Genomic DNA, 115343 nt, shown 5'->3' with positions numbered 1-115343 from the left:
TGAACTGATCAAAGCCAATATAGAGGTGGCTTATGATGTAGTCACGCCCAAGCATTACATGAAACCGGGAATTGTAAAAATTCCGTTGGATGCACGTTCGGATTTGGAAATTACCTTGTTGGCGAATCTGATTTCCCTTACCCCCGGCACACTGAGTTTGGATGTCTCAGATGACAGAAAAGTGCTGTATGTACATGCCATGTATGTGAAGGACAGGGAGGGTTTTGTGGCGGATATCAAAAACGGTTTTGAAAAACGATTACTAGAGATAACCAGATGAGCGTTTACGACTATTTATATTTTATTATCCTGCCGGTATTGGCTGTATCTATATTGATTATTTTTATCAGATTCTTGATGGGACCCACACTTCCTGACCGGGTTATTGCACTTGACTTGCTATTGACCACCGGTATTGGGATTATAGCGGTGTATAGCGTGACCACCAATCAGCCTGCTTTTCTCGATATAGCCATGATTATGGCTTTGATTGCTTTTCTGGGGACGGTAGCATTTGCCTATTATTTAGAAAAAAGGAAAAGAAATGACTGAAATCATCATAATAGTACTTAGCTCGCTGGGAGCACTTTTCATCTTGTTGGCCGCTGTAGGGATTGTCAAAATGCCTGACCTGTACCTGAGGATTTCTGTTACTACCAAGGCGGCGACGCTTGGGATAGGTTTGATTTTATTGGCTGCCGGAATTTACTTTTCAGATACTGCCATTCTTGCACGGGTAGTTGCGATCATTGTTTTTATGCTGCTTACCGCCCCGGTAGGAGCGCATATGATTGGAAGAGCATCTTATTTTACGGGAGTGAAATTGTGGGATAAGTCCACTATCGACGAACTTGAAGGGCAATACGACCAAAAGTCCCACAAGCTGAAAAGCGGTGAGGAAAAGGAGAAGAAGAAAGAGGGGGACGGCTGATAAATATAAGCGCTTTTAGGGTGCTTCCATTTAGCGCATGTGCTATTTGATAGGGGTTAAGATCCCTGAAATCTCGACGGTTTTTTTATTTTCACCGCAAAGGATCAAATAAAGTAAAGTAGTACGGAAAGAGTTATTCTCATGCTCAGATTGTAGGAAGAGCGAAGTTCGCCGGAAGTATTATTGATTTATTTTCGATTATTTTATGTAATTAATTGGTAGTCAGTTTGATGTTTTGTTAGATCGTTTTTGGGAAATTAGTGAAATGCATTTCTCCGACCTAGTTCTTCAATATTGGTTATTCAAACTTTTTAATAATAACTGAAAACAACGTAATATTGCTTTTGATAAGCCGTTTGTTTTGAAGTGGAAACCTAACTGTATAGGAAAAAAATGGATTTTACCGTTTTTAATGTTCGCTGTCAACATGAAAAATCTACTTAACAATTTGAAACTTAAAACAACTAACTATTTAACTTTATGAAAAAGACAATTTTTGTAATTCTTGCCGTTTTTACAGCGACACTTGCCCATGCGCAACAGCCTTTTCAAGAAGGGACTACCATGGCCAATTTGGGTATAGGAGTAGGAACCAATCTGGGGGGCCTTGGCAATGCCCGACCTGCGATCAGCATTGCCGTAGATCACGGTTTTTGGGATGTAGGTGGCCCCGGAGTGATCAGTTTGGGGGGATATCTTGGAAATACGGGATACAAGTACAATGGTCCGGGCTATACTTCTAAGTGGAATTACGTGGTGATAGGTGTTAGAGGTGCTTATCATTACAATGGTTTCCCATCTATTCCTGAATTGGATCTTTATGGAGGTTTGATGCTGGCCTATAATATTTCCAGCTATTCTTATGAAGGAGGCGGAACCCCTATTTCAAATAACTATGGCAGTGATCTTGGCTTGACTGCCTTTGTTGGAGGGCGCTACTTCTTTAGCGACAATTTAGGCGCATTTGCCGAGTTGGGTTATGGTGTTTCTGCTTTGAATGTTGGGGTCACATACAAGTTTTAACCTTGATTTGAAAAAATTGAGAGAGTCTGTCTCATAAGTAGGATTTCTTGACAGGCTGGGTAAGGAAAATTTAGAATTTACAAAAGAGTAGTGACAGCGTAATTAGGGACAAATTAAGTGTCATCCTGAGCGAAGTCGAAAACCCTTCGACTTCGCTCAAACTGACACATTACCAATACCTGCTCAATGTGACAATTATGAGCTATGGGGCAGCCTCTTTTTTTTGTCTGTTTTTAACCACGATGACGCAATGGTTTATCGCGGATTTTGCATTAGGTTTCGTAATAGCCCGTCACGTTTTTCTTGGAAAGGGAGGAATAAATTTATTCCACTAGTGTGAGTTCCTTCAAGTGAAGTACTTATAGTTCATGGAGGTGTAGTTGATTTTATTCAAAACTTAACTTTTCAAAACCATACAAGATTCTCTCAGAATCAACTCAGTCTTTATACTTGTTGTTTCCAGGGGTGTTGCAGGATTATTGATTTTGTTTAGTAAATAGTTGGCTCCCAATACACCCATTTCAAAAGGTCGTTGATTGACTGTGCTCAGGGTGGGGTGGACGTAAGTAGAAATAGGTTCGTCAGCATATCCGATTACTGCCAATTGATCGGGGATGCAAATACCGAGAGCACTGGCAACTTTGTAAATCTCAAATGCCAGATAATCACTATAGGCAAACGCTCCTTCAACTTGGAAGTGTTTGAGACATCCGGTGATTTTTTCCGTCAAATCCGGCTCACTTCCTTCCAGAATCAATTCCTCTTTCAATGCTAATTTATGCTTTCGAAGTGCCTCTTTATAGCCCATAAACCGGTTGAAGGTAGTTGATAAATTTTCAGGCCCTTTGATGTGCAGAATATTCTTGCAGCCACTACGGCACAGGTAATCTACTGCCGAAAAAGCTCCGTTAAAATCATCCGAAATGACATACGGTGTTTCTATTTCCTCCGAAAAACGATCTATTAACACCAGCGGAGTTCCGCTGTCCATCACTTCCTGCAAATGGGCAAACTTGTCATTCATCTTGGAGATGGTAGCCAACATGCCATCTACCCGTGCATCTAATAGCGTTTGGGTGGATTTGATTTCCTGCTTTTGTTTTTCATTGGAGGTACAGATAAGCAACTGGTAACCTGCCATGGATGTGACACTTTCAATTCCGGCCAGCATGCGGCTATAAAAATGATGGGTGAATTCCGGAATGATCAATCCGATGGTATGTGTTCGGTTTTCCAGAAGACTCTTTGCGATAGGATTGGGTCTGTACCCCAGTTTTTTTGCCAAAGACAGGATTTCGTACCTTTTTTTCTCGCTGACTTTACCGCCTCCATTCAGTGCTCTCGATACCGTAGAGGGTGTCACATGAAGTGCATTGGCAATATCGGTAATGCTGGTTCTTTTCTTTTTCATCTTCAGCGGCTTGTCTGCCCTAAATTTAGAACAAATGGACGGAACTCTTGCGATTTACAGCATACACGGTTTGGTCTGGTCAAACGTTTGACCAATATAGTTTTAAAGAGAATTCTGATATTGGATTATTCTTTTGAAAAATGAATGAAAACCATTTCAACCGGGATTATGCATTAGGTTTCGTTATGAAGCAATTAATGGCTGCAATAACCTGTACGCCGTGGCGTAGAATTGCTAATGCATATTTCGGGTTCAAATAGTAATCCCCTTAATTTGTTGAAGATATGGAGTTAGGTCAAACCGGCATACAGGTACCTGCTATGATCGTAGGGACGGGTTCATTGGGCAACCTTTACGAAGCAAGACCATATGGGCAAAAACTAGAGCTGGTGTTGGCTGCTTTAGAATGCTTTCCGGATGGAGCCGTATTTGATTCGGCCGGGAAATATGGAGCTGGATTGGCTTTGGATACGTTGGGGCAGGCACTATATGATTTGCAAGTGCCCAAAGACAAGGTGCTGATCAGTAATAAATTGGGATGGAAACGTGCGCCTTTGCTAGGCACCGAGCCTACTTTTGAAAGAGATGTCTGGAAAGAACTGACGCATGATGCGGTTCAGGATATCAGCTATCAAGGCATTCTCAATTGCTTTGAGGAGGGGAATGAATTGCTTAAAGGCTTTGACGCTCAGCTCGTATCCATACATGATCCCGATGAGTATTTGGATCAGGCAAACTCACCAAAAGATTATGAAAAGAGGTTTGAGGATATTCTGGAAGGCTATGCGGCATTGACGGAACTGAAACAGGCCGGTAAGGTGAAAGCAATCGGTGTTGGGGCTAAAAACTGGGAAGTAATCCGTAAAGTCTATAAGAATTACCCACTTGACTGGGTGATGATCGCCAATAGCATGACTATCTATGATCATCCTGAAGAGCTGTTTCACTTTATGGGACAATTGGAAAAGGACGGAGTAGGAATCATTAATTCTGCAGTTTTCCACTCCGGTTTTTTGGTAGGTGGGGATTATTTTGACTATCAAAAGATGGATAGTGATGATTCGGAATTTCAGAAAAGACATCAGTGGAGAGCTCGATTCTTTACCCTTTGTGAAGAACAGGCAGTCGATCCTGCACATGCCTGTATCCAATTTGCACTTCAACTTCCGGGAGTCAATTCTCTGGCACTTAACTCCACCTCGACTCGTAGAGTTCGGGCTAATGCAGCGTTTTGCACCATATCACTTCCTGATTACTTTTGGGCTGCTTGTAAGGAGCAAGGCCTTATCGCTGACTATTTGGTAGAATTTAATTTGAATAAAACTGAATGAAATCGAACCTGTCTGAGTCCAGGCATGACTCGGGTGTCACTCAGTGGCATGATTAGCTACCATGCGGGACAGGCTATCCCGTTTCCTTTGTCATGGGACAGGTTATGACCATAAAAAAACAAACTATAAACACATGAAATCGAGCATGACGAAGAACGTCACACAGATGAATGATTATCCGTTATGCGAGATTCCATGTGACCATTAAAAATCAATTATAAACACATGAAAATACTAAGCTGCACTTCACCTGGAGAATTTGAGTATCAAGAAGGAGAAAAGCCACAGCTTTCTGAAGGAAGGGCTATTGTCAAAATCAAGAGGATCGGTATCTGCGGAACAGACCTTCACGCATTTGAAGGCACCCAGCCTTTTTTTTCTTATCCAAGAATCCTTGGGCACGAATTGGCAGGAGAAGTAACGGAAATAGCAGAAAATGAGGAAATCTTCAAAGGTGATTTGGTAACAGTGATTCCGTATTTCAACTGTGGGACTTGCGTGGCCTGTAGAAATGGCAAACCCAATTGTTGTCAGAAAATCAGCGTTTTTGGAGTGCATGAGGATGGAGGCATGCAGGAATTTGTATCCTTACCTGTTTCATCCTTGGTTAAAAAAGAAAGACTGAACTTAGAACAGCTTGCATTGGCGGAGCCTTTTGCCATAGGTGCTCATGGAGTGCGGAGGGCAGGAGTGAAACCGGGGCAGTTTGTACTGGTAATCGGAGCAGGTCCCATTGGATTGGGGGTGATGGAGTTCGCCAGGATTGCAGGAGCTATGGTGATTGCTATGGATATCAACGACAAAAGACTGGACTTTTGCAGGGAAGCCTGGAATATCCCCTATGTGGTGAAGGCTGGTGAAAATGCTTATGAAACAATACGGGAGATCACAAACGGGGATTTTTGTGATGCTGTAATTGATGCTACGGGTAGTCTGGCAGCTATTAATCAGGGATTTAAATACATCGCCCATGGAGGTAATTATGTGCTGGTAGGTTTGCAGAAAGGCGAAATAGCCTTTTCCCATCCGGAATTCCATAAGCGGGAAGCGACTTTGATGAGTAGCCGAAATGCAATCCGGGAAGACTTTGATCAGGTTTTGGAAGCCATGGACTCCGGTCAATTGTCGGTGGAGAAGTACATCACTAACCGGGTGCAGTTTGAACAGGTAACCCATGATTTTCAATCTTGGCTCAATCCTGAGAACGGGGTGATAAAGGCAATGGTGGAAATGTGAAGTGAATAAGGCTAAGTCTTCATTTTCTAAATGGAAGCAGGAATTAAGTCATTAAAAAATAAGTGATTAATAAATAATTTAACAAGTAGTAAAAATGAATTTCAAGGGCTTAGTAGTTAGTCTTTTCTTAATTCTTGGCATGTGTCTTTCAGCATGTGAGGAAGTAAAACCACCTCAGCCTTTCGGACCGGTACCGGATGAAAACCAGATGAGATGGCAGGAAATGGAATATTATGGATTTATCCATTTTTCTGTCAATACCTACACCGATATGTCTTGGGGATTTGGAGATGAGGATCCCGGTATTTTTGACCCAAAAGAGCTGGATGTGCGTCAGTGGGCCAGAATAGCAAAAGAAGCAGGAATGACTGGGTTGATCCTTACGGCCAAACACCATAGTGGATTTTGCCTTTGGCCTTCAGAATACACGGATTATTCCATCGAAAATTCTCCATATAAAAATGGAAAAGGTGATATCGTACGGGAAATGGCAGATGCCTGCAAGGAATATGGATTGAAGTTCGGTGTTTATCTTTCACCTTGGGACAGGAATTTTGCAGACTATGGCAAGCCTGAGTACATCACATATTTCAGGAATCAACTGACCGAATTGCTTACCAATTATGGGGAGATTTTTGAAATCTGGTTTGATGGTGCTCATGGTGGGTCGGGGTACTATGGCGGAGCTAACGAAACACGGGAAATTGACCGAAGAACGTATTACGACTGGGGAAATACCTACAAATTGGTGCGCGAGCTTCAGCCAAATATTGTCATCTGGAATGATGGAGGGAAGCGTGCAGACCTTCGCTGGGTAGGAACTGAGTCAGGGTACGTGGGAGAAACCAACTGGAGTTTACTGGATTCCCTTGGGGATGTGCCGGAGGATATGTTGCGCCACGGTGTGGAAAACGGCAATGCCTGGGTACCGGGTGAGGTGAATACTTCCATTCGCCCGGAATGGTTTTATCATGTGAGGGAGGATTCCAAAGTGAAAACGTTGCCTCAGTTGATGGATACTTATTACAATTCCATCGGAAGGAATGGGACTTTATTGCTTAATTTCGCGATCATGCCAAACGGTTTAATTCATGAAACTGACGAGAAAAATGTACTGGATTTTGCACAAGCTGTCAAAGAAGTATTTGACGAGGATCTTGCTTTAAATGCTAGTGCTGATGCTACCAATGTAAGAGGCGGAAGCAGTAAATATGATGCTTCCAAGGCTTTAGATGGAGATAAGGATACCTATTGGGCAACTGATGATGGAGTGAATTCGGCCTCTCTGACCATTACTTTTGATGAGCCTACAAGCTTTAACCGCTTTATGGTCCAGGAATACATCCGGCTGGGACAGCGGGTAAAAGCATTTACGATAGAAGCCATGGTAGATGGGGAATGGAAGGAATTGGACAGCCAGACTACGATTGGTTACAAGAGAATCCTGCAGTTTCCCACCGTGGAAGCTACCCAACTTCGCTTTACCGTCACTGATTCCAAAAGTAATCCTGTCATCTCAAATATAGGTGTATTTAACGCCCCTCAGATTTTGACCTCACCGGGGATCATTCGTGAGCAATCCGGAAACATTCGCATCATCCCTGCAGATGAGGAATCTGTGATTTATTATACGCTGGATGGTTCTGCTCCGACTAATGAATCTGAAATTTACACCGGCCTTATTCCGACTGCTGATGGCAAAGTGCAGGTGGCTGCCATAGCCTATGATCCTTCCTCTCAGAGAAGCAGTCCGGTAACTGAGGAAAGCTTTGATATTTCCAGGAAAAACTGGAAAGTCACAGGTGAAGGGGATTCCGGTGTGGCACAGGTTATTGATGGTGACCCCAATACGTTTTGGCATCAATCTGACGATAAGAAGCTCCCGATAGATCTGGTCATCGATCTGGGCAAAGAGGAGGAGCTGATCGGCTTCCGATACCTACCTGATCAAAGACTCTGGTCTAGTGGTATTATCACGGAATATGAATTCCATGTGTCTATGGACAATAACTCCTGGCACAGAGTAAGTCAAGGTGAATTCTCCAATATCAACAACAATCCACTATGGCAAAGTAAGGAATTCGCTTCGGTGAAAGCCAGATATATAAAACTCACAGCTTTAAAAAACACAAAAAACGACAATTCGGCCGGCTATGCAGAAATCGATGTGATTACCAAATAATCCATGGGCATCGTTTGCTTAACCTACACTTTTAAACACTAACCCAAAATGCCTGCTTATCAATCTTATTTAAGAAGCTTATTTATTGTGATTTTTCTAGCTTTTTCCGTGCCGGTAAAAGCTCAGGAAAGCTCACCACTCACCCTTTGGTACAAGCAACCGGCTGCTGATGTATGGACAGATGCCTTGCCGATAGGAAATGGTAAACTGGGTGCTATGATCTATGGAAATGTGGAAAATGAGCTCATCCAGCTCAATGAGCATACTGTCTGGTCAGGTGGTCCAAATAGGAATGATAACCCGGATGCCCTGGCTGCTTTGCCGGAAATCCGACGCTTGATTTTCGAAGGAAAGCAAAAAGAAGCCGAACAATTGGCATCCAAAACCATTCAAAGCAAGAAGTCGCACGGGCAGAAATTCCAGCCTGTGGGAGATCTGAATATAGCCTTTGAAGGGCATGGTACTTTTACAGATTACCGTAGGGAACTGGATATAGAGCGGGCAATTTCCAAAGTGAGCTATGTGGTAGATGGCGTGACTTATACACGTGAAGCGATTGCTTCTTTTGCGGACAACATCATTGCTGTTCATTTGACTTCCAGCAAACCTGGGGTGATTTCCTTCACCGCTTCCATGTCCACGCCTCAGCCAAATGCCACTCTCGGTATCAATTCCTATAAGGAGCTGACAATTTCGGGAACCACCACGGATCATGAAGGATTAAGGGGACAGGTTAAATTTAAAAGCCTCACCAAAATCAAAAACCGTGGAGGAACAACTTCTACTTCGGATAACTCCATTACGGTAAGGGATGCAGATGAGGCAACTATTTACATTTCCATTGCCAGCAATTTTAACAATTACCTGGATCTAAGTGGCGATGAAAATGCCAGATCAGAGGAGTTTATGTCAAAAGCTTCCACCAAATCTTTTGATGATCTGCTGAAGACTAACGTGCCGGATTATCAAAACTACTTCAATCGGGTAGTCTTGGATTTGGGTGAGACAGAGTCCTCCAAACTCCCCACAGATGAGCGCTTAAGCAATTTTAGAACCGGTAATGATCCCCAGTTGGTCACGCTTTATTATCAATATGGAAGGTATTTGCTCATTTCTTCTTCCCAGCCTGGAGGACAGCCTGCAAACCTACAGGGAATCTGGAACAAAGAGATGTCACCGCCCTGGGACAGCAAATACACCATCAATATCAATGCACAGATGAACTATTGGCCTGCCGAGAAAACCAATTTGGCGGAGCTGCATGAACCCTTCCTGAAAATGGTTTCCGAAATGGCCGAAGCAGGTGAAGAAACGGCCCGTGTAATGTATGGCGCCAGAGGGTGGATGGCTCATCATAATACTGATATTTGGAGAATTACCGGCCCGGTGGATGCGATCTTCTGGGGAATATGGAGTGGTGGTGGTGCCTGGACGAGCCAGCATCTCTGGGACCATTTCCAATACAGCGGAGATACGGAATACCTGAAGTCGATTTATCCGATATTAAAAGGTGCTGCGACGTTCTATGTGGATTTCTTGGTCGAGCATCCGGATAACAAGTGGTTGGTAGTAAACCCGGGGACTTCTCCGGAAAATGCCCCGGCCGCACATGAGGGGTCGTCCTTGGACGCCGGAACTACCATGGATAATCAATTGGTTTTTGATGCTTTCAGTGCTGTGATTCAGGCTTCCGAATTGCTGGACAGGGATCAGTCATTTGCAGATTCGCTTCGTGTGATGAGAGACCGACTGCCCCCTATGCAGATCGGAAAGCATGGGCAATTGCAAGAATGGCTGGATGACATAGACGATCCCAATGACCATCACCGTCATATTTCGCATTTGTACGGCTTATTTCCATCCAATCAGATTTCCCCTTTACGTACACCTGAACTTTATTCTGCTGCGAGAAATACCCTTATCCAACGAGGTGATGTTTCCACAGGATGGAGTATGGGTTGGAAAGTTAACTGGTGGGCACGGATGCTTGATGGAAATCATGCCTACAAACTCATTCAAAACCAATTATCTCCAGTTGGTTCTAATCAAGGGGGCGGCGGATCTTACAACAATCTTTTTGACGCACATCCTCCCTTCCAGATTGACGGAAACTTCGGCTGTACTTCAGGAATAACCGAAATGTTGGTGCAGAGTGCCAATGGTGAAATTCATCTTTTGCCTGCCTTACCGGATGTTTGGAAAGATGGAAGCATCTCCGGTATTCGTGCCAAAGGCGGCTTTGAAGTGCTGGAACTGAAATGGAAAGACGGGAAGATTGAGAAGGTTGTGATTAAATCCACTGTTGGAGGAAATCTACGGTTGAGGGTGCCAAATGCATTGAGCCTGGAAAATGGAAATGAACTAAATAAAGCTAGCGGCGAAAATCCGAATCCTTTCTATCAGGTGCCACTTACCGCAGATCCAATAATTTCTGCAGAGGCCGGGATTATTCCTGTGGATCTAACTGACATGAAGCTGTTTGATGTCAAAACCACACAAGGAGAGGTGGTTACCTTTGTAGCAGAAAATTGAGTCCTGCAAAATGTAGGTTTCTTTTCGGACATAGATTTCAAGTATAAATTGAGTAAGCGGAAACATATTTATAACTGATTTTTAATGGTATTCAAGGAAGATTTTTATTCAACAAGACTTCGTCTGAGGCGGTTTATTGGACTGATCGCTATGGGATTGTCCTTGCTTATGAGCGGGGATCTTTCTTCCCAAACCAAACCTGTCCATACCGTTTTAATCGTGGATGGATTTAGCAATCATGACTGGAAGCAAACCACCGAAGTGATCAAATGGATTTTGGAAGGAAGTGGGAAGTTTGAGGTGGAAGTATCCACCGTACCGGTTGACAGCATTCAGAGGCAGAGGTGGATTCCCGATTTTGAAGCTTTTGATGTGATCATCCAGAATACTAATAATATCCACAACCCAAGTTTAAACTGGCCTGACCAAGCGCAGAAGAGTTTGGAAACCTACATGCAGCATGGCGGAGGTTTGTATATTCTTCACTCAGCCAATAATGCGTTTCCGGATTGGAAAGAATACGATAAGATGATTGGATTAGGCTGGCGCTCAGCTCAGGCAGGGGTGTCTTTGGAGGTAAATTCTCAAGGGCAGCTGATAAAACATCACCGGGGAGAAGGGGAAGGTACGGGGCATGGGGATCGTTTTGATGCACTCATTCAAATACTGAATCGCCACCCCATCAATGAAGGTTTTCCTGAATCATGGAAGACCGTAAATACGGAGGTTTACAGTTTCCCCCGAGGCACTGCCGAAAACCTGACTGTACTTTCCTATGCTTATGATAGCACAGATACCGGGAAATTGTGGCCGGTGGAGTGGGTAGTCGAGTATGGCGAAGGAAAGGTATACAATTCCAGTATGGGCCATCTGTGGAAGGGCGAGACTTATCCTCCGGCCTACCGTTGTGCCGGTTTTCAGACTACTGTGATCAGGGCAACAGAATGGTTGGCCACCGGAAAGGTAACCTATCCTGTACCCTATGACTTTCCTACCTATGAAAATTACAGTCTAAGACCCGGTGACTGAGGAGAGCGGTCAATATGAATTTGTACTTCCTTAATCAATAACCTAACAGTATAATAAACTTTCAAACCCATACTAACTCCCAACCCAAAATGAAAAAGCCGCTCTTCCTCTTTTCCTTGGTTCTGCTATTGTTTTTTACCCCCCTACGGGGATTTTCCCAGGATCCCAACTTTTATGTTTTCCTGAGTTTCGGCCAATCCAACATGGAGGGAAGTGCCAAGTATGAACCACAGGACACTGTGGCAAATGACCGGTTTAAGGTACTGCAGGCGGTGGATTGCCCGGATTTAGACAGGGAAATGGGGAATTGGTATCCAGCTGTACCGCCGCTTAGCCGCTGCAATACCGGCCTTACTCCCGGGGATTATTTCGGGAAAACGCTCGCCGAAAATCTCCCTGACAGCATCAGAATCGGTATCATCAATGTGTCTGTTGGAGGCTGTAAAATCGAGCTCTTTGAGAAAGATAATTATGAGTCTTATGTGGAAACTGCTCCGGAATGGATGAAGGGCATGATCGCCCAATACGAAGGGAACCCTTATGGGAGATTGCTGGAGCTGGCGAAAATTGCCCAGAAAGATGGGGTGATCAAAGGCATTTTGCTGCATCAAGGTGAATCCAATACAGGAGACGAAACCTGGCCTAAAAAAGTAGCAGGCGTTTATGACAACCTACTCAGCGACCTAGGATTGGTACCGGGTTCTGTTCCGTTGTTGGCAGGCGAACTTGTCAGCGCGGAGCAAGGAGGCAAGTGTGCGGGCATGAACCCCATCATTGCTACGCTTCCTTCTGTAATACCTAATTCCTATGTGATCTCCTCGGAAGCCTGCGAAGCTATAGCAGACGGACTTCATTTCTCTGCAGCCGGATACCGACTACTTGGATCCAGGTATGGTGAAAAAATGGCGGAACTTCTGAAGAAAGAATGAGCTGGAAATTTTGATCCAGGCAATTTAACCCAAAAAATAACCTAATACACCTATATGAACTGCTCAAAAAACCTATTACTCCTATTGTTTCTTTTTGCCGGGCAACTCCATGGCCAGCAGTTAGAAAAAGAAGCTCCTGCAGGGTTTGACCAAGTCAAGGATGGAATTCCCCATGGGGAAATCAACACCATCAGTTACCCCTCAAAGACCGTTGGCAATGACCGCAATGCCTTAGTTTATACGCCTCCCGGATTTTCCGAAAAGGAGAAGTATCCCGTGCTTTACCTCCTGCATGGCATAGGCGGAGATGAAAAGGAATGGCTGAACGGAGGCCATCCGGAGGTGATTCTCGATAATCTCTATGCGGATGGGAAACTGGAACCCATGATTGTAGTCATGCCAAACGGCAGGGCGATGAAGGACGATAGTGCCGGTGGAAATATCATGGCGCCGGAGAAGGTTCAGGCTTTTGCAACCTTTGAACAGGATCTGCTGAATGACCTGATTCCATTTATCGAAAAAGAGTATCCTGTATTGACCGACCGTGAAAATAGAGCCATTGCGGGCTTATCAATGGGTGGCGGGCAATCGCTGAACTTTGGCTTGGGAAACCTGGATAAATTCGCCTGGGTAGGAGGCTTTTCCTCCGCTCCGAATACCAAAATACCTCAGGAATTAGTGCCTGATCCGGAAAAAGCAAAAGAACTATTAAAAGTGCTTTGGATTTCCTGCGGGGATGCCGACAGACTGCTGAGCTTCAGCTCCCGTACCCACGATTACCTGGTAGAAAATGACGTGCCGCATATTTATTACTTAGAAACCGGAGGCCATGATTTTAAGGTTTGGAAAAATGGGCTATACATGTATTCCCAATTGCTTTTCAAGCCTGTAGATCAATCCAAGTTCGACCATTATAGTCCATTGGAAATAGCAGAGTAAAACAATGTAGGAGCTTTAAGGAACCAACAAATTTGCTCAGATCATGCAGCCCTTTTGTTTAACGAATAATTCAAAGTAAATTTTATTTCATTTTCTAAGTAAGACAAACCCAAAATCCCATGAAAAAAAATACTCCTCATCTTACTGTTAATCAGTGGGTTTTCTAACCTCAGCTTTACCCAATATTTAGAATTTTAAAACCCATGATAACCAACTAAAAATTGCTTCTATGCTGTCACTTTTAGGTTTTCTTACCATAGTCATTTTGCTAGTCTTGGTGATGTCAAAAAAGGCATCTCCGGTAGTTGCATTGATTATGGTGCCGGTGGTGATGGGATTGATTGGAGGTTTTGGTTTTGAGTTGCTAGACTTCATGACGGATGGGATCAAGACCATCGCACCTACAGGTGTCATGTTTATTTTCGCCATTCTCTTTTTCGGGATATTGACTGACGCAGGGACTTTTAAGCCCATCATCAATAAGCTGCTGGGATTTGCAGGAAATGATCCTGCGAAAATATCTGTCGCAGCTTCAGTTTTGGCAATGATCGTGCACTTGGATGGCTCTGGAGCAGTAACTTTTTTGGTGACAATTCCGGCCTTTTTGCCCCTGTATGATGCCTTAACTATGAAACGGGCTAACCTTGCTTGTATAGTCGCTCTTTCAGCTGGAACGATGAATATTCTACCATGGGGAGGACCTACTATAAGAGCAGCCTCTGCATTGGAAATTTCGGTGACCGAACTCTTCAATCCTCTGCTGATTCCGGTTTTGGTGGGTTTAGCTTCGGTGCTCTTAATTGCATTCTATCTTGGGAAAAGTGAAAGAAAAGGAGAAGTGTTAACCAAGGTTCATTTTGAAGAAGAAATCACTTTCAGTGAATTGGAACGCCCAAGGTTGTTCTGGTTTAATATAGCGCTGATTCTTCTGGCTGTCGGGATTTTAGTGTCAGGATTAGCACCGCCTCATGTCATTTTCATGATCGCATTTTGTGTTGCTATAACGGTAAATTACCCGAAAGTGAAGGAGCAAGGAAAGCGGATTGATGCACATGCCAAGGCTGCGATTTTGATGGCAAGTATTCTTTTTGCCGCGGGATGTTTTACAGGGATTTTGAAAGGTTCAGGAATGATATCGGCAATGGCTGATTCAGCTGTTGCGTATACCCCTGATTGGATTGGGAATCATTTGGCTGTGATCATGGGGGTTTTATCCATGCCTGCAAGTCTGCTTTTCGATCCTGATTCCTTCTATTTTGGTATTTTACCTTTATTGGCTTCCACAGCCGTGGAGTTTGGAGGTTCAGGCATTGAAGTGGGAAGAGCGGCAATTATGGGGCAGATGACTACAGGATTTCCTGTTAGCCCTTTGACCGGAGCGACCTTCTTGCTGATTGGTCTGACAGGTGTTGACTTGGCAGATCACCAACGGAAGACCATTCCTTATGCATTTTTGGTGAGTATGATTATATTGATTGTTTCACTTATAATTGGGGCTATTTCCTTTTAAAATATGATGAAGATTAGAATAGGAAGTGGAGCAGGTTATGGAGGTGACAGGCTGGAGCCTGCCATCCGGTTGATGGAGAAAGGGAATCTTGATTACATTGGATTTGAATGCCTTGCGGAGCGGACGATAGCCATTGCCCAAGAACAAAAAAGAGTCGATCCATCCAAAGGGTACAATAATTTACTTGAATATAGAATGGAACAGGTGATTCCATTAGCCTATAAAAACAAGATCAAAGTCATCACGAATATGGGAGCGGCTAATCCTGAAAAAGCGGCTGAAATATTAGCTTCTTTGGCCAGGAAAGCTGGCGCTCGTGGGATGAAAATCGCAGCAGTAATCGGAGATGATGTGCTGGAGCAAGTCAAGAATCAGGATAATCTGGTGATCCTTGAAACGGGGCAACCCTTATCTTCTATCAAAGAAAACATCGTTTCTGCAAATGCTTACCTGGGAGCATTGCCGATAGTAGAAGCTTTGCGAAGCGGTGCGGATATTATTGTGACAGGCCGGGTAGCAGATCCTTCCTTATTTCTGGCTCCCATGATTTATGAGTTTGGTTGGAGCATGGACGATTTTAGGAAATTGGGAAAAGGAACCTTGATCGGGCATTTGTTGGAATGTGCCGGACAAGTTTGTGGAGGATATTTCGCTGATCCGGGAATCAAGGATGTTCCTGAGCTGTGGAACCTTGGATTTCCCTTGGTTGAAGTGGATGAATCTGGAGATGGATTTGTGACTAAACTTCCGGAATCGGGTGGTTTGGTGAGTACTGCCACTTGCACCGAGCAGATGTTATATGAAATCCACGATCCTCAGAATTACTTTACACCGGATTGCGTAGCTGACTTTTCGAAAGTAGAATTTCACGAGTTGGAAAAAGATAAAATTGCATTCAAGGAAGGCAATGGAAATCAGGCTACTGATACTTACAAGGTCAGCGTGGGATATAGAAATGGGTATTTGGGAGAAGGAGAGATTAGCTACGGTGGTGCCAATTGTTTAAAAAGAGCTGAATTGGCCATAGAAATCATCAAAAAAAGACTGGAAGGTAAAGAACTTACTGATTTGAGATTCGAACTTATAGGAGTAAACTCCATCAATCCTTTAAACTCGTCTAGTCAGCTAGTTGAGCCTCCGGAGGCTAGAGTTAGAGTTGCCGGGAAATCCGGTTCCGCAGCTATAGCTAGGCAAATTGGTTTGGAAGTAGAAGCTCTTTATACCAATGGACCTGCCGGAGGAGGCGGGGCAACTCAGCATTTGAGCGGGCAAATTTCCATCGCTTCAGTGCTTTTACCCAAATCAGAAGTACAAACGAACATCATATACCAAACCATAGACTGATATGAAACTTTGGGAGATAGCACATTCCAGGACTGGAGACAAAGGAAATATCAGTAATATATCATTGATCGTGTACGACAAGGAAAACTATGATTTGGTTTTCAGTAAAGTGACCGCAGAAAAAGTAAAAGCCTGGTTTGGTGACCGTATTAAGGGCAGGGTGGATCGTTACGAATTACCACAACTTGGAGCTTTGAATTTTGTGCTCTACGATGCCCTTGAAGGAGGAGTCACTAGTGCCTCTACCTTAGACAAGCATGGCAAATCTATGAGCTCTTATTTGCTGATGATGGATATATAAACCGAAAATAAATAATTAACAAAACCCAATAATACAATGAACCTATTAAAAAGCTCAATTTTGGCTTCGTGCCTATTCATCTCCACTGCCGTCCTGGCGCAGGATGGCACTATTTATCCACTTGAAAACCCTTCTGAGCCTAATGCTATTTTGCTAGGCACCGGTGGAGTTGAAAACCAACCTGCTCCAGAGACTTGGTTTAAGCAATGGGGAGATCCTATGGCACGGAATATTTCTACAGCTACACTGACCCCATTTCTCCCTGAACCCGGCACAGCGACAGGAGCAGCCGTAATCGTCGCTCCGGGCGGTGGCTTCAGATGGCTTTCTATGGGAAATGAAGGCTGGGAAGTTGCAGAAGCACTCGCAAAGCAGGGGATAGCAGCTTTTGTGCTGAAATACCGTCTGCGCCCGACCCCGGAATCAATGGATGGTTTCAAAGAATCCATGAATCAGACCTTATCTCCGCCACCCGCTCCTGCTCAGGGTGAAACTCGCCCAAGTCCGACTCCCTTTGATCTCTCTGATCAGCTGGAAGATGCCGAGGCTGCTTATGCAATGATTGTAGAACGTGCTGAAGAGTGGGGGGTAGATGTCAGCCGGTTAGGCATGATTGGCTTTTCTGCGGGGGCTGGACTTACGATGCACAGCACACTCAATTCCAAGACTATGAAATTGGCTTTTATAGGTCCGATATATGGCGGAATGGGTCCTGTGGAAGTTCCTGAAAATGCTCCTCCCATGTTTAATGTGATTGCTACAGACGATTTTCTTTTTAGAGGCCAGTTCGGTGTGATCGATTCCTGGTATAAGGCAGGTATCCCTGTAGAATTCCACCTTTATCAGAACGGTGGACACGGCTTCGGTCTTGGCAATCCCGACCGTACAAGCAGCCGTTGGTTTGATGCATTCATGTACTGGCTGGAAGTCAACGATTTCCTTGTTGCTGAGTAATTGGTTTTCTTGGATTTACTTCCATTTGTAATTGAGTCTATAGAGATCATGGATTCTCCCGGATCCGGTACCTGACTTACTTTTACATGATATCTACTTTCCTAAAGGCAAGAATATTGTGAAATCCTTAAACAGAAGCAACCATGGAATGGACATTTGAAAATACAATTAGTTCGGAGAATGAATTACGTGAGATTTTGGGGTATCCCAGTGAAATCGTTACGAGGAAAACTATTGACCATATTGATGAACACTGCAGAAATTTTATAGAGAAATCCCCCTTTATTACCATAGCCACGTCGGACTCTAAAGGGAATTTTGATGTTTCCCCCAAAGGTGATCCAGCAGGTTTTGTCAAAATTTTGAGTGATAAACTGCTTGCTATCCCGGATAGACCCGGTAACCGAAAGGCGGATACGTTGAGAAATATCATTCAAAACCCAAATCTAGGGTTGATTTTTCTAATTCCCGGAATAAAAGAAACCTTAAGGGTAAACGGTGAGGCTAAAATAGTGACAGATCAACAGGTTTTGGAATTGCTTACTTGTGAGGGTAAGATGCCTTCTTTGGCTATCATCGTCAGTGTGAAGGAGGCATTTATGCATTGTGCCAAATGTATTATCAGGTCAAAACTGTGGGTGGAGGTAGACTCCGGCCAACAAAATTCCATTCCCTCATTAGGTAAAGTTTTAGTTGATCATGGCAAACTTGATATCTCCTATGAGGAATTGGATGAAAGTATCAAGGGTGATGAAAAAAACAATTTGTACTAACGACAGCTTGCTGCCGGCTCTTTTCTCTACTTAAGGCTTGCTGAAAAAGTCTCAGGTATGCCAGCTTCAAGGCGGCTGAGTGAAGATGTATAGGTATACCTCGAATGAGGCCAACGTAGAAGATGGGATGACTGAGACTAGCTTGAAAATCCCGATTTTCGGATTTTCTGAGGCATGGATAAAACCCTATTGTCGTTAATAAGCTTGCACTTGCTGAAAAACCGTTCGCATCAAAAATGAGTTAATCATTCAAAATGACAGCTTTTGATTTATTGCCGGCGTTTTTCAGCATGCCCTACCTAAACCTATCCATTAGAGAGTAGCTCTTTGAGTGAAGGGCAGGGAAATCGCCTAGCCCCAATTGGTACAACTCTTCAAGGATTGATTTTCTTGAAAGTAAGCATACTGATTTTGTCTAGTTGTAACCTATAATTTGCAAACTCCCGGAGGATTTTGGGATGAAAGCGATTTCCCCGCAGTCAAGTATAGAGTTTGAATTTTCAATAAAAAGAACCTGTAAATCTCAGTATATCAATACAAAATTATATTCTGTATTGTCCTTTTATTTTCCGATTATCGGATGTAAATGTTGGTTATCATAGTTTTTTTTAGATATGGATAAAAATAATTTAAAATATTGAGGTTGTTTGACCTCTAAAAGTACTCTTTATAAATGAAGAGTGGAGAAACCTTCCTGTTCAAATGAAAAAAACCCAGAATAAACCTATTGAAAATATAGAATCCTCCGCTATGCTGTATATGCAGCATAGTCAGGTGATGGTCGTGTATACCGAAAAATCTGACCGCGAAGTATGGAACTCCTTTAAAAGCGGAGATGAAGCCGCATTCAACTATATCTACCGGAAGCATGTTGCAGAGCTTTACAATTATGGAATGCAGATCTGCCAGCAAGAAGAATTGATCCGGGACTGTTTACAAAAAATGTTTGTAGATCTGCGTAAAAACCAAGGAAAACAAGGGGATGTACATCGGATAAAGGGCTATCTCTTTACAGTGTTCCATAGAGAGCTTTTTAAGTTTTTGAAAAATGAAAAGAAACAACATGCTGAATTAATTGCACTGGAGTCCGAAGAAAGCGTTTTTTTCATTGAGACCTCCCACGAAACAAAGCTGATAGACGAAGAATTTGCGATGGAAAAGAAAGCAGAGATTTCCAAAGCACTCAATCAACTTTCTCCTAGACAAAGACATGCTATTATCCTGCTCTATCAGGAAGAATTATCCTACAAAGAGATTGCTGAAATCATGAATTTCAACGAAGTCAAAACAGCCAGAACCTTGGTTTATCGTGCCATGGAGAAGCTAAAAGAAATATTTGAAGTCAAGAAAGCCTAGCCGGCACACTTCCTCCCGCTATAATGGACCAAAAAAATAAATATATAGAATTTGAAATCGAGGACTTTTTGAACGATGAATTCTTTATTCAGTGGGTAAAGAACCCCGGAGAAGAAACGAATCACTTTTGGCTCAAGTGGATTGAAAATAATCCCGACAGGATGTCGATTCTTCAAAAGTCAAGGGAAATCATAACTATGGTTGATTATAAGGATCGGTATGTTTTGTCTGATCAGGTATACATGGATCTATATGAAAGTATAGTGGAAAAGAGCCACCAAAAAAGAGCTAATGGCAAACACTTCCAGTGGAGCGGTTGGCACAAAGCCGCAGCAATTTTGTTTTTGGTTTTTTCCACTGTTTACGGAATAGATGTTCTCAACAAGAAAAAACAGACTGATTCTGAAATGAATCAGGTGATTCCTTGGCTGACTATAGATAATCCAGTCGGTCAGAAGTATAAATTTCAGCTTCCGGATGGCACACGGGTCCACCTTAATGCAGCCAGTAAAATAGAATATCCCCAGACGTTTGATGGTCAGAACAGAACCGTAAGGATGACCGGTGAAGCATACTTTGATGTCACAGCGGATTCTGACAGACCTTTTGTCATCGAAATTGACAATAGTCAGGTGAAGGTGCTCGGAACCTCATTCAACCTGAAGAATGGAGAGGATTTTGAACTTGCGCTGGTCGAAGGGAAAGTAGAAGTGGCGGATTCCACCGGTGGGGTCATTACCCTTTTGCCAAATGAAATGCTCATAAAGAGAAAGAATGGCAAAGTGTCCAAAACCGGATTTGATCCCGAGGAAGTGTTGGGCTGGAAAGACCAACTTCTCATTTTTAAGGATAACACCTACCCGGAAGTAATCGAAAAATTGGAGACTTGGTTTGGTGTCAGGATCACCAGCACACTGACTGTAGACAAAGGCTGGTCTTATTCAGGAAGGTATCATAATAAGTCCTTGAACCATGTCTTGGAAGGAATCAGTATTTCCTCAGAATTCAACTATAAAATCGAAAATAAATCAGTAACAATCTCAAACCCATAATCTACTAACCATGGAAAACCAATACCCCAACAGCAGTTGAAAGAAAATAGGCAGAATTGCAAATGCTCCTCTGCCTATAGCCTTTGTCTCAATCGTCAAATTAAATAAAGGCTAAATCTCAAGTAATACACACTTAAAATCTTAAACAAAAGTATGGAAAAATCAATACTTAGGAAAATCATTATGCTTTCCAAATATTTTGTGTGTGCGTTTCTTTTTCAACTGCTTTTCACAGCAGTACTGATGGCGAGTACAGGTCATGCCCAATTAAAAGGGCTTGCGGATGTGACTGTCACAGTTAAGTTTAAAGGAAGCACACTGAATAATGTCATCGCGGAGCTGGAAAACCAAAGCGGCTTTCAATTCACGTACAATGAGGGAAAAGTCCCCGTCAATGAGCTCAGGGTGAATTTGTCAAAAACCAATGCACCTCTTACAGAGGTGTTGCTGGAAATATCCAGCCAGACCAATCTGAAATTTGTTCAGCTGGATGATAATATCCATATCACAAAAGGAGCTAAAAAGACTCCTGTCAAAGAGGACATCAAAGCGGCGGAATTGGTAGAAGTAAGGGGGCAGGTGCTGGATAATACAGGTTTGGCGCTTCCGGGAGTCACTGTACGGATTAAGAATACTACCAGGGGTACCACTACTGACGTGGATGGTGAATATGCCATTCAGGTCAATGTCGGAGAAACGTTGGTTTTTAGCTTCATAGGCTTTGTAGAAAAAGAAGTTGTAGTACAGAATCAGACAGTTATCGATATAGTATTGGAGGAAGACCTCCAAAATCTCGATGAAGTGATAGTAGTGGGGTATGCCGAGCAGAAGAAGGAAACCATCGTAGGGGCGGTAGCGCAGACCAGCGGAGAGGTACTCAAGCGTACAGGTGGTATTTCCAATGTGGGATCAGCACTTACGGGTAACCTTCCGGGAGTAATCACCACCGCAAGTACGGGGGTGCCGGGAGGGGAAAATCCTGAAATAGTAATTAGGGGGCAAAATAGCTGGAACGGCAACTCTCCTCTTATTCTCGTAGATGGAGTAGAACGTCCCGAATTCTTCAACACGATGGACATAAACTCCGTGGAGAACATCTCAGTTTTAAAAGATGCCTCAGCCACTGCTGTTTTTGGATCCAGAGGTGCAAATGGGGTGATCATTGTCAGCACCAAAAGAGGTAGAGAAGGGAAAGCCCAAATCACCGCAAATGTCAGCTCTACGGTGAAAGTGGTTTCCAAATTACCCGGTAAGTTTGATGCATTTGATGCCATTGGCGTAAGAAACCGCGCAATAGAGAATGAGCTTTCTGCAAATCCGGCAGGCTGGTCAGATTATATTCCTTATTCTATCCGGGAAAAATACAGAACCCCTGCGGACTTGGCTGAAGCTGAACGCTATCCTAATATAGACTGGCAGGAAACCTTGTTTAAGGATTATGCAATGGCGTATAATGCCAATATTGGAATCAGAGGCGGGACAAAATTTACCAAATACTTTGCGAGTATCGATTTTCAGAATGAGGGTGATCTCTTTAGGAAATTTGACAATAACCGGGGATACGAACCGGGGTATAATTATAACCGCCTGAATTTCCGGAGCAACTTGGATTTTCAGCTGACATCTACTACCCAGCTTCAAGTGAATCTGGGCGGATCATACGGAGTTAGAAAAACACCTTGGGGCGGTGGGGACTCCAACAGCTTCTGGAGTGCCGCCTATGCGAATCCGCCGGATGCTTTTATGCCTGTCTATTCAGATGGAGCTTGGGGAGTTTACGCGCCTGATGATGTAGCCGCAGAAAATTCAGTTAGGATATTGGCCGTCAGCGGACTCCAATACCTAACCAAAACCCAGTTATCCACCAACTTTGTGCTTAATCAGGACTTGGGCATGATCCTAAAAGGACTCAATTTTCGAGGGACTCTAGCCGTGGATAATTCTTTTACAGAAGCCAATAGAGGGATAAATGATCTTTATAACACTCCATTTCAAAAATGGATTGACCCTGTGACAGGAGCTCACCTCTATGATGATGTAGTGGATTCAAACAGCAGATTTGACTTTAGGGAGGCTGTCACTTGGGGTACAGCAGATGGTGAAGTGGTTACGATAGGAGCGGATGCTACGCAGCGAAGACTTTACTACCAGTTTCAGTTAAATTATGCAGGGAGCTTTGCCGAACGGCACAACTATTCTCTGATGGGTTTAATGAGCCGTCAGCAGGACGCAACAGGTAGTATGATCCCTGCTTACCGTGAAGACTGGGTGTTTCGGGCTACCTACGATTATAAAAACAAGTATCTGGTTGATTATAGCGGTGCATACAACGGTTCCGAGAAGTTTGCCCCGGAATACAGATTTGCATTCTTTCACTCCGGAGGCTTAGGTTGGGTTTTATCTGAGGAAAATTTCATGAAATCCATTTCATTTTTAGACTTTTTGAAAGTGAGAGCCAGCTATGGTGAAGTAGGGGATGATAATATAGGCGGCAGATTCCTCTTTATGGATCAATGGACCTATGCAAACAGCGCCCAACTTGGAATAATAGGTGTAGACGGAGAATATAGCCCGTATACTTGGTATAGCCAGTCCACCGTGGGCAATCCGGAAGTTCATTGGGAAACGGTGTACAAAAGTAATATCGGTGTGGAGTTCGATATTTTCAACGGGATGATCAATGGTAATTTTGATTATTTCAAAGATGACCGAAAGGATATCTTAATGTCAGGGGATCGCTCAATACCAAGCTATTACGGTACTACTGCCCCTGCTGCCAACTTAGGCCGTGTGATCACCAAAGGTTTCGAATTTACCATAGGTGCAAGCCACACTTTTGCAAACCAGATTAGGATATGGGGAGATTTTTCCATGACTCATGCCGAAAGTATGGTGATAGACAGAGATGATCCTGAATTGCAGGTGGATTATCAAAAAGACCAAGGTTACCAGCTGGGCCAGTATCGTACCCACATCAACAATGGGTATTATAGCTCATGGGATGAACTTTATGCCAGTACACCACACAATTCAAATGACGAATTAAAACTTCCGGGAGGCATGCAAATACTGGATTTCAATGGTGATGGTGTAATTGATTCATTTGACGCGGCTCCCTACGGTTATTCAGGAGTTCCTGAAAATACCTACAGCACCAATCTGGGGATTGACTGGAAAGGGTTGAGCCTCTATGTACAGTTTTATGGTGTGAACAATGTTACCAGGGACGTTCCTCTAAGCAGCTTGAACAACCGTCTAAACAGGGTCTACGAAGAAGGAAGCTATTGGTCAGAAGACAATACAGATCCTGATGCGCCTATGCCGAGATGGGGTGCACTCATGCCGGGATATAGCAACGGACAGCGCTTCCTCTATGATGGATCTTATCTCCGTCTGAAAAATGCGGAAATAGCTTACCTCTTCAATTCAGACTGGGTGAGAAAGATCGGTGTGGAGACATTCAGGGTGTATGTCAATGGAAACAACTTGCTTCTCTGGACTGACATGCCGGATGACCGGGAGTCAAACTTCTCCTCAGCAGGATTTGCCGGCGCTTACCCTACTGTGAGAAGAATCAACATAGGGCTTAATGTCACATTCTAAACCAGTAATTCAAATGAACAACTATATAAAGAATATCATAAAAGGAAGTTTTCTGATGGTTATCTTCCTGTCAGCCACTTCCTGCGAGGATTACTTAGAGCGAACTCCGGATTCCATTATCTCGGAAGAAACAGCATTTCAGAATTTCAGAAACTTCCAGGGGTTCACAGAAGAGCTGTATCATTGCATACCGAACTTCACCCTTGCCTATTGGGTAAGTGCATGGAACTTTGGTGAGGATGAGATCGAGTCTACTGCCGGCACTTTTACAGTGTCTTACAATTTTGACAGAGGCAATTTCTGGGCTTGGCAGGAAGAACTTGGCGGAGGAGTAGGATGGTTTGACAAAGGGAATGCATCTACTATCGACGGTCACCACAGAAAGGCATTATGGCCATTAGCTTGGTTTGGTATCCGTAAGGCTAATTTAGGACTGGAAAACCTTGACCGACTCTCCGATGCTACAGATGAGGAAAGAAGGTTGATCGAAGGGCAGCTCTTGTTTTTTAGAGGATGGTTCCATTTTCAGTTGATTCAGTATTTCGGCGGATTACCTTATATAGATTCTGTATTGCCAAGTGATGAGCAACTTAGACTGCCAAGATTAAGCTATAAGGAAAGTGCCGAAAGAGTTGCCGCAGATCTTCGTAGGGCCGCGGATCTTCTTCCATTGGATTGGGACCAAACTACCATAGGGAGACAAACTATAGGCAAAAACTCGATGCGTATCAACAAGGCAATGGCTCTGGGATATCTGGGGAAAAATCTGTTGTGGGCTGCAAGCCCACTGATGAATTTCACGGATACAGGCAGTAGAACATATGATGCAGGATTGAGTAAAAGAGCAGCGGATGTTTTTGGCGAATTGCTCCAGCTGATAGAAGGTGGGGAAACCTTGTATTCTCTGATGCCTTTTGCCCAGAAGTCCAATCTCTTCTATACCACAGGACAGAACTGGGCTATGCCTGGAGGAACTGAGGCGATGTTCAGAGCACCTACGACCGGGGCAAACAGCAGTAATTATCAGATTTCAAAGCAGTTTATGCCATTGCTGATCAGTCAGGGTGATGCCACGATGTTTATGCCCACGGCTAATTACGTGCACGACAATTATGGAATGGCTAATGGTTTGCCACTTCCTGATGATATCACCAAAGCTGATCCTGAGTCAGGATATGATCCTAACTATCCGTGGAAAGGGCGGGATCCGAGATTCTATAGTGATATAACCTTCGATGGGGTAAAAGTAATCCAAGGATCCATTCCTGATCAAAGTGAAGAGGTGAATAGATATGCCAACCTGTTTACCGGGGGCAGCTATAGAAACCAAAGCAACGGGAGCCGGACAGGATATATGAGCAGGAAGTTTGTACCTCTCAGAGCCAACAAATATGATAATGCATACGATTGGGGTACTTCACTCCATATCAATGTGCCTTACATGAGAGTGGCGGATATTTATTTGATGTATGCTGAGGCGACACTGATGGGATACAACTCCCCAAGTACGCCAAGTGCCACCTTCGCCAAGACTGCGGTAGATGCGGTAAACGTGATTCGAAACCGGGCAGGTATGGCTGGAGTTCACAGCAAATTCGTTGGGTCGGTAGAGGATTTTCTGCCGGAATTGAGAAGGGAACGTGCAGTGGAACTGGCATTTGAAAGACACCGATTCACGGATCTTCGCCGCTGGTTATTGCTTATCGAAGAGCCCTACACGATAAAAACATCCTTGGAGATGGATCGTGTGGGAGATTTCAATGTGGATGACCCTACCGAAAACCGTGTGGCAAACATACGGGAAGAAGTGATTTTGGAGCGTCCATTTTCGGAAAGACACTATTGGTTACCTCTCAAAGTGTCTGATGTCTCCTTGTATCCTGAGATGACTCAGAATCCGGGGTGGTAACATAGGCGATGTTGACTTTTTATCATCTAAATGAAAAATCCTAATGAACTATATAAAAACAGTAATGGTGTGGTGTGTCCTAGCGGTGGTTTTTCCATGCCGGCTGATGGCACAAAATACCTTAAAAATAACCCTTAACCCTGTGGTAAAATCCAGTATTGGTAAAACGATACAAGGAGCCATAATCACAAGCGAAGAAGATGATTTCTCAGCTATTTCTGACAGTCTGGGAGTCGCGAATTTAGTAGTGACGTCTAATACGTATTTGTCTGTAGAAGCTCCCGGATATGAGACTAAATTGTTGCAGGCCATTCCAAATCTGGAAGAAATAATCCTATATGGCGCTTTGGAAGGCCAAAATGTGAATGTCGCCTTTCAAACAAAGGATAGAGACGACTTGATGGGGGGGATTTCCCATGTGAATATGCCTGAAATTCTACAGGATAACTACATAAGCAATCCTCTCAATGGGTTGGAAGCTTATGTGGGCGGCTTCAACGGTAATCTGTGGGGCAATAGTAGCGCTTTGGTATTGGTCGATGGAGTTCCAAGAGATATAGATAGTGTGCATCCAACTGAAATCGCCCAGATTACTTTCCTAAAGGGGGTAACTGCGGTGGCATTGTATGGAAGTAGAGCCGCCAAGGGAGTAATCATGGTTACTACCAAACGAGGTGTCGCCAATACCCAGAACATCACGTTACGTACCAATGCGGGAGTGAACACACCAAAAGCCTATCCGGAATATTTGGGTTCGGGTGAGTATATGACATTGTATAATGAAGCCCGGTCCAACGATGGCCTTTCCCCACTTTATTCCCAAAGTGATATCTACAATCACTCCTCAGGTGAAAATATCTACAGGTATCCAAATGTGGATTATTATTCTCCGGAATACCTTCAGGAAGCTTATTCCAGATACGATGGCAACTTGGAGATTTCTGGGGGGAATGAAACCGCACGGTATTATACTAACGTCGGTTTCATGACTGAAGGGACGGTGCTTGACTTTGGAACAGCTGCTGAAAATGCAAACGAGCGCTTTAATGTCCGGGGGAATATTGATTTGAATCTTAACGATTTCATATCAGCCAAAGTAGATGCCTCGGCTATTTTTTACAATAGCAACGGCGTCAATTCCAATTATGTTATTGACGAGGAAAATATAGACTACTGGCAAGGGTCCACTATTTTGAGACCCAACAGATTCACACCCCTTATCCCGATTGATTACATAGAACAGGGAGACGCATCTTCCTGGGATCTAATAGAAACCAGTGAACATGTGATTGGGGGTAAGTATCTGTTGGGAGGAACACAGCTAGATCAAAATAACCCAATGGCAGATATCTACGCCGGCGGCTCCAATAAATTCACAAGCCGTCAGTTTCAGTTCAACGCCGGGGTAGATGCTGATCTAAGAAATGTTATTGATGGACTTTCCTTCAACTCGTTGTTTGGATTGAATTACAATACATCCTATTTACTGTCATTTGACAACGATTATGCAGTGTATCAGCCTACTTGGACGAATTATAACGGAATAGATCAGATTGAAAGATTGACGAAATACGGGCAGGATGCCAGTACCCGCTCCCAAAATATCAGTAACAACTGGTTTCGGCAAACCGTCTCCTTCTCTGCACAGCTTAACTACGAGAAGACATTCAGGGAGAAGCACAATGTCTCAGCAATACTGCTTGCAAATGGCCATCAGATCACCGAGTCTGCTATCTACCATAAAGTCAGTAATGCCAATCTTGGTCTATACTTGGCCTACAATTACAACCATAAATATTACGCTGAATTTAGCGGTGCCATGGTACACTCCGCAAAATTGCCTGAAGGCGGAAGAAGTGCAATTTCACCCACTATGTCGTTGGGATGGAGATTAAGCGGTGAAGAATTCTTGTCATCCTCTTCTGTGATCGATGACTTGAGGATCTCCGTATCTGCGGGTATTCTCAATACTGACCTGGATATAGAAAGCTTTTATCTCTATGAACCTATCTACACCGACGAAGGCTCCTGGTACGAATGGAAAGATGGCCTGAACAATACAGGAACGGATGTGCGTCGGGGCGAGAATTTGGATCTTACTTTTCCCAAAAGGGAGGAAATAAGTCTGGAAGTCAACGCTTCACTTTTCAATAAACTGCTAAGTTTCAACGGATCGGTCTTCACCAGTCGAATGACAGGTCTGTTTGTTCAGAACAGCATACTATATCCCAGTTATTTTGTCACTGGGTGGCCTATATCTTCCTGGATTCCCTATGTGAACTACAATAACGACATCAGGAATGGTGCTGACTTTCAATTGAACCTGAACAAACGCACCGGCATAGTAGATTGGACGCTGGGGGTATCAGGGATGTACTACGACACCAAAGCGTCCAGAAGAGCGGAAAATTTTGAAGATAGCTATCAGAACAGGCAGGGAATGCCCCTTGATGCTATTTGGGGGCTGGAAAGTGTAGGCTTTTTCAGTGGTATAGATGATATCGAAAACTCGCCGACGCAGGCATTCGGTGAGGTGAAACCCGGAGATATTAAATACAAGGACCAAAACAATGATGGAGTGATAAACGCCCAGGATGAAGTCTTTTTGGGAAGAGGCGGTTGGTCAGGGGCGCCGTTGACGATGGGGTTCAACTTCTCTGCAAAAGTCAACAACTTCACCTTCTTTGTTTTGGGAACCATGAGAAGAGGTGCTTATGCAATGAAAACTGATAACTACTTCTGGGTCAATGCAGAAGATAAATATTCTGCTGAGGTAAGAGGCAGATGGACTGAGGAAACGCAAAGCACGGCAACTTTCCCACGATTGACCACGCTTAATGGAGCCAACAACTTCAGAAATTCGGATTTCTGGCTTTACAGTACCAATCGATTTGATCTGGCGAAGGTTCAGCTTTCTTATTCATTTCCCAAGAGCATTCTTGGAAATGGATTTATAAAGGAGTTGGGTACTTATGTAAGTGGGTCCAACCTACTGACTGTAAGTCCCAACAGAGAAATTCTAGAGATGAATATCGGTAGCGCACCGCAGACCCGATTCTATAATTTCGGAATTAGAGCGATGTTTTAATACGACCCAAAAAACTTAAAATTATGAATACTAAATTATTATTTTTCTTTGGAGTGGTCTTAATGCTGTCCGGCTGTCAAGATCTGATAGATCCTGCTATAGAAAATATTCAGGGTCGTGAGGATATGCTTGAAAGACCGAGATTGGCCCAGGGACTATTGATTAATGCCTACTTAAGAATCCCAACCAATGGCTGGAATTTTAGTGAACTGGCAACAGATGATGCTGTAAGCAATGAGCCTTCGAATGCATTTCTTAACATGGCATCAGGCCAGTGGGCATCTAACAACAATCCGGTCAACCAATGGACGGGAGCTCAGTCAGCTATCCAATATCTAAATGTACTGCTGGAGGACGTAGACAGTGTGAATTTCGCTGTGGACCCAATCGTCAACCAAATGTTTATAGACCGGCTGAAAGGAGAGTCCTACGGGTTAAGAGCCTTGTTTATGTATTATTTGCTGCAAGCTCATGGAGGAATGTCTGATGGACAACTACTGGGTGTTCCTATTCTCACTGAATCGCAGAATGTTGAGTCTGAATTCAATCTGCCCAGAAACACCTTCGAGGAGTGTATGAATCAATTGTATTCCGATGCGGATCAAGCGCTTTCCTTACTTCCATTGGACTATGGGAACATTACGGATGCTTCACTGATACCTAGTGAATATGGAGGAGCGGAAACAGGACAATACAACCGGGTGTTTGGGGATGATGCGTTTCAACTGGTTTCCGGGAGAATTGTGAGAGCCGTGATGTCCCAGGCGGCATTATTGGCTGCCAGCCCGGCTTTCAACCCCACCGGTGATCTGGAAAAATGGAAAAAAGCTGCTGAGGATGCGGCTTTCATACTCAATACTATAGGCGGTGTATCGGGGCTGGCACCGAATGGAGTCACTTGGTTTAAAAATATCTCTGAACTAAACGCGATTGGCGGAGGTATAAACCCTGCAGAAATCCTGTGGCGTACTTCCATCGGGCAGAGCAATAATCTTGAAGCTGATAATTTTCCGCCAACTTTATTTGGAAATGGTCTGGTCAATCCAACACAGAACTTCGTGGATGCATTCCCTATGGCCAATGGATATCCGATCGAATCCACGGGAAGCGGTTATGATTCTCAATCTCCATATGCAGCCCGTGATCCAAGATTAAATCATTTCGTCCTAGTCAACGGTACTACCGCAGGACCGGATAATACCACGATCACAACTGCAGTAGACGGGAATACAAATGATGCTTTAAACAGGGTAGAAACATCAACACGTACGGGCTATTACCTGCGGAAATTACTTCGACAAGACGTAAACCTGAATCCTAATTCTACCAACTCCCAGGTACATGTAAAACCTAGAATCAGATATACTGAAATATTTCTAATCTATGCAGAAGCTGCCAATGAAGCTTTTGGGCCTATGGGCACCGGTGGTGCCGGCTATTCTGCCTATGATGTGATAAAAGCAATACGCCAACGGGCGGGAATAGGGACTGAAAATGGTGATGAATACTTAGAGTCTATTAAAGGCGACCAGAGTGCCATGAGAGAACTTATCCGAAATGAGCGAAGACTTGAGCTGAGTTTTGAAGGATTCAGATTTTGGGATTTGAGAAGATGGGATGCAAACCTCACAGAAACTGCCAGAGGGATCACCATAGAAGATGGAAACCATGAAGTCATGAATGTGGACAACAGAGTATTCAGTGATTATATGATTTATGGACCGGTTCCCTATAGTGAAATGCTGAAGTTTTCAGAGTTAAAGCAAAACACCGGATGGTAACATTTTCTTTAATCTATATCCATGTGAACCCAATTGACCTTAAACTCACTGAAAAATGAAAAACAAAGCATATATAATTTTAGCACTTTCCCTGATCGCAACTTCCTGTCAGAACGAGGATTGGGAATTTCCTGATTTTGACTATCAGACGGTATATTTTGCCTACCAATATCCCGTCAGGACGATTACACTCGGAGATGACATATTTGATACATCTCAGGATAACGAAGGTAGATTCAATATTTTGGCTACCACAGGCGGAGTTTATTCCTCCCCCCGGGATGTCCTAGTGAACGTGGCAGTGGACAATACACTGGCCGAAGGCTTGTTGTTTGAAGAAGGAGGAGATGAAGTCATGGTACTTCCTGCTGAATATTACCGGCTATCTGCCGAGTCTTTGGTTATTCCCAAAGGAAAAGTGACAGGAGGAATAGAAATACAACTAAACAGCGGGTTCTTTAATGATCCCGAGGCAATCAAGAGAAGCTATGTTTTGCCATTGAGAATCACTGAAATCTCCAATGCAGATTCGGTGCTCTCCGGTGTGGGATTGGTAGAAAATCCACAAAGAAATAATCCGGCAGACTGGACAGTACTGCCAAAGGATTTCGTCTTGTATGCATTGAAATATGTCAATCCATGGCACGGCAACTACCTTCGGAGAGGGCAGGATGTAATCACCGGAAATAACGGCAATACAGCGCTGGATGAAACAGTCATAAGGCATGCGGAATTCGTGGTGGATGACGAAGTGAATATGCTTCATACACGCTCCATGACTGAAGTGGAGTTTCCCTTGTCCTTTCCAGGGGAAGATGGGACAAATATTCCTGCAGATTTACTCTTGACTTTTGATGATAACGGCAACTGCACCATCTCTCCTCTAGGTGACGGATACACTGCTTCAGGTACCGGTCAGTTTGTCTCCAAGGGGGCGGTAAAAGGCTGGGGAGACAAAGACCGTGACGTGCTTTATCTTCAGTATGATATCAATCTTCCTGAAATGCAGATTACTGCGGCAGATACATTGGTAATTCGGGATAGAGGAGTGGGAATGGAGACATTCACTCCGGTAATGAAAATCAACGACTAATTAGATCCTACAAATCATGAAGCAATTATATGTCCAATATTTAAGCGTTTTAGCTATTTCAGTAGGACTCAGTTCTTGTGTAGAGCATATAGAAACTGATAATTTTCAGGTTGAAAAACCGGCCGAAATTGCTGCCCGGGAAGAATTGAATGCCTATGGGGTACTCAGCAGTTATATAGATAGCATAGCTCATCCCAATTTCAAATTGGGCGGGGCTATAGACATGTCCCAATACTCCGGCAGAGGCGTGATGTACCGGCTCATCAACAGCAATTTTCATGAGGTCACTGCAGGATATGGCATGAAGCACGGTGCAATCGTTCAGGCAAATGGCTCTATGGACTTCTCAGGGGTAAATGCTACTATAGAAGCCGCAAAAGCCGCAGGAACCGGTATTTTCGGACATACGCTTGTTTGGCATGCAAATCAAAATGCAACGTACCTCAACAGTTTATTGGAACCATTGATCGTGACCTCACCTCCATTCAAAAACGAAGTGGACTTATCAGAGCCTATGAACGCATCTCTGGACGGTTGGGAAACAAACGGTGATGTGAAAATCGGTGAAGGAGAAGGGATGGGAGAAGGCACCAATGCTTTTGTATTTACCTCAAGCTCCGGTACCGGTCCCGAGAGTGTCCAATTAACCACACCGGAGATTCCTGTAATCCAAGGAAAGCAATATGAGGTAATTGTTTACATCAAGTCCGACAAACCGGGCCAAGGAGGAATTACGTTCGAAGGACTTACAAATAATAGCCCTGCGATTGACTGGATGAATACCGGTGTAGATAGTACGGCTTTTGGTACAAGCATCTCCTGGCAGGAAATCAGGTTTAGAATCAGTGATTTTGAATCGGATTCGTTTCGGATGCACTTTAATCTGGGTTATATGCCAAATACGACCTACTCTATTGATATCAACAATCTCTATGTGTATGATCTGGATGGGGATCCTGTCATCAGTAATCTGATAGCCGATGGGGATTTCGAAAACGGTACCGGCTGGGGAGGCTGGGGCAATGAATCCAGTCGAGGCATTACCGAAGACGGAATGGGGTTTGGCGGATCAGGAAAAGCATTTTTCGTCACGAATCCCTCTAAGACACCCGGATTCTGGGAAGTACAGACTTCGTATGAGCTTGCCGAACCTTTGAAAAACGGTCAGGAATACAAATTGACTTTCTGGATAAAAGGTGATGCGGAAGGGATAATAAGACCTGAGCTTCAGAGTCCCGATTACTCATCTAACGGGTTTGGACAGGTAGGGGTAACTACAGAGTGGAAGCAGGTGCAACTGACCACTATGGCTTCCGCTGAAGACCGCCAGAGATTTGTAATTAGTTATGGGGAATTTGCAGGAACAGTCTATCTGGACAACGTAGTCCTGAGCAGTGCAGAGGCGACCGGTGGTTCCACTACGTTGGTGCCTAAAACTGAAGAAGAGATTTTTTCAATTGTTTCCGGGGAATTTGAACGCTGGATGGAAGGTATGCTCACTGCAACCAAAGACTATGTCAAAGCTTGGGATGTGGTAAATGAGCCTATGGATGATGCAAACCCTTCTGAATTGAAATCAGGTATAGGTAACCCAACTGTTGTTGCCGATAATTTCTTCTGGCAGGACTATCTTGGAAAAGACTATGCGGTGAGAGCATTTGAACTCGCCCGGCAGTATGGAAATCCTGACGATATTCTTTTTGTAAATGATTACAATCTTGAATATAGCTTGGAGAAATGCCAAGGGCTGATCGATTATGTGAGTTACATAGAAAGTAAAGGAGTAACCGTAGATGGCATTGGTACCCAAATGCATATCAGCATAGATTCGGACAAGGAAAAAATCGTTTCCATGTTCAAAATGCTCGCTGCCACCGGCAAACTGATCAAAGTATCTGAGCTGGACGTGCGGGTGAATTCTACTGCACCAACTCAGGAAATGCTTGATATTCAGCGGGAAATGTACAAGTTTGTTGCGGAGATGTATAGTCAGCATGTTCCTGCAACACAGCGCTATGGGATTACCATATGGGGAATCACAGATAGCCCGGCAAACGCCAACTGGCTTCCCGGGGAAAAGCAGGGACTATGGGACTTGAATCTCAACCGTAAACCCGCTTATGCAGGCTTTGCCGAAGGACTTGAAGGAATGTGATTTTAAGTAGGGCTTGCTGAAAAACGTCCGCATCAAAAATGGGTTAACCATTCAAAATGATAGCTTTTGATCTATTGCCGGCGTTTTTTCAGCATGCCCTATGTAAACCAGCCTCTCCGTATAAACCCGATCGGGGTCTTGGGGGTAGGCTGGTTTTTTCCTCATTGGTTTATCTTCCATCTATACTTACATTTAGTTTACACTAACCCAAAACCTATCAAGCCATGAAACACAATTCTCTTGTTTTAGTATTTTTATTGATGCTGAGCAGTTCGCTTTGCCTTTCCCAGACAGAAACATCTGAAATCAAAGAAGATTTCAAACCATCATCCAAAAATCAACCCGGCAAGGAATATCCCCAGGTAAATTCCCAAGGATATGCCCGATTCAGAGTGGAGGCACCGCAAGCTCAAAGTGTCAATGTAAGTTTGGGACTTGGGGGAAGAGGAGGTACTGATCTCACCAAGGATGCTGAAGGAGTATGGACAGGGACTACGGCAGGCCCTATGGATGAAGGATTCCACTACTACCACCTGACCATCGACGGAGGTGTCTTCAATGATCCCGGCTCCATGAATTATTATGGCTCCACACGCTGGGAGAGTGGAATAGAAATCCCTGCGCATGACCAAGACTTCTATGCACTCAAGAATGTACCCCATGGCCATGTACAGCAAATCCTTTTTCCTTCCTCAAGCACCAATACTTCCCGAAGGGCATTCGTCTATACGCCGCCCGGATACAATGCGGAAACATCCAGGCACTACCCTGTACTCTACCTCCAGCATGGATGGGGTGAAGATGAGACAGCATGGAGCAATCAGGGACATGCGAATCTTATCATGGACAATCTGATCGCTGAGGGCAAGGTTGATCCTTTTATTATTGTGATGACTTACGGAATGACCAACGAAGTAAAATTTGGAGGATTAAGGGATTTTAAAGTTGATGCCTTCCAAACTGTTTTGATAGAGGAGTTGATCCCATACGTAGATGCGAATTATCGGACAATTTCAGATCGGGATCATCGGGCCATGGCTGGCCTTTCTATGGGAGGGATGGAGACGCATTCCATCACGCTCAATAGGCCCGAGGTGTTTTCCCGGTATGCGTTGATGAGTGGGGGAATCTATACTCCGGAAGAACTGAAAGAGGCTCCAAAACCTGCATTGATCTTCCTCAGTGCCGGAAGCAAAGAAAATCCGGATCGGGTCAACAGTGCAGTTGATGCGCTTAAGGAAGCGGGATTCAATGCCGTTTCATTCGTTTCCGAAGGCACAGCCCATGAATTTCAGACTTGGAGACGAAGCTTGTATAAACTTGCACCGATTTTATTCTCAAAATAACCATGATGTTCAAAAAGACCCTAAGCTTTGTAGTAATAACACTGTTGTTTTCAGCTCAAAGCCCTAAAAAGGAGCGGTTAAAAGATATTTTCGCTGACAGCTATCACATTGGCGTAGCGTTGAATTCAAGGCAGGTCAATAGTCCTGATCCTAAAGTCAATACCACCATCGAAAACAATTTCAATAGTCTGAGCCCTGAAAACGAGCTAAAATGGGAGAGAGTGCATCCGGAAATTGATCGATACGAGTTTGGATTCGGAGATGCCTATGTTGCGCTGGGCGAAAAAATCGGTGCATTTACTATAGGTCATTGTTTAGTCTGGCATCAGCAGACACCACGTTGGGTTTTTCAGGATGAAAACAAGGAGCCATTGCGCAAAGATGCGTTGATTTCCAGAATGGAAGATCATATAGAAGCGGTTGCCGGACGGTATAAGGGGAAAATCCATGGATGGGATGTAGTCAATGAAGCCTTTAATGAGGATGGCTCGTTCCGCGAATCAGCTTGGTATAAAATCGCGGGCAAAGACTTTATAAAGGCTGCATTCCGTAAAGCACATGAGATGGATCCGGAGGCAGAGCTGTATTACAACGATTACAATGTGTGGAGAGCGTCCAAGCGCAAAGGGATTCTTGATTTTGCCAAAGAGATGGTCTTAGAAGGAATCAAAGTAGATGCGATAGGGATGCAGGGGCACTATCAACTTGACTCACCGACACTGGAAGAAATCGAGCAGGGAATTATCGACATTCATGAAGCTGGGTTCAAAGTAATGATCACCGAACTCGATGTGGATGTGCTACCCAGGCCCAGACGGGCAGAAGGAGCTGATCTGAATATGAATTTCGCCAATTCCGATGAGTACAATCCATATAAAGAAGGCATCACTCCGGAAGCAGAGGCAAAGTTGGCTGAGCGATATGCGGCTATTTTTGAAATTTATGAAAAACACAAAGACAAAATCACCAGGGTTACATTTTGGGGATTGGGGGATAGGTATAGTTGGTTGAACAACTTTCCTGTGCGTGGGAGAACCAATTATCCGTTGCTTTTTGATAGAAATCTGGAACCAAAGACGGATATAATTGAGAAGATTGCCGGTGTGGTGAAGTAATTGCGAAGCAAGGGTGAAATGGTATTAAGTATATATGACGGCATAATGCATGTAAAGACGGCACGACGTCTCCTGACTGCTGTTGAGAATTAGCGGAAGGTGGAAGCCGCTCGTGACGACACGAACGGCGGCACAAATTTATGACGACACGAACGGGCGGCGAGAAATGTCTAGTGGCAAGGAACGGTGGCGAGGATATTATCCAATAACCTTCGAGGTTTCCAAAACCTCGAAGGTTTTTTACACGAGGATCCTGTGCAAGTCTCACGAACGGCGGCGCACATTTGTGCATACACGAACGTCGGCGAGGAAGTCACAGTACTTATCCGGCTTTCCGTCTTTACCTTCTAAACTAGACAATCTGGCTTTAGCGCCCTGGTTTAGTGTGAGGGAGCGTGGGGTGGTCGCAGCAGCGAGCCAGACGGCAGGTATGCGGGGGGAAGCTTTGCTGCGACAAAGGTTTTTGTTACTTTTTGCCTTCAAAAAGTAAGACAGATAATGGCCTCAACGCTATCGATTCGGGTCAATCGAGAGCTTGGTGATTGATAAAATATATACAAGCCGCCTTTCCACCTCCTGCACGGGCCTTCATTTCCAGACGATGCCCCCTGCGGGGTAATTTTTATTCAAGTGTCCGGTTGAAGCCGTTCGTGATGACACGAACGTCGGCACAGAGAATTGGCGGAAGCCGTTCGTGATGACACGAACGGCGGCACAAATTTGTGATGACACGAACGTCGGCCGAGGGATTATTAATCCTACACACCGTGTCCCCCCTTTAACCCTTTAACCTTTAACCCTTAACCTTTAATCCTTAACCTTTTCTACTGTTAAAAGTTAATCTGCTAAGCATTAATCCCATACATCGTGAAAAACCCCTTAACCCTTTTTCCTGTTAAAAGTTAATCCACTAAGCGTTATTCTGACTTGTGTATACCGAAATACAGCCTCCCGACTGCTGTTGAGAATTAGCGGAAGGTGGAAGCCGTTCGTGACGACACGAACGGCGGCACAAATTTATGACGACACGAACGGGCGGCGAGAAATGTCTAGTGGCAAGGAACGGTGGCGAGGATATTATCCAATAACCTTCGAGGTTTCCAAAACCTCGAAGGTTTTTTACACGAGGATCCTGTGCAAGTCTCACGAACGTCGGCGAGGAAGTCCCAGTACTTATCCGGCTTTCCGTCTTTACCTTCTAAACTAGACAATCTGGCTTTAGCACCCTGGTTTAGTGTGAGGGAGCGTGGGGTGGTTGCAGCAGCGAGCCAGACGGCAGGTATGCGGGGGGAAGCTTTGCTGCGACAAAGGTTTTTGTTACTTTTTGCCTTCAAAAAGTAAGACAGATAATGGCCTCAACGCTATCGATTCGGGTCAATCGAGAGCTTGGTGATTGATAAAATATATACAAGCCGCCTTTCCACCTCCTGCACGGGCCTTCATTTCCAGACGATGCCCCCTGCGGGGTAATTTTTATTCAAGTGTCCGGTTGAAGCCGTTCGTGACGACACGAACGTCGGCACAGAGAATTAGTGGAAGCCGTTCGTGATGACACGAACGGCGGCACAAATTTATGACGACACGAACGTCGGCGAGGGATTATTAATCCTACACACCGTGTCCCCCCTTTAACCTTTAACCCTTTAACCTTTAATCCTTAACCTTTTCTACTGTTAAAAATAAATCCGCTAAGCATTATTCTGACTTGTGTATACCGAAATACAGCCTCCCGACTGCTGTTGAGAATTAGCGGAAGGTTGAAGCCGTTCGTGATGACACGAACGTCGGCACAGAGAATTAGCGGAAGCCGTTCGTGATGACACGAACGGCGGCACAAATTTATGACGACACGAACGTCAGCGAGGGATTATTAATCCTACACACCGTGTCCCCCCTTTAACCCTTTAATCCTTAACCTTTAACCCTTTAACCTTTAACCCTTAACCTCTAACCTTTTCTACTGTTAAAAGTAAATCCGCTAAGCATTAATCCCATACACCGTGGTAATCCCTTCCACCTTCCACCTCTGACCTTTTTTTCTGTTAAAAGTTAATCCGTCACCGTCCGTGACAGAGACAGCAACTACACCCTTCCTGCAATAATCCAACACGCTCTAACCCCATTAGACATAACCATAATACGGTCTCCACAATCCATTCATTTACAATTAAAAGCGTTTGTTGGTTCAAGCTTTCTTTTTTCCCCATATTCCGCCATGGAAAATAACGTGTATATCCAGCCTGATAGAACTGTTAAAACCATTGAGGGGATTGATGTGGAATTTTTCCATACGGGTGAGGGCGTTACATTCAATCCCTTTACCGTTGTGGAGGATTTCATTACGGTATTTTATGGTATGGAAAGTAAAGACAGACTTTTGCAGCCATTTCCTGATGATGTCATCCCCAGATTCAGACAGTTTTTCTTTGCATCTGCGGGGAGAGTCGAATGCATCGCCGGCTTTACCCAGGGGCATGTTGTTTATGAGTCGCATCTTTTTATCGGTGAACTCGCATCAGCTCCTGTTTTGCGGGTCAATTATTATAAGGAAGGCGAATTGCTATTCGAGCACTTTAAGTACTTAGGACATTCTATACAATACGAGCAGTTTGTGCAGCAGTTTGCCTACCTCTCCGAATTGCGGTTGCCCCGATCCAGCGAAAATATCCTGGTTCAAAACCATTTGGGGGAAACCTTCTTGATCGTAAGAGGCAATAAATTACAGATTTGGCTTATTAAAAGCTGGCAAGCCCTTATGGATATACTGTATTAATGACTATGTCTGCTCAAATAAGTTGTTTTATGGTACTAATTAATTCCCTTTCCCTTGGAGAGGGAATTTCTACGCTTTCCTTTCAGGAAAGGGGCTGTTTGTACTAGCTTGTAATGACCGTTGAATAGGTGTTTTAATGTAAAAAAATGATATAATGTTAAGTTAATCAACTTGTTTAGAATTCCGGCCTTTCTGATTACGAATCGTATATTTCTACTCTTTTAATTAAGTGTTTTATAGTAAAATATGTACTTTCGCTTTCTTGCCACTGGATTTATTAGACATAATGACCTTTTCTCCTCTTAAAACAAAAGCGCTTCACACGGAGCCCGGTTTGGTGAGTGTGCAGAACCATACAGAGGTACGGTCAACATCCAAATTGGCTACCGGCATTAGTGCTGATTTTCGTGTATGATAATTTTCCGGCATTGAAATATGCTGTGTCTCTTCGGCCTGAATTGGGAGGAGACAACGCTACAACCCAACAATAGATCCATTTAACCTACACCCTGCTAACCCTAAACGTAAAGTGAATTATTTAAATTGATCGAATGCTCCCAGCTAAGCTAACCAAACCTGTAGTACCTCCTTCTTTTGGAGTATTGTTTTTCCTGTTATTCCTCACCTTTTCCGGCTGTATCTCGAATGAGAAAATTATCTACCTGCAAAACAGGGAAGGTAAGACGCCCATTGCAGACGGGGAACTGATTACATACGAAATCCCCGAATACAAGCTCCAGTACAATGACATCATCGACGTGAATGTGCAGACTGTCGATGACATGATTCAGAACGGATTCAACAATAAATCCACTGTAGGGAGCAGTAGCCAGATGGGGAATATGGCCAGCCAGTCGGGAGGGGATATTTATTATATGACGGGCTATACGGTAGACCAGGGAGGTAATATAAGACTCCCTATTGTCGGAAATGTACATGTGAAGGACAAAAGCCTGGAAGAAGCCAGAATCTTAATCGAGGAAAAGCTGCGTGTTTACGTGACCACCGAGCTGTATGTAAAGGTAAAGCTGGGTGGTATCCGTTATGCGGCACTAGGAGAGTTCAGGAGACCGGGTAAATTCGTGGTTCTCCAGGATCGTATGACGATTTTTGAGGCAGTTGCTAATGCAGGTGATCTGACACCTGTAGCCAAGCGCGATGAAATACTGCTGATCCGCCAATATCCCGAAGGGACAAGACTGCACAGGATTAATTTGATAGACAGACAGGTAGTGGAGTCTCCTTTTTATTTTATCCAGCCCAATGACCAGTTGTATGCCGAACCGATGAAGGTACGGGAAGTAGGTTCGGGAGAAAATGCTGCCCAGTCCCTTGCCTTGGTTATTTCGGCGGTTACCGCCCTTGCGCTTATACTGAATTTAATTAATTAAGATTTTATGTATCCCACTACCCCCAACGTGTCTAATTCCGGGCAGAATCCGTTCGCGGTTCAGAAGGAGGATGAGATTGACCTCAAGGTATTGCTTTTCAACTATCTCCAATACTGGCCGATTATTGCGGCTTTTATGCTTGCGGGGCTGGCCTGTGCATTTTTGTTCAACAGGTATGCTACCAATATTTATAAAGTCGAGGCGAGTGTGCTTGTCGAAGACGACAAACCCAGTCTGGGGACGGATCTGTTTGAGACTGCGGGATTCGGTCTTCAGGGCAAAAGCAACATCGAAAATGAAATAGGGATATTGAAGTCCTACTCCCTCGCCGAGGAGACCATATCGGAGTTGGACTTGAACGTGGAGTATTATCACGAGGGGTTGGTGGCGGTCACCCAGCTGTATGACAAACTGCCCATTCTGGTAAGTGTGGACTGGAGTCATCCCCAATGGGTAGGGGGCATGTTCAGGCTGGAGGTCATCAGTGGGGATTCCTTCAAACTCAGTATAGCCGACGACGGCTTTAGTGTGTATAATCCTGCGGATCCCTTTTATAAAACCAAGATAAAAAACCCTGCATTGGGCAAGTCACTTTATAGTTTTGGACAGGAGATCCGGGAGACTAACCTGAATTTTAAGATCGCAGGAATCTATGCCAATCCGGGAGATGTTATCCTGTTTAAACTATCGGATACGCCTAGCCTTGCCCTAAGATATAGGGGCGCACTTTCTGTGGCTCCGCTGAACAAACAGTCCTCTATACTGACCCTTAGCGTGGAGACCCCGGTGAGAAGACTGGGAGAGGATTACATCAACAAACTGATGGAAATGTACCTGAATAGGGAGCTGGATGAGAAAAATAGGGCTTCGGAGAGTACCGTACGCTTTATAGATCAGCAGCTAAGCGGAATTACCGATTCTCTTGAGTTTTCCGAGAACAAGCTACAGCAGTACAGGTCGGACAACAATATCTTCAACCTATCTCAGGAGGGGGCGGGGATTTTTGAGCGGCTGCAGGAATTGGAGAAGCAGAAGGGCGAAACGGAAGTGAGTATGAAATACTACCAGACGCTGAATGCTTACCTTGATAACAGCCGGGGCGGGGAGTTGGTGGCTCCCTCCATTATCGGAGTGACGGATCCTTTGCTGAATTCATTGGTCAATTCACTGGCGGAGTTGCAGGCTGAGCAGATTCGCCTTAAATCAAACTATTCAGATCAGGCTCCGGCAGTTCGGGAAAACTCCTCACGTATTGCCAACACCAAGAAGCAACTTCAGGAGAACGTGAACCTTGCGTTGGGCAATACCCGGAACGTATTGGCGGACATCAACAGCCGGATACGGGTCATAGAATCGGATATCAATGCGTTGCCTAAAACAGAAAGGGATCTATTGGGCATACAGCGCCAGTTCACGATAAATGAAAACATCTACGTTTATCTCTTGGAGAAGAAGGCAGAAGCTGAGATTACCAAGGCTTCCAATATGCCAAAAAACTCCATCTTGGATTATGCAAAGGCCGGAAATATTCCTGTAGCTCCAAAAAGATCCCTAAACATGCTGATAGGCTTAATACTGGGACTGATTCTTCCGGTAGGTTTTATCACCATAAAGGATTTTCTCAATACTACTATTGAAGATCCTAAGGAATTGGAAGCCCAGATTAAGGTTCCATTGATAGGCATGATTGGGCGAAGTCTGGGAGACGGTCTTCCCGTGTTGAATAACCCGAGGTCTTCGGTTACCGAGTCATTTCGTTCCTTACGGGCAGACATGACTTATCTCAGTCCCCATAAAAATAATTTGGTAATACTCCTCACTTCATCCATCTCCGGGGAGGGCAAGACGTTTGTTTCTATCAATCTCGCATCGGTATTTTCGCTGATGGGAAAGAAAACCATCCTGATAGGATTGGACTTAAGGAAGCCGAAGATTGCTGAGGACTTCAACTTGTCCAATGATGTAGGAATGAGTACCTGTCTCAGCACAGATATCCCTTGGCAGGAAGCAGTGAAGTCTACAGGTTATCCTGATCTGGACGTGATTCTTTCCGGACCAATTCCCCCCAATCCCGCAGAACTGTTGCTTCAGCCTAAGTTTGGTCAAATTGTAAAGGAAATCAAGCAAGCCTATGATGTGGTGATTTTTGACTGCCCACCTGTGGGATTGGTGTCCGAGACCAAGGAATTCTTCCCTATGGCCGACATCAGTTTCTTCGTATTCCGTCAAGGGTATTCCAAGAAGACCAATTCATATATTCTTAATAATCTGGTGGAAAAAGGCGGTGTATCCAAGATTTACGGTATCCTCAATGATGTTCATATAGATAGGGGATATGGGTATGGGTACGGGTATGGTTATGGATACGGCTACGGTTATGGCAACAATTCCTATGGTTACCATGAGGAAGTTCATATTCCCTGGTGGAAGAGAGCGATAAGGGGAAAGAAGTAAGTGTAATAGGTCAGTTCATATCCTACGAAATCTTTTAATTAGTTAACCCTTTCTGCCGCCGTTCGTGACGACACGAACGGCGGCAAGGAGATTATCCTATAACCTTCGAGGTTTCCAAAACCTCGAAGGTTTTTTACACGAGGATCCTGCGCAAGTCTCACGAACGGCGGCGCACATTTGTGCATACACGAACGTCGGCGAGGGATTATTAATCCTACACACCGTGTACCCCCTTTAACCCTTAACCTTTTTCCTATTAAAAGTAAATCCGCTAAGCGCTATCTGACACACCGTGGTAACCCCTTTGATCTTCCACCTTTGACCTTTCCAACTCTGTAGACCTCCTCGGGACAATATTTCGTCTTATCACTTTACTTCATGCCCGAAGGCAATGGCCTTTTGGTCTTTATTACACCGGGTTAAAACCCGGTGCAATAAAATCTGCCATGCCTACGGCATTGCTTCGTTTTTACAGGATCTTGGGATCAATCCACCCAAATTCTCACCACGCACCACAGGTGAACCCTGTAACCTTCCACCTTTGACCTTCCACCTTTTTTCCTCTTAAAAGCTAATCCCTTAAGCATTAACCCCATACACCGTGAAAACCCCTTTAACCCTTAACCTCCCCCGCAAAGAGACCACACACCGTCTGGATCCATCATATCCTTGACCCTTGAGAATTGAAAATTGAAAATTGATCATTTTTCAAGGACCAGATAATAATCCGGGGCAGGCCTGTCTGCCGCAGGAGGAAGGCAATGGCCTTTGTTCTTTTTAACCATGGGTTGCACCCAGGACTATTGAAGATTTTACCACTTCAGGGTGATTTTTATTCAAGTGTCCGGTTGAAGCCGTTCGTGATGACACGAACGGCGGCACAAATTTATGACGACACGAACGTCGGCGAGGAAGTCACAGTACTTATCCGGCTTTCCGTCTTTACCTTCTAAACTAGACAATCTGGCTTTAGCACCCTGGTTTAGTGTGAGGGAACGTGGGGTGGTCGCAGCAGCGAGCCAGACGGCAGGTATGCGGGGGGAAGCTTTGCTGCGACAAAGGTTTTTGTTACTTTTTGCCTTCAAAAAGTAAGACAGATAATGGCCTCAACGCTATCGATTCGGGTCAATCGAGAGCTTGGTGATTGATAAAATATATACAAGCCACCTTTCCACCTCCTGCACGGGCCTTCATTTCCAGACGATGCCCCCCTGCGGGGTAATTTTTATTCAAGTGTCCGGTTGAAGCCGTTCGTGATGACACGAACGGCGGCACAAATTTATGACGACACGAACGTCGGCGAGAAATGTCTAGTGGCAAGGAACGGTGGCGAGGATATTATCCAATAACCTTCGAGGTTTCCAAAACCTCGAAGGTTTTTACACGAGGATCCTGCGCAAGTCTCACGAACGGCGGCGCACATTTATGACGACACGAACGTCGGCGAGGGATTATTAATCCTACACACCGTGTACCCCCTTTAACCCTTAACCTTTAATCCTTAACCTTTTTTCCTGTTGAAAGTTAATCCCCTAAGCATTAACCCTATACACCGTGAAAACCCCTTAAACCCTTAACCTTAAACCCTTAAACTTTTTTCCTGTTAAAAGTAAATCCGCTAAGCATTAATCCCATACACCGTGAAAAACTCCTTCCACTTTATTTACAAATCCATGCAAAAAAAGGATGGCAGTACATTTGTATGACAAAATTATCCACTTTAATAACTAATTTCAATAAGTGTTTTAATTTCGCATGAGATAGATGTGTAGCGCCCAAAATAATCAGGAACCAAAATCTTAGCAAGGACCTCTTTGCTTAATATTCCATTTTTAACCTATGATTTGGTAAGAATTGCCCATGGATGTTTTGAACTATTTGAGTAAACTGGCTACAGGTTACCACAGCAAATCAATTAGCATTTCAGGTATTGACGTGAAATATAAATTTTACGGAAAGCCTGTGCCTTTTGATCCTATAGGTATGCTCAGGGAACTGCAGTACAAATCACAGGAGCCCACAGCGCATCGGGTGGAATTGTATGTACCGCCGAGGGATATGGCAGACAATAAGCTGATTATCGGAGGAAAACTAAGCCCTGTAGTTATTGCTGATGTAAAGCTTGACCGATGCAGGATCAAGGTGATAAGAGCAGTTACTACCCACAATAAATTACGCTATAGCAGGTATGAATTTTTTACGAATGGCAGAATTATGGCAGTTTTTCAGCGGGCTTACGATTACGGTAAATCATTTGACAAACTGCTGACCGAGATTGCCTCATGTTCTGATACGTCAGATTATAACGGCACTGCCTTGCTCAAGGGGGTCCACACTTCCGGACAGTACATTCTGGGTGAAGTATTTGGACATACCCAATTATGGCTGGTATTCAACCCTGAAGCATTGGAAGCAGCCCAGCAGCAGATTCTAGTGACAAGCAATAACACTAGGGATCAAAAACATTTTCAATAATATGACATCGAGCCTGACTCAAAAGTCACACATTGGAATGGTTATTTATGCTGCGAGATTCCATGTGACCGCTAAAAATCAATTATTACCACATGACATCGGGCATGACCCGCTACGTCAGATACTTGTATGAGGACCAATCGTGCAAGAATCCTGACAGATTAAAAGCCAAATCATAAAAACATAAAATTTATGTTGAAAAATAGGACAAAAAATGAGTACAAAAATTACTCACTTTGTTATCTTTACAAAATGAGACGGGAAAAACGAACTTATTGACAATAATTAGGCACTTTTTATGTCTAAAACCCAAAACAACTGGTTTTAAACCTTTTCAAATTTTCACCAAACCCACTAGCATACGCTAAGACTATTCCAAGTAACTAAGCAAGACTGATTTCCTGGATAGATAGACAATATCTATTTCGATGGAAGATTATTATATTGCTTTTTGTGAACGGGATGGGACTGAAAGGGCGAAGCTGTGCGGAGATTACCCTTATTCTTTTATAAAATCACTAACACTACAAATTATAATCTTATGAAAATCGCAGTAGTAGGTACCGGCTATGTAGGACTGGTATCGGGAGCATGTTTTGCCGATGTAGGAATCGAAGTTACCTGTGTGGACATCGATCAGAAAAAAATTGACAACCTGAAGCAGGGCATTATGCCGATCTATGAGCCGGGTTTGGAAGAAGTTGTGGTCAGAAATTACAAAAGTGGAAGATTGAAATTCAGCACTGACTTGGGTGAGGCTATTCAGGGGGCTTCTGTGGCCTTTATCGCGGTGGGTACCCCTCCGGGTGAAGATGGCTCTGCTGACCTGAAATATGTGCTGGCAGTAGCTGATGAGATAGGAGCAAAAATGACCGACTACATCGTGGTGGCCACCAAGAGCACGGTTCCCGTGACCACGGGTGAGAAAGTCCGCGGTGCCATCAAGGAAGCACTGGACAAAAGAGGTTCTGACTTACCGTTTGCAGTAGCATCCAATCCAGAGTTCCTGAAAGAAGGTGCCGCAGTAGAGGATTTCCTCAAGCCGGACAGAATTGTGATCGGAGTGGACGATGAGCGTGCCGAAGAAATTATGCAGCGTCTCTACAAGCCCTTTCAGCTGAGCGGGGAGCGTATTATCTACATGGATATTCCATCTGCAGAGATGACCAAATATGCCGCAAACGCCATGCTTGCCACCAAAATATCTTTTATGAATGACATCGCAAACCTCTGCGAACTGGTAGGTGCGGATGCCAATATGGTAAGAAAAGGAATAGGCTCTGATCCTAGAATCGGAAACAAATTTATTTACCCCGGAGTAGGGTATGGCGGTTCTTGCTTTCCCAAAGATGTGAAAGCCATCATCAAAACCGCTAAGCAATATGGCTATGACTTAAGGGTACTTCAGTCAGTGGAAGATGTGAATGACGATCAGAAGCATGTTTTGGCCAATAAAGTTAAGGCGCATTTCGGAGAAGATTTGACCGGCAAAACCTTTGCGATGTGGGGCTTGAGCTTCAAACCAAACACAGACGATATGCGTGAGGCTCCTGCCGCGGTGATTATCGATGAGTTGCGGGCAGCCGGCGCCACGGTAAAGGCGTATGATCCCATTGCCATGGATGAGGCGAGAGAGCATTATATTTTCGATAAAGTGACCTATTGTAGCGATGCCTACGATGCACTGGTGGATGCAGACGCATTGTTGCTGGTGACCGAGTGGTCAGAATTCAGAATCCCAAGCTGGGATGTAGTGGGCAGGTTGTTGAAGAACAAAGTGATCTTTGACGGAAGAAATATCTACGACAGAAAATACCTGGCCACCCTGGGGTTTGAAGCCTTCGGTATCGGCAGCTGATAAGTGATTCGTCATTGCAGTCGGATTACAGACTGCAATGACCACTCTTTGCTTGTTAAAAGTTAATTTGTTAAACGTTAATCTTATGCGCTGTAAGGTCTTAAACTTTAAACTCTTAATCCTTTAACCTTTAACAACCGGATTGCCGCGCTCGTACCTCGCTCGCAATGACGTATACCTACTATTCTCTATTAACTCCTATCAATCCGTTGAAAGTTAATCCGTTAAGTGTTAATCTTATGCGCTGTAAGGTCTTAAACTTTAACCTCTTAACCCTTAATCCTTTAACCTTTAACAACCGGATTGCCGCGCTCGTACCTCGCTCGCAATGACGTATACCTACTATTCTCTATTAACTCCTATCAATCCGTTGAAAGTTAATTTGTTAAGCGTTAATCTTATGCGCTGTAAGGTCTTAAACTTTAACCTCTTAACCCTTAATCCTTTAACCTTTAACAACCGGATTGCCGCGCTCGTACCTCGCTCGCAATGACGTATACCTACTATTCTCTATTAACTCCTATCAATCCGTTGAAAGTTAATCCGTTAAGTGTTAATCTTATGCGCTGTAAGGTCTTAAACTTTAAACTCTTAACCCTTAATCCTTTAACCTTTAACAACCGGATTGCCGCGCTCGTACCTCGCTCGCAATGACGTATACCTACTATTCTCTATTAACTCCTATCAATCCGTTGAAAGTTAATTTGTTAAACGTTAATCCAATACACAGTGAGAAAACCCCTTAACCTTTAACCCCTTAACCCTTAACCTTCAATCTTTAACCTTTCAACCTTCCCCTCTCTTGCAAACAATAAACGTAATCCTCTCAGGCGGAGTAGGTTCCAGACTCTGGCCATTATCCCGAAAATCGCAACCCAAGCAGTATTTACCGGTTTTTGATGGAGAAACCTTATTCCAGAATACCGTAAGGAGAAACGCCGAATTTTGTGGGCAGGCGATGGTAGTGGGTAACTGTGACAACTTTGAACTGTCGCGAAAAGATCTTACGTCAGCGGGAGTGGAAGGCTATGTGGAGATCATAGAAGCCTGTCCCCGCAATACTGCGGCAGCAATAGCGTTCGCCGCCTTTGCCGCCAGTCCGGAAGATATTTTGTTCGTTACTCCCTCAGATCATCTGATCACCTCAGGGCTAGCCTATCACACGGCTGTGGAGAGAGGAATCCAACTTGCCAAGGAAGGCTATATTGTCACCTTTGGGCTTAAGCCTACCAAGCCGGAAACAGGGTTTGGCTACATAGAAGCAGCCGGTGAAGAAGTCAAAGGATTCCGCGAAAAGCCCAATTTGGAGACTGCTGAGGCATTTGTCAAAAGCGGTAATTTCTTCTGGAATTCAGGGATGTTCTGCTTTCAGGCGGGAGTCTACCTGGAAGAACTGAAAGCCTTTGAGCCCGAGGTGTATGCTGCATCTCTGACGGCTTTTGAATCAGCAGAAGAGGGCAAGCTTGATTTTGGGCTGTCCATGCAGATCCCATCCATATCGGTAGATTATGCGGTGATGGAAAAGACGAAGAAAATCAAGGTCGTTCCTTCGTCCTTTTCCTGGTCTGATATGGGCTCCTTCGAGTCTATTTATGAGCACTTCAAGAAGCAGGGACATACAGTGGATTCCAATGGCAATATGGTCATAGGAACAAACCTGCACACAGAATTTTTGGGACTAAAAAATACCCTGCTTATCCAAACCCCCGACGCTATCCTTATTCTAAACAAAGAAAACGCACAGGATGTGAAGAAGGTGTTTGAGCGACTGGAGAAGGAGAAACCGGAGTTGGTGGATTAGTTTTTCGGATTAAAGGTTAAATGATTAAAAGTTTAAAAGGTTCGTAATTAAATCATTTAGTTTTAAACAACTTGTTGCTGATTGAAGGATTAAATGCTAATAGTTTAGAATAAAAAAGCTACAGATGAGTCTGACCACTTATTACACCTATTCTTTTGAAAAGCTTGAAGTATATCAGTTAGCGCGTAAATTCCGTGTCGAAATAAAAAAACTTACAAGGTCTTTCCCTTCTGATGAAAAATTTGAGCTAACCAGTCAAATTAGGAGATCATCATCCAGTATTGCTACCAACCTAGCCGAAGGGTCTGGCAGAGCAAGCTTAAAAGATCAGGCACACTTTACAAATATTTCTTTTTCAAGTGCTTTGGAGACAATCGACCACCTCACTTATGCATTTGATATGGAATACATAAATGAAGAGCTATACAGTTATTTTAGGATGAAAGATGATGCAATCATCCAGAAGCTTAATTCGCTTTATAAATACCAAATCGGGTCAACCAGTGATTTAAAGTCTAAATTTAGAAATGATTCTAATCCTTAACCTTTAATCCTCTTGATCCCATTTCTGCTAGTCTTTTGATTTACGCTTAATAGTTTAACCCTTTCATACTGTTGAAAGTTAATTTGTTAAACGTTAGTCCTACGCACTGTAATATCCTTAACCTTTAACCCTTAATCCTTTAAACCTCTTGACCCCATTTTTGATTAAGGCTTAATCGTTTAAAGTTTAATAGTTTAACCATTAACTCACTGTTTCTCTGTGACTCAAATTAATCATTTAACTCTGTGAATCTCTGTGATTAAAGACATGAAAATCTACATCGCCGGCCACCGTGGCATGGTGGGCTCCGCCATATGGAGAGCCTTGGAAGCCAAAGGATACGCCAACTTAGTAGGGAAAACCTCTAAAGAACTCGACCTGAGAAATAAGGAAGCCGTAGACGCATTTTTTGATCAGGAAAAACCCGATGTGGTGATCGATGCCGCTGCAAGGGTAGGAGGGATCTTGGCCAACAACAACTATCCCTATCAGTTCCTGATGGAGAATATGCAGATTCAGAATAATCTGATAGATGCTTCCTTAAGTGCTGATGTTCAGAAGTTTATCTTCTTGGGATCTTCCTGTATCTATCCCAAACTGGCTCCACAGCCCTTGAAGGAAGAATATTTGCTGACAGGCCCTTTAGAGCCTACCAATGAATGGTATGCCATCGCCAAGATTACCGGTGTGAAAGCCTGTGAAGCGATCAGAAAGCAATTTGGGAAGGATTATATTTCGCTTATGCCGACCAACTTGTACGGTACGCACGATAATTTTGACTTGAATACCTCCCATGTGCTGCCCGCAATGATGAGAAAATTTCATGAGGCGAAAGAGAACGGGAATACACCGGTGGAACTGTGGGGATCAGGTACTCCTATGCGTGAATTTCTTTTTGTGGAAGACCTGGCCGACGCAGTGGTTTATGCCTTGGAAAATAAGTTTCAGGACAACCTATACAATGTAGGGACGGGAACAGATTTGACCATCAAAGAACTGGCAGAGCTGATCCAACAAACGGTAGGACATACCGGAGATATTATCTGGGACGCCGGCAAACCAGACGGTACCCCAAGGAAATTAATGGATGTATCCAAAATGACTGATGCCGGCTGGAAAGCAAAAGTGGGCTTGGAAGAAGGGATCAAAAGAACCTATGAGTGGTTCTTGGAAAATCAGGAGACATTTAAGCAAGTTAAGATTTAGTGAGTGACCACAGAGTTACACTGAGATAACACAGAGTCGCACAGAGGTGATCTCTGTAACTTATTAGAACAGCAAATCTCTCAGTGCATCTCTGTGTTTCCTCAGTGGTCTCTGTGACCAATAAACAACAAAACCCTCAGTGCATCTCTGTGGCTAAAACAACATATTTATGAAAACCGCACTCATCACCGGTATCACCGGTCAAGACGGCTCTTACTTAGCCGAACTTTTATTGGAAAAAGGCTATATGGTCCATGGGATCAAGCGAAGAGCTTCTTCCTTCAATACGCAGCGTGTAGATCACCTGTACCAGGATCAGCACGAGAAATCTGTGAACTTCAAAATGCACTACGGGGATCTCACGGATTCAATGAATGTGATCCGCATTATTCAGGAAGTGCAGCCGGATGAGATCTACAATCTGGGTGCCATGTCCCATGTGAAAGTATCCTTCGACTCTCCGGAGTATGTAGCCAATGTGGATGGCATCGGAACCCTAAGAATACTGGAGGCGGTCCGTATTCTGGGAATGGAGAAGAAGACAAGAATCTATCAAGCCTCTACTTCGGAGCTGTACGGAGGTATGCCGGAAAATAAAAACGCTGCGGGGTTCTATGACGAGAGCTCTCCATTCTATCCCCGCTCTCCGTATGGAGCGGCAAAGATTTACGGTTTTTGGATCACCAAAAACTACCGGGAAGCCTACGGCATGTTTGCCTGCAACGGGATCTTGTTTAACCACGAGTCTCCTAGAAGAGGCGAGACGTTTGTAACGCGTAAAATAACCATGGCCACTGCCGCCATAGCCTTAGGAATGCAGGATTGCCTGTACCTGGGTAATTTGGAAGCATTGCGTGACTGGGGTCATGCCAAGGACTATGTAAAAGCCATGTATTTGATCCTTCAGCAGGAAAAACCGGAAGATTTTGTGATTGCTACGGGGGTGACTACGAAAGTGAGGGACTTTGTTCAGATGTCCTTCGAACATGTAGGCTTCAGCATCCGCTGGGAAGGAGAGGGCGTAAACGAAGTGGGAATACTGGATTCTGTAGATGAGCAGAAATACTTCGAAGCTACAGGCGAAGCCATTAAACCTTTAATCCTTAATCTTTTAAACAAAGAAATCATCCGCATTGACCCTGCTTACTTCCGCCCAACCGAAGTGGACCTACTTCTCGGTGATCCTACCAAATCCAAAACCCAATTGGGATGGACTCCTGAATACGATTTGGCAGGATTGGTAGGGGATATGATGGCCTCCGATATTAAATTAATGCAAAAGGATATGCATTTGGTGCAAGGTGGGCATGAGGTGTATAGACAGTCAGAGTAGTTTTTATATCCAACATTTAGATAGCTAGAGAAATTTTATGCAAATTTTAGTAACTGGAGCGGCAGGATTTATAGGTTTTCATCTTACTGGAGAACTTTTAAAACAAGGATATGATGTAGTCGGTGTTGATAATTTAAATGATTATTACGACCCTACACTTAAGCTAAGCAGACTTAATCAGCTAGGTATTGAAGCAAATCTATCTCTGAATTTTGATGTTTTAAAAAGTACGACTAACAATTTTACGTTTATTAAAGCAAATATTGAAGAAGATTTACTATGGGATAAACTTGATAAGGATTTTAAAGTAACTGCAATAATTCATCTTGCTGCTCAAGCAGGCGTAAGATATAGTTTGGAAAATCCAAAGGCATATATTAAATCCAATATTGAAGGATTTTTGAATGTGTTGGAATTCTGTCGAAATAAAAGTATAGACAAGTTAATTTATGCATCAAGTTCTTCTGTATATGGAATGGAATCAAAGCAACCATTTTCTGAAGAAGAAAGTTGTAATAAGCCTGTCAGCCTCTATGCAGCTACTAAGAGATCAAATGAATTAATGGCATACACCTACCACCATTTATTCAATATTAATTCAGTAGGATTAAGGTTCTTCACGGTCTATGGTCCTTGGGGAAGACCGGATATGGCTCCTTTTATCTTCACTAAGGCCGCATTTGAGGGGTCAGAAATAAGGGTTTTTAATCAGGGAAATCAAAAAAGAGATTTTACCTATATCGATGATATTATTGCCGGAATTATTCAAATATTTGAGCAGAGAGAAAAAATAGATGGTGCTGAGGTGTGTAATATAGGTCAAGGGAAACCCCTTGGTCTAGGAGATTTTATTAGCCAGATTGAAGATAGTACAGGAATGGTGCTTTCTAAAAAGTTTGTTGAGGCTCAACCGGGAGATGTTCAAATAACTTATGCAGATACAGATAATTTAAGAAACAAATTCTCATATGTGCCAAAAGTTATTTTGAAGGAAGGTATAGGAAATTTTGTAAAATGGTATGTTGAGTACTACAAAGTAAATAAAAGTTGAAGTGATTTGGTGTTTTAATAGCCATAGTATTTTGTTACAAACAATATTTTCAAATTATTTAAGAATGAATAGCTCCTTTAAAAAGAGAGTATGTTGTTATTTTGTAAGCTAGTTAGTTGTATTATTTTTCTTTATAATTGTTGAACAAAATCTTGGTTGAATATTGATTTTTGTATTGTTGAGTAAAATTTTATTTGATTGTTTTAACTTTTTTCAATAGGTTAATAGTGGGTCTTTAATATTAAAATAAATAATATATGAATAATATCTTAAAAGTTACAAAAGGAACTTTGCAAGGCAAAGTAAAAGTAAGTGGAGCAAAAAACAGCTCATTGCGGCTTTTAGCTGCTTCTATACTTACAGATGAGAATATAGAATTGTATAACTTTCCTAATGGACTATTGGATGTACAAGTTCATTTGGAGATGCTAAAGGTTTTAGGTAAAGAATATTATTCGAATGAAGATTATGTGAAAATTTCTGAATCTGATGCGAATACTACCACAGTCCTCGATTGGAAAGAAAGATCTATCCGTAATACACTGCTTATTCTTGGAGCTCTTACAGCCAGGTTTGGTGAAGGAAAGGTTCCACTTCCTGGTGGATGTAAATTAGGTGAGCGTAAGTATGATTTACATGTTATGCTTTTAGAAAGGTTAGGCGCTGAAGTATGGGAAGAAGATGAGTTTTTATGTGCTAAAGCTAAAGATGGTAGATTGAAGGGCAATAGTATCCATTTACCTATGAGATCTACAGGTGCTACAGAAAATAGTATAATCGCAGCTTCTCTTGCAGAAGGAAGTACTGTTCTATGGAATCCGCACATCCGCCCGGAAATAATGGATTTAATCGATATGTTATCCAAAATGGGTGCAAAAATTAAAGTTTTTGGTCAACAAAGAATTGAGATTGAGGGGGTACGCAAATTGTCTGGAGTTGTTCACAGCGTTATACCGGATAATATGGAAGCTTTAACATGGGCAATTGGATCTGTAATAACCAATGGAGATGTTGAAATTGAGAATTTCCCTATAGATCATTTAGAAGTTCCCTTGATCTTTTTGAAAGAAAGTGGTTTTAGATGGTATAAAGGCACAGATTCCGTAATAGTAAAAGGTGGGACACCATACCCTATAGAAATAAGCACAGGCCCTTATCCTGGTATCAATTCCGATATGCAGCCGATTTTGGCAGTATATGGTGCTATGTCAAAAGGTGAATCCAAGATAGTTGATTTGAGATTTCCCGGAAGGTATGGGTATGCTGAAGAGCTAAATAAAATGGGTATGCAATATTCCATTGAAGGTGACCTTCTTGTAATTAATGGAGGAAATCCTCTTGCTGGAGCAGAGGTTAAGGCGCTTGACTTGCGTGCAGGAATTGCTTTGTTACTTGCCGGGCTGACCGCTGAAGGCGAAACTATAATAGAAAATTCTTGGCAAATACATCGGGGTTATGAAAATTTGTTTGAAAAACTGAAAAATTTGGGGATTTCTATTTAAACCAACGTATGTATCCTCTCTATTACACGTTTGGATGAACGGCGGCAATACTTTCCTAATCAGGAAAGTGAGATCAATAAAATAGAAGTTATTCTGATGGTCTTGGACATTTTTAACCAAAAAAGTACTACTTCAAACCAGTCGACAACTAAATATCACAATCTGTCAACTTTGGCTACGAGCTGTCAACTGTGTGCGCTTATAAACTAATGATAACACTTAAACAAACCATACAAGCAATAAAGGACGATTTGCCGAAAAAGTCGTTTAAAACTTTTCTACGCTGCTATTTTTATAGTGCGGGGTTTCGGGTTTTACTAAACCATAGAATTGGCAAGTATTTATTTTATAATAGATTTATTCTTTCTCGCCAGATGGCACTTTATTATAAATATAAACTTGTTTCTAAAAGAGGATGTGACATTTCTTATAAAGCACAGATTGGTAAGTGTGTCCGTTTTCCGCATGCTATTGGTATTGTTATTGGTGATGGAGTGATAATTGGAAATAATGTTAAGATTTGGCAGCAAGTGACTTTTGGAAGCCATGGTAAGCTGGGAGAAAAATTAGAATATCCTATTGTTAAGGACAATGTGAAAATTTTTGCTGGTGCAAAAATTATAGGTGGATTAACCATAGGAGAATGTAGTGTTATAGGAGCAAGTTCTCTGATTAACAAAGATGTTCCCGCAAACTCTGTGGCATATGGAATCCCATTTAAAATAAAAGGGCAATGAGTTCTTTTGTAAAGGATTTGGCTCGGGTTGCCACCTCAAATGTAGCCATTATATTGTTTGGGGTTGCCACTTCTATTGTGACTGCGCGCTTTATTGGGCCAGAGGGGAACGGTATTATAGCAGGGCTTATTGTTTATCCCTCATTGTTTATGTCATTTGGTTCCTTAGGAATTCGGCAATCTACAGCGTATTTTTTAGGAAAAAAGATTTATTCCGAGGATAGAATAAAAACAGCTATTACTCAAATTTGGAGTTTAACGACAATTGTTTCGCTAATAATTTGTTTTGTTCTAATGTCCTATTTTAGTAAATCAGGAGAAAATTTCCTTTGGGTTGTTTTAGCACTTTTACCTGTACCGTTTAGTTTGTTTATTACTTATAATTCTGGGATTTTCTTGGGCAGAAATGACTTGAAATCCTTCAATAAAGTAAACTGGCTTCCACCATTTATAGTATTAGTTGTTTCTTTAATATTGGTCGGATTATTCAAGCAAGGGGTACAGGGAGCATTGATTGCTGCAGTAGGCGGACAGGTATTTATGGCAATATTAATGCTTTTTAAAAATGAATTTTTGAAAGCATTTAGTTTGAAATATGATTTCAAAGTCATAAAGTCAATGCTGTCTTTGGGTATTGTTTATGCTATAGCATTATTAATAATTAATCTAAACTATAAGGTTGATGTTATTCTGTTGGATAAGTTGAGTACTTCTTATGAGCTTGGTATTTATTCAAAAGGAGCAGGAATAATTCAATATCTTTGGCAAATCCCCATGGTATTAAGTACTATTATTTTCTCACGAAGTGCCTCGGCAAAAGATGGTTATGCATTTTCGCTTAAGGTGGCACAATTGTTACGGGTTTCTTTAGTTATAGTTGGAGGAGCATCTTTGGTTTTGTTTTTCCTGTCTAATTTTGTAATAATTACTATGTATGGAGAAGCGTTTCGTGATAGTATTTCGGTTTTAAAAATTTTATTACCTGGGGTTTTATTGTTGACTGTTTTTAAGGTAATGAATATGGATTTAGCAGGAAAGGGGAAACCTTGGGTTTCTATGAAAGCAATGGTGCCTGCATTAATTATAAATGTAGTACTGAATTTATTGTGGATCCAAGATTATGGGGCTAATGGTGCTTCATTTGCTTCCTCTATAAGCTACAGTGTGGCAGCCATTCTGTTTGCTTATTTTTATTGCAAAGAAACAAAAGTGCCTGCCAAGGAATTGTTCGGCATTCGAAAAAGTGATTTTAATGTTATTTTTTCGAAGTTAGATAAGTTTATTCCAAAAAAGAAATAATGAAAATAACAAAAAATTTAGATCTTACATCTTACAACTCATATAAGATAAAAGCGAGTTGTAAAGTTGCTTATTTCCCAGAAAGCGAGGAGGATATAGTTTCTTTTTTTACATTGAATAAAGATTTTATATTATTAGGGAGTGGGCACAATATTATTTTTTCAAAGGACTATTACGAGAAACCTATGTTGCTTTTTAATGGGAATTTTAATCAAGTGGAAGTTGAGGACGATGTTTTAGAAATTGAAGCAGGGGCTATGATGTGGGATGTGGCTCAATTGGCTCTTGAAGTTGGGTTGAGTGGAGTTGAAATATTTTATGATATCCCAAGTTCGCTTGGTGGCGCAATAGTGATGAATGCAGGTGCTTCTGGTGAAGAAATCAAAGATGTGTTGGTAAAGGTTCGTTATTTGGATTTGGCTGACCTACAAATAAAAGAAATATTTAAAGAAGAGATGTCTTTTGAATATCGTAATAGTTTTTTTCAACGTAATACTGATAAAATAGTACTAAAAGCATGGCTCAAATTGCAGAAAAAGGGAAAAACAGAGATTAGGGAAAAAATGGAACTACTAAAGACGCAACGCTGGGCAAAACAACCCAAGGATTTCCCAAATGCTGGAAGCGTTTTCAAACGACCATCGGGTTATTACGTAGGCGCATTGATAGATGAGTTACATATGAAAGGCTTTACCATAGGTGGAGCAAAAATATCAGAAAAACACGGTGGCTTTATCATTAACTTTAATAATGCATCAGGATCTGATATTCTTGAAATTATTGAGGAAGTAAAAAGGAGGGTTTACAATTTGCATCAGGTAAAATTAGAAGTAGAACAAAGAGTGATATAAGCAATGAAGCCAAAAGTATCAATTATAACAGTTTACTACAATAGATCATATTGTGTGGATGAATCTATTGAAAGCCTTCTTAACCAGACTTTTAAGGACTTCGAGTTATTACTCGTTGATGATGGCTCTTCCGATAATACTGTTGAGAAATTTAATAGTTATACTGATCCAAGGGTACGTGTAATAACTCACACAAACATGGGTTTTACAAATACTATAAGAAAGGCAGTAGATTTAGCACAAGGTGAATATATTGCTGTTCACGGTTCAGGAGATATTTCTTCGCCTGAACGTATACAAGAGCAGAGCAAGTTTTTAGACGAAAATCCTGATTATGTTGTTGTTGCATCGAGATTTGAAAGGTATGATGAGGAAACATTAGCTAAAATTGAAGAAAGTGAATTTTCTGGAGATTTGGATATTGAGGATTTTTTAATAAACTGTAGGATAATGCATGGAGCCTCTATGTTCAGAAAATCCACCTATGAACAAGTTGGGGGATATGAAAAAATTTTCACAAATACACAGGACTGGGATTTGTTTCTTAGATTTTTGAGAATTGGTAAAGGCAAAATTTTACATACACTTCATTATAAACAGTTTAAACGTGGAGATGGTGTGGCTGCTAAACCGGAAAATTTTGAAAAAAATAGTAGAATTTCTGTACTACGGATGTTATTATCTAGGAAGCATGACCAAAGGGAACAAATTTTAGAAAAAATAAATAGAGAAGGTATTGAATCGGTTATATTAAATTCTAATTATGATTTTCAACGAACCGTGGTTACAAACTTTATCATTTTGGTGAGAAGTGGATATTATAAAAAGTTTTTACATTTTGTTAAAGATAATTATAATCCCAGCGAGTTAAATTTGAAGTTAAAGTTGAGGTTTTACTCTTGGCTAACATTAGCTAATATTTTACTTTTTTTTAAATTAAGTGAAAAGGAAGCACAATCTTTTATTATATCCATACGGTCATTAAAAAATAAACTTAATTTCTACAAACTCAAGTGAAATGTCTAAAAAAATCATTTTTATTACCAGACGATATCCTTATTATACGACAGAAGCTTTTATAGAATCAGAGATAGATTATATTGCACAGAAGTTTGATGAAGTAATTATTTTTCCAACCGAAATTTCAGATTACAAGCGTAACGTGCCTAGCAATGTAAAGGTTATTGATGATTTTTCGTATGTTTTTAAGAATAAAATAAAAAGATCTGTAGCTACTGTTTTTTCTATTACCTTGTATAAAGCAATATTCTCCCATTTAAAATTAATAAAAAGTGTTAGCGATTTAAAATTGATAATTAAGTACGTTTCATCCTATTTAGCATATTACGATTTTTTTTCAAATCTGGAAGGATTAGATAGTGCTGATATAGTTTATACATACTGGTTCAATGAGGCACCATTGGCATTTTCAGAAATTAAAAAACAAAGGGAAAAGAGCTTTAAAGTAATTTCCAGAGCACATCGTTATGATATATATGAAGGGTTAGAATCGACCCTACCATTTTGGGTATATCGTCAAAAAACTATAGAACAAACTGATTGTATTTATTCGATATCATTGAACGGAAAGGAGTATTTGGAAAGAAAGTATTCTTCACAAAAATCCAATATAAAGGTTTCCAAATTGGGTGTGTACGATAGGGGATTGATAGCTAAAAATTCGATTGGTAATAATCATACTATTGTTTCGGTCTCCCGTGTTCATCCAATGAAGCGAATTGGTTTTATTTTAGATTCGGTAGTTGCTTTTGCTAAGACTGTTCCTTATAGAAAAATCGTATGGACACACTTTGGTGATGGAGATGAACTTCTAACTATAAAGAAAAAAGCACAAGCGATAACGCCTGAAAACATGGTTATCAATTTTAAAGGGAATGTGGCAAATAGTCAGATTTATGAGCATTATGCGATGGAACCAACCGATTTATTCATAAACTTGAGCAGTTCCGAGGGAATTCCTGTTTCTATTATGGAGGCGCAGTCGTTCGGCATACCTGTAATTGCTACAAACGTGGGGGGAAGCTGTGAAATAGTTGTGAAGCAGACTGGCATCCTCTTATCGGATAACCCTGTTATTGAAGATGTGGTTAATGCTTTGAACAGTGTCTTGATAGAGAAATCAATAAATAATATGAAAGTAAAGGAATATTGGAAGGATAATTTCGATGCAGATAGGAATTATTCCGAATTTAGTAATGCTATATCTAAGTTAATATAGAAATGAAAAAAATACTCTACATAGTTGCTACACAATACGAAAATATGGGTGACTTGTTGATAAACAAGTGTCTTGTAGATGAATTGGCTAAATATGGTAAGGTGTATCTGGATACTAAAAATGTACCGCAGGCATTTAAATCAGTTCTTCTAGAACATCCTAATTCAAGTGAATTGTCAGAAGTTAGCAACATTAGTCTAAAAGGGAAAGGACTTTTCCTATCACTATTTTCAAGAAAATTCAAATTCGATTATGTGTTTAAGAGTCCCGGTCCGTTTGGTGGTTCAGTAACTCTGAACGAGAAAGTAAGAGCTTTTCTATTTTATATTATCTTTTTTACAATGAAGCTAAAGGGCGCAAAATCGGTTCTTATTGGGAACGATTTTATTTTGGCTTCAAAATTTGATGAATCGATTGCTAAGTTATATAGTAGAGTATTACATGGAATTTATGTGAGAAGCAAGGAAAATGTTAGTATACTTCGAAAACTTGGTATTTCAAATGCCGATTATTCACCTGATATGTGCTTTATGATGGATATTGAAATAAAGGATGTTCAAAGAAACAGAGTGGGGATTTCGTTTCGTGATATGGGAGATGGGCCAAACCAAAAAATTAAGGAATCCGTAAAAAGATTCGTGCAGTATTTTACTGAGAAGCAAATCGATATAGATTATTTTTATCAAGTGGAGCGCGATAAAGATTTCAATCAGCAATTGTTTTTCGAATTTAAAACGCCATTTACGCATTTTAGAGAAAATGTTTTGAAATGGGAAGATCGAAACTATTATCAAGATAAAATTTTTTTATTGAGTAATCGTTTGCATGTTTTATTATTAGGACAAGCTTTTGAATGCATACCTATGGCTCTCGAATTTTATCAATTAAAAACGCTTAAAATCAGAAATATATTTAATAGTATTGGGATGCAAGAGCAAATTTATGATGAAATTTCAAAAGAACATTTAGATATACTTTTTGACGATATTGATAAAAACCAATTTAAATTGCGGCAGGTAAATCATGACCAAAAAGTTATTTTTAATAGGCGGTTAGTAGGTGTTTTTGAAAAGTAAGTAATGGGTATTTATTTATTTTTATTATTTCTGCTTTTACTGTTTTATCTCTTAAAGGGTAATGGCAACTCTTTTATTTTTCTTTTCATTTTAGCTACTATCCTTATTTTGGTAAGCGCATTACGTGCAGAAAGTGTAGGCATTGATCATATTGGTTATAAAAGGGGCTTTGAATATGATCTTCGGTTTGATACTTTTGTAGGGCACTTATTTAAGTGGGACGTGGGATGGTTAGTGTTGAATTACACTATGATGCTTCTATATGACAGTTGGTCTGGCATGTTGCTAGTAATTGCCATATTAACAGTATTTCCGATGTATTATGTGTTTAAAAATTACACTCCGGATCCATTATTTGCAATGTTGATATATTTTCTGTTATACAGTTATATCTTGTCATTTAGTCTCATTAAGCAAAGTGTTGCAATAGCCTGGGTTGTATTGGCACTATGTTTTTTTAATTTTGATAAAAAAAATACCAAGGCATTATTTTGCGGGATTATAGCTTGCGTGGTGCATTATTCTACATTATTTCTCTTACCCATTGTTTTCATTGCGGCTAAGATAGGATTAAGTCGTAAATTTGTAATTCCGGTATTAGCTAGTACTTTTCTTTTTGGTTTGTTTAGCTCACAAACTTCTGCAATAACAAATTTAATTAGTTTGTTGCCTTTTGAAAAATATGCTCATTATTCTGACTATAAAACAGATGTCGTTGTTAATCAATTTAATGCATATTTATATATTCTTCCTAAGAATATTTTTTGTGTTTTTATTTTTTATCACTTAAAAGATTCAATATATTCCCTTTTTAAGAATATTTTATTTTTCAATTTAGTTATTGCAAACTTGCTTTACACATCTATACCGCTTATTAGTCGTTTTGTGTTGTATGGTTTTCAGCTAGAAATATTATTACTGGTCTACTATGTTTACCAATTTAATGGAAAAAGACGTAATTTGGCAAAATTTGGAGTGTTTGTTTATGCATTCTTTTATTTTGCATATAATCTGATGACAAACCGCGGAGGGATCAGCCCTTATGAATTCGATTTGAACCTTTTTTAATACTCGTTAAATGCACCAAACAGCTATCATATATCACTATTTTGCTTCCTATCGATTGCCTATTTTTTTGGAACTTATGCAATCCAAGAAAGTTGAGTTTACATTGTATTCTGGAGTCGACAGCGAAATTCCTATAAAAAGAATTGATAGTAATTTGTCCAGTTTACCCATTGAAAAGGGAGGATTGCGATGGAAGTTTTTAAAGAATCATTGGTTAGTAAATAAAAAGTTCCTATGGCAGTCTGGGTTAATTTCCATAGCATTAAAATCGGATTTTGATTCGTATATTTTTTTGGGATCTCCATATTTTATAACAACTTGGCTTGCAGTAGCAATTGTACGGTTACGAGGTAAAAAAGCTTATTTCTGGATGCACGGAGTTTACAAGGATAAACCTACAAAAGTGGACTGGCTAAAATTGAATATTTTTTATAAAATGGCTACTGGTTTTTTTCTTTATGGTAATAGGGCTTTATCAATTTTAAGGAAACATAAGGTTAAGCCTGACTTTCGAATGCATGTTATTTATAATTCTTTAGACTATGAGAAAAGTTTAAAACTGCGAAAGCTGGTGGATGAAAAGGAATTAAAGGATTATAGATTATCTTACTTCTCTTCTGCAGATATCCCTATTGTTGTATTTATTGGAAGGTTGAATTTTGTTAAACGAATTGATATGTTAATTGATGCTCAATATTTTTTAAAGCGGAGAGATGGAAAATTACCTTTCAATATATTGCTAATTGGAGAAGGAGAGGAAAAGTCAACTTTAGTAGAACAATCTAAAGAATTAGGGTTGGATGAAAATGTGAAATTTTTAGGTGCAATATATGATGAAGAGATAAATGCAAATGCGCTTCTTTATGCTGATTTATGTGTTACTCCAGGAGAAGTGGGACTTACCGCTATGCACGCAATGTCCTATGGAGTACCGGTAATTTCCCACAATAATTTGGATGTTCAAATGCCTGAGGTAGAAGCAATACAAAATGGAGTCACTGGAAATTTATTTGAATATGGCAGTGTAGAAAATCTCTCAGAAACAATTTGTTGTTGGCTCGCAAAATATCCTGTAAAAACAAAAGAGATAATGGAGGCTTGTTTCTCAGTTATCGATACACATTATAATCCATATTATCAAAAAAGTGTTATAGAATCTGTTCTTTTAAAAGACTAAATTTCTATGGGAATACTAACGGTTTTTAAAAACATTGATACTTTAGCTAATATTTATAGATTTTATAAACGATTGAAAATACGCTATTTATACGGGCTGAAATATGTTCATCCAACTTTTAACATAGGGGGGAAATCAAACATAAGTAAAGATTTAGTAGCAGGTGAATACTCTTATGTTGGTCCTGGTGGACTCATTTACCCTGGCGTGTCCATCGGACGTTACACAATGTTGGCGCAGAATGTGCAGATAATTGGAGATGATCATAATTTTAATCTAGCAGGTACTCCTTCAACTTTTTCTGGAAGACCCAAGTTGCGTAGAACAACCATAGGAAGAGATGTTTGGATTGGAGCTAATTCTATCGTTATGGCAAGTGTTACAATTGGAGATGGGAGTATTATAGCTGCAGGTTCTGTTGTCACTAAAGACATACCGCCATTTTCTATTTTCGGAGGTGTTCCAGCTAAATTTATCCGAAAAAGATTTTCTAGAGAAGAGGATGAAAGAGTTCATCTGTTGATGCTTGATGGACCTGTTCTGAAAAATGTTAGAAATAAACCTATTCGAATTGATAAACATGCATCAGAATAATATTTCTATAGTGTCTGTCTTTAATATTTTAATTATTTAGTTTATTGAAGTTGTAATTCTAGGGGAATGAAGTAATTTGCTTGTTATATTATTAAGGTATTTTTTTCTTCCTCTTTTTCCTTTCCTTATCCATTTAATTTGGGGATGTTGTATTTGTTTGAAATAAATATGTGGGCGGTATTTGGATAGGTAATTCAATTTTTATTGAGTTAAATTTAATGATTGCTTGAGGTAGTTTAGGTGGGGCTAGTTCTCTTGGTACAATAGATGTAGAACCGTATGCGGTTGTAGGAGGAGTTCCTACAAATTTCATTAGAAAAATATTTGTAACAATCGAAGACGAAGAAAAATATGTTAGAATTCTATATGGAGAAATGTTAAAAATTTGAGTAATAAACTAATTCTATGAGAAAAGTGAAATTTTAAAAAATGAAATATTTTGGTATTTCCTTAGTTTTTATTTTTTGTGCTTGTGCTTCATTGACTCAGGTAAAGACTCTTATCTATGAGAATGATTTTGAAGAAGGCATAGAAAGTAGTACAATTCTAGACAGAATTAAAAGTAGTGGTTCGTTTAACTCCCAGAACTTAAGTTTTCAGTATTCAAAGGGAAGTGTGGAAAATCGCTATGCAAGAGTTGTTCCAGACCCTTTGAATGAAAATAATAATGTTTTAGATATGAATATTTCTTCTACAGGTTTAGAGGCTCGTCAAAGGGTACAAGCAAGTTTTTCATCTGTTCCAAACCTCAAAGAAATAAAGCAGACAGTTCGTGTTTTTTTCAGTCCTGATATGGAGCATTTAGGACAATACCAAAATGCTTTTACTTGGCTCGTACTAGCAGAATGGTGGAACAGTGCGCCCAAAGACTGGAATACCCCGAACGTTTACAGGGTTTCACTTCGGGCTGTAAAGGATGAAGGTAATAATGAAGTACTTCGCTTTAAAGTTGATGCCCAATCGGTAACGTATTCTAAACAGAGCCCCACGGTAGGCACAGGTGCTATATTTAAAACGGAGTGGGAAAAGACGAATAAAAAATTTGTAATTCCGTATGGCAAGTGGCTTACGTTTGAATATCACATTAAAGCTGGCGATAGTAAAAATGGCTTGTTTTATATGGCAGTTACATCCGACGACGGAGAGAAGCAAGTGATTTTTAATATAAGGGGTGCAACACAGAGTCTAAATTATGAAAACCAGCAGAGTTTTAATTTTTGGAGTCCAATGAAGCTATATACTTCAGATGTGATTAGCGATTTTATGCTGAAGAATAAGAAATCTCTTCAGATATATTTTGATGATTTAAAAGTTTGGAAGTTAAACAACTAAAAGACAATTAAAATATAACTTTTCGAATTGGAGGTGCTTCAGTTGGGTAAGATAGATTTGCGGGCAGAATAAAAATAAATCTGTTAGTATTTCACTTTGACTTTGAAATTAGATTTTTTTTGTAATCAATTATATTGCACTTGCAAACCATTTGTGCTTCTTCCTGCTCGAAGATGTTAGACGATGAGTTCAGACATAGATATTGTGTCTTGACAGGTAATTAAGGGAATAATTAAACTTCAAAGAAAGACATTCACCATAATTTTCATTTGTGAAGAATGGGGTTGTTTTAGTTGTATAGATACATAATGCAATCGAAAGTAAAACTCGAAGATTTTAAACCAACTGGACTTGACAGAGGCATAAGTAAACCCAAAGAAATCCTTTGGTATTTCACCAAAATAGTGTTTTTTTTAAGTGCACTTCCTTTTCCAAACGGTGTTAAAGTTTTTTTATTGAAAGTATTTGGTGCTAAAGTAGGGGTTGGAGCTGTTATCAAACCGCGTGTAAATATTCATTTTCCTTGGAAGCTGTCAATTGGAAATCATGTATGGATAGGGGAGGAAGTTTTTCTGCTTAACTTTGAACCTCTAATTATAGGTAATAATGTTTGTATTAGTCAACGGGCTTTTCTCTGTGGTGGAAACCACGATTTCCGGGATCCTGCTATGCCCTATAGAAATGGACCTATTACCTTGATGGATGGTGCTTGGGTTGGTGCTTCTGTATTTGTTGGGCCTAATGTAACAGTCGGTACTGATACTGTGTTGGCTGCTGGTTCTGTAGTCACTAAGTCTGTGCCCCATAACTCAATTATTAGAGGTAATCCGGCAGAAAATGTTGGATTAAGGTGGAAGTGAAATTATCTTTAGCAATGCCAAATTTTGTTAATCGTTTCATATTTATTATTTCTCTTATTGTTGCAGTAGGAGATTTATATGCACAAAGCCTTCCTGCGGGCTATCCGGTTTTGGAAGAGGCTCAGCGAAGATCACAGTTAATTCCACCCATATCGGATTCCAGTACGATACAATCTGGCTATGTACAGCGAAATGGACTTAGATTTAGTATCCTTGCTGATGAGAGTAGAGTGAAAGTTGGTTTGGTGCCTATTAGAGTAAGTACGTTTTTTAATTCGGAAAGACCGTACTGGTTTAGTCCTCAAGGAATGATACCGGGCAAAGGAGGACAGGTATATGCATCAGCAGGGGCATATGTAACTCATAAGTTTTTTGACATAGATATTCAGCCTGAAGTTAATGTAGCGCAAAACTCTTCCTATACGGGTTATAGCCCCCTAATTGGAGAAAATGTTAATTTTGTTTTTTATCAGGGATTAAGACGTGGTGATCAGCCGGAAACCTATGGTAATGGAAGGTTTTCTAGGGTGGGATGGGGTCAATCTAAAGTCGTTGGTAAAATTGGTGCTTTTGAGGCTGGTATCTCGACCCGGAATCTCTGGTGGGGACCCGGTCAATGGAATGCATTGACTTTTTCCAATAATGCACCTGGGTTTTTACATGCTACCCTAGGAACGCATAGACCGGCAAAAACCTTCTTTGGCAGCTTTGAGTTTCAGTTAATTTCCGGTTTTCCAAAATCAAAGAAGTATGCGCCTTTACAGCAAGACAATTTAAATAGTCTTGTTGGAGGACAGCACAGGAATAGATATCGTTATTTAAATGCATTGACGTTTTCTATTCAACCCAAGTGGATAAGAGGACTTCATATCGGAGCCACCCGTACGGTGCAGACCTTTAGAGATTCAGTTGATACAAAGAGTTTTATTGATGTATTTCCCGTCTTCTGGGGAGTGACCAAGCAGTCCGTAGGATCTGACTTGATCGGAGAATCGGATAGAGGCAGGGATCAGCAGATTACGGTTTTTTTTAGACAGGTAATCCCTAAAGCCGGACTGGAATTTTATGGGGAATTTGGAAGAAGAGACCATTCCCTAAATATGAGGGATCTGATTATCAGCCCGGCGCATTCCAGAGCTTACCTGCTTGGGTTAAATAAGGTATTTCCGGTATATGGTGACAAGTTGATTCAGATCCGCTCCGAAATGACCCAGCAGGCACAGTCAGTCAACTGGATCACAAGGGCAAATAGCACCACTCCCTGGCATACAAACGGAACCATTGGAGGCTTTACCAACTGGGATCAAGCCATGGGTGTTGGGATAGGCATGGGAGCCAATGTGCAAATGGTAGAAGTATCACTGGTAGAAAACGTAAATAAAATCGGGATATACCTGGAGCGGCGTGCTCCTTTTGCCGATTTCTACGATACGGCTGATCTTGCAAAAAATGGCTATAAGCCCTGGATTGATTGGACTGCGGGTCCTGTGTTTGACCGGCAATGGGGCAATTTGATTTTTTCCGGTAGAATGCTGTTTACCTATGCTTCTAATTACTACTGGTCCCAGGAGTTGGGAAGTCAACGTGATGTGGATTTCCCTGAAAAGAACAATCTCTTCTCCACCAGCACCCAGGTGAATTTGATTTATCTATTTAAGTGAGTTGGGAACACAGCGTTGCACAGAGGGTTTCATAGAGTTACACAGAGACCGCAAGTATGTTAAAAGTTAACCTGTTCAACGTTAATCCCATGCTCAGTAGAAACCCTTAACCTTTTAACCCTTAAACTTTTAACCTTTAACCCATAACCTTTAACCTTTAACCCATAACCTTTAACCCATAACCTTTAACCCATAACCTTTAACCCATAACCTTTAACCCATAACCTTTAACCCTTAATCTTTTAACCTTAACCCACCCTTCCTCAGTGTATCTCTGTGCTATCTCAGTGACCTCTGTGGTTAAATACTCCCAATGCGCATACTAGTCTTTGGAATTAATTACTCCCCCGACCTTACAGGAATAGGAAAGTACACCGGAGAAATGTGTTCTTTCTTGGCAGAGCAAGGCCATCAGGTCACCATGGTCACCGCACATCCCTACTATCCCCAATGGGAGCTTGCAGCGGGTTATCCTGCCTATTTCTGGAAAACTGAATTAATCGATGGTGTCACCGTGGAGCGTTGTCCCCTGTACATACCGAAGGATCCCAGTGCCCTGAGGAAAGTACTCCATGAGATCACTTTCTTGGGTACTATTTTTCCGGTTTGGTTAAAGCTGTTGTTTAAAAAGAAATTTGATTACGTCATTTGTTTGAATCCTCCTTTTCACCTGACTATCTACCCGCTTTTGGTAAAGTGGTTCCGTGGAAGTAAGATGATCAGCCATGTGCAGGATCTTCAGGTGGATGTGGTAAATGACTTGGGTCTTATCAACAGTAAGGCTATGATCAACTTGATGTTTGCTTTTGAGAAGTTTTATTTTAAGCAAAGTGATGTTGTCAGTACCATTAGCCTGGGGATGGAAAGGAAAATCGCCTCAAAAGGTATTTCGAAAGACAAGCAATGGTTATTTCCCAATTGGGTGGATTCGGGTTTTATCACTCCCATGTCCAAGGAAGAATCGCTACGGAAACAATTCGGATTGAACCTGTCTGACAAGGTAATTCTGTATTCCGGAAACTTGGGAGAAAAACAGGGCTTGGAATATATCCTGGATGTAGCGTTAAGGTTTATGGGGCAGCCGGATGTTCAATTTGTCATTGTGGGAAATGGAGGGGCAAAGAAACGTCTGGAGGAAGCCGCTACTGAGATGGGATTGGATAACCTCCGCTTTTTTCCACTGCAGCCCTACGAGGATCTTTCCAGATTACTTGCTGTGGCGGATGTCCATTTGGTATTGCAAAAGAAAGAGGCTTCTGACTTGGTGATGCCTTCCAAATTGACAGGAATACTGGCGGCAGGGGGATTGGCTTTGATTACGGCAGTGGAAGGTACCAGTCTTTATGATGTTGTCAATAAGTATACGATGGGAATTCTTATAGAACCCGGCTCTGTAGAGGCATTATATCAGGGGATTGTTACTTGTCTGGAAAGTATGGATTCGGAACAGATCAAGGCAAATGCACGGCAATATGCGCTTAACCACCTGGCAAAAGATGCTGTGCTGGGCAGTTTTGAGCAGAAGATGTTAAAAGGCTTAAGCCAATAGGTGTTGTATAGGTAGTCTTAGTCATTTGCAAAGAGTTATAATAAGAGAGGGAGGCTGTTGCTTCCCTTTTTTTGTTTTCGCTGATCGGGATTTCCTAAAACCTTCGAGGTTTTGGAAACCTCGAAGGTTTTTTACACGAGGATCCTGCGCAAGTCTTCTGACCTTGTGCAGGCTGAAATGCAGTCTCCCGACTGCTGTTGCGAATTAGTTGAAGCCGTTCGTGATGACACGAACGGCGGCACACATTTGTGCATACACGAACGTCGGCGAGGAAGTCCCAGTACTTACGCGGCTTCCGGTCTTTACCTCCTAAACTAGACAATCTGGCTTTAGCACCCTGGTTTAGTGTGAGGGAGCGTGGGGTGGTCGCAGCAGCGAGCCAGACGGCCGGTATGCGGGGGGAAGCTTTGCTGCGACAAAGGTTTTTGTTACTTTTTGCCTTCAAAAAGTAAGACAGATAATAGCCTCAACGCTATCGATTCGGGTCAATCGAGAGATTGGTGATTGATAAAATATATACAAGCCGCCTTTCCACCTCCTGCACGGGCCTTCATTTCCAGACGATGCCCCCTGCGGGGTAATTTTTATTCAAGTGCCCTGTTGAGGCCGTTCGTGATGACACGAACGGCGGCGCAAATTTATGATGACACGAACGTCGGCGAGGGATTATTAATCCTACACACCGTGGTCCCCCCCTTTAACCCTTAAACTTTAATCCTTTCTACTGTTAAAAGTAAGTCCGCTAAGCGCTATTCTGACACACCGTGGTAACCCCTTTGACCTTTCCACCTCCTGCACGAGCCTTCATTTCCAGACGATGCCCCCTGCGGGGTAATTTTTATTCAAGTGTCCGGTTGAAGCCGTTCGTGATGACACGAACGGCGGCGAGAAATGTCTAGTGGCAAGGAACGGTGGCGAGGATATTATCCAATAACCTTCGAGGTTTCCAAAACCTCGAAGGTTTTTACACGAGGATCCTGTGCAAGTCTCACGAACGGCGGCGCACATTTGTGCATACACGAACGTCGGCGAGGGATTATTAATCCTACACACCGTGGTCCTCCCTTTAACCCTTAAACTTTAATCCTTAACCCTTTCTACTGTTAAAAGTAAGTCCGCTAAGCGCTATTCTGACACACCGTGGTAACCCCTTTGACCTTTCCACCTCCTGCACGGGCCTTAATTTCCAGACGATGCCCCTTGCGGGGTAATTTTTATTCAAGTGTCCGGTTGAAGCCGTTCGTGATGACACGAACGGCGGCGAGAAATGTCTAGTGGCAAGGAACGGTGGCGAGGATATTATCCAATAACCTTCGAGGTTTCCAAAACCTCGAAGGTTTTTACACGAGGATCCTGTGCAAGTCTCACGAACGTCGGCGCACATTTGTGCATACACGAACGTCGGGGAGGGATTATTAATCCTACACACCGTGATCGCCCCTTTAACCCTTAACCTTTAATCCTTAAACTTTTCTACTGTTAAAAGTAAGTCCGCTAAGCGCTATTCTGACACACCGTGGTAACCCCTTTGACCTTTCCACCTCCTGCACGGCCTTCATTTCCAGACGATGCCCCCGCGGGGTAATTTTTATTCAAGTGTCCGGTTGAAGCCGTTCGTGATGACACGAACGGCGGCAGAAATTTGTGATGACACGAACGTCGGGGAGGGATTATTAATCCTACACACCGTGGTCCCCCCCTTTAACCCTTAACCTTTAATCCTTAAACTTTTCTACTGTTAAAAGTTAATCGGCTAAGGATTAATCCCATACACCGTGAGAAACTCCTTAACCCTTAAACTTTAATCCTTAACCCTTTCTACTGTTAAAAGTAAGTCCGCTAAGCGCTATTCTGACACACCGTGGTAACCCCTTTGACCTTTCCACCTACTGTACGAGCCCTCATTTCCAGACGATGCCCCCTGCGGGGTAATTTTTATTCAAGTGTCCGGTTGAAGCCGTTCGTGATGACACGAACGGCGGCAGAAATTTGTGATGACACGAACGGAGGCGAGGAGATTACCCTAAAACCTTCGAGGTTTCCAAAACCTCGAAGGTTTTTTACATATAAAACCAAGAAAGGGAAGCATCTGCTTCCCTTTCTCGGTGTATGTGAAAATGAACGATTAACTCAAAAAGCATTTTCATGTCCTGTGATAATCGATTTGGCTGTCATCCATATGATCTTAAGATCCAACCTCGGATTCCATGTTTTGATGTAATACATATCCAGTTTGTAGCGAAAATAGATGGAATTCGATGCATTGGTTTCTCCTCTATAACCCCTTGCCTGAGCCAGTCCAGTGATTCCCGGCTTTACCAGGTGTCTATTTTTAAATCCATCAATTTCTTGTGAATGCGCATCATTCTGTACCAAAATATGTGGGCGGGGTCCGACTATGGACATATTGCCATAAATCACATTCAGAATTTGGGGTAGTTCGTCCAAACTTGTCTTTCTTAGAATCTTTCCCACTCTTGTAATCCTAGGATCATTTTTGGTAGCCATCTTCACGTTAGCTTCGTCGTTGACCACCATAGATCTAAACTTGTAGCAGTTGAATCTGGAATTATAGATACCCTCTCTTTCCTGCTTAAAGAATACAGGCCCCTTTGAATCCAATTTGATCAAAATGGCAATGATCGGAAACAACCACCAGCCGATTACCAGCATAAACCCAATAGCGCAGAATAAATCAAGAAATCTCTTAAATGTCAAATTTATCCAATTCATATCTTCTGATACAATGGATTCATTCTGTTCATTGAATAAAGCGTTGGACTCTACGTACAATTCACTAGGCCCAAATTTTTGGAGTAAATAATTTGTTGTCATAAGATTTGTTCTCTTGTCGTAAAAAATATCAGTAACTGATTACTTTGGGTGCAATAAAGATCTTTATTTATTGTCGATTTTGCAACAGATATCAGATATTTTTGTGAATACATAAAATTGTATTTTGTCATTGGATAATTTACCAAGGTGATTGTCTGTGCTGACTAACTGAATTTTTCGCCACTATTTCCGTCTCCACAAATGGTTTGATTTCCCGGATTTCTCCATTTTTACACGTACGGCGGCGAGGAAATTATTAATCCCATACACCGTGAAAAACTCCTTGTGCATACTGAAATGCAGTCTCCCGACTGCTGTTGCGAATTAGTTGAGGCCGTTCGTGATGACACGAACGGCGGCACAAATTTATGATGACACGAACGGCGGCGCAAATTTATGACGACACGAACGTCGGCGAGGAGATTACCCTATAACCTTCGTGGTTTCCAAAACCTCGAAGGTTTTTTACATATAAAACCGAGAAAGGGAAGCATCTGCTTCCCTTTCTCGGTGTATGCGGAAATGAACGATTAACTCAAAAAGCATTTTCATGCCCTGTGATAATCGCTTTAGCAGTCATCCAAATAATCTGCAAGTCAAGCATTGGACTCCATGTCTTGATATAATACATATCCAACTTATACCTGAAATACATAGAATTCGATTCGCTCGTTTCACCTCTATATCCTCTGGATTGGGCTAGACCTGTGATCCCCGGTTTTACTAAATGACGGTTTTTATACCCTTCAATTTCTGCGGCATGTGCATCATTCTGGGCTAAAATATGTGGTCTTGGGCCTACCAAAGACATATTGCCATAGATTACATTCAATACCTGTGGAAGCTCATCCAAACTGGACTTTCGTAGGAATTTGCCTACGCGGGTTACACGGGGATCATTTTTGGTTGCCATCTTGAGGTCTGCATCCTTATTCACTACCATGGAGCGGAACTTGTAGCATCTGAAGGTAGAGTTATAAATTCCCTCTCTTTGCTGCTTAAAGAATACAGGTCCAGGAGAATCCAATTTGATCAGAATTGCAATAATTGGAAACAACCACCAGCCAATTACGAGCATTAAGCCGATTGAACAGAATAAATCGATGAATCTTTTAAGCGTCAGATTCACCCAGTTCAGCTTGCTGGATACAATGGATTCATTTCCCTCTTGAAATTGCTCTCGGGAATTAACGTACAATTCGAAACTCCCAATCTTATTTCGTAAATAGTTGGTCATATGGTGGTTGGTTTCTCTAATAAAAAATTGAATTAAACTATTTTGGGACAGTCAAAGGTCTTGTTTTTTGATGATTCCACAAAATATCGGGCTGATTATTTGTGAATACTTAAAATTGTAATTTTTGATGCGGGTACATGCTAAAATTAATGTAGAAGTTTTTTACCACTATTCAGTGACATTAACCTTGCCATAAGTTTGAGGCTTGTGCGTTGGGCTGTTGTTTGATAATCCCCTTTCAGCTCTTCCCCGATATTGCTAAATCATTGACTTTGGAAGATGAGTATGCTCAATGAAGGAGATAATGTGCATTTCATAAAAAAATAAAATTTCTGTTTTGGAAGATTTTGTCCTAGCCGTTGGAAGGCAGCTATACGGGAAAATACTGTGGATTTTTAGGGCAAATTGGTGTTTTTTTGCTTCACTTCCTGCAGATGGCTGGGGGAGGAGTTGCTACTTGCTTGTTGGAAAGAGACTTAGTTTGCCTGTTTCTATATGTCTTGTCTTGAAGGGGATTAAAGTTGCTTTTAGAAGAATTCATAGGAGAAGGTGTTGAAAGTGGATTTTGTTATCTAGGGTGCCGGAAAAGCTAGCTGTTTTAAAATAGGACTTTTATCAAAGTGCCAAGGATATTTGTGATGCTTTAGATCAACCGGAAGAGGTGTCTGGGACGTATGTGTTTATATGTTCAGGGCTGACTTATGGTGTTGATTAAGAAAGCGGTATTATGAAATCTCACGCATTTCTTGGAGACATTCCGTATGTTCTAATTAAAATATAGTAGCAGGAAAACGGCTGCAAAATTTGGCAAAGGGAAAAGGTGTTGTTTTGAGGAATTTGAGGCTACCTTTGATGCCGGGAACTGAGGCTCCCGATAATTCGTGAGCCCGGATAATGGCATTGACTCCGGAAAATACTTGAATATTGGGCAGGCAAAATGACGAAAAAGTGTAATTTGGGTAGATGGTTTCTGTAGTATAACTAGTGATTTAAATCCGTATTCTAAGACGTTGAGAACGTAACGTAAAAGAGCTGACTTTTCAGGGTAGCATAAAAGGCATATGCGTTGAATGGTGATTTTACCCCTTCCCGAAAAGGATCGACGTAGGTTACTACTAAAACTAATGAGTTTCGGGTAGAACGGACAAAAACTGCAACCTGCAAGATAAATCCACTACTGCTGAAGCGTATGTTTCCCAATCCTTTGTTCTGCTTTCTTATTAATTCCGGTCTTTCTTATAAATTTGTTAATTAGTTAACGAATTACTATGATTTTCCATAAACTTGTAAAGTTTTAACCAGCCGACTATGTTTTTTTTATTAGCCACAATTACTGCCTTTACGGTGGGTTTTTTGATAACCCCCATCCTGATCACGTTTCTAAAAAGAATGAGGTTGGGGGATACTCCAGGAGGCAGAAAAATCCATAAGGTTTTTATCCCATCAATGGGAGGAGTAAGTTTTGTGGCAGCAGTGACGGTAGCCTTGGCTATTTGGGGGGGACAATATCCTCTTCCTGATATCAGATACCTTCTCGGTGCTATCTGTATCATGTTTGTGGTAGGCTTTAGGGATGATTTGGTGGAGATGAAGGCCACTCACAAAATCCTTGGTCAACTCATCGCAGTCATCTTGGTTATAGGTGCTTCTGACATCAGAATTAAAGATTTTCATGGTTTTCTGGGCATTGGAGAACTTAATCTTTATGTCAGCTACCTCTTTTCCGCTTTTACGTTATTAGCCCTGACAAATGCATTTAATCTGATAGACGGGTTGGATGGGTTGGCCGGAACTATTGCGTCAATTGTGTTTTCCTTCCTCGGTGCTTGGTTTTTGTATCATGATTTGGATAGTTATGCGTTGATCAGCTTTACTTTCTTGGGGGGCATATTGGCTTTTCTGGCCTTTAATTGGCATCCCGCCCGGATTTTTATGGGAGATACCGGCTCCCTGACTTTGGGTTTTACGATGGGAGCATTGATTCTTGCTTTTATGGAGAGGAATGAAGCCTTGCCTGCTGGCAGTGCATGGAAATTCGCCCCTTCATTTTCTGCCGGAGTGGCTCTGATGATGTTTCCTCTTTACGATATGGGACGGGTCTTCATGCGTAGAATATCCCAAGGTAAAGGGCCTATGACCCCTGATAGGTCACATGTGCATCATTTTCTGATGAGAATGGGGTTGAGGCACGATAAGGTTACTTTGCTATTAGCTTCACTACAGTTTGCGTTTATAGCACTGGTTTTTGTTTTTAAAGATTTTTCTGACAACATAGTTCTACCCATCATCACGGTAACGGCCATTGTTTTGGGACTTAGACTTGATTCGATTACATTAAAATATGTAAGGAAAAAAGTAGCTGTACAGCCTAGGGTATTAGAAATCAAAGGGCTGTCTAGCAAGCAAAAAGCCGAGTTGAAGCTTAAAACTAAGGAATTTATGGATTCAAAACTAAACTTGAATTAGCGGTACACCTTGCTTAATGGTCTTATCTATTGGAGCTGTTTTATAATTATTTTTTTGTTCTGGGCACGAAAGTTTGGAGGATGCTCAATGTGATTTTTTTTGATTTATAATGATAATTAGAGAGGATACCTAGCCTGAAATTATCTTCGGATTTTTTGCATTATGCTTCATAAAGTGTATGTTTAGATGATTACAGCAAGATATTCACATGGCTTTTAAGACTCCCTTATCATTTCCCGTTTTTGAAGGCAATGAAAATTCATATACCCAGGAGGTGATAAACTCCGGATCTATAGCTACGAGCGGAAGATTTTTAGATAGATTCGAACTGGAGCTAGCTGATAAATTAAAAGTTCATCCACTTGTAGCACTGAATTCATGCACCTCAGCACTGCATCTGTCTATGATACTTCTGGGTGTGGGGCCCGGAGATGAAGTTATATGCCAGTCATTTACTTTCTGCGCCTCTGCCAATCCTATTATGTATCTTGGAGCCAGACCTGTTTTTGTTGACAGTGAGAGGGATAGTTGGAATTTGTGCCCGGAGTTATTGGAGGATGCCATCCTAAATAAGATTTCAAAGGGAAGAAAGCCTAAGGCGATCGTAGTTGTCCATCTATTCGGAATGCCTGCGAAAATGAATGAGATAATGGAGATCTCAAAAAAATATGAAATCCCTGTCTTGGAAGATGCGGCTGAAGCTGTCGGTAGTTTATATAGGGGCCAATCCTGCGGGGCTTTGGGACAAATCGGTGTTTTTTCTTTCAACGCAAACAAAATAATCACCGGTGGAGGCGGAGGGGGAGCTCTGGTGTGCCAAGACAGTGATGCCCTTCATCGTTCCAAATATCTGTCTACTCAGGCAAGGGAAAATATCCACTATTACAAGCATAAAGACATAGGTTATAATTATAGAATGAATAACCTCACGGCAGGGATTGCATTGGCTCAATTGGAGCAACTGGATGGATTTGTAGCCAAAAGAAGAGCTGTAAATCAAAGATACCGCAGCTTATTAAAAGACATTCCCGGAATCGAATTTCAAAGTGATTCGGAAGAGACTTCTTCGAATTTCTGGCTTACGGCTATTTTGATTGACAAAGAGAGAACGGGGTTTTCCAATGATGAGCTGAGAATAGAGCTTTTCAATCACGGTATAGAAACCAGGTTTCTTTGGAAACCTTTACATACCCAGCCTGTATTTAATTCATACATGTACTATGGTGGGGGAGTTGCCGCCGGTTTTTTTGAAAGGGGACTTTGTCTTCCAAGTTCTGTAAGCCTTACAATGGAAGACCAGGAGATGATTGCGGAGATTATACAGGAGAAATTAATAAAAACTGCTACTTAACGTGTACAAGGGGGGTGTAAAGAGAAGCATGGATGTTGTTTTGGCTTCTATTATGTTTATAGTTTTATCGCCTGTTTTTCTGGTTCTCTATCTATGTCTTAGTATTCACCACAAGGGTGCACCGTTTTTTTATCAAGCCCGTCCAGGCAGAGGAGGTGTTGTTTTTAATATAATGAAGTTCAGGACTATGTCTAACGGCATCGATCCTCAAGGAAGGTTGCTGCCGGATTCTGAGCGGATTACAGGACTTGGGGCTTGGATACGTAGAACTTCACTTGATGAGATTCCCCAATTGATCAATGTGGTCAAGGGGGATATGAGTTTGGTGGGCCCTAGGCCTTTGCTGGAGGATTATCTATGTCTGTACTCAGCGCAGCAATGCAGAAGGCATGAAGTGCGTCCCGGAGTGACGGGATGGGCACAGGTGAATGGGCGAAATGCCATTTCATGGGCGAAAAAATTTGAACTGGATGTTTGGTATGTTGACCATATCAATTTCTTACTCGACCTACGTATATTGTTTCAGACCCTTCTTAATGTGTTGCTCGGCAAGGGAATTAGCCAGCAAGGACATGTAAGTATGGATAGGTTTGAAGGCGATGGGCAGGCTTGATGAATTATAGGAGAATTCTGCCTTAGATGAGAAGAGGATTGTGACAGGGGACAAGCTGATGTGCTCATGAGTATTGTAGGGGGAGGCAGCGTCCATTGAAAACATCAAAATTGTATAAAATGTAAAATTCAATGAGCAGCTGGAAAATAGCCTTAAAACAACTATGAGAAGTTGTTTTATATATCCCTGCCACCAAAAGTGGCCGCAAGGGGCATTGATATAAGCAGTGAGCCAACTACGGTTGGACTATTGGCAGATGATGTTGTCTAGGAGTTGGAATTTTCATTTCTATATCAAAAAAAGATACTCAAAGTTCCGCTAACTAATTAAAACCTGCCCGAAATTCCAGTGGACTTTGCTTGGTTTTTTGCTTGAAAAGTTTGTTAAAGGATTGTGAATGCTCAAAACCGAGCTCATACGCAATTTCGCTCACAGATAATTCAGAGGTGGAAAGCTTTTCTTTGGCTTTTTCGATGAGTTTGTAATGGATGTATTGTTTGGCATTTTGTCCGATTAGCGAACGCAACGTATCACTTAAATATCCTGCTGAAATATTGAGCTTTTCAGCTAAATGCTGAACGGTAGGGATGCCCTCAACCAAGGTTTTTTGACTGTTGAAATAGTCATCTAAAATGGCTTCGGTTTTTTGAAGAATATCATTATTGACAGCTTTTCGGGTGATGAATTGACGGTTGTAAAAACGGTTGGCGTAGTGCAGCAGTAGTTCCAATTGCGCGATGACAACTTCGTGGCTAAATTCGTCAATCCGGCTGCCCAATTCCTCTTCAATTAGTTTGAAAAGTGACAGCATTACTTCTCTCTCCTGATCGGATAAATGCAATGCCTCGTTCACTGAATAGGAGAAATATTGATACTGTTTTATTTTTTTTGACAATGGAAATCCCAGCAAAAAATCAGGATGAAACAACAAAACTCGCGCACTTGCCACATGATCGTCTTCGGTAGATCCAATTAATTGATTGGGTGCCAAAAACATCAAACTGCCCTCGTTGAAATCGTAGTGACTTTGGCCGTATCTCATTTTTCCCTGACGGTCGGTAATCAATACTATTTTATAGAAATTCAGCACATCATACACAGGGCCATTACCCAGGTCGAAGTGGGTATTGCTGCCACAGCGTGTTATGCTGATCAGTGGATGTTTCGGCTTGGGAAAACCGCAAGCTTCGTGTATTTCCGAAATGCTCTGAAAGCGGATGAGTTTTTTTTCTTTTTTCATCTTTTGAAGATACTAAATAAATGCATGCAAGTTTCAGGCGTTCTTGCAGGCAGCATGTTTGTTTTACCCAGGATAACCTTCCTGGTGGGATCCTGTAAACTGTCCGTTAACGCCGCTTTCATCCAGCGCCTCACGGATGGGTTCTTTAGAACCTTCTACCGAGTTGGTTCCCCGGAAATTATTGAGTGCAGTCCCTGTAAAGCCCGGCCTTACGGAATTTACCTTAATAGAGATGTCTTCAAGTTCATTTGCCGGGGAAATTGTAATGGCATTCATTGCTGTCTTGGAAGCACCGTAGAGGACATCAAAACTTTTTCTAAAAGGATTGGATGGATCGAGGTTCAGTATTACCGGTTTTGTTGAGTCTAAGGATTTGATTTGGGTATGTTTTTTCGGGAGAATATATACTTTTGGAGAGATGTTTTATTTTTGCTGATATATACCTTAATTTGGAAGATTGACCCAATTATATGATAGCAGACTCAATGGCAAGACAGTTCTTGGTAATGCACAGGCATTTTTTACGGATATCTGCGATCGAGGATGAACTGGGGATAACCGGGAAGTCTCTTTATAAATGGATGATAGGCAAGAGGGCGCTACCTGATCGCTGGGAACAGCCGCTGTATAAGTACCTATATCCCATGCTGGATCCTGAGAATGAAATCCATTTGAAGACTTATTGGATTGATAGGGTAGTGGTTTTGGAGGAACATCATCTACTGCCCCGGTATCAGCATATCAAGCCAGAACTATTGAGAAGGTTTCATTTCTATAAGAAGTATACCGAAGGAGCGGATGTGGTTTACTTCAGGTTTCTCAACAAACAGCAGAGAGAAAGTAATATTTCCATCTATTCGGTCTATATCAAGGATTCGTGGTAGCGTAAGGCAGGGGGGAATTTGGAAGTTTAGAGATTGACTTAATTTAATATGTATATACGCTTTTCTGCCAGTAAAACAATAAAAGCATCATAGGATTCGGAAAATACTAGCGTCAAGACCGCTTCTTCACGCGTCTTCGGTCATCCAGTAAAGCAAAGAGAATATGGTTACTGGCATCATTGCGGATAATCACATAATTTAAAGTCTCTCCTATACCAACCTGAAATGTGGGTAAGTTTTCGGTTTTCACCAAAAAAGCACTCTGTATATAAGGAATGAGCGTAAAAAATGATCCTCCGCAGGGAATCTTTTAGCCCTGGGTCAGGATGCAGAGATAGTAAATTCAGCCCATTCACCACTAGCGATTTAATTAGGGCTTGCTGAAAAACCGTTCGCATGAAAAATGGATTAATCATTCAAAATGATAGCTTTTGATCTATTACGGGCGTTTTTCAGCATGCCCTAACTACTGCAGTGATCCTGATTTGATGTATTCTTGTTTCCCTCTCTTTGATATTTTTAATCTTCTTCGACCCTCCCTCTGAGAAATTTTCTTTTGGGAATGGCTATAGCGAAAAGGACCTTTCAAAAGCTTTTGAGTCTTTCCTTCGATTTGGTTATAACTCTCCCTGTTTCGGTTACAAGTACCGGCGTCTCTATGCTGACATTTGTGCTGTACTTTAAACAGAAATACTACTATGATAGCTCAAAAAGAAAGGAAACCTAAAGTATGGTTTATTACAGGCACTTCACGTGGCTTTGGCAGGGTATGGACTGAAGCGGCACTTAAGCGTGGCGATCAAGTGGCGGCCACTGCACGGAATGTGGACAGCATCACAGATTTTAAGGAGAACTACGGAGAGAATGTTTTGCTTTTACCGCTGGATGTCACAGACCCCGTGCAGGTAAAGTCTTCTTTGCTGCAGGCAATGGATTATTTTGGCAGATTGGATATTGTTTTCAACAACGCAGGATATTCTTTGGTGGGTACCATTGAGGAATCCGATTCAGACGACGTCCGTGCACTCTACGAAACCAATATTTTTGGGCCACTGGCTGTAATTAAGGCAGCATTGCCTCTACTGAGAAAGCAGGGGTATGGTCATATCCTCGGCACTTCGAGCAACTTGGGACATGTCACGCTTCCGGTAATAGGTTATTACTGCTCCTCCAAGTGGGCTTTTGAATCCATACACGAAAGCCTGGCCACCGAAATTGCCCAATTCAATATCAAAGTCACCATCGTGGAGCCCGGTGCATATGCCACTGAATTTGGTAGTCAGCAATCTTTGAAGTTTGCCGAAGGAATGGAAATCTATGCCGGTTTTAAAGAGAAGTTTTTTGGAAATCTCAGCAGCATGGAGCGGGGTGATCCGGAAGCTACTCCAGACGCCCTCTTTGCAGTGGTAGATTCAGAGAATCCTCCGCTGCGGTTTAACCTGGGCAGTCATAATCTGCAGGGGATTAAATCAGCCTATAACGAACGGTTGAAATCCTGGGAAGAATGGGATGACGTGTCGAGGGCTGCACAGGGATTCGATGTTAATCACTAAATTTGAGCGGGATGGCATGTGTTTACCCAGTGAACCGGCCATCCCTGACTTATCTTCCGATTATGAAAAAAGAACCCGCCCACCTCAAGTTTGATTCCATCTCCGATGCGCATAGCGCATTTGGCCTGCCTGAGCCAAAACATCCGCTGATCAGTTTGATTACAGGAGGGACGGGAGGGAATATGATGACACCCGGAGGAACACATGTGTTGAATTTTTACAAGATCTCATTCAATCCCACGCTAAGTTCAAGGGTACGATATGGACAAGGCTATTATGATTTCAATGAGGGAGGAATGCTTTTCGCCTCACCGAACCAGATTATTGGTAGTGATGAGAATTCGACTGACCTGCCCGGGTGCTCGTTGAAGGCCTTAATTATTCACCCGGATTTTCTGCTCGGTTATCCACTGGCCCAGGACATCAAAAACTACGGCTTCTTTTCCTATTCTACCCGTGAGGCATTGCTGCTTTCACAAGAGGAAAAAGATACCATCGCTTCTCTGTTTAATATGATTGAGACTGAGCTTAACAGCCGTATCGATGATTTTAGTCAGGATGTGGTGATCTCCCAGATAGCACTCCTGCTTAATTTTTCAAATCGCTTTTACAAACGGCAGTTCATCACCCGAAAGGCGGTAAATCATGATATTCTTCAGCAGGTGGAAACCTATCTCGATGATTACCTGAACCGGGAGAAAGCACTGCAGCATGGCATTCCCAGTGTACAGTCATTGGCCCGACAGGTCAATCTGTCTCCCAACTACCTGAGTGACCTGCTTCGCTCACTTTCCGGTAGGAATACCCAGCAACTCATCCAGGATAAACTCGTAGAAAAAGCCAAGGATTTGTTGTCCACTACCAACCTGTCCGTGGGCGAGATTGCCTATCAATTGGGCTTTGATTACCCACAATCTTTCAGCAGATTATTCAAGACCAAGACAGAAGTATCTCCCTTAGAATTCAGAAGGTTGTTTAATTGAGATAAGAACTTTTCCGCACCGGTGATAGGCACGTTTAACATAGCGGATAATCATATTATTTCAATAACCGGTCCAGCTGTGACCTGAATAATTTACCAATGGGTACGGTGTATTTATCGATAATTAGTTGGTTTCCTTCTATGCTTTTGATGTGCCTTTTCGCCACCATAAATGACCGATGTACCTGGATGAAACCGTCTGTTGGCATGTGCTCAGGCAGTGAAGATAACACGCCACGCAAGGTGATGACTTCTTCTTTCAGGACAACTCTGACATAGTTGCCCGAAGCCTCTACAAACAAAATATCATCCAGTGATACTTGTATGTGTTTGTTAGTTGACCGTAGAAAAATTCGTTCTGGCCTGACCTCGGCAGCATTACTTTTCTCAATGGATGGCGTTTTGGAATTGGTTGAACATGCTTTATTGACAGCTTTCAAAAATCGTTCGAATGAAAAAGGTTTCAATAAATAATCTGATATGTTCAATTCATAGCCTTCCAACGCATGCTCTTTGTAGGCAGTAGTCACGATTACTCTGGGCTGGTTGGGCAGTGTTCTTAGAAATTCAAACCCATGCAGCTTAGGCATGTTCAGATCGAGAAAGATCAGATCAACAGGATTACTGCTTAGGTAGTCAATGGCTTCAATCGCGTCATAGCAGTCCTGCATCAGCGTCATGTTTGGCAACATCGAGCAATACTTTTTAATGATGTCATGGGCGATTGACTCGTCATCTACTATAATGTATTTAACGCTCATAAAGCAAGTCTTAATCGAATCTTATAAATGTCGGCATGGGTTGGGGATATTTCAAGCTGATACTTGTTCAAATAAACCAATTCTAACCGTTGCTTTAGGTTATTCAAGCCAATCCCTGCTTTATCGTCAATTTCCTCCGCATCAAAATTGTTTTCAATTTCAAAGTCCACATGCTGCTTAGTAGCCTTTAAGAAGATGTGAACAAATGCATCCCTTCGTAGTTTTTCTACCCCATGCTTAAAGGCATTTTCCACCATAATGATAAAGAGCAATGGCATGATTTTAACATTCCTGTCTTCCGTCTCTATATCAAAGCGGACAGCAATTTCCTTATGGTACCGCATACGATGTAAATCCATATAGTTCTCCAAAAAGGTGATTTCATCTGCTAACGTTACCCAATCATTTTGCCCCTCATAGATACTGTAACGCATCATATCGGACAGCTTGAGAATTAACTGCTGCGCCTTGCCAGGATCTTTCTCCACCAATCCATACAGGTTGTTCAGGGTGTTGAAAAAAAAGTGTGGATTAACCTGACTTTTTAAATGCATAAGTTCAGCTTGTTTTTTTTCCTTTTTCAGTCGGAGAATGGATTTGATCTGAATAAATATCCAGCGGATCAGCCAGATGGTCAGAGCAGTAAAAAACAGCAGGCTGAAAACTACAAAGCCGTCCTCATCTCCAAAAAAATCATTAAAAACCAGAATTAAAATGGCTGTAACTATAAAAAAGTACGGTACTGACTTTTGAAGAAGTCGCTTGCTAAAGATGTTCTGATAAAACGCCATTCTGCAAAGTTACCCAAAATTCAGACTGCAAATAGGGCTTGTTGCAGATGCATGCCCAGTTGTTATGAACGTATGCTCTAGTGGTATGAAGCGTTTTTTTTCATGAATCAGCAGTCCATACCGGGTGAACGCCTGTCTGTCCCGCATTTTTTTCCGATCACTTCGCACTGCATAGTATTGCAATCAAATTTAATTAATCATGGACGATCTGATCATAACCAATCTTTCTAAAACCTATCGCAACGGAGTGAAGGCACTCCGGCATGTTTCATTGCAAATACCCAAAGGAATGTTTGGTTTGTTGGGACCTAATGGAGCCGGCAAGTCAACACTTATGCGAACGATAGCAACGCTACAGGAAGCGGATCATGGAGAAATTCAGCTTGGGGACCTCAACGTTAAGGTGCACCCAAATGAATTGCGGAAAGTACTGGGTTACCTGCCACAGCAATTTGGCTTATATCCATCCCTATCCTCCGAGATGTTATTGAATCATCTGGCCGTTTTGAAAGGAATCGTAAATAGGCAGGAACGCAAAGAAATCGTAGACGCTCTTCTTCATCGGGTAAATCTGTATAGCGTTCGAAAGCAAAAATTAGGGGAGTTCTCCGGAGGAATGAAGCAACGGTTTGGTATTGCCCAGGCACTAGTGAACAACCCTAAGCTAGTGATAGTGGATGAGCCCACCGCAGGGCTTGACCCTGTTGAGCGAAATCGTTTTTACAACCTGCTTAGTGAAGTGGGAGAGCAAACCATCGTAATCCTTTCCACACATATAGTCGATGATGTGAAGGAATTATGTACCCGGATGGCGATTATGAACACTGGGAAAGTAATTATTCAGGGGAGCCCTATTGAAATTATAGAAAGCCTTCAAGGTCGATTGTATGAGAAGACAATCAACAAAAATGAATTGGACCACTACAAAAAAGAATACCGGGTAATCAGTGACCGGCTATACCTGGGGAAGCAAATTGTACATGTGATCAGCGACACCCATCCAGGGTTAGATTTCAAAGCCTTAGAGGCCAACCTTGAGGATGTTTACATGGCTCAAATCTTAAACGCTTAATCTTAACTCTTTATGTGGTATCACCTTTTTACATTCGAAATAAAATACAGGTTAAAGCGTCCTGAAACGTATTTTTTCTTTCTGTTTCTGTTTTTCTTCTCAATCATTGGGGTTGAATTTGTATTTCAGGGAATTGACTTGGGGTTAGTCAAGAAGAATTCTCCGCTCGTCATTGCCAAATCCATGGCGGCTATTGCAGGCTTGTCTATGATTATTGCATCCATGATCATGGGAGTGTCCGTACTGCGTGACTTTAAATATGACATTTCTTCCATTATCTATGTCACTCCAATCTCCAAAACAAGTTATTTGCTAGGTCACTTTTTAGGTTCATTTGTTGTGTTACTTTTCATTTTCAGCGGTGTCCTATGGGGAATGATGGTTGGAGAGTTTATGCCTTGGCATGATCCAAACGAATTTTTGTCGTTTCAAATTATTCATTACCTGCAACCTTTTTCTCTGGGTTGTATTGCCCATCTTGTTTTTTGGCGCAGCCGTGTTTTTTGTCACAGGCGCACTCAGTAAAAGTCTGATGGTGGTGTACACACAGGGTGTGGTGATCTTTGTGTTGTTCATCATAGCTAAAGCTATTTCCAATGAGACATTTCAAGCGTTACTGGATCCCTTTTCGCTTTCCACATTGACCCATGCAAGTAAAGACTGGACTGTGGTGGATAGGAACTCCTTACTCATCCCTATGTCCGGTATCATGCTGCTTAACAAACTCTTCTGGATAGCACTGGGAATTTCTGTCCTTATAGTGGGCTATAGTAAGTTTAAATTGATGGTTCTGCCCGAGAAAACCACCAGAAGTAAAAAACGAAACATCCAGGTCTCAACGGATCGTTTCGATGAAAACTTACCTCCGGTTACTCCTGTTTTTCATTTTAAAGCAAAGCTTGCGCAACTGCTTTTAAATACGTGGTTTCATAGTGTGTCCATTCTGAGGCTCGCCTCTTTTTGGGCGATCGTTAGCTGCTGCTTCATTGTTATACTGGTTAACTCTGTTAGCTTGGGCACTTCTCATGCAGTAGATAGCTATCCTACCACTTATCTGATAATAGAAGAATTGCGGGAAATGTCCCTTTACTTCTTTATGATCCTTTTGACGTTTTATTCAGGCGAAATCATGTGGAAGGAAAGAGATGCAAAGCTTGACCTCATCCATGACACCCTGCCGCTTGATAGCTTTGTTAATCTATGCAGCAGATTTCTGGCATTGCTGCTCATTTATTCCATAATAATGGGTTCTCTTATTGCTTCAGGCATGCTGTTTCAGACATTGAATAGTTACTATCGCTACGAATTGGATGTCTATTTCTTTGGATTTTTTCTAGAGCTGCTCCCATTCCTTGCGTTGTATACGCTTGCCGCCTTGTTCTTTCAAGCACTTACCGGGAACAAGTTTATGGGCATGCTGGTCACCATCGTATTTGCGATCATCAATGTAGCTATTAAGATGTTTGGCTTGGAGCATGTGTTGCTCAACTTCGGTGGGCATATGCTGCCTGCGTATTCGGATATGAACGGGTATGGTCACTTCCTTACACCCTACCTTTGGGTGAAACTCTATTGGGCGTTGTTTGGAACCCTGCTCTTAATCTTTGCCGGCATCCTTATGGTAAGAGGCAGTGAAACGGGGTTGAGAAAACGATGGATAAGAGGACGAAACCAGCTAAAAGGAACATTGGCTGTTTTTAGTTTGGGATGCTTTACGCTCTTTATCGGTATTGGAGGCTATATTTTTTACAATACCAATGTGCTGAATGAATTCTGGACTAAGGGTGAACAAGCTAGTTTCAGAGCTGATTATGAAAAAACGCTGAAACAATTTGAATATATTCCCCAACCGAAAATAATAGACGTCAACTTAACAATTGATCTATTCCCCTCACAACGGGCCTATGACATAGCAGGCTATTATAGGGTAACCAATACATCGCAAGTGCCCATTCGTGAAATTCACTTACAAAAAAAGATAGCCTCCAACGTGGAAGTAAAGGATGTAGCCTTTGATCGCAGCGTGACTTCTGACAACACGCATGAAAAATATCACTATACTATTTACGGGTTGGACCAACCGTTAGCACCGGGTGATACCCTGAAAATGACCTTTAGACAGAGCTTACAGCCACTGGGTTTTGAGGTTGACGATTCCGATCCGGATGTGGTATATAACGGGACGTTTTTTGACAATGCCGGGTTGCCGGGTTTTGGTTATCAGAATAAATATGAGTTGCAGGATGAAGATGATCGAAAAGATTTCAACCTAGCTCCACGTTTAGGAAAATCCAGCCGTGATGATGCGCGGGAATTGCTGAATGCACGTAGCGGAAGTGATTCGGAGGGTGTCAGGTTAGAACTGATAATCAGCACAGAAGCTCCACAAACAGCGTTGACGTCAGGCGATTTAGTTGCAAAATGGAATACGGGTGGTCGCAATTATTTTCATTACAAGACCAATAAGCAGATTATTCACTTTTATCCCGTTGTTTCAGCCCATTATGAAGTGTTTAGCGATAGTTTTGTTCCCTCAGGAGATACTGCAGGAGAGCCTGTTGACTTGGAAATCTATTATCAGGATGGGCATGAGTACAATCTGACCCGTATGATGGAGTCCATGAAGATGTCCTTAGACTATTACAGCACTCACTTCAGTCCATACCCCTACAAGCAACTTCGTATAGTGGAGTTTCCCAGATATCGCAGCTTTGCCCAATCGCTGCCAGGCATCATTCCATTTTCAGAGGCTATAGGTTTTGTGATGGACATTGATGATGCAAAGGATGTGGATATGGCCTTTTACGTTACTGCGCATGAAGTAGCTCACCAATGGTGGGGATTGCAACTGGAAGCAGCAAATGTACAGGGACAAAAGATGATTTTGGAAACGCTGGCACAGTATTCTGCCATGATGGTGTTTAGAGAGAAATATGCTGATGAAAAAGTTCAGAAATTCCTGAAACTTCAATCGGACACCTACCGGGAAGCGAATTTAAAATCAAAAGAGCAAGAGTTACCATTAGCGTTGGTTGGGAATGAAGAACACATCTACTATAATAAAGGGGCACTTGCTATGTACGAATTACAAAATCGTATGGGCGAAAAAAACCTGAATAGGGCTTTACAGAATTTCCTGAATGATTGGCGTTCTTTCCACAATCCCCAAAAGCCAACCCGCTATTCAACAACGGTGGATTTAATTCACTATTTTCGGGAAGTAGCACCTGATTCGTTACAAGGTACGATTACCGATTTGTTGGAACGGACAAATAGTATCAAGTAAAACAGGTGTAAACGAATTAGTAGAGCGACATCAAAACACTGAACTCAATTGCCTAAAATCAAAATAATATGCAAGAAATCAATTCAATCAATGTCATGGAGAAATTTTCATTGTTCGAAAAGCAATGGACCCCTCATATTATCGGAGAACTCAATGGGCAATATGTGAAGCTTTGCAAGCTTAAAGACAACTTTGTCTGGCATAGCCACGAAAATGAAGATGAGCTTTTTATGGTGTTTAAAGGGACATTACTGATGGACTTTCGGGATGGGCGAACAGTTGAAGTCAAGGAAGGCGAAATTTTAATTGTTCCCAGAGGTGTCGAACATAGACCACATACCAATGGAGAAATTGTATTTAATCTACTCTTTGAGCCGAAAGCAACGCAGCATACCGGCAATGTACAAAGTGAGTTGACGGTAAAAGAAATGGGGTGGATTTAACTAAGGTTAAAACAACGAAATGCTGACATCGGTTTGCCCATATAAACTTTTGCAACGGGCAACCCCATGCCATGCACAGCGTACCGAGGGACGCGTATCCTCTCATCCAAATCCAGTGAACAAGTATCCACAGGTTGGTGCAAGTCGCCGGTAAAGTCAAATGAAAAATTCCCCACGTACTGTTGACTATGAAAAGGGCTATAACATTAACGGGAGACAAAGGCACGGTTCGAATGAAGTGGGGGCAAGGATGTTACAGCTATCAAATGTTTCTGCAATGGTATGTGGTATATGCTATAAGCTTTTATCTTCGTTCCACGTTTGGGTTCGTGCCATAGGAAGCGGCTTCGAAAACGCAGGACGGTAGAAATACAAATGTTTTCTGTAAGCGTAACTCTTAAAATGATAAAACGAAAATGAACAAACTATTAATAGCAGGGCTGATGCTTTTTTGCACAACTGCAAATGCCCAAAATGATTTTAAAATTTCAGGAAAACTAAATGGGTTTGAGGAAAATGCACTTGTGAAAATTGAAAGGGAAAATATCATTTTGGACAGTTGTTACCTAAAAAATGGAAAATTTCAATTGAGCGGGTCTTTTGAGCAATCTCCAACACCCGCATATCTTACAATTGAAAATGGAGAAGATGTTGTTTACACCTCTTTATTCATTGGGAATGAAAATATAACGATCAATGCCAATAGTAAAGATTTTCCTTATGCTGTAAAAACAAACGGATCCGAATATGACCAGTTAAGATATGACTATAACCGACTGGAAGAAAGCCTGAATACTCGGCGAAAAATATTCCTTAACGAAATGTTTTCACTAAGAGAACAGGGAAAGTGGAATGACAGCTTGCAAAATGCTTATTGGAACAAATCTGAACCTTTGGGAAAAATAAGAAATATAGATAATCAATTGGATAAAATCAGAGATGAGTTTATTGACGAAAATTTCAATTCATATTATGGTTTATATCTTATAGGGGTTTATAAAACTGAAATTCCTAAATCAAAACTTCAAAATTATTTCGACAACCTTAGTCAAGAGTTGAAAAATACTGCATATGCAAAATCAATTAATTCTCACTTGAAAAATCCCGATTTAAAAATCGGAGAAAAATATTACGATTTTCCGGCTTTAGATAAAACCGGGAAAAGAAGATTGTTTTCGGATTATTTTAGCGACAAATATGTATTGTTGGATTTTTCTACTGTTTATTGTGGGTGGTGCCTAAAAGCCATTTCTGATCTTGAAAAGATTAAAAATACTCAAGGCGAAAAATTGGAAATCGTAACTTTTTATGTTGACAAGAACGAAAAAGGATTTGAGGAGTTAGTACTAAAACACAATGAAAAATGGAATGTTTTATGGGACAAAGAAGGACGTTTAAGCGATACTTATGCTAAATATAAAGTTTTTGGGACGCCGACATTTTATTTGTTTGACCCAAATGGGAAATTAGTACAACTGTTTAACGGCTATCTGGAAGACTTATCTGAACAGATTGAAAAGGCGATTATTAACAACTAGGTTTCCGTTGCGTGCGAGTCACTGCCTGCCCAGCACTGCTGGAAACAATGGAATCGCAGCTGCACTGCCTGTCCCGTATAGCGAAACGATTCGGGAACGGGCTTGTGTGCGGGGAAAGTATCATTTTATTCCCGCTTTTACTACTGCTCTTTACCATCAGAAAGCGCAACCGACTTTTAGCACACCCCTCCGGGCTTAAATTCGGAAACCATCAAACTCCTTATGATATATGGATGATTGTACCAAACAAGGGCCCTCTCTTCAGGAAAGGGATGGGGTGAGTGAATTGCCGTTACCCCCCAGTCCACACGAGCCACCAGACTATGCCGACGGGGAGATCTATACACATGTGCTGTCCACTTCCAATAAAATATCCAGAGTCTGCTTGACAGTATCTCCGAAATCAATAATTTGGTGTCAGCAGACCCCCTGACCTCTGTAGACGAGGAGAATATAGACGCAATAGGGTAGGGCAATGCCTGCCCACAAGTATTAGGCAACATCTGATAAAACGACTGAACAAGCAAGAATGGCATTCGATAATTTAGAATATATAACCATAGAAAACCAAACGACTGATTTCCCAAAACATTTTCACGAAACGTTTTGTATTTCACTTATTCACAAAGGAATTGAACAAATTGATTTTGACAATCAAAGCTTTTTTAGCGAAAAGGGTAGTATTTCAATTACCAATCCTTACGAAACACATTCCAACCCTTTGATAGATAAAAATAGTTGTCTGAAATTTGACACTATATACCTGTCAAACGACTTGATGAAATATTTGCTGAACGGAAAAAATATCAGGTTCGTTAACCGGAAAATCAATAATGAAAAATCAAACCAATTGTTCGTGGAACTCAAAAACGCTATGGACACAAGAAATCCTGAAACCGTTGGACTTTTCCTAAAACAATTTGTGAATACATTAAAATTTTACTCAGAAGAAGACGAAAAGGAATATTCCCAACAAAATCTTAACGGATTCAAAGAAATTAACAATTACATCGAGGATAATATTTACGATAAATTTTGCTTGGAAGACCTTTCAAGAATGGTAAATATCAATAAATATGGATTTGTCAAAAAATTTAAGGCTTCAACCGGAATGACACCGATGAACTATGTTTTGATGAAGAAAATTTTTTCCTGCAAAAACTTAATCGATTCAAATTCAGAATTAACCGAAATAGCTTATCGATATAATTTTACGGATATGTCCCATTTTTCCAAAACGTTTAAACGCTACGTTGGTATTTCACCAAAAGTATACCAAGAAAATTTTATCGACTTTTCATAATTGCCAAGATTATACAAGTGCTCTTTTCGGCATGCCCTTACATTTGGAGAAATTTAAAATTCGAATGAAAAATTATTTATCACTTCTTTTTGTCATCATGTCCAATGTCATATTGGCTCAATCCATAGAGGATACCTTTCCGCAGAAGAAGATGTACAAAGATTTGGAAGTATTTAAAAATATACGTCTTAAAGCCAATTCGGGACTTTACAAGTACCGGACAAAAGAGCAAATAGACAGTATTTATCATTGGGCTGAAAAAGAAATCGGGAAATCCAATACCTATCTTGACTTTTACAACATCATTTGTCAACTAACTGACTTTGAAGGCAGTTTGCATAATGATACGGGTTTACCCGAAAAACATTTAAAAAACCTACGAAAAGAAAGCTATGGCTATTTTCCATACCCTATCAAATGGATTGACGGTAAATGGATTATCAACTATGAAAACGGAGAAATCCCGCTTGGTTCTGAAATTGTTGAAATAAACGGAATTCCCATTTCAGAAGTTGTTTTAAACCTTTACAAGTATTACACCACCGACGGGCAAAATATTACGGGGAAAAGAATCGGTGTTAGAACCCATTTTTCAAAATTTTACAGGTTTAATTATGGACAACAGGAAAAATTTCATGTAACGTTCAAAGTGCATACTTCTAATCTAGAAGAAAGAAAGACAATTAAAAGTGTTGGTTATTCGGAATATTACAAACGTTTCAACAATAGGTATTCTAAACCCTTTGACCAAATATACTATGCCGACTTAAAAGACGAGCAAAAATACAAATACGAACAAATAGATACTTCTACAGGGCTATTAACTGTTTACACCTTTAGTATGGGAAATGAAACAACAGAAGAACACAAAAGCTACCTCGTTTTTCTCGATAGTATTTTTTCTAATATCAAGAATAAAAACATAAAAAATTTGATTGTGGATATTCGCCAAAATGGAGGAGGAACAGACCCAAATGATTTGGTTACTTATTCTTACCTAACACAAAGGAATTTTCAAGAAAACCAACAGGCTTGGATTAGTTTTAAAAAAATGCCTTACCTTAAATATGCCTATACGAAAATCCCAAGATTTTTAAGACCGTTGGGAGTCGGAAGATACAATAAAATGTTTCAAGAAGACTTTTATTTGGAAAAAGAGAATCGTTTTTACCAAGGACCGTTGAGCGGTGACCATAAAATTAGAGAACCAAATAGGAATGCTTTTACGGGAAACATCTATCTTTTAACAAGTCCGGCAGTAGCATCAGCAGGAAGTTTGTTTGCTGCAATGGTGACGGGAAATGAAAATGCAACGGTAATCGGTGAAGAAACAATGGGCGGTTATTATGGACATAACGGACATACACCTTTGGGCTATATATTACCTAAATCCAAAGTGGAAACATTCTTTTCGGTCGTCAATTTGGAGCAGGATGTTCCCAAAAAGTCGAATCAGATATACTACAGGGGAATTATTCCAGACTATGAAGTTTCGCAAACCACCGAAGATTATCTAAACCAAAAAGACACTCAAATGAACTTTGTACTTGACTTGATAAAAAGAAATTCCGCGGAATAAAAAACGTAGTATAAAACAGCTCTAGATCCATTGAAAACTGTATCATTAAATATTAACCAAAAAATAGAAGGGTTTTAAAATCTACGCAATTTCCTTTTGGTAGGAGATATAGATGGGGCAGATTATAAGGAAATTAAGGCAATTACCAATGAGACAATAGTTCAACTCTAGAAGCAACTGACATTGAATAAACCCAAGTCTGATTTGTATATGAAAAATTTTGTAAATCAGTTTGTTAGCAGAATTTCGAAACTTGACGAATTGTTTTTAAATACATCGACAGCCCAAAAAGAATGCTGATTGGTTTGATTTTTCCTGAAAAACTGTGTTTTGACAAATCTAAAAGTCGAACCGCTATAATTATTTCTATTGTCAATTTAATGTATTTGATAGACAGGGATTTACAGGGTGAAAAGAATGAAGAAAAGTCGCCTTTCTCTTATGGGATGGGGCTTGTGATACAGAAGTCGAACCATTTTGAGGGGGATTTGGAGCTTTTGGATTGGTTGTTTAAATCTCTTTAGGACATAATTTTGCAATGGTGTAGTAAGTTCCTCTGTGTAATAAATGAGGGATTTATGTCGATATCATCAGAAGTTAGAAATTGATAATACAAGAAATTTGATTGCACCTCAAATACTTTTCCGAACCCTTGGCAATATCGGATTTATTTTTCCATGTAAGTTAAAGTGGTCCTTTTCTGCAATTTCATGCACATTCCACGTTTCAAACTGAATGTCAGCATACAGTTCTATTTCGTTTCCTGCTTTATTTTGAGGTATGTTAATCTGGTCCTCGAAAACGGAAGAGTAAATTTTCCCCCTGAATTCAAATCTTGGAAAAGTCATTTTCTCATTGTCATCATAGTTACTTCTATCAATAGCCTCAATTACCATAATTCTGGAAACTTCCTGCATCATTAAGGTCCCAAACAGCTTATATTTTTTGTAGTCCCAAACAGCTATATCACTACTGATAAAACTGATCAGGGGATAACCAACCGTATTTCTATCACCAAATCCGTACAAGTGGTTTTCAATTCCGTTCGCTTCATCTCGGAAACTCGCCGTGTTAATTGTCAACACAAAAGCGAGGTCAAAAGGGTCGTTCCCCATGAAAACCATGGTGGCTTCAAAATCTGAAATTGCTGTCTTAATTGACTTGTTTGTGGTCCCGGAAACCTTCAAATATATTTTTGATTTCTGTTTATTTGCGGTTTTGAACACAGAAGAACGATAAGTGATATCCATTATGTTTAAGTTTATTTATTCCAAGAATCCTAATTTCTAGCTACCTTAGTAATTATAGACCAAAGGACGGTTTTTACCTATAGGATTACATTTGCCTTAAAGTATTGGTTTGGTATAGCTGTTCAAATTAAATTATGGTGCAAATTGTTAGACCTTTCCAATTATTATATTTAGATAGACAGTTAATGATTTATATATGTTCATGTTTTCGTTATATATAGGTATTTCTATTGCTAAGAAATTCAAGATACTATGAAAAACCTGATTTTGTGATAGTGTTTCTTTTGACTACAGTTTTAATAATATAAAATTAACGAAACTAGCTATTAATACAAAATGAGCTAACTTAGAGTTGTTTGTTCAACATCAATACTAAGAATTATAACTAATGTTTCGACCAAACTGACTAATGCAAAATAAAGCGTCATCACATTTCTAACAACTACTTATTTGTTACAAATGGTTAAATCCTTTTCAGAATGTCATTGATAATCCCAACCCATATTCTCTTCCATTATAAAAAGGCATAGCAATTCCATTTATCTTATCCTTTTCTTTGAAAATTGTTTTATCAATTAGTGGATGAATCCAATAAGCAATCTTGGTACTTAAAATTCCTATTCCCGCACCTGCGGCAACATCGGTAAGCCAATGCTTATCGTTGTATATTCTAAAAAGACCTGTGCCGGCAGCGATCACATAACCGGTAATGCCATACCAAACGGATACATCTTTATATTCTTGATATAAAAATTCGGCAGCCATAAAAGCCGTAGCGGTATGCCCCGAAGGAAATGAGGTTGAGGAGGAGCCATCTGGTCTGGTAACTTTTGTAGTCTTTTTTAGTATGCTTACAGTGCCGCCCATTATAAGATATGCCGTTCCCAAAATAATGGTTCTATCTTTAAAATTATTTTTTCCCTTTATACCCATCGCATTTAATGCATATACAGATACAAACGGACTGTACTGAGAAAAATCGTCGATGTTTAATTTCTTATCATCATACCCTCTAAAATCATTTTTTGCACTGATATTAATATCTTTTAAAGCAGGGTTTGTAAGACCAATAACTCCATACCCGATTAAAACAGTTGGGATTATGAGTGATTTGTATTGAATAGTTTTATTGTTATTTGTCGAGTCAATTGAAGCGTTTTGTCCGTTAACCTTTATAACAGATAAAGATAGAAGAAGTACAATTATTATTTTATTCATTTTAGTTTATTTAAAGTAATCTTTCTCAAAAGAAATTAAAATTTGTAGGTTAAACCTAGTATAGGTGTGCCTTCAATAAAGCCTGAAGAAATTCCTAACTTCTTTTCCTCATCATACCGTTTGGTGAACAAATAACTTATTCCAACACCTATCGCAGCACCCGCTAGCACATCTACGCCATCGTGCTTGTTTGCTTCGATCCTTGTATATCCAACATATCCTGCTAAGAGGTAGGCAGGAATGCCAAATTCCCAACCGTATCTTTTTTGCACAAATGCAGCACTGGCAAATGCAACAGAAGTATGACCGGATGGAAAACTATTGTTGTTTTCACCATTCGGCCGTTCTTTATTTGTGGCTAGTTTTAAACCATACGTTAAAGCAATAGTGCCAGCCAGGGCTTTGGAGAATTGATAGGTTCCTTTTTGACCATCTTTCCAAATGAAAGTAGAACCCAAAGCCAAAGCTGGCATGGCACCGCGTAAAACATCCCCTGCAATCTTATGGGTCTTTTGAGATGAAGTCAGAGGCACCACCTGCCCATACGTTAGCGACAAACTCAAAAATAACAGCACAACTATAGCTCTAAAACCGCACATACTTTTCTGTACAATTGTGATGTTACTCATAAGTTTTAAGCTGAAGTAGTTAGATCTGGATACAGCGTATTTTCAATAAGTACTATCAGCTCATCGATTTCCACCTTATGGGTTTTTACGGCGATACTACTCCTATATCCTATTGTTAATTAATTGTATATGAGGTGGTGTTGAATTCACCAAGCCTAAAATATCCCAACACTTCTTCGTTAGAATCATTGACATTAGTGACGTTTCCTTTTAACTGTACAGGGGTAGTTGGGAAAGGCCCGCCTTCTTCACTTCCAGCTTGTTGAATCAATATGTTTAAATAGTCATAATATCGTCGTGAAATACCATACACATTAATACCTACAGTTACTCCGGCCACATAGTTGTCATTATCGTTCTCGATAAAATTTTCGTTTCCATCTGTAAATTTATCGCTAATAACTGCAAGAGACGGCAGTGGTAAATTAGCCGGAGTAAATTCGCCTAAATAATAATTTTTAACATCTCGGGGGTCGTCAAAAAATACTTGAAGCTCAATTTCCGTGTCACCATCAGCTTCATCAATGATTTGTTCAACTCGGGTAATAACAGGTCCTGCCATTAAGGTTTCGGTTGCCTTGTAGGAGTTGCCTTTGTAAAGGATTTCCAAAGTGTACGATGCGTTTAATTCCGGAACAAAATCTGTTGCAGTGTAACTACCATTATTCTGGTCGGCAAACACAACTATTGACCCGTCGTTTTCTTTGGTTACAGTTACTGAAGCACCCTTAACAGGGACATCTTGATTGATATCAAAAAAAGCGGTTGATTCTCTTAGATTAATGGTTTGTGTTTCTCCTGATGTACCTTTTTGCCATTTAATAGACGCATCGACCACCAATCGTGCGCCGCCGTTTGGGACATTCACATCTATGACATCGGTACATGAGTTTAGTAATCCTATTATTATAATAAGGACCCCTAATTTGTTATATATATTTATATTTTTCATTGTTTTAAAATTTAAAGTTGTATGTTGCTGAAGGAACAATGCCAAATATGGCAGTACGAGTGGCTTCAGTTGCGCCTGTCTTTTGATTTTGACCAAAAGAAATAGAGGCTGCATTTCTTCGGTTATAAGCGTTGTATATGCCAAATACCCATTCCCCTTGCCATTTTCTATTTTTGTTTTTTTGTGGTGTTAAGGTTGCCGAAAGGTCTAGTCTGTGATAAGCCGGCAATCGGTCTGCATTCCTTTCAGAATAAGTCGCCACGGATAACCCGTTGTATAGAAACTGTCCGTTTGGATAGGTAACGGGTCGTCCTGTCTGAAATACCATATTGGCTCCAAATCGCCATTTTTCGGTGAGTTCGTAACTTCCGGTAAACGAAAAGTCGTGGGTTCTGTCCCAGTTGGAATTATACCATTTCCCGTTATTAATGCCTGTTCCGCCAGCTGCTCCGCCAGGTGTGCGCTGTTGGGATTTTGACAACGTATACGCCACCCAGCCTGTAAAATCGCCTAGGTTTTTCCGCAATAGAAACTCTAATCCATAAGCTCGGGCTTCACCGGTCAAAATTTCGGTTTCAATGGTGTTCTGTGCTATAAGTTCTGCACCGTTGATATAATCTACTCTGTTGTCGATAGTTTTGTAATAGGCTTCGGCTTCGATTGAAAACATATTTTCGCTGAAATTTCTGAAGTAGCCTACAGCATACTGGTCTGCAATTTGAGGGTCAATAAACTTTCCGCTGGGTGTCCAAACATCTAATGGCGTGGCTGATGCGGTGTTGGAAATTAAATGCAGATATTGGGCCATCCGGTTATAACTTGCCTTAACAGAAGACTTCTCGTTAAGCTGGTATGAAAGTGCAAACCGGGGTTCTAAATTATTGAAGGTAGCGATGCTTTTTCCCTTACCGTAGTCGGTATTAGAAATAGGTTCGGTACGCTCATAAATGCCTAATTCTTCGTTGTAAACCACCGGTAAATTATTGGCGTAATTGTTCAAGGTTTGCTTTCCAAGTCGATTAAAGTAACTAAAACGCAAGCCATATTGAGCGGTGAGCTTGCCGGAAACTTTATGTTCTAAACCTGCATACAATCCGGCTTCTAAAGCAAATTGGTTGTCCAATTTCTCCGGGTTAATATCCGAAGTTGCATTTAAAGGATTGATTCTGCCTGGATTAAACTTATAGTAAACACCATTTACTCCAAAATCAAATGTTAATCTATCGCTTGCATAATACTCAAAATCATAGCGCATATTATAATTGCTGATATCTGAGCTCCAATCCATTCCCTCAAGTTCCAGGTTGTAATTATATCGACTGTATATTAAGGATGTATTGGAGAATAGTTTGTTATTGAAAATATGATTCCATCGCAGATTTCCGGAGAGGTTTCCGTATGCATTAGTAAATCCTGCTCCTGCCACGTTAAAGTTATCATGGCCTAAATAACCGGATAGGTATAATTTGTTCTTCCCATCAATTTCATAATTTGTTTTCAGATTCAAATCGTAAAATCCGGCTCTGCTGCTTTGGTTAGCTAAGGCTAAAAATATATCTACATAAGAAGCTCTACCGGCCATTAGAAACGAGCCTTTGTCTTTAAACAATGGCCCTTCTGCCGCCAAACGGCTGGAAACGGAACCAATGCCGCCGGTGAGTCCAAATTCTTTACTATTTCCGTCTTTTTGGCGTATATCCAGTACCGAAGAAGCCCGCCCTCCAAAACGTGCAGGAATGCCTCCTTTATAAAGTGTAACATCCTTAATAGCATCAGCATTGAAAACCGAGAAGAAACCAAACAAATGGGATGCGTTGTAAATAATTGCTTCATCCAAAAGAATTAGGTTTTGGTCTTCTGCACCACCGCGTACATTGAAACCCGATGCACCTTCTCCTGCATTGGTAACACCTGGCAGCAATTGAATAGACTTGATCAAATCCACCTCACCCAAAACCACAGGTATCTGTTTGATATCCCTAGTTGAAAGTTTTGCCATACTCATTTGTGGTGTGCTGAGGTCAACTTTCTTTGATTCTTCAGCTGTGATGACTACTTCATCTAATTCAGCGGCATCCTCTTTGAGCTCAATGTCGAGTTTTTGATTAGAGCTAAGGTTAATTGTCCTTTCAAAAGTTGTAAAACCTATATAGGAAATGGTTATGGTATAATTACCTTCAGGCGCTGTGATAGAATAAAAACCATATTCATTGGTTGTGTTTCCAATGGAAGTGCCTTTTAAGAGGACGGTTGCCCCGAAGAGTGATTCGCCGTTGACAGCATCCTTAACCACACCACTGATTGTAAATTTTGCATTCTGATCTTTGGCCTTGGAAAGAACTATGTGTTTATTCTTAATGGTATACGTAATATGAGTAGAGTGAAAAAGTAATCCCAATGTTCTATCAATATTTTCATCTATTACGTTGATATCAAACTTATCCTGAATGTTCAGCTCATCATTATTGAATACAAAGCTGTATGGTGTCTGTTCTTCAATAGTTGACATGATGGACTCAAGTGAGCCCTTCTGGATATTTAAGGTTACTTTATTTTGGGAAAAACTATTGCTAGCCAAGAGATGAAAGCTACTGAAAACAAAAAAGAAGAAAGGTAGTTTCATTAAAATTGAGGGTTTGGATAAACTTTTTGGCCATAGTATGCCCTTGAAATGTTTTAATTTCATAAATTTGGTGTGTTAAGTGATACTGATTTTTGCGATTGGAATTCTTTAACATTTTAGAGTGGGAAGACTGGAATTTTCCCACTTTTTTTATTTTATCACCCACTCATCAGCCTCTGTGTTTAGATGATAATTGAAATCTTTGGAGGTTTTAAGGATTTCTAAAATTTCACTTACCGGTGTATTTTTATCAAATACACCGGTGAATTTAGAATTTGCTATTTCATCATTTTCAAATACCAGCTTTACTTGATATTGCATATATAGGTCATTGGCAATTTCTCTGAATGACTGATTTGCAAATTCAATTTTCCCTTCTCTCCAGGCGATTCTCCCTTCTCTTTCACCCATATCCTGCTTAGAAAACTGTTTACTGTTTCGATCAAAAACCACCTTTTCATCAGGTAACAGTAAAATCCTTCCTTTTAAATATTCAGCAGAAGTAACTGCAACTTTGCCTGTGAGTAATTTTGTTTCTACAATGGAGGTATTTGAATAGGATTTGACATTGAAGCTTGTTCCCAAGGCTTCTATTTTCAAGCCATCGGAAGTGGTGACAGTGAAGGGATGTGCTGTATCTTTGGCCACTTCAAAAAATGCCTCTCCTTCCAAACTTATCGTGCGGGGAGTGTTGCTTTCGTAGGAGAGCTGAGTGGAAGCGTTTAACCAGACTACCGAGCCATCGGGGAGGTTAAGCTGTTTGTTTTCTCCAAAAGAAGTCTCCTCTACAATTAATTGACTAGTGCTCTCTGAAAACTGTTGGTAGGTATATCCGACTGCAACAATTACAGCAATCATTGCGGCATATTTTAATAGCGTAACAGCTCTGGATACTCTTTTTTGTTTAGTGTTTTTTGAGGCTCGTAGAAAGCGGTTTTTCGCATCTTCAACAGATACGGGATATTCTTTGGTGTTTAGATAGATTGCCGTGAGTTGGGAAAACAACTCCTCGTCATATTCTGAAGAGTCCTTCCATAATTCTACTTTCCTAATTGTTTCCTGATCAGCAGTTTTTGAAATGTATGCCCAAAGCTCTGCCTTTGAAATATGAGATTTATCCATCATTAAGGGGTTTACTGCTTATATGACGTATGCCAAGTAGCGGCACCCTATTAAAAATTGGATTTTCTTTAAAAGTAATCCTTTAAACCTTTTCGGAAAGCTATTAAGGCCGTTGAAATATGAAGCTCTACGGTTTTTATGGAAATATTTTTTTTTATGGCAATTTCTTTATAGGTCAATCCTTCATTTCTGGATAGTTGAAAAATATCTCTTGTTTTTTGGTCAAGATTCTCATAGATAATATCAATTTGTTGTAACAAATCCCATTGTGTGTTAATTTCTGAGAGAATATCTGAATATAGGCTATATAAATTATTATGCTTTTCTCTAGTTTGATATTTTCGGAAATTGTCAATTATCTTATTTTTGAGTGTTACTATTAGAAACGATTCGATAGCACGGTGGGATTTATCTATTTTATGGTACTGTTCCCAAAGTTTTATAAATGTTTCTTGAACAAGTTCCTCAGAAGTAGAGATATCATTTAGTAGTTTATACGCATAGTTGTATAACCTTTGATAGTGCTTATCAAACAGAATGGAGAACTGTGTATCTTGATCTAAACTGTATGTGGTTTTTTTATTCAAGTTTTTAGAGGTGAATGCGTAGAATCCTATGATGTGCTTAGACTCCTATAATATTTTGAATATATAATTTGTCTATATTCACCATCTGGATTTGTCATAATTATTAGAAATTTTAATTAAGGTTTTCATTCAACCAGGGTAAAACTAGACTTGCCTCCATTGAGATCAAAATGAAGTAGGTTTTGAATTCGCTTTCAGTACCTGTTTGTTATATTAGTGGATTTAATAATCTGATTATTAGGTCACTAAATTCTGTTGATTGGACGGTTTCTAAGGTTCTAAATGCGCTTCTCGCACTAAGAAAGCCACCGAATGTAAAATTTATGGCTGTTTCGTTTTTAAAGTTTGGGGATTTGTCAGTTCAAGCTTAAAAGCCAAGGGAACCCAAAAAAACATGTTGCAGATTGGGCGTGTAATTTGATGCTATCGATTCCAAATAGCCCTAATAAATACAGCCTTAATGGCTATATTTGGCAATTGTATTTAGGGAAATTCCGATGTTCATCAGAAAAATGAAGCCTTCTTTAATTTATAAGAGGTATTCTGAAAGTGGAATTGGAACGTAATTATTCTAGGAAGAATAAGGAGATAAGGCTGTTTCTAAACTACTGTAGGTAATGCCTTTTTAAACTCACTAGGGGTAACCCCGTATATTTTTTTAAAGGTAGTATTGAAAGAGGATTTGGATTTGAAACCAACTTCGTTGGCAATGCCCAGAATAGAGTAATTCTTGAACTTTTCATCCTTGAGACATTCTACAAATTCTTCAGCCCTATACTTGTTCATGTAGTCCTGAAAATTTGATTTTAAGTATACATTCAAGACTTCAGATAAGTACTGTCTTGGAATACCCATCTTTTGAGCTACTTGGTTAACCGTTATATTACTATTAGTAAAAAGCTTCTCTTTATCCATGAGTCTTAAAAACTCCCTTTTATATACCTCTGCTTTGGATTTACTAAGATTTGAAGATTTATAAGCCTTGGTATCCGCCTTTGGTAATATAGATTTTGGTGATACAACAAGCTTGAATAAAATCATGTAGAGAAGTATTGCTGATAATCCAATAATTCCATAGGTTTCTAGGAAGGAGAAAGAATTATGGCTTTTTGTTATAATAAATAAAATTTCGTCTATTAAGTTAATTAAAGCATAAGGTACTATAAAAAACAGCATCCATCTTTCCTTTTTGTTTTTGATGATATCATAGATGGTATAGCCTAAATAAACTAATAGCGTGATGCCTGCCAAAATTTCCCCGATTATTAACCATGTGTTTTTACCTAAGATGTCTTCTGCGATTTGAAGAGCAATAAAAAACATATACGGAATGAAGTAAATAAAATCTCTAAATTGAAATTTGTCTTGTTTAGAATTGTGATACTTTATAAGTAAAAAGAACAGTGTAATGATTAATGGAGAGTGGAAAAAATACCAATTAGCATTAGAAAAAAATAGGTTAAAATCATCATCTCCGACAATGTTCAAAAGTAATGCAATAATTGACACTAGTAGCAGTAAGAAGTTTACCCGCTTGTAACTTTCTTGTTTAACGAACAGTACACTTAAAAGAAACAAGCCCTGAATAAGGGCGATTATTTGAATTATTTCTAACATAAATAACGGAATAGAGGTCTTCGCTTAGGTTCACACTAGATTTTTGATATACATTTTATCAGAGCTTACCCGGGAAAATTTTGTCCTGATCAGGGATTTAACCTAGTGGATTGCCGTTTGCAATACTTTAAAGTTCTGACCGAAATCACTCGGTATTTGGTTGATATTGTAGCCTTTGGCTTTGGGATTGTACCCTTTCCACCCATCGGTGGTTACTTCGGCCTCTTTAGCTAGATGGTGATCAAAAATGAGACGAAGTGATTTTGCCGGGAAATCAATGATCTGAAGACCGTAGAGCTGCTTTACCTTCCCTTCTTTGGTGAGTTGGACAGCGCAAACCACTTTTTTTTTCTTTACGCCGTAGCTCCTGCCGGAATGCCCGCATTTTCTGCACGTATAGCCGGATGACCAATTAACTTCACTCAGGTTTTTCTTGCAGTCCAAGTCGCTTTGGAAGCGTCCAGCAAAATCTACAATCTTTTTTCCTTTATAAATGTCCATTTATTCCGTTTTTGAATAGATAAATTTATGAATTTAGGCGACTATCTCTGTAAAAGTATTGGCACAATTTTCCGATTGATATATTAGACCCGCCAATGCGTTAAAGCTCGATTTTTCGTTTGTCTTTGATACGGACTAAAATATCGGTTTCGCTGATTTTCGGATCCATAACTTCTTCTAACTTTATTCCAAAGTCATCCAAGGTGTTTTTCTGACGATAAACCAACGCCTTCATAAGAAATGGTATTAAATTGGGCGACTGACTAAATTCAGTCCGGATAAGGCTTTCCGGGCATCGGTTATTTGCCCCGCCTGTTCCAAATTTCCAAGGTCAACCACCTTAAATCCTAAGTCTTTTATTATCCTACCTACGGTCTTATTGGCAGAGGGGTAGTCCCCGGAAATAAAGTTGATACGTTTAAACCCAAATTATGCATTAGCATTTCTATTGCGACCAATAATTGCTTCAAAATCAGTCACTGCGTTGCAATTTTCGACTTCACCATAGCGGTGCTATGCCTCAGTCTCCAAACAGCCTGATTTTATTGCAATTAATGGTCTCTTAACGAAACCTAATGCAAAATCCGGGTTAAATCGAAGTGGCTGAAAAATATATATACTCTGCCACTTCGACTATTTTAACTTGTAAATATTCTAAGCTAAAGTTGTTTCCATGAGCTCTTTGAAAGTTTTTGTCTTTTTACCTAATAACCGCTCCAAATCGCCGGATTGATATTCGAATTCACCTCCTTCAATTGCCAGTACCCAACCCGTTATAAATTCAGCCACGTGGCGAGCGACTCCTTGGGCAACTATCCCATCACTATATTCTTCTGCTGTAATGGCGGTAAAAGAAACAGGTTGTCCTTTTATTTCCGAAAGAATTTTTGCTATGTCGGAAAACGAAATAGAATGGGAACCACCTAATGAATAGATTTTATTTTCATGTCCCAGAGTAGAAAGTATTTCAGCATGGGCTTCCGCCAATTCATCTCTCGTTGCAGGTGCCATTTTTCCATTCTTTGCCGGAACTTTTATTCCATTTTCATAAGGATTGGGATCATAATAGAACGATAAAAGGTCGGCAAAAGGCGGATGGTATAAAATAGTATAATCAAGCCCTGAGGATTTAAGTACTTGTTCTGTAAAAAGGTCGGACTCTGTAACTTCGGGCATGATACGTCCCGAACCTTCTTTGCGCATAATTGACATATATACCACGTGCTTAACGCCAGCTTGGCGGGCAGCGGTAATTGCATTATAATGTTGGGTAGATCGGTCTGTAAAAGCAATTGCACTCGTCAGCATGACTTTGTCAACACCTTCAAATGCACGTAATAAGGAATTATAATCAAAATAATCACCTACACGAACTTCTACGCCTCTCGCAGCTAAGTCTTCTAGATTTTCCTTTTTCCGGGAAAGTCCGATAAGTTGACTTGCAGGAATACCTTTCTTTAACAAATGCTCAACTGTGTTTTTTCCGACTACCCCTGTAGTTCTTGTCACTAAAATTTTTGTCATGATGTACTACTTTTTTATCTCAAACGATTAAATTTGCTTTTCATTTGCAAGTGAAATTTAAAATTAAATACTTGCAAAATGCAAGTGCAAAAATAGATGACTACTTTTGATTCGCAAGTAAAAAATATAAAAATTTATGAAAGCAGCTGAAATGCGTTCCGATTGCCCAATAAGTTCCTCATTGGATATTTTCGGAGATAAATGGTCTCTTTTGATTGTAAGGGATCTAATGCTCTATAAATCCCGTACGTACGGAGATTTTACAAAATCTGTAGAAAAAATAGCAACGAATATATTAGCGAATAGATTACAGATGCTGGAGAACCATGGAATAATTATCAAAGCACCATATCCGGACAATAAGGTAAAAGGACTTTATAAGCTCAGCCCAAAAGGTATTGCTTTAATACCTGCATTGATTGAACTGGCCCTTTGGGGAGGAAAATATTTATCCGGTTCGGATGAATCTTCGCCTTTCCTCAAAGAAGTTAAAAAGAACAAAACAAAATTTCTAAAAAAGATTATGGATGACCTATCGGCTAATGATGAGGCGAATATCGATTAGGCTGGTTGTTGATTTTACTATTTTAGGAAAGCCTTAATCGTAAATACAAAATACTACTTATGACAGAAACCAATAAAATAATTCTACAGAAAGCAAATGAAGCTGTTTCTAAAGGTAATTATGAAGAATTTCTTCAATACTGCACCGATGATACCAAATGGATATTTGTAGGAGACCAGATTCTAAATGGAAAAGAAGCGGTCAGAAAATGGATGTCCAATGAATATATTGAACCACCACAAAATGAGGTTAAAAATTTGATTGCCGAGAATGATTATCTTACAGCAATTGGTCAAATCGCAGTGATGAACGAAAACGGAGAACGCATTAAATACGCTTACTGTGATGTATGGAGATTTCATGATGGAAAAATGGCTGAGCTAATGGCTTTTGTAATCGAGTATAAGGATCTGAAAGACCACAAATAAATAAGGGGGACTTTTAAGCAAGTGTTGGTCTACTCAAAACAACGGAATTACTGGCAAAAATGAGTCAGTACGTATGTTTATTGTGCCAAATCAGGATAGGGTATAGGAAATACAAAGCCGGCGGCCAGTGGCTGTGCACCTCATTAGTGGCCATAAGATCAACTGTAAACCTGAATTTAAATACGTTTATCCTTGATTTGAAAACTTTATAAATCTATGTACCCTGTAGTTTTGTAAAAAAACAAATATTATGAGTAAACAAAAAGTTTGGTTTATCACAGGAGCATCCAAAGGAATGGGTTTTGAAATTACAAAAGCCGTTTTACAAAATGGAGACAAAGTAATTGCAACTTCCAGAAATAAGGAAACGCTTTTAGAAAAAATCGCGGATTACAAGGATAATTTACTTCCTTTAAAGTTGGACATTACCAAAGAAAAAGATGTTGAAGATGCTATTTCGAAAGGCATAGAAAAATTTGGTCAAATAGATGTCGTGGTCAATAGCGCGGGATATAACCTTTTGGGAAATATCGAAGAACTTAGCGATACCGAGTTTAGGGAAACAATGAATGTAAATGTTTTTGCAATGACCAGTATCATTAGGAAAGTCTTGCCACATTTGCGCCGGCAGAAATCCGGACATATCATTAACATCTCTTCAATGATGGGATATATGGGGTATGCGGGCAATGGAAGCTATAATGCATCAAAATTTGCTGTTATCGGACTATCAGAAGCTCTTGCCCAAGAAGTCGCTCCTTTTGGGATAAAAGTAACTATTCTTGCACCAGGAACATTTCGTACCAATTTTATGAGCGAGGACAGTCTGAATGTGGCGAAAAATAAGATTGACGCCTATAATTTAGATAAACAGGTTGAACAGTTTACGGGATTTGATGGCAAACAGTTAGGTGATCCTGAAAAATTAGCAGAAGTATTGCTTAGGATTGCTGAATTGTCTAACCCGCCTTTACATCTTCCATTAGGTTCAGATAGTTATAACGCTATTTTAGAAGTGCGCAAAAACGAAGCAAAAGAAATGGAAGAATGGAAAGACTTATCTTTATCTACCGATTTTAAATACTAAAATTGTGAAGAAAGCTGCTCCATATAGAATTGAGTCCATATCTGAACTTCACCGATTATTTGCCCTGCCAAAACCCCATCATCCGTTAATAAGCGTGATTGATTTTGAGCATCTGAAATTCGATAAGAACAAAATTTGGAGCAGTTTTTTCTATGATTTTTATTGTGTAGCCTGTAAAAAAGGAGCTTCAGGAAAATTCAAATACGGGCAAGGTCATTATGATTTTGATGAAGGCGTCATGAGTTTTACCAAACCCGGTCAGATTTTTTCCATAACCAATCCTACAGATGACGCAGTTTCAGGGTATATGCTAGTCTTTAAACCAGACCTAATTCGGCATTATGAATTGGGAAAGGTAATAGGAAATTATGGCTTCTTTGCATATTCGACTTCTGAAGCCCTGCACCTTTCTGAAAAAGAAGACAAAATAATGATGAATCTAATGCATCAAATGCAGGATGAACTAAAAAATAATATTGATAATTACAGCCAAGATTTAATTGTTTCCCATATTGATCTGCTTCTCAATTATGCAAAGCGTTTTCATAATAGGCAATTTTTGACACGAAGTGCTGCAAATAGTGATTTAGTGGCAAAAATGGAAGAATTGACAGATTCCTATCTCAAAAGCGAGGCTGCACTTTCGGGTTTGCCAACAGTTAACTTTTTTGCGGAAAAACTCAACTTGTCTCCCAATTATCTGAGCGATGTGCTAAAAAATGTTACAGGCAAAAATGCTCAAACACATATTCAAGAATCCATAATTGACAGAGCTAAAGAACTGCTTTTAACTACTAATTTAAGCGTAAAGGAAGTAGCTTATGATTTAGGCTTTGAGCGTCCCCAATCATTCAGTACAATGTTTAAAAAGAAGACCCAAAAAACTCCGCTGCAATATAAAGCTTCTTTCAATTAGGTTTTACGTCCAGCTGTTGTTGGCAAAAGGGAATGTTTCATTTTAAATTAAGGGGAGTATGGAAAAAGTACAGTTTATACTCTTCCATGCGTAGATTTTGTGAGAAAAACTGAAAATCCATCAGGGAATAGATATGTTCTTTGGCTTTAGGATTGGACTTTTCCAACAGCCTCAAGGGAGTGTTAGCTTAGTATATGTTTCTAAGTTGAATTAAAGCTAACCCCTAAAAAAGACCTTAAATAACGATAGACAGGGGGTTGATGGTAATGGGTAGGTTTGGTGAATTATATGACAATGCCAGTGTCGAGGAGAAGAAGATTATACTGAGTTCGACTTTTCTAAAAAAAATAACTTTTCAGGCTTAAAAAGTTCGAACTCCGGAGGTTAATAAGTTTATTGAACTTATCTCTCTGATAAACAGTATGTTGTGTGCTAAAAAGAAAGGCACAAATCCGTCAAAATTGGATTTGTGCCGTCACGTGGAGCTGGCGAGATTCGAACCTTTCTTGTAAAGTGTTGGTATTCAGTAGTTTTGAAAATAAAATTTTACCTACTACACGATTTACGCAACGAGTTTTTTAATCTTTTGTCTTTGCCGGTTTTTGCCACAGAATATTTTTTCTGAATTGTGCCTACACAACTGCTATTTGAATGAACTTGATTTCGAGGTTAAAATTTAAGAAAATAAAATGAAATTGACTAAGATATTATGTTTTGGTAAAGCAGATATATGAGAATTGATCTTATCTTCTTCGAATTTGTTGATGCTTGAAATTTTAGCATTTTATTAATTGTTAATTCCTCAATATTTTCGATTCTATTCATTTTTTAATTGCTTTTCATTTAATAAAGTGATGGTTATTTGAAAACATCAACTCTCATGATTCTTGAATGATCACCACTACGATTTCTCTAAAGAATTTTCCTATTCTTACTTATTTCAAAGGGATTTCTTCATGCCTAATAAGTATTAATCGCAGGGTCAGATGCTCCATCGCTATACTTTACATAAGGATTTACGAAACTGTCACCGTGCTTAAAGAGATGATGATCATTTCTGGAGTTAATTACACTGATCTTTAGGGTGGAGGTGACAAGAAAAATATATTCCTATCGATAAGTTAAACTGCTATTTTATAGCAAATCTTCTCTTAATCGAAAAGTTGCTTTAATAGTGATGAGGGTCAATTAGAGTTTGAATTTGTCGATATTTTTAATTCTTCATATTCATAAAGTAAACTTGAGAATCAACAAAAAAATGAAGAAATTTAATAATGTAACAGCCTCATTACTTTCCACCCATCTACCACTGTAAGTTGCTCCCATTTTCCTTTTCCATTTAAATTAGGTAGTTCACTTTTTTCTTTTGCAATCCAAATAGAATGGTTGGAAGCTGATTGGATAATCCAATTCGGTTCTGCTTGCAGATTGATTAAATTGGTCTTCCAAGCGTCATTATTTTGAAACTGGGTTTCCCTGTTCAGACTTTCGTCCCCGTCATAAATGGAAATTACTTTCAAATCCGAATTGAAAAGAAGGGAAGGGAGACGTTTGTTGTATACTATCACCTCCTTAAGATCAGGTTCATTTTGTTGGAGCCAAGTGGTTACATTTCTGGTGTCATTTGTTATTCCCGGATTTTGACTCATGAAATAGGTTGACATACCTGTTAGCCCCATGGTGAAGATAAATGCTGAAATCACCGTTCTTTCAATCCTTCGGATATCCACTTTCTGCATAGCCACTAGCAATGAGGCAGTAATAAACCAGAGGAAGTAAAATTTAAAATTCAGGGAGATCCTAGGCTCAATCCATGTTATTGAAATTAATCCAATCATTAGTAGGATATGGAATCCCATTTGCCATCTCTCCCAGATTTTTTGTTGGGTATCAGTTAGTCTCTGCCAATAGTAAATTGCTCCAATGGCCAGCCCTGAATACAAGGGCAAAATGTAAAGCACCAGTTTGGACTGGCTGGATGAGAAAAAGAGCAAAGGCAAAAACACCCACATGAATAACATTGCCCCCAGATTTTTTAGGTCAGGGCGATTTTTGGGGAAATTTCGCAATAAAATTATGATCCAAGGAAAAGCCGTTGCCAACACTACAGCTCCATAAAAATAGAAGGGTTGCCCCCGATGAAAAGTATCCGTCGCAAATCGATCTATGGTATGTTTGAAAAGGAAGTAATTCAGAAACCGAGAATCTTCTAAATACAGGAACACAAACCAGCTCAGCCCGATAAAAAGCATGACTAGTACACCGGAAAGATGTATCTTCAGGGAACCCATTTTTTGTCTCATAACCCATCTCTGATATAACCAAATCAATAGCGGCACTATCAACACCACCGGTCCCTTGGTCAGAAATCCAATCCCCAAAAACACATAACACACAAGTAATTTCCATTGCTTACCATCCTCTAAAAATGCAAACCAGAAATACAGGGCTGCCAATATGAATAAAGTCAAATAGGTATCTGTGGTCAATGCCCTGCTGCCGATAATCACTGCAGGAAATGAGCCATAAAGCATGGCAGACAAAAAGGCAGCATTGGATCTCTTCAATAAAATGAATGCAATCTTATACACCAGCCAGATCTGAACCAGCACTGAAATCTGAAGTAAGAATCTAGCCGAAAAGGGAGAAATTCCCAGCACCTTAAAGCTCACTGCGGTGAGCCAATATGTTACCGGAGGCTTATGATAATGGTAAATTCCCATAAGCTGCGGGTGTAACCAATCTCCGGTTTGCACCATTTCTTTGGCAATCTCAGCATAGCGCGCTTCGCTCGATTCAGTAACAGACCAGGCACCCAAATTGAAAAACAGAACCGTGCCGACAAGTGCGAGCAGTAAAGTCAACCTTATACTCTTAAGTCGATCCAGGAAACTGAGTTTTAATTCATTGCTTGCTCCATAGTGGATCATCAGATTTCTTCCATACACCAGGATCCCAAATGCCTGTCCAATGAATAGGACAGAATCTTTCCGCAAAATCGCATAGGAGGCAATCAGAACGGCACCTACCAAACTGATATACCAAAAACTCAGCGGAAAGCGGGATTCTTTGCTGCGTTCGGAATCAAACCATTGCACCACAAACCTGCTTGTAAAGATCACCTGACCCAGCGTTCCCCAGGTTAGGAGCATTCCGCTGATCTCAGGATTATGCACCAAACTGTGAAAGTTATAGTGCGCATGAAAAATCAGGTATGCAAGAAATAGAAGCGGTAGAAAAATAAAACCGATTCGAATCCATTTTGGAAAGAGCTGCCATGCATTCTGGATTTTTAAATTTCGGATATAAATAAAATATCCCAACAACTGCCCGCCTACAATCACCAAATCCTGCCGAAACGTCCCATAAACGAGCAAAAGAAAAGAAGCAACCAAACTAAGCTGCCAGAAAATCACAGGAGACAATACCTTTCCTGCTTTTTCTGATTTGACCAATTGTATCAGAAACCGGGCTGAGAAAAGTCCTTGGGCAAGAAAACCAATGCCTAGGAGGAAGGAGCTATTCATTGACTACTTCTTTATGAGTTTTGATTGAATTCTCTGAAATCGTATAGGCTGTTTGCCGCTTCATCATCCAGCGTAGGGCAAAGGTGTCCTGAAGTGGAGACAACAGCCGGTTCCACACATTGAACTTGGATTTGCCCGTGATTCTTGGAAAGTGCTTAACAGGGATTTCGATCACTTTTTTACCTTGGATCAATGCCAGGGCGGGAAAAAACCGGTGCATCCCTTGGAAAAAAGGCATATCCATCACAACCGATCTTCGCATGATTTTCAGCGGACAGCCGGAGTCATGGACGCCGTCATGAAGCATGGAATCCCGAAACCAGTTGGCAAAAGTGGAAGAAACCTTCTTTACTCTGCTGTCCTTTCGTCCTTCCCTTCGGCCGGTTACCAAATCATAACTTGGAACCATGGCTTCAAGTCTGAGAAAGTCCAGAGGATCTGTCTGCAAGTCAGCATCTATGTAGCCAACCCAGGTAGTGGTGCATTTTTCAACTCCTGCACGGATAGCAGCACTCAATCCCGCATTTTTTTCAAAAGATAGATATCCTACATGTTGGTGGAGTTCAGCTAATTTTTTGATTTCAAGCAGGCTGTTATCTGTAGAACCATCGTTAACCAGGAGAAGAGTTACTTTAAATTTGGATTGGGATATATAGTCTTCAAAAGCGGGCAATAGTCTAGCTATGCCTTCCTCTTCGTTGAAGATGGGAATTACGATGGTGATTGCTTTAGGATTAATTTTCATTTCAACATTAAACAGTGGCAATTTTTCTTTTGAAATTCATTCATTTTAAATTTTTAGATTGTCCTATAGACTTTTGTTTCCTACTTGAAATAATAATCATCACAGAAATCAACAGTAGAGATACAAGAGAGGCATTATTGGTTCCCAAGTCCAAGCCACCTTTCGAAACAGGTTTGGTTAAAAAATCCCCAAATGTGGCCCCAAAGGGTCTGGTGAACACGAAAGCAATCCAAAACAAAAAGATCTGATTTAAATTGGTGAATTGGTGGAGTAGGTAAACAATCAAAATAATACTTGCTGTAATCAGAGCCCCTTGCAAATAGCTAAATCCTAGATTGTCGGATAAGAAGTCTCCAAAAGCAGTTCCCAAACTGTTGGAGAATAGGATCGCTGTCCAATAGAACATTTCTTTTTTCCTATCAATAATGGGGTATACAGCCAGTGTCCTAAATTTTATATACCAAATCACCAGGGTTAGCAATAAGGCTCCAAATAAGATCAGACTTCCCCATGTGTAACCCAACTGGAGACTTCGATCCATAAAATCTGAAATCTCCGTTCCCAGAGTAGTAGTGGAAATGATGACCAGCCAATAAAATATAGGTTGGTAGGACTTGGCTATTAATTGCACTGTTAACACAGTAAGAAAGAATCCCGCAGTAATCAATATCCCTGTGAGATAACCGAGGTTTAGGGTCATTGACAAATAATCTCCTAAAGTTTCTCCCAGTGTGGTTGCTACAATTTTCATCAACCAGAAAAGCAGGGTGATTTCAGCGACCTTATTTGCAGAATAGATTTCAGTTTTCATTAGAATTTATAATTATATCCAACTCTCATTACCTGTGTTTCATAGTAATCCGCACTCGTGTAGCTGAAGTCGTTTCCGTCAATAGTCCTCTTGATCACCATGGTATTCAGCAAATCTGTGGCATTGAAAAACAACTCCCCGTTTCCCTGTTGAATCACACGATTTAGCCCCACATCCAAGGAAAATCTAGACTGTATCCTTCCTTGCGGAATAATGTCTGGAGCTAAATAAATTGCAGTCAGTTGACCGGAGAACTTATCCGAGAATTTGAACTTGGAATTCCATTTTACATTTCCGGAAAAAATCTCCTGTTTGTCTACAGTGAAGGTATGTGGTGTGGGATATTTATTTTCCACTGTAAATTCATCGATCTGATTGTGATAACCAGTTAGGTTTAGATCAAAAGAATACCAATCCGTGACATCCTGATCCCATATCAGCTCAAGACCTGAGGTATAACTTTTGTCACCATTCTGGAAAATAGCGTAGATCAAAGTACTGCCTGGTACGGTAGTCGAGATGCGGGTGATCGTCCCGTTGACCATGCGATGGTACAATGCGGAATAAAGGTAACCTGAGCTCCAGCCTGCTTTCCAACCTAACTCATAAGAAATGGTGAATTGGGGCTTTAACGCAGGGTTTCCTACTTTGATGATTTCGGCATCGTCGTATTTGGGGAAAATCCGAATATCCACTTCATTAGGTCTATCCACGCGTCTGTTAAAGGAAGCGGTCAATTTGTTGAACTCATTGATTTTATAGGAAATTCTCGCATTTGGGAAAGGCTGGAAGTAGTTGTATCCATCACTTTTGTAGGTTGGATGGTTTGGATTTACCTCATAATTCAGGTCTATGTATTCCAGTCTCAGCCCAATTTCACCTTCCCATTTTTTGCTTTCATAGACATAGTTCCCATAGACTGCCGGAATGGTTTCCTTATAGGTAGCTGCTCCTCCCGCTAAGGAATCGATGGGAGAGTTTAATCCAGGGAAAAACTGCATGTTGGTGGGAATCCATCGTCTTCGAAGCTTTAATCCCGTTTCAAGCCTTCCATTTTTCAGGGGTTTTACATAGTCAAGCGTACCATCTACCACATTCTCATCGGAAAGCAATTTGAATGCATCCTCCCCTTTGAAGGTGGGCAGGGTGTTGGTGAAAAAGTACTGTTCATCCTCCCGGTGAAAGGTATAGTTCAAGCCAGCTGAAAGGCTATGTCCAGGGTCAGTAAAATTATGCTTGTATACTGCCGTCGCCATCACGGTGGTCTTCAGCTCATCTTCCAAAAATTGCCAAAGTCTCAGTTGCTCCGAAAAATCACCATTGAAAAAGGGCTGATCCCCGCGATCTATGATTTTTTCACTGCCAAACATTCCCGATACGGTAAGAGTATTCGCTGAATTGATAGTCCAATCGACTCCTGCTCGAGTGGTAAGAAAGTTTGTGTTACGGTTTCTCTTCAGCTGCTGATTGATGACGGTGCCATCATCGTAGATCCTTGTCACAAACTCGTTTTTATTTAAGGTTTGCGTGTAGAGATTATCCGCTTGTAGGAAA

Annotated in this window: 87 protein-coding genes and 2 pseudogenes (2 of these 89 running past the window's edge); 67 read left to right on the top strand and 22 right to left on the bottom strand. The window is 40.9% G+C overall.

Annotated elements, in window-relative coordinates:
* From ID165_RS14095 to ID165_RS14080, 4 genes are all read left to right on the top strand, one after another.
* Positions 1-280 carry the 3' portion of a Na+/H+ antiporter subunit E gene (locus ID165_RS14095; protein ID WP_192085467.1) on the top strand. It extends 200 nt beyond the left edge of the window, so only the last 280 of its 480 coding nucleotides appear in the window; its start codon lies off the left edge, out of view; its stop codon occupies positions 278-280.
* Entirely contained in the window at positions 277-552 is a 276-nt protein-coding gene (locus ID165_RS14090; RefSeq protein WP_192085466.1) for a cation:proton antiporter, read from the top strand. Before ID165_RS14095 ends, ID165_RS14090 begins: the two co-directional genes overlap by 4 nt.
* Positions 545-931: a monovalent cation/H(+) antiporter subunit G gene (mnhG, locus tag ID165_RS14085; RefSeq protein ID WP_192085465.1), complete on the top strand. Its 387-nt coding sequence runs from the start codon at positions 545-547 to the stop codon at positions 929-931. Before ID165_RS14090 ends, mnhG begins: the two co-directional genes overlap by 8 nt.
* A 480-nt stretch (positions 932-1411) precedes the next feature.
* A complete protein-coding gene (locus ID165_RS14080; protein WP_192085464.1) occupies positions 1412-1954 on the top strand; it encodes a hypothetical protein in 543 nt (180 codons plus the stop codon).
* Positions 1955-2351: 397 nt separating this feature from the next.
* Here ID165_RS14080 and ID165_RS14075 read toward each other — a convergent pair whose 3' ends face one another.
* Entirely contained in the window at positions 2352-3365 is a 1014-nt protein-coding gene (locus ID165_RS14075; RefSeq protein ID WP_192085463.1) for a LacI family DNA-binding transcriptional regulator, read from the bottom strand.
* Between the two features lie 284 nt (positions 3366-3649).
* Here ID165_RS14075 and ID165_RS14070 point away from each other — a divergent pair, with 284 nt between their 5' ends.
* The 46 genes and pseudogenes from ID165_RS14070 (at position 3650) to ID165_RS13845 (ending at position 69753) form a co-directional block, all read left to right on the top strand.
* Positions 3650-4696, top strand: coding sequence for an aldo/keto reductase (locus tag ID165_RS14070; protein WP_192085462.1), 1047 nt, complete (start codon positions 3650-3652; stop codon positions 4694-4696).
* A 225-nt stretch (positions 4697-4921) separates the two neighbouring features.
* Positions 4922-5932: a zinc-binding alcohol dehydrogenase family protein gene (locus ID165_RS14065; protein ID WP_192085461.1), complete on the top strand. Its 1011-nt coding sequence runs from the start codon at positions 4922-4924 to the stop codon at positions 5930-5932.
* A 94-nt stretch (positions 5933-6026) separates the two neighbouring features.
* Positions 6027-8114 carry a discoidin domain-containing protein gene (locus ID165_RS14060; protein ID WP_192085460.1) on the top strand — a complete coding sequence of 696 codons (2088 nt, stop codon included), beginning with the start codon at positions 6027-6029 and terminating at the stop codon, positions 8112-8114.
* Positions 8115-8162: 48 nt separating this feature from the next.
* Positions 8163-10646: a glycoside hydrolase N-terminal domain-containing protein gene (locus tag ID165_RS14055; protein ID WP_192085459.1), complete on the top strand. Its 2484-nt coding sequence runs from the start codon at positions 8163-8165 to the stop codon at positions 10644-10646.
* Positions 10647-10730: 84 nt separating this feature from the next.
* Positions 10731-11675 carry a ThuA domain-containing protein gene (locus ID165_RS14050; protein WP_192085458.1) on the top strand — a complete coding sequence of 315 codons (945 nt, stop codon included), beginning with the start codon at positions 10731-10733 and terminating at the stop codon, positions 11673-11675.
* An 89-nt stretch (positions 11676-11764) separates the two neighbouring features.
* The gene (locus ID165_RS14045) at positions 11765-12604 is read left to right on the top strand and encodes a sialate O-acetylesterase (RefSeq protein ID WP_192085457.1); all 840 of its coding nucleotides are present in this window, start codon (positions 11765-11767) and stop codon (positions 12602-12604) included.
* A gap of 54 nt (positions 12605-12658) precedes the next feature.
* A pseudogene (locus tag ID165_RS14040) lies at positions 12659-13528 on the top strand (alpha/beta hydrolase); the annotation flags it as partial.
* Between the two features lie 244 nt (positions 13529-13772).
* On the top strand, positions 13773-15053 hold the full coding sequence (locus tag ID165_RS14035; protein WP_192085455.1) for a CitMHS family transporter: 1281 nt from the start codon (positions 13773-13775) through the stop codon (positions 15051-15053).
* 3 nt (positions 15054-15056) lie between these two features.
* A complete protein-coding gene (locus tag ID165_RS14030) occupies positions 15057-16397 on the top strand; it encodes an acyclic terpene utilization AtuA family protein (RefSeq protein ID WP_192085454.1) in 1341 nt (446 codons plus the stop codon).
* Position 16398: 1 nt separating this feature from the next.
* On the top strand, positions 16399-16698 hold the full coding sequence (locus ID165_RS14025) for a hypothetical protein (RefSeq protein WP_192085453.1): 300 nt from the start codon (positions 16399-16401) through the stop codon (positions 16696-16698).
* A gap of 36 nt (positions 16699-16734) precedes the next feature.
* On the top strand, positions 16735-17652 hold the full coding sequence (locus ID165_RS14020; protein WP_192085452.1) for an alpha/beta hydrolase: 918 nt from the start codon (positions 16735-16737) through the stop codon (positions 17650-17652).
* A 143-nt stretch (positions 17653-17795) separates the two neighbouring features.
* The gene (locus ID165_RS14015; protein ID WP_192085451.1) at positions 17796-18425 is read left to right on the top strand and encodes a pyridoxamine 5'-phosphate oxidase family protein; all 630 of its coding nucleotides are present in this window, start codon (positions 17796-17798) and stop codon (positions 18423-18425) included.
* 702 nt (positions 18426-19127) lie between these two features.
* The gene (locus ID165_RS14010; RefSeq protein ID WP_192085450.1) at positions 19128-19781 is read left to right on the top strand and encodes an RNA polymerase sigma factor; all 654 of its coding nucleotides are present in this window, start codon (positions 19128-19130) and stop codon (positions 19779-19781) included.
* A gap of 23 nt (positions 19782-19804) precedes the next feature.
* Positions 19805-20833 (top strand): FecR family protein, encoded by a 1029-nt coding sequence (locus ID165_RS14005; RefSeq protein ID WP_192085449.1) that lies wholly within the window; start codon positions 19805-19807, stop codon positions 20831-20833.
* Positions 20834-20986: 153 nt separating this feature from the next.
* Entirely contained in the window at positions 20987-24436 is a 3450-nt protein-coding gene (locus ID165_RS14000) for a TonB-dependent receptor (RefSeq protein ID WP_225586735.1), read from the top strand.
* A 13-nt stretch (positions 24437-24449) separates the two neighbouring features.
* A complete protein-coding gene (locus tag ID165_RS13995) occupies positions 24450-26345 on the top strand; it encodes a RagB/SusD family nutrient uptake outer membrane protein (RefSeq protein WP_192085448.1) in 1896 nt (631 codons plus the stop codon).
* Positions 26346-26388: 43 nt separating this feature from the next.
* Positions 26389-29433, top strand: a complete 3045-nt coding sequence (locus ID165_RS13990) for a SusC/RagA family TonB-linked outer membrane protein (protein WP_192085447.1) — start codon at positions 26389-26391, stop codon at positions 29431-29433.
* 23 nt (positions 29434-29456) lie between these two features.
* Entirely contained in the window at positions 29457-31214 is a 1758-nt protein-coding gene (locus ID165_RS13985; protein ID WP_192085446.1) for a RagB/SusD family nutrient uptake outer membrane protein, read from the top strand.
* 55 nt (positions 31215-31269) lie between these two features.
* Complete coding sequence (locus tag ID165_RS13980) at positions 31270-32307, top strand: DUF5627 domain-containing protein (protein ID WP_192085445.1); 1038 nt, start codon at positions 31270-31272, stop codon at positions 32305-32307.
* Positions 32308-32323: 16 nt separating this feature from the next.
* On the top strand, positions 32324-34462 hold the full coding sequence (locus ID165_RS13975) for an endo-1,4-beta-xylanase (RefSeq protein ID WP_192085444.1): 2139 nt from the start codon (positions 32324-32326) through the stop codon (positions 34460-34462).
* Positions 34463-34686: 224 nt separating this feature from the next.
* Positions 34687-35808, top strand: a complete 1122-nt coding sequence (locus tag ID165_RS13970) for an alpha/beta hydrolase-fold protein (RefSeq protein ID WP_192085443.1) — start codon at positions 34687-34689, stop codon at positions 35806-35808.
* A gap of 2 nt (positions 35809-35810) precedes the next feature.
* Positions 35811-36923, top strand: coding sequence for an endo-1,4-beta-xylanase (locus ID165_RS13965; RefSeq protein ID WP_225586734.1), 1113 nt, complete (start codon positions 35811-35813; stop codon positions 36921-36923).
* Positions 36924-39138: 2215 nt separating this feature from the next.
* Complete coding sequence (locus ID165_RS13960) at positions 39139-39696, top strand: hypothetical protein (protein ID WP_192085442.1); 558 nt, start codon at positions 39139-39141, stop codon at positions 39694-39696.
* Positions 39697-40247: 551 nt separating this feature from the next.
* On the top strand, positions 40248-41087 hold the full coding sequence (locus ID165_RS13955; protein ID WP_192085441.1) for a polysaccharide biosynthesis/export family protein: 840 nt from the start codon (positions 40248-40250) through the stop codon (positions 41085-41087).
* 6 nt (positions 41088-41093) lie between these two features.
* Positions 41094-43541, top strand: coding sequence for a polysaccharide biosynthesis tyrosine autokinase (locus ID165_RS13950; protein ID WP_192085440.1), 2448 nt, complete (start codon positions 41094-41096; stop codon positions 43539-43541).
* Between the two features lie 1860 nt (positions 43542-45401).
* Positions 45402-46016 (top strand): hypothetical protein, encoded by a 615-nt coding sequence (locus tag ID165_RS13945; RefSeq protein ID WP_192085439.1) that lies wholly within the window; start codon positions 45402-45404, stop codon positions 46014-46016.
* 541 nt (positions 46017-46557) lie between these two features.
* Complete coding sequence (locus ID165_RS13940) at positions 46558-47874, top strand: UDP-glucose/GDP-mannose dehydrogenase family protein (RefSeq protein WP_192085438.1); 1317 nt, start codon at positions 46558-46560, stop codon at positions 47872-47874.
* A gap of 802 nt (positions 47875-48676) precedes the next feature.
* Positions 48677-49675, top strand: coding sequence for a mannose-1-phosphate guanylyltransferase (locus ID165_RS13935; protein ID WP_192085437.1), 999 nt, complete (start codon positions 48677-48679; stop codon positions 49673-49675).
* Between the two features lie 124 nt (positions 49676-49799).
* Positions 49800-50219, top strand: a complete 420-nt coding sequence (locus ID165_RS13930) for a four helix bundle protein (RefSeq protein WP_225586732.1) — start codon at positions 49800-49802, stop codon at positions 50217-50219.
* A 267-nt stretch (positions 50220-50486) separates the two neighbouring features.
* Positions 50487-51425 carry a GDP-L-fucose synthase gene (locus tag ID165_RS13925; RefSeq protein WP_304503146.1) on the top strand — a complete coding sequence of 313 codons (939 nt, stop codon included), beginning with the start codon at positions 50487-50489 and terminating at the stop codon, positions 51423-51425.
* A 169-nt stretch (positions 51426-51594) separates the two neighbouring features.
* Complete coding sequence (gene gmd / locus ID165_RS13920; RefSeq protein ID WP_192085436.1) at positions 51595-52758, top strand: GDP-mannose 4,6-dehydratase; 1164 nt, start codon at positions 51595-51597, stop codon at positions 52756-52758.
* A gap of 37 nt (positions 52759-52795) precedes the next feature.
* The gene (locus ID165_RS13915; protein WP_192085435.1) at positions 52796-53809 is read left to right on the top strand and encodes an NAD-dependent epimerase/dehydratase family protein; all 1014 of its coding nucleotides are present in this window, start codon (positions 52796-52798) and stop codon (positions 53807-53809) included.
* Positions 53810-54066: 257 nt separating this feature from the next.
* The gene (murA, locus tag ID165_RS13910; RefSeq protein WP_192085434.1) at positions 54067-55311 is read left to right on the top strand and encodes a UDP-N-acetylglucosamine 1-carboxyvinyltransferase; all 1245 of its coding nucleotides are present in this window, start codon (positions 54067-54069) and stop codon (positions 55309-55311) included.
* A gap of 209 nt (positions 55312-55520) precedes the next feature.
* A complete protein-coding gene (locus ID165_RS13905; RefSeq protein WP_192085433.1) occupies positions 55521-56048 on the top strand; it encodes a serine O-acetyltransferase in 528 nt (175 codons plus the stop codon).
* Positions 56045-57346 (top strand): flippase, encoded by a 1302-nt coding sequence (locus ID165_RS13900; RefSeq protein WP_192085432.1) that lies wholly within the window; start codon positions 56045-56047, stop codon positions 57344-57346. Before ID165_RS13905 ends, ID165_RS13900 begins: the two co-directional genes overlap by 4 nt.
* Complete coding sequence (gene murB, locus ID165_RS13895) at positions 57346-58197, top strand: UDP-N-acetylmuramate dehydrogenase (protein WP_192085431.1); 852 nt, start codon at positions 57346-57348, stop codon at positions 58195-58197. Before ID165_RS13900 ends, murB begins: the two co-directional genes overlap by 1 nt.
* 3 nt (positions 58198-58200) lie before the next feature.
* On the top strand, positions 58201-59214 hold the full coding sequence (locus ID165_RS13890; RefSeq protein WP_192085430.1) for a glycosyltransferase: 1014 nt from the start codon (positions 58201-58203) through the stop codon (positions 59212-59214).
* 1 nt (position 59215) lies between these two features.
* Entirely contained in the window at positions 59216-60436 is a 1221-nt protein-coding gene (locus ID165_RS13885) for a glycosyltransferase (protein WP_192085429.1), read from the top strand.
* Between the two features lie 2 nt (positions 60437-60438).
* Complete coding sequence (locus ID165_RS13880) at positions 60439-61512, top strand: polysaccharide pyruvyl transferase family protein (RefSeq protein WP_192085428.1); 1074 nt, start codon at positions 60439-60441, stop codon at positions 61510-61512.
* Between the two features lie 3 nt (positions 61513-61515).
* Positions 61516-62580, top strand: a complete 1065-nt coding sequence (locus ID165_RS13875; RefSeq protein ID WP_192085427.1) for an EpsG family protein — start codon at positions 61516-61518, stop codon at positions 62578-62580.
* Positions 62581-62590: 10 nt separating this feature from the next.
* Positions 62591-63757 (top strand): glycosyltransferase family 4 protein, encoded by a 1167-nt coding sequence (locus tag ID165_RS13870; RefSeq protein ID WP_192085426.1) that lies wholly within the window; start codon positions 62591-62593, stop codon positions 63755-63757.
* Between the two features lie 6 nt (positions 63758-63763).
* Positions 63764-64351, top strand: coding sequence for a CatB-related O-acetyltransferase (locus ID165_RS13865; RefSeq protein WP_192085425.1), 588 nt, complete (start codon positions 63764-63766; stop codon positions 64349-64351).
* Positions 64352-64780: 429 nt separating this feature from the next.
* Positions 64781-65683, top strand: coding sequence for a hypothetical protein (locus ID165_RS13860; RefSeq protein WP_192085424.1), 903 nt, complete (start codon positions 64781-64783; stop codon positions 65681-65683).
* Positions 65684-65991: 308 nt separating this feature from the next.
* Positions 65992-66543 (top strand): WcaF family extracellular polysaccharide biosynthesis acetyltransferase, encoded by a 552-nt coding sequence (locus ID165_RS13855; RefSeq protein WP_192085423.1) that lies wholly within the window; start codon positions 65992-65994, stop codon positions 66541-66543.
* Positions 66544-66557: 14 nt separating this feature from the next.
* The gene (locus tag ID165_RS13850) at positions 66558-68204 is read left to right on the top strand and encodes a capsule assembly Wzi family protein (protein ID WP_192085422.1); all 1647 of its coding nucleotides are present in this window, start codon (positions 66558-66560) and stop codon (positions 68202-68204) included.
* 313 nt (positions 68205-68517) lie between these two features.
* The gene (locus ID165_RS13845; protein WP_192085421.1) at positions 68518-69753 is read left to right on the top strand and encodes a WcaI family glycosyltransferase; all 1236 of its coding nucleotides are present in this window, start codon (positions 68518-68520) and stop codon (positions 69751-69753) included.
* A gap of 2130 nt (positions 69754-71883) precedes the next feature.
* Here the strand turns inward: ID165_RS13845 and ID165_RS13840 are convergent.
* Positions 71884-72588, bottom strand: coding sequence for a sugar transferase (locus ID165_RS13840; RefSeq protein WP_192085420.1), 705 nt, complete (start codon positions 72586-72588; stop codon positions 71884-71886).
* Between the two features lie 535 nt (positions 72589-73123).
* Positions 73124-73825 carry a sugar transferase gene (locus tag ID165_RS13835; protein WP_192085419.1) on the bottom strand — a complete coding sequence of 234 codons (702 nt, stop codon included), beginning with the start codon at positions 73823-73825 and terminating at the stop codon, positions 73124-73126.
* 1308 nt (positions 73826-75133) lie between these two features.
* Here ID165_RS13835 and ID165_RS13830 point away from each other — a divergent pair.
* The 3 genes from ID165_RS13830 to ID165_RS13820 all read left to right on the top strand — a co-directional run bounded on the left by ID165_RS13830 (position 75134) and on the right by ID165_RS13820 (position 78255).
* On the top strand, positions 75134-76291 hold the full coding sequence (locus tag ID165_RS13830) for a glycosyltransferase family 4 protein (RefSeq protein WP_192085418.1): 1158 nt from the start codon (positions 75134-75136) through the stop codon (positions 76289-76291).
* 208 nt (positions 76292-76499) lie between these two features.
* Positions 76500-77642: a DegT/DnrJ/EryC1/StrS aminotransferase family protein gene (locus ID165_RS13825; protein WP_192085417.1), complete on the top strand. Its 1143-nt coding sequence runs from the start codon at positions 76500-76502 to the stop codon at positions 77640-77642.
* 28 nt (positions 77643-77670) lie between these two features.
* Complete coding sequence (locus tag ID165_RS13820) at positions 77671-78255, top strand: sugar transferase (protein WP_304503155.1); 585 nt, start codon at positions 77671-77673, stop codon at positions 78253-78255.
* Positions 78256-78577: 322 nt separating this feature from the next.
* On the opposite strand, the gene ID165_RS13815 is transcribed toward ID165_RS13820, so the two are convergent.
* A complete protein-coding gene (locus tag ID165_RS13815; RefSeq protein WP_192085415.1) occupies positions 78578-79495 on the bottom strand; it encodes an AraC family transcriptional regulator in 918 nt (305 codons plus the stop codon).
* Positions 79496-79558: 63 nt separating this feature from the next.
* Positions 79559-79840 (bottom strand): SDR family NAD(P)-dependent oxidoreductase, encoded by a 282-nt coding sequence (locus tag ID165_RS13810; protein ID WP_225587145.1) that lies wholly within the window; start codon positions 79838-79840, stop codon positions 79559-79561.
* A gap of 125 nt (positions 79841-79965) precedes the next feature.
* Between ID165_RS13810 and ID165_RS13805 the strand changes: the two genes are divergently transcribed.
* From ID165_RS13805 to ID165_RS13795, 3 genes are all read left to right on the top strand, one after another.
* A complete protein-coding gene (locus ID165_RS13805; protein WP_192085413.1) occupies positions 79966-80379 on the top strand; it encodes a hypothetical protein in 414 nt (137 codons plus the stop codon).
* Between the two features lie 698 nt (positions 80380-81077).
* Positions 81078-81932 (top strand): SDR family NAD(P)-dependent oxidoreductase, encoded by an 855-nt coding sequence (locus ID165_RS13800; protein WP_192085412.1) that lies wholly within the window; start codon positions 81078-81080, stop codon positions 81930-81932.
* 62 nt (positions 81933-81994) lie between these two features.
* A complete protein-coding gene (locus ID165_RS13795; RefSeq protein WP_192085411.1) occupies positions 81995-82915 on the top strand; it encodes an AraC family transcriptional regulator in 921 nt (306 codons plus the stop codon).
* 55 nt (positions 82916-82970) lie between these two features.
* On the opposite strand, the gene ID165_RS13790 is transcribed toward ID165_RS13795, so the two are convergent.
* Both ID165_RS13790 and ID165_RS13785 read right to left on the bottom strand, forming a co-directional pair.
* Positions 82971-83675: a LytTR family DNA-binding domain-containing protein gene (locus ID165_RS13790; RefSeq protein ID WP_192085410.1), complete on the bottom strand. Its 705-nt coding sequence runs from the start codon at positions 83673-83675 to the stop codon at positions 82971-82973.
* Positions 83672-84466, bottom strand: a complete 795-nt coding sequence (locus ID165_RS13785; protein WP_192085409.1) for a sensor histidine kinase — start codon at positions 84464-84466, stop codon at positions 83672-83674. Before ID165_RS13785 ends, ID165_RS13790 begins: the two co-directional genes overlap by 4 nt.
* A gap of 199 nt (positions 84467-84665) precedes the next feature.
* Here ID165_RS13785 and ID165_RS13780 point away from each other — a divergent pair, with 199 nt between their 5' ends.
* The 7 genes from ID165_RS13780 (at position 84666) to ID165_RS13750 (ending at position 93687) form a co-directional block, all read left to right on the top strand.
* Positions 84666-85538 (top strand): ABC transporter ATP-binding protein, encoded by an 873-nt coding sequence (locus tag ID165_RS13780; RefSeq protein ID WP_192085408.1) that lies wholly within the window; start codon positions 84666-84668, stop codon positions 85536-85538.
* Between the two features lie 12 nt (positions 85539-85550).
* Complete coding sequence (locus tag ID165_RS13775) at positions 85551-86063, top strand: hypothetical protein (RefSeq protein ID WP_192085407.1); 513 nt, start codon at positions 85551-85553, stop codon at positions 86061-86063.
* Entirely contained in the window at positions 86035-88824 is a 2790-nt protein-coding gene (locus tag ID165_RS13770; protein ID WP_225586730.1) for a M1 family aminopeptidase, read from the top strand. Before ID165_RS13775 ends, ID165_RS13770 begins: the two co-directional genes overlap by 29 nt.
* A 68-nt stretch (positions 88825-88892) precedes the next feature.
* On the top strand, positions 88893-89267 hold the full coding sequence (locus ID165_RS13765; RefSeq protein ID WP_192085406.1) for a cupin domain-containing protein: 375 nt from the start codon (positions 88893-88895) through the stop codon (positions 89265-89267).
* Positions 89268-89683: 416 nt separating this feature from the next.
* Positions 89684-90805, top strand: coding sequence for a TlpA disulfide reductase family protein (locus ID165_RS13760; protein ID WP_192085405.1), 1122 nt, complete (start codon positions 89684-89686; stop codon positions 90803-90805).
* Positions 90806-91334: 529 nt separating this feature from the next.
* Complete coding sequence (locus ID165_RS13755) at positions 91335-92108, top strand: AraC family transcriptional regulator (protein WP_192085404.1); 774 nt, start codon at positions 91335-91337, stop codon at positions 92106-92108.
* Positions 92109-92172: 64 nt separating this feature from the next.
* The gene (locus ID165_RS13750; RefSeq protein WP_192085403.1) at positions 92173-93687 is read left to right on the top strand and encodes a S41 family peptidase; all 1515 of its coding nucleotides are present in this window, start codon (positions 92173-92175) and stop codon (positions 93685-93687) included.
* A 632-nt stretch (positions 93688-94319) separates the two neighbouring features.
* On the opposite strand, the gene ID165_RS13745 is transcribed toward ID165_RS13750, so the two are convergent.
* The 11 genes and pseudogenes from ID165_RS13745 to ID165_RS13700 all read right to left on the bottom strand — a co-directional run bounded on the left by ID165_RS13745 (position 94320) and on the right by ID165_RS13700 (position 105710).
* Positions 94320-94937 carry a YceI family protein gene (locus ID165_RS13745; protein ID WP_192085402.1) on the bottom strand — a complete coding sequence of 206 codons (618 nt, stop codon included), beginning with the start codon at positions 94935-94937 and terminating at the stop codon, positions 94320-94322.
* Positions 94938-95411: 474 nt separating this feature from the next.
* Positions 95412-96155 (bottom strand): phosphatase PAP2 family protein, encoded by a 744-nt coding sequence (locus ID165_RS13740; RefSeq protein ID WP_192085401.1) that lies wholly within the window; start codon positions 96153-96155, stop codon positions 95412-95414.
* A 35-nt stretch (positions 96156-96190) separates the two neighbouring features.
* Positions 96191-96784, bottom strand: coding sequence for a phosphatase PAP2 family protein (locus tag ID165_RS13735; protein ID WP_225586728.1), 594 nt, complete (start codon positions 96782-96784; stop codon positions 96191-96193).
* Between the two features lie 115 nt (positions 96785-96899).
* Complete coding sequence (locus ID165_RS13730) at positions 96900-97736, bottom strand: DUF4249 family protein (protein WP_192085400.1); 837 nt, start codon at positions 97734-97736, stop codon at positions 96900-96902.
* Positions 97737-97740: 4 nt separating this feature from the next.
* Positions 97741-100359 (bottom strand): TonB-dependent receptor, encoded by a 2619-nt coding sequence (locus ID165_RS13725; RefSeq protein WP_225586727.1) that lies wholly within the window; start codon positions 100357-100359, stop codon positions 97741-97743.
* A 150-nt stretch (positions 100360-100509) separates the two neighbouring features.
* Positions 100510-101481: a FecR family protein gene (locus tag ID165_RS13720; RefSeq protein ID WP_192085399.1), complete on the bottom strand. Its 972-nt coding sequence runs from the start codon at positions 101479-101481 to the stop codon at positions 100510-100512.
* Between the two features lie 68 nt (positions 101482-101549).
* Positions 101550-102068 (bottom strand): sigma-70 family RNA polymerase sigma factor, encoded by a 519-nt coding sequence (locus tag ID165_RS13715; RefSeq protein ID WP_192085398.1) that lies wholly within the window; start codon positions 102066-102068, stop codon positions 101550-101552.
* Positions 102069-102668: 600 nt separating this feature from the next.
* A complete protein-coding gene (locus ID165_RS13710; RefSeq protein ID WP_192085397.1) occupies positions 102669-103685 on the bottom strand; it encodes an AraC family transcriptional regulator in 1017 nt (338 codons plus the stop codon).
* 105 nt (positions 103686-103790) lie between these two features.
* Positions 103791-104186, bottom strand: a pseudogene (locus tag ID165_RS13705) (hypothetical protein); the annotation flags it as partial.
* Positions 104187-104286: 100 nt separating this feature from the next.
* The gene (locus tag ID165_RS26935) at positions 104287-104421 is read right to left on the bottom strand and encodes a hypothetical protein (protein ID WP_255505005.1); all 135 of its coding nucleotides are present in this window, start codon (positions 104419-104421) and stop codon (positions 104287-104289) included.
* A 419-nt stretch (positions 104422-104840) separates the two neighbouring features.
* The gene (locus ID165_RS13700; RefSeq protein ID WP_192085395.1) at positions 104841-105710 is read right to left on the bottom strand and encodes an NAD(P)H-binding protein; all 870 of its coding nucleotides are present in this window, start codon (positions 105708-105710) and stop codon (positions 104841-104843) included.
* 136 nt (positions 105711-105846) lie between these two features.
* Between ID165_RS13700 and ID165_RS13695 the strand changes: the two genes are divergently transcribed.
* From ID165_RS13695 to ID165_RS26765, 4 genes are all read left to right on the top strand, one after another.
* Complete coding sequence (locus tag ID165_RS13695) at positions 105847-106275, top strand: helix-turn-helix domain-containing protein (RefSeq protein ID WP_192085394.1); 429 nt, start codon at positions 105847-105849, stop codon at positions 106273-106275.
* Between the two features lie 59 nt (positions 106276-106334).
* Positions 106335-106703: a nuclear transport factor 2 family protein gene (locus ID165_RS13690; RefSeq protein WP_192085393.1), complete on the top strand. Its 369-nt coding sequence runs from the start codon at positions 106335-106337 to the stop codon at positions 106701-106703.
* Between the two features lie 250 nt (positions 106704-106953).
* Positions 106954-107790 carry an SDR family NAD(P)-dependent oxidoreductase gene (locus ID165_RS13685; protein WP_192085392.1) on the top strand — a complete coding sequence of 279 codons (837 nt, stop codon included), beginning with the start codon at positions 106954-106956 and terminating at the stop codon, positions 107788-107790.
* Between the two features lie 346 nt (positions 107791-108136).
* Positions 108137-108706, top strand: a complete 570-nt coding sequence (locus ID165_RS26765) for an AraC family transcriptional regulator (protein WP_225586725.1) — start codon at positions 108137-108139, stop codon at positions 108704-108706.
* Positions 108707-109974: 1268 nt separating this feature from the next.
* On the opposite strand, the gene ID165_RS13675 is transcribed toward ID165_RS26765, so the two are convergent.
* The 4 genes in view from ID165_RS13675 to ID165_RS13660 are tightly spaced (at most 40 nt apart) and all read right to left on the bottom strand, a layout consistent with a single transcriptional unit that may run on beyond the window.
* On the bottom strand, positions 109975-112233 hold the full coding sequence (locus ID165_RS13675; RefSeq protein WP_192085390.1) for a lipid-A-disaccharide synthase N-terminal domain-containing protein: 2259 nt from the start codon (positions 112231-112233) through the stop codon (positions 109975-109977).
* Complete coding sequence (locus ID165_RS13670; RefSeq protein ID WP_192085389.1) at positions 112226-112978, bottom strand: glycosyltransferase; 753 nt, start codon at positions 112976-112978, stop codon at positions 112226-112228. Before ID165_RS13670 ends, ID165_RS13675 begins: the two co-directional genes overlap by 8 nt.
* Before the next feature lie 40 nt (positions 112979-113018).
* A complete protein-coding gene (locus ID165_RS13665) occupies positions 113019-113789 on the bottom strand; it encodes a hypothetical protein (protein WP_192085388.1) in 771 nt (256 codons plus the stop codon).
* Positions 113789-115343 carry the 3' portion of a TonB-dependent receptor domain-containing protein gene (locus ID165_RS13660; RefSeq protein ID WP_192085387.1) on the bottom strand. 854 nt of this gene lie beyond the right edge of the window, so the window shows 1555 of its 2409 coding nt (coding positions 855-2409); its start codon lies off the right edge, out of view — the gene reads right to left on this strand; its stop codon occupies positions 113789-113791. Before ID165_RS13660 ends, ID165_RS13665 begins: the two co-directional genes overlap by 1 nt.

It is taken from the genome of Algoriphagus sp. Y33 (assembly GCF_014838715.1).
Taxonomy (GTDB): Bacteria; Bacteroidota; Bacteroidia; order Cytophagales; family Cyclobacteriaceae; genus Algoriphagus.
This window is presented reverse-complemented; position numbering and strand designations above follow the sequence as displayed.

What these genes read in the sequence shown, in the direction of transcription:
- ID165_RS14015 (WP_192085451.1), top strand. Translation starts at nt 17,796, where the DNA reads ATGGAATGGACATTTGAAAATACAATTAGTTCGGAGAATGAATTACGT.
- ID165_RS13900 (WP_192085432.1), top strand. Translation starts at nt 56,045, where the DNA reads ATGAGTTCTTTTGTAAAGGATTTGGCTCGGGTTGCCACCTCAAATGTA.
- ID165_RS13995 (WP_192085448.1), top strand. Translation starts at nt 24,450, where the DNA reads ATGAACAACTATATAAAGAATATCATAAAAGGAAGTTTTCTGATGGTT.
- ID165_RS13780 (WP_192085408.1), top strand. Translation starts at nt 84,666, where the DNA reads ATGGACGATCTGATCATAACCAATCTTTCTAAAACCTATCGCAACGGA.
- ID165_RS14025 (WP_192085453.1), top strand. Translation starts at nt 16,399, where the DNA reads ATGAAACTTTGGGAGATAGCACATTCCAGGACTGGAGACAAAGGAAAT.
- ID165_RS13675 (WP_192085390.1), bottom strand. Translation starts at nt 112,233, where the DNA reads ATGAATAGCTCCTTCCTCCTAGGCATTGGTTTTCTTGCCCAAGGACTT.
- ID165_RS13665 (WP_192085388.1), bottom strand. Translation starts at nt 113,789, where the DNA reads ATGAAAACTGAAATCTATTCTGCAAATAAGGTCGCTGAAATCACCCTG.
- ID165_RS13670 (WP_192085389.1), bottom strand. Translation starts at nt 112,978, where the DNA reads ATGAAAATTAATCCTAAAGCAATCACCATCGTAATTCCCATCTTCAAC.
- ID165_RS13860 (WP_192085424.1), top strand. Translation starts at nt 64,781, where the DNA reads ATGAAATATTTTGGTATTTCCTTAGTTTTTATTTTTTGTGCTTGTGCT.
- ID165_RS13945 (WP_192085439.1), top strand. Translation starts at nt 45,402, where the DNA reads ATGGATGTTTTGAACTATTTGAGTAAACTGGCTACAGGTTACCACAGC.
- ID165_RS13690 (WP_192085393.1), top strand. Translation starts at nt 106,335, where the DNA reads ATGACAGAAACCAATAAAATAATTCTACAGAAAGCAAATGAAGCTGTT.
- ID165_RS13720 (WP_192085399.1), bottom strand. Translation starts at nt 101,481, where the DNA reads ATGGATAAATCTCATATTTCAAAGGCAGAGCTTTGGGCATACATTTCA.
- ID165_RS14000 (WP_225586735.1), top strand. Translation starts at nt 20,987, where the DNA reads ATGGAAAAATCAATACTTAGGAAAATCATTATGCTTTCCAAATATTTT.
- ID165_RS13840 (WP_192085420.1), bottom strand. Translation starts at nt 72,588, where the DNA reads ATGACAACAAATTATTTACTCCAAAAATTTGGGCCTAGTGAATTGTAC.
- ID165_RS13685 (WP_192085392.1), top strand. Translation starts at nt 106,954, where the DNA reads ATGAGTAAACAAAAAGTTTGGTTTATCACAGGAGCATCCAAAGGAATG.
- ID165_RS13775 (WP_192085407.1), top strand. Translation starts at nt 85,551, where the DNA reads ATGTGGTATCACCTTTTTACATTCGAAATAAAATACAGGTTAAAGCGT.
- ID165_RS13735 (WP_225586728.1), bottom strand. Translation starts at nt 96,784, where the DNA reads ATGAGTAACATCACAATTGTACAGAAAAGTATGTGCGGTTTTAGAGCT.
- ID165_RS13880 (WP_192085428.1), top strand. Translation starts at nt 60,439, where the DNA reads ATGAAAAAAATACTCTACATAGTTGCTACACAATACGAAAATATGGGT.
- mnhG (WP_192085465.1), top strand. Translation starts at nt 545, where the DNA reads ATGACTGAAATCATCATAATAGTACTTAGCTCGCTGGGAGCACTTTTC.
- ID165_RS13870 (WP_192085426.1), top strand. Translation starts at nt 62,591, where the DNA reads ATGCACCAAACAGCTATCATATATCACTATTTTGCTTCCTATCGATTG.
- ID165_RS13760 (WP_192085405.1), top strand. Translation starts at nt 89,684, where the DNA reads ATGAACAAACTATTAATAGCAGGGCTGATGCTTTTTTGCACAACTGCA.
- ID165_RS13795 (WP_192085411.1), top strand. Translation starts at nt 81,995, where the DNA reads ATGAAAAAAGAACCCGCCCACCTCAAGTTTGATTCCATCTCCGATGCG.
- ID165_RS13730 (WP_192085400.1), bottom strand. Translation starts at nt 97,736, where the DNA reads ATGAAAAATATAAATATATATAACAAATTAGGGGTCCTTATTATAATA.
- ID165_RS13960 (WP_192085442.1), top strand. Translation starts at nt 39,139, where the DNA reads ATGGAAAATAACGTGTATATCCAGCCTGATAGAACTGTTAAAACCATT.
- ID165_RS14030 (WP_192085454.1), top strand. Translation starts at nt 15,057, where the DNA reads ATGATGAAGATTAGAATAGGAAGTGGAGCAGGTTATGGAGGTGACAGG.
- ID165_RS14080 (WP_192085464.1), top strand. Translation starts at nt 1,412, where the DNA reads ATGAAAAAGACAATTTTTGTAATTCTTGCCGTTTTTACAGCGACACTT.
- ID165_RS13785 (WP_192085409.1), bottom strand. Translation starts at nt 84,466, where the DNA reads ATGGCGTTTTATCAGAACATCTTTAGCAAGCGACTTCTTCAAAAGTCA.
- ID165_RS13800 (WP_192085412.1), top strand. Translation starts at nt 81,078, where the DNA reads ATGATAGCTCAAAAAGAAAGGAAACCTAAAGTATGGTTTATTACAGGC.
- ID165_RS13695 (WP_192085394.1), top strand. Translation starts at nt 105,847, where the DNA reads ATGAAAGCAGCTGAAATGCGTTCCGATTGCCCAATAAGTTCCTCATTG.
- ID165_RS14005 (WP_192085449.1), top strand. Translation starts at nt 19,805, where the DNA reads ATGGACCAAAAAAATAAATATATAGAATTTGAAATCGAGGACTTTTTG.
- ID165_RS13885 (WP_192085429.1), top strand. Translation starts at nt 59,216, where the DNA reads ATGTCTAAAAAAATCATTTTTATTACCAGACGATATCCTTATTATACG.
- ID165_RS14065 (WP_192085461.1), top strand. Translation starts at nt 4,922, where the DNA reads ATGAAAATACTAAGCTGCACTTCACCTGGAGAATTTGAGTATCAAGAA.
- ID165_RS13750 (WP_192085403.1), top strand. Translation starts at nt 92,173, where the DNA reads ATGAAAAATTATTTATCACTTCTTTTTGTCATCATGTCCAATGTCATA.
- ID165_RS13950 (WP_192085440.1), top strand. Translation starts at nt 41,094, where the DNA reads ATGTATCCCACTACCCCCAACGTGTCTAATTCCGGGCAGAATCCGTTC.
- ID165_RS13865 (WP_192085425.1), top strand. Translation starts at nt 63,764, where the DNA reads ATGGGAATACTAACGGTTTTTAAAAACATTGATACTTTAGCTAATATT.
- ID165_RS13745 (WP_192085402.1), bottom strand. Translation starts at nt 94,937, where the DNA reads ATGGATATCACTTATCGTTCTTCTGTGTTCAAAACCGCAAATAAACAG.
- ID165_RS13805 (WP_192085413.1), top strand. Translation starts at nt 79,966, where the DNA reads ATGATAGCAGACTCAATGGCAAGACAGTTCTTGGTAATGCACAGGCAT.
- ID165_RS13930 (WP_225586732.1), top strand. Translation starts at nt 49,800, where the DNA reads ATGAGTCTGACCACTTATTACACCTATTCTTTTGAAAAGCTTGAAGTA.
- ID165_RS14035 (WP_192085455.1), top strand. Translation starts at nt 13,773, where the DNA reads ATGCTGTCACTTTTAGGTTTTCTTACCATAGTCATTTTGCTAGTCTTG.
- ID165_RS13830 (WP_192085418.1), top strand. Translation starts at nt 75,134, where the DNA reads ATGTTTTTTTTATTAGCCACAATTACTGCCTTTACGGTGGGTTTTTTG.
- ID165_RS13890 (WP_192085430.1), top strand. Translation starts at nt 58,201, where the DNA reads ATGAAGCCAAAAGTATCAATTATAACAGTTTACTACAATAGATCATAT.
- ID165_RS13825 (WP_192085417.1), top strand. Translation starts at nt 76,500, where the DNA reads ATGGCTTTTAAGACTCCCTTATCATTTCCCGTTTTTGAAGGCAATGAA.
- ID165_RS13820 (WP_304503155.1), top strand. Translation starts at nt 77,671, where the DNA reads ATGGATGTTGTTTTGGCTTCTATTATGTTTATAGTTTTATCGCCTGTT.
- ID165_RS13740 (WP_192085401.1), bottom strand. Translation starts at nt 96,155, where the DNA reads ATGAATAAAATAATAATTGTACTTCTTCTATCTTTATCTGTTATAAAG.
- ID165_RS14010 (WP_192085450.1), top strand. Translation starts at nt 19,128, where the DNA reads ATGAAAAAAACCCAGAATAAACCTATTGAAAATATAGAATCCTCCGCT.
- ID165_RS13990 (WP_192085447.1), top strand. Translation starts at nt 26,389, where the DNA reads ATGAACTATATAAAAACAGTAATGGTGTGGTGTGTCCTAGCGGTGGTT.
- gmd (WP_192085436.1), top strand. Translation starts at nt 51,595, where the DNA reads ATGAAAACCGCACTCATCACCGGTATCACCGGTCAAGACGGCTCTTAC.
- ID165_RS14075 (WP_192085463.1), bottom strand. Translation starts at nt 3,365, where the DNA reads ATGAAAAAGAAAAGAACCAGCATTACCGATATTGCCAATGCACTTCAT.
- ID165_RS13980 (WP_192085445.1), top strand. Translation starts at nt 31,270, where the DNA reads ATGAAAAACAAAGCATATATAATTTTAGCACTTTCCCTGATCGCAACT.
- ID165_RS13850 (WP_192085422.1), top strand. Translation starts at nt 66,558, where the DNA reads ATGCCAAATTTTGTTAATCGTTTCATATTTATTATTTCTCTTATTGTT.
- ID165_RS13710 (WP_192085397.1), bottom strand. Translation starts at nt 103,685, where the DNA reads ATGTTAGAAATAATTCAAATAATCGCCCTTATTCAGGGCTTGTTTCTT.
- ID165_RS13965 (WP_225586734.1), top strand. Translation starts at nt 35,811, where the DNA reads ATGATGTTCAAAAAGACCCTAAGCTTTGTAGTAATAACACTGTTGTTT.
- ID165_RS14045 (WP_192085457.1), top strand. Translation starts at nt 11,765, where the DNA reads ATGAAAAAGCCGCTCTTCCTCTTTTCCTTGGTTCTGCTATTGTTTTTT.
- ID165_RS13875 (WP_192085427.1), top strand. Translation starts at nt 61,516, where the DNA reads ATGGGTATTTATTTATTTTTATTATTTCTGCTTTTACTGTTTTATCTC.
- ID165_RS13855 (WP_192085423.1), top strand. Translation starts at nt 65,992, where the DNA reads ATGCAATCGAAAGTAAAACTCGAAGATTTTAAACCAACTGGACTTGAC.
- murA (WP_192085434.1), top strand. Translation starts at nt 54,067, where the DNA reads ATGAATAATATCTTAAAAGTTACAAAAGGAACTTTGCAAGGCAAAGTA.
- ID165_RS13915 (WP_192085435.1), top strand. Translation starts at nt 52,796, where the DNA reads ATGCAAATTTTAGTAACTGGAGCGGCAGGATTTATAGGTTTTCATCTT.
- ID165_RS13985 (WP_192085446.1), top strand. Translation starts at nt 29,457, where the DNA reads ATGAATACTAAATTATTATTTTTCTTTGGAGTGGTCTTAATGCTGTCC.
- ID165_RS26935 (WP_255505005.1), bottom strand. Translation starts at nt 104,421, where the DNA reads ATGAAGGCGTTGGTTTATCGTCAGAAAAACACCTTGGATGACTTTGGA.
- ID165_RS13700 (WP_192085395.1), bottom strand. Translation starts at nt 105,710, where the DNA reads ATGACAAAAATTTTAGTGACAAGAACTACAGGGGTAGTCGGAAAAAAC.
- ID165_RS13790 (WP_192085410.1), bottom strand. Translation starts at nt 83,675, where the DNA reads ATGAGCGTTAAATACATTATAGTAGATGACGAGTCAATCGCCCATGAC.
- ID165_RS14050 (WP_192085458.1), top strand. Translation starts at nt 10,731, where the DNA reads ATGGTATTCAAGGAAGATTTTTATTCAACAAGACTTCGTCTGAGGCGG.
- ID165_RS14070 (WP_192085462.1), top strand. Translation starts at nt 3,650, where the DNA reads ATGGAGTTAGGTCAAACCGGCATACAGGTACCTGCTATGATCGTAGGG.
- murB (WP_192085431.1), top strand. Translation starts at nt 57,346, where the DNA reads ATGAAAATAACAAAAAATTTAGATCTTACATCTTACAACTCATATAAG.
- ID165_RS13765 (WP_192085406.1), top strand. Translation starts at nt 88,893, where the DNA reads ATGCAAGAAATCAATTCAATCAATGTCATGGAGAAATTTTCATTGTTC.
- ID165_RS13940 (WP_192085438.1), top strand. Translation starts at nt 46,558, where the DNA reads ATGAAAATCGCAGTAGTAGGTACCGGCTATGTAGGACTGGTATCGGGA.
- ID165_RS13925 (WP_304503146.1), top strand. Translation starts at nt 50,487, where the DNA reads ATGAAAATCTACATCGCCGGCCACCGTGGCATGGTGGGCTCCGCCATA.
- ID165_RS13975 (WP_192085444.1), top strand. Translation starts at nt 32,324, where the DNA reads ATGAAGCAATTATATGTCCAATATTTAAGCGTTTTAGCTATTTCAGTA.
- ID165_RS13970 (WP_192085443.1), top strand. Translation starts at nt 34,687, where the DNA reads ATGAAACACAATTCTCTTGTTTTAGTATTTTTATTGATGCTGAGCAGT.
- ID165_RS14055 (WP_192085459.1), top strand. Translation starts at nt 8,163, where the DNA reads ATGCCTGCTTATCAATCTTATTTAAGAAGCTTATTTATTGTGATTTTT.
- ID165_RS13755 (WP_192085404.1), top strand. Translation starts at nt 91,335, where the DNA reads ATGGCATTCGATAATTTAGAATATATAACCATAGAAAACCAAACGACT.
- ID165_RS14090 (WP_192085466.1), top strand. Translation starts at nt 277, where the DNA reads ATGAGCGTTTACGACTATTTATATTTTATTATCCTGCCGGTATTGGCT.
- ID165_RS13815 (WP_192085415.1), bottom strand. Translation starts at nt 79,495, where the DNA reads ATGAAAAAAGAAAAAAAACTCATCCGCTTTCAGAGCATTTCGGAAATA.
- ID165_RS13835 (WP_192085419.1), bottom strand. Translation starts at nt 73,825, where the DNA reads ATGACCAACTATTTACGAAATAAGATTGGGAGTTTCGAATTGTACGTT.
- ID165_RS14020 (WP_192085452.1), top strand. Translation starts at nt 16,735, where the DNA reads ATGAACCTATTAAAAAGCTCAATTTTGGCTTCGTGCCTATTCATCTCC.
- ID165_RS14060 (WP_192085460.1), top strand. Translation starts at nt 6,027, where the DNA reads ATGAATTTCAAGGGCTTAGTAGTTAGTCTTTTCTTAATTCTTGGCATG.
- ID165_RS13905 (WP_192085433.1), top strand. Translation starts at nt 55,521, where the DNA reads ATGATAACACTTAAACAAACCATACAAGCAATAAAGGACGATTTGCCG.
- ID165_RS13725 (WP_225586727.1), bottom strand. Translation starts at nt 100,359, where the DNA reads ATGAAACTACCTTTCTTCTTTTTTGTTTTCAGTAGCTTTCATCTCTTG.
- ID165_RS13845 (WP_192085421.1), top strand. Translation starts at nt 68,518, where the DNA reads ATGCGCATACTAGTCTTTGGAATTAATTACTCCCCCGACCTTACAGGA.
- ID165_RS13955 (WP_192085441.1), top strand. Translation starts at nt 40,248, where the DNA reads ATGCTCCCAGCTAAGCTAACCAAACCTGTAGTACCTCCTTCTTTTGGA.